A 113,313-nucleotide genomic window follows, 5' to 3' on the forward strand; every position below is an offset into this window, starting at 1 on the left:
CAGACCCGAGCGCGCGCAGGGTCTCGAGCGAGGCCAGGTAGTCGGCGAGGCTGTCGTCGATGATGGACGTACCGCGGCCGAGAATGGTGTCGCCGGTGAGTATAGAGCCGGCTTCGCCGTCGCCCGGCAGGTATAGGCAGACCGAGTCGTCGGTGTGGCCGGGGGTGGCGAGAACGCGGATGCTGGTGCTGGCGACCGCGAGCAGCTCCCCGTCGCTGAGTGGGTCACCATTCACGCAGAAGGCCGCATCGAACGCCCGCACCGGGGCTCCGGTGAGCTCGGCGAAACGAACGCTCGCCGCGGTGTGGTCGGCGTGCCGGTGCGTGATCAGCACGAGTTCCACCCGGCCGGCCGCGGCGAGGACCGCGAGGTGGCCCTCGTCGAGCGGCCCCGGGTCGACTACGACGATGCCGCTCGAGTCGGGTGCTCCGATGAGATAACTGTTGGTGCCGTCGAGCGTCATCGGCCCGGCGTTCGGCGCGAGCAGACTGCGGGTGAGCGGGCTCGTGCGCAGGATGGCGGGCATAGAAGGCAGCCTACTGCCGCGATCGGCGGCGTCCCCGACTGGAGGCGCCGCCGGTTAACCCGGATTACGGGTGCACGATGATCTTGACCGCGGTCTCGTTGTGGTTGATCAGCGTGTCGAAGCCCTGTGTGATCAGGTCATCGAGGGCGATGCGCCCGGTGATGAAGGGAGCCAGCTTGACCCGGCCGTCCTGCACGAGCTTGATCGTGGCCGGGTGATCGCGCACGTACGCGATCGTTCCGCGCAGGTCGATCTCCTTGAGCACGAGCTTCTGCATGTCGATGCTGGCCGGCTTGCCCCAGATCGACACGTTCACGATGACGCCGGCGGGCCGAACCGCGTCGAACAACTGGCCCAGCACAACGTTCACGCTGGTGCACTCGAAGCAGACGTCAGCTCCGTTGCCGCCGGTGAGTTCGCGCACCCGGGCGACGACGTCTTCCTTGCTGGGATCGAGCACGTGGTCGGCCACCCCGGTGACCCGCGCCTTCTCCTTGCGAGCCTCGCTGAGCTCGGACATGATCACGGTCAGGCCCTCGGCCTTGAGCACTGCGGCGACGAGCAGGCCGATCGGGCCGGCCCCGCCGATGAGGGCGACATCGCCGGCCTTGGCTCCACTGCGCACGAAAGCGTGGTGGGCAACGGACAGCGGTTCGATGAGCGCGGCTTCGTCGAGCGGGATATCGCCGATCGCGTGCACCCAGCGGCGGTCGACGACGACCTTCTCGCTGAGTCCGCCGCCTCCGCCGGCCAGGCCGATGAAGCCCATCTTCGTGCAGAGGTGGTAGTTGCCAGCCAGGCAGGGAGCACACTCGTTGCAGACGAAATAGGGTTCGACCACGACGTTGTCGCCGACGGCGAGGTCGGTCACACCCTCGCCGAGCGCGGTGACGGTGCCGGAGAACTCGTGCCCGAGCGTGACCGGTTCTTCTTCGTGCGAGAGCGGGTGGGGGTGTCCCTCGGCCGGAATGAAGATCGGCCCTTCGAGGTACTCGTGCAGGTCGGTTCCGCAGATTCCGCACCAGGCGACGTCGATGGCGACGGCTCCCGGTCGAAGTTCGGGTGCGGGAATGTCCTCGATGCGAATGTCTGCCGGGCCGTGAAAACGAGCTGCCTTCATGATGCTTCACTACTCCTTGCACCGAAACAGCGACGGTACCCTCGTGGCACCGGCGATACGCTTCGGCTCACTTTCAGCCTACTGGCCGGGTCGTTCCGATACCGGGCGTTAGGGTGGATCACACTGCACGACCTGACACCAAAGGACCGGCGATGACGCACGATACCGAACCAGTGCCCCTGGGGGTCGCGGCGACCGTCGTTCTGTTGCGTGACAGCTCCGCCGGGCCGGAAGTGCTGCTGCTCGAACGCCCCCGTCACCGCGGGTCTTTCGCTGGGGCGTGGGTGTTTCCGGGCGGCGGCGTCGACCCGGGCGATCGACGGCAAGCGGATGCCGCAGCGCCGGCCGGCAGCGCCAGCCGCGCCGTGCAGGCTCCCGACCGCCGCTCGGCGGCTTGGGCCGAGACCGTCGAGCAACTCGCCGCCCGTCGGGCGGCCGTGCGCGAGGTGCGAGAGGAGACCGGGCTCGAGGTCGAGCCAGACTCTCTCGTGGCGACGGCGCTGTGGGTTCCGCCGTCGAGCGCCCCGAAGCGGCTGCGCACCTGGTTCTACGTCACGACGGCACCGCCCGGTTCCATCGCGCTCGCCGAAGACGAAGTCATCGACTACGCCTGGCTGCGGCCGGAAGCGGCGCTTCAGCGGCACGCATCCGCTGTGATGACCCTGGTCGCGCCGACCTGGGTGACCCTGCACGGGCTGCAGGGGTACGGGACGGTGGCCGAAATCGTGGCCAGTGCCGGGCGGCGCGGACTGGCGCACTACGAAACCCGGCTTGGTGCGAGCGAGCGCGGGCCGGCGCTGTTCTGGGCGGGGGACGTCGCGTACGCCGATGACGCGCTCGCTGAGCGGGATGGCGGGCGGCACCGTCTCGAAATCGGCCAGGTACCGTGGGTGTACAGCGTTCGGGAGTGACCTTCTCAGTACCAGTTGTTGGTCTCGGAGTGCTCCCAGGCGCCGCAGGGCGTGCCGTAGCGTGAGGCGATGTAGCCGAGGCCCCAGCTGATCTGAGTGGCCGGGTTGGTCTGCCAGTCATCGCCGGCCGAAGCCATCTTGCTTCCGGGCAGGGACTGCGGAATTCCGTACGCGCCGCTGCTGGCGTTGTAGGCGTTCACTCGCCAGCCGGACTCGCGCTGCCACAGGGAGACCAGGCAGGTCAGCTCGGCGTCGCCCCAGCCCCTGGCTGCCACCTGGGCCGCAGCAATGCGCTGGGCGCCGGGGCGGTCGACGGTACCGCCGGTCGGGGGAACGACCGGAACGACCGGGCTGGTCGGGACACTGGGAACGGTCGGTTGCTCGCCCGCATCCCCGGCTCCGGCGTTTTCTGCGGCCTGCCGCTGTTGCTCTTCGTAGTCGTGCTGCGCGGTCACGCCGGTGCGGTACTGCCGTTCCACCTCCGCGGACGTGTTCTTGAGGGAGGCCAGCTGGGCATAGAGAACATCGCTGGACGCCTGCTTGCGGGCAACTTCGGCATCCGCTGACTGCTGCGCCGTCTCGGTAGCCGCCAGAGCTGACAGGGTCTCGTCGTGCAGGCGATCGCGCTCCCGTGTCTTCATGTCGGCCTGAGCGGTGAGGGCTGCCGCCGCGTTGCGCTCGGTATCGGCCTGCTCGGTGATCAGGCCCGCCTGCTCCGTGAGCCGGGACATGGCGCCGAGCTGAAAGAGCAGGTCGTTGGCCTTCCCGCCATCGAAGAGGGCGCCCACGGCGAGGCTGCTGCCGCCGGAACGGTAGAGCTGGGCGCCGAGCACGCCGAGGCGCTCACCGCTCGCATCAGCCCGAGCGGATGCCGCATCCGCTCGGGCCGTCAGCACCGTTTGCTGGGTGGTCGCCTTCTCGAGCTCAGCCTGAGCCACCGCAGCGAGCGCGGTCTCGGTCACGGCCGTATCGCCGAGAGCGGCCGCGCGCGCCTGCAGGCCATCGAGCGCGGACTCGATCCGTTTCACCTCGGCGGCCGTGGCGGTCTCGCTCGACCGGGCGGCGTCAACCTCGGCCCAGGTGGGGTAATCGTCGGCTGCCGACGCCGAGGGCGCTGCTGCAACGATCGACGCGAGGACAACGGCGAGGCAGGTCACTTGCGCCAATCGCCGCAGGCTTGGACCGCGCGCGAACTGACTCACGGTGTGGGGATCAGCGTCGGAACACGGCAGCCCTGGCCGCCGACATAGTTGAGGCAGTCGTCGAACAGCACTGAGAACGGTTCGAGGGTGGAGACTCCGAACCAGGCGTTGTAGAACAGCCAGAAATTGAGGTTGCCGTAGGTCGAGCATCCGTCGCCCTCGTCGCCGGCCTTCGCGAGGGCGACCGGGTTGGGCTGGTACGGCGTGTAGTTGTAGAGATTGGCGGTGGCCTGATTTTTGATGGCGACGGTGGAGGCGCCGCACTCGGCGTTGGGGTTGAAGCCCACGTCGACGCTGCCGATCTGGAACGCCCGGTCGGGCTCCTGGGTGTACTGCCGAAACTGCCAGGCCGCGTTGTAGACCTGGTTGAAGAAGCCGAAGTACTGGGCGTCGCAGTCCGCGGTGTCCGGGCAGCCGTAGCCGGTGGCGCGCAGATAACCGGATGCGCTGGGCCGGGTCAGCAGCGACTGCTCCTTCTGCAGCAGCACCAGCAAGACCTCTGGGCTGATCGTGCAGGCCGCCGCGATCTTCGCGATGATGCGGGCGGCCGATTCGTTCTCAGCGCCGGTGTACGGCAGGCAGTGCCCGTCGCCCTTGGCTGGCTGGCTGGTCGTCGTCTCGCGGTACTCCCAGAGGCACGGCACGCCGTCGCTCGGCCGGCAGGAGCGAGCCTCGAGAAAATCCTGGATGCCGCTCTCGGGGAGGGCGTCCGGGTTGAAGAAGTTGTAGTCGCTGATGATGAGGCCGGGGTCGAAGGTGGCGGGGTCGATCAGTGTGGGGTCGGAGGCGTCCCGGGCGGTGGCCGCGGCGGCTGGGGCGACTGTGGAAGTGGGAGCGGCGGCTGTGGCTGGCGGGGCCGGGCTGGCGATGAGCGTCGCCGCGAGCCCGACGAGGGCCACTCCGGTCGCCAGAATGCGCAGGGAACGGCGGGGCAGCGCAAAGGAGCTCATATCAAAACCCTAACCGGGCTCGGCAAGCTTGTGGCACTTGCGGGAGCCGGGCATCCGCTCGTCGTGGCACTCCTCAGAGGACCGGGCACTCACTCCTACGGGTGCCGCCATCTCCAACGAGTGCCGCGAGCTCGCCCGGCGGCTCCGACCGACGCGACCCGGGCCATGCGCGGCCGGTCGGGGTGCGGTGGCGACACCAAGCGTGAACCGAGGAGGCCCCATGACCATCAATCATCTTCTCGCCGTCGTTCCGGTGGCCGATTTTGAGGCCGCACACCGCTGGTACGAACGACTCCTCGGCCGTCGGGCCGACAATGCTCCCATGGCCGGTCTGCTCGTGGAATGGCGGATGACCGACAACGGATGGCTGCAGCTCACTCACGATGAGACCCGCGCCGGCACCGGCCTGCTCAATTTCGCCGTCGATGACCTGCCAGCGCACCCCGCCGAACTGCACGGTCGCGGGCTGGAACCGGGCGAGATCGTGCAGGCGAACAAGGGCGTGCAGCTCTCCACCATCGTCGACCCGGAGGGCAACACGATCACCTTCATCGGGCACTTTCGCGAGGTCTATTAGCCCTGTTTCTGCCTACGCGGGAGCTGCGCCGCTGCGCGCGAGGCGCAACTGGGGCGCACTGGCGCAAGTCCAGCGCGGCGCGACGCGCGGGAGTACCGGCCAGGCCACAACTCCCGCGCACCGGCGCAAGTCCAGCGCAGCGAGCCGGAGAACCCGGCGACCGCTCACGCGGACGGCGCGGGGATGACCACCATGGGCGACTGGATGTTGAGCACGATCGAGTGGCTCACCGACCCGAGCAGCAGTTTCGAGATGCCCTTCTGCCCGTGATCACCGACGACGAGCAGCGCAGCCCCACGGGCCGCATCGAGCAGCGCCGATTGCGGGGCTCCCCGCACCAGTGAGGCCCGAATAACGAGCGACGGAAAGCGGCGAGCCACGGCCAGCAGCGATTCGTCGAGGATGCGCCGATGGGAGGTCTCGAGCGTCTGGAGGAACCAGGCGTCGGGTTCGGTCGTGTCGCGCCAGACCAGCGGTTCCTGCCAGGCGTGGATCGCGTACAGTTCTTGACCGGTGCGGTCGGCCTCCTCGGCGGCGAAGTCCACGGCGGCATTCGACGCGGCCGAACCGTCGACGCCGACAACGATGCCCGAGTGAGGTTTGCTGTCACCCTCCGGGATGATCGCGATCGGTCCGTTGGCCGAACCGGCCAGCCTGGCCCCCATCGACCATTCGTAGCGCAGGGTCGACCCGCGGCGGCGGTGCGTTCCGACCACGACGAGGGTATCGGCTCCGCTCAGGGCACGCAGTTCGGTGATCGGGTCGCCGGAGCGCAGATCGGCATGCACGGTGAGATCCGGGAATTTTGCGCTCACCCGGTCGGCGTCGTCCTTGAGCACCTCCCGGGCGCGCACCGTGGCGGATTCCTCGGTGAAGTAATCAGCCGATGACACGGTGCGATCGAGGATGCGCACCAGGTTGAGTTCGCCGTCGTTGTTGCGGGCGAGCGACCAATCGAGGGCTGCCCTGGCGGGTTCCGACCCGTCCCAGGCGACGACCGTCTGGCTCCGTGTGAGCGTGTGTGTCATGAGAAAATCCCTTCTTCGGGGGCGGGCCACGAGCGGGAATGTCGTGTGAGCGTCACCAACGAGTGTTCTTCACGTTAGCCATCGGCGGCACCCCCGAGTAGGGCCTTAAGTCACATCCCGAGTGATTCAGGCGGTGGTGATTGCGCCCGTAAACGGATGCTGGGGGCCCGGCGCCGACCGCTCCCGCAACATGGTGCCCCACGCCTCGGCGCGCCGCACCTCGCCCGGCACCAGCGCAATGCTCTTGTTCACCAGAAAACTCGTCGCGTCGGCGATGACGTCGGCGCCGGCGGCGAGCAGGTTCTTGCTGATGCTCTTGGCGGCGTGCCCGGTCAGCAGGATCGGGCCCTCCTGCCGGGTGTCGAACGCCGCAGCGCGGCAGGCCAGCCCGTTCAGGGACGCGAGCCATTCGCGCACGCCGGAGCCGGCGGCATCCGCTTCGAGGTGCAGGGTGTGCTGGGGCGTGATGGCGGCGTCGATCGCGCCCTGACGGGTGCTCGGTCGGCTCATGCCGTGCACGTGGGTGGGGCCGCCGACCACGAGCAGGTCGACCTGCGACAGGTCAACGCCCGCGGCCTGATTCGTGGGCACGAGGATCACCTCGGCCGGGGCCAGGCCGCGCCCGATCGCCTCGGCGACGAGACGAGTGTTGCCGTACATCGATTCGTAGACGATCAGGGCGCGCATGAAACCTCCAGGCAGTGGGCGCGGAACTAGCGGGAAAGGACGACCTTGAGGGCCTTGGTTTCGGCCGCGCGGCCGAAGGTGTCGTAGGCCTCGAGGAACTGATCGAAACTGAAGTGGTGCGTGACGAGTTTCTCGGCCGCCAGCTTCTTGCTCGCAACGAGCTTCAGCAGCATCTTCGTGGTGTTGGCGTTGACCAGGCCCATGCTGATGTTGATGTTCTGGATCCACAGGTTCTCCAGGTGCAGGTCGACGGGCTTGCCGTGCACGCCCACGTTGGCGACGTTGCCGCCGGGGCGCACGATCTCGGTGGCCATGGTGAAGGTCTGCGGTATGCCGACGGCCTCGATGGCGACGTCGACGCCGGCGCCGTCGGTGAGCGCGAGGACTTGTTCCTTCCAATCCGCCGCACCGGAGACGACCGTGTCGGTGGCGCCGAAGTCTCGGGCCCGTTCGAGGCGGTTTTCGTCGAGGTCGATGGCGATGATGCTCGCGGCCCCGTAGAGTCCGGCGGTGGCGATGGCGGCCAGCCCCACCGGGCCGGCGCCGATCACGGCGACGACATCGCCGGGCTTGACCCGGCCGTACTGCACGCCGATTTCAAAACCGGTCGGCAGAATGTCGCTGAGCATGACGCCCTGGTCGTCACTGACGCCCTCGGGCAGCTTGTGCAGGGAGTTGTCGGCGTAGGGCACGCGCACGAACTCGGCTTGGGTGCCGTCGATGAGGTGGCCGAAGACCCAGCCGATGCCGGAGGCGCCCTCATCACCGAGGCAGTGCGAGTACAGCCCATTGCTGCAGTTGCTGCAGTGGCCGCAGCTCTTGATGCAGGAGATGATGACGCGGTCGCCGACCTTGAGGTTGCTCACCGCTGAGCCGATTTCGGTGATCGTGCCGACGCCCTCGTGGCCGAGGATGCGCCCGACCGTGACGGCGGGCACATCGCCCTTGAGAATGTGCAGGTCGGTGCCGCAGATCGTGGTGGTGTCCACGCGCACGATGGCATCCGTCGAACTGTGCAGCTTCGGGTCGGGAACGTCGGTCCAGCTCTTTCGACCGGGACCGCCATAAACCAATGCCTTCATGGGTATCTCCTTGATTCTTAGAATGTGGGCGGGCAGAAGGCCCGTCAGAACTACGTTAAGACCGGCGGGCCGAGGGCGGCTAGGGCCGAAAGTCCCGCCCTGTGCGGCCACAGATTGGGCACCTAATCGGGACTTCCGGCCCTACTTGTTGGAACCCGCTGCTGACAGGATGGGTGTGAGGCGATGGGGCATCAGCTCCGCGCTCGTGGCGGGGGACTCCACTGCTGCGACCTGTGATCAAGAACGAGGTAGAGCAATGAACCGGATGATTGTGGTTGGCATCGACGATTCGGACGCCGGCGAGACCGCCCTCGCGTGGGCCATGGCCCGCGCTGAGAACGTCAAGAGCCCGGTGACGCTCATGCACACCGTGTACGAAACCTGGCTGGCCGATGGCTACGGCTACTACGACTCCATCCTCGACGCCGAGAAGAAGCTGCTCACCGAAGCCGGCGCCCGCGCCGTGGCCCTCGCCCCCGGCGTCACCACCCACACCGAACTGCGCACCGGCAGCGCACCGCGCGTGCTGAGCGAACTTTCCAAGGACGCCGACCTGGTCGTCGTCGGAACCGACCAGAAGGGCCGGGTCGAGGGCGAACTGTTCGGCAGCGTGAGCCTGCAGATCGCCGCGCTGGCAACCTGCCCGGTCGCCGTGATTCCCTCGCTGCCCGAGACCGAGAGAACCGGCGTCTACGTCGGCGTCGACGGCTCGGCCGACTCGCTGACCGCCGTGGCGTTCGCCGCCGCCGAGGCCGACCGCACCGGCCAGGAACTGTACGCCCTCTATGCGGTGCACCTGCCGAATCGTCGCGTTCTGCGCAGCATTCCGGCCGACGCCGTGACCGAGCGCATGGAAGAGGAGCGCGTTGTGCTCGCCGAGTCCGTCGCCGGCCTCACCACGCAGTACCCCGACCTCGTGGTGCACCAGGTTCTGGAGACCGACGAATCGCCGGCCCGCGCACTCGTTGCGGCCGCGCAGCACGCCCAGTTGCTCGTCGTCGGCAGTCGCGGCCGGGGCTCACTGCAGCGCCTGCTCATGGGTTCGGTCAGCCACGAAGTGCTGCTGCACATCTCCTGCCCGACAATTGTCACCAGAACCACCCATAAGTAGCCTCATGCACCCGAAATCATGCCAAGGTTAGACCACCGGATGGCATGAGGGTGGGGGACGACGATGACGGATCAGACCGCCGCCGAACTTGCCCTCACCCAGGATCGCATGCGCGGTTTGCTCGACGCCGTCGTCTCGGTGGCTGAAGACCTCAGCCTCGAAGCGGTGCTTGAACGCGTCGTTACAGCGGCCTGCCAGCTCGTGCAGGCCCGCTACGGCGCGCTCGGCGTGATCGGCGAGGGCCAGGCGCTCAGTCACTTCGTCACCGTGGGCTTCGACGAAGAGACCGTGCGCCAGATTGGCGCGCTACCCACCGGGCACGGCGTGCTCGGCCTGCTCATTCGAGAACCGAACCCTATTCGCCTGCACGACCTGCACGATCACCCCGACTCCTTCGGCTTTCCCGCCCACCATCCGCCAATGAAGTCGTTCCTCGGGGTTCCGGTGCGGGTGCGCGACACGGTCTTCGGCAACCTCTACCTCACCGAGAAAGAGGGCGGAGGGGACTTCACCGACGAAGATCAGACCCTGGCCGTGGCACTCGCCGCGGCCGCCGGCGTCACGATCGAGAACGCCCGCCTCTACGACGAGGCCCGTGCTCGCTCTCGCTGGCTCGAAGCGGTCGCCGCGATGGGCCGCGACCTGCTGCGACCGGTCGACGGTGAAGACAACGGCCTCGACCTCGTCGTTCAGCGCGTACTCGTGGCTTCCGGTGCCGAACTGGCCGTGATCGGTTTTCCCACCGACGACAGCCTGTACTGTGCGGCTGCGGCCGGCACGGATGGCACGACTGCGGCGGGACTGCTCGGCACGACCGTGCTGTTGCAACCCGGTGTGCTGGCCGAGATGCAGGCCACCGGCCGCTCCGCCACGCTCGCCACTCCGCCCCTCCAGATAGCGGATGCCACGCCCGGCTCGGCCGCAAAGTGGTCGCACCTGGGGTCCACCCTCATTGCCGCCCTGGGGCCGGCCGGCGACGGGCAGGGCGTGATTCTGCTGTCGCGCGCACCGGCATCCGCTCGATACAGCGTCACCGATGTGGAGATGAGCGCGGTCTTCGGCACGCAGGTGTCACTCGCGCTCGAACTGGCCTCCGTGCACCGTATGCGCGAAGAGCAGGCCGTGCTCGGCGACCGCGACCGCATCGCCCGCGACCTGCACGACCTGGTCATTCAGCGGCTGTTCGCCGCCGGGCTGAGCATGCAGAGCCTGCGGCGGTTTACCAACGATTCCGTAGCGCTCGACCGCATCAACGCCGTCACGAACGAGCTCGATGACACCATTCGGGAACTGCGCGACACGATCTATTCGCTGCGCGGCATGGCGCAAGACACCGGCACGCTCAGCAGTCGCATTCTGGCCGTGATCAAGGAGGGGGCGGCGAGCCTGCCGTATGCGCCGCGCATCCGTTTGTCCGGGCCGATCGATGCGCCGCTCGCCGATGACCTCGCCAGCAGCCTGCTCGCCGTGATCTCGGAAGGCCTCAGTAATGCTGCGCGGCATTCGCAGGCGAGCATGATCGACATTTCGGTCGATGCCCAAGACGACCGCATCAAGCTCGTCATCGCCGACAACGGTTGTGGTTTCAGTAAACCCACCCGGCGCAGCGGCCTGGACAACCTCAAACAAAGAGCGGCGCTGCTCGGCGGCAAATTCTCGGTGCGCAGCGCCCCCGGCGAGGGCACCCGGCTGCGCTGGTCTGCGCCGGTGCCGGAGATTACCGTTGGTGTTCGTCTCCACGTTTCGCAACGTACACGGCAGCCTGGGTTCGGCGCTGAAAATCCAGCTTCGCCAGCATCGACGACACGTAATTCTTGACCGTTTTCTCGGCCAGGAACATGGTCTGACCGATTTCACGGTTGGTCAGTCCCTCGCCGATCAGGTCGAGCACCTTGCGCTCCTGCGCGGTGAGCGACGCGAGACGGGCGTCTAGCGGGTCGGCCAGGCCGGTGATGATGCCCGCCTTGACCGCTGGGTCGAACAGCGACTCACCGGCGGCCGCGCGACGGATCTTGTCGAGCAGGTCGGTGCTGCGAATTTCCTTCAGTACGTAGCCTGCCGCACCGGCCAGCACGGCGCCACGTAACGCCTGCTCGTCGTCGTAACTCGTGAGAATGAGGCACTGCAGGGCCGGATTGACCGAGCGTACGTCGCGACACACCTCGATGCCGGTGCCGTCGGGCAGGCGGGCGTCGAGAATGGCCACGTCGGGGCGCAGCTTCGGGATCAGCACGGTGGCTTCCACCGCCAAACCGGTGTCGGCGACGACGTCGAAGCCCTCGCCCTCAAGCAGCTCACGCAGGCCCCGGCGCACCAGTTCGTGGTCGTCGAGAATGAAAACGCGGATCGGAACGGCGAATGATGCCTCGACCGTCGTCTGGGGCGCGCTGTGCGGCAGGTTCATTGTGGTCCTTCCCGAATGGGCACGCTAGCTCTATATGTATTAACAGTGTCGCGCGCGGCGCAGCCCGGCGACTAGGGCCAAAGGTCCGGTCCTTTAGGAGCGAACCAGCCGAGCGATGGCCGCGGATGCCTCCTGCAGCTTGGCCTCGGCTTCGGTGCCGCCGGCCATGGCCGCGTGCAATACGCAGTGGTTGAGGTGGTCATCGAGCAGGCCCAGAGCGACCGATTCGAGGGCGCTCGTCATGGCCGAAATTTGCGTGAGAATGTCGATGCAGTACTTGTCGTCGGTGACCATGCTCTGCAGGCCGCGGGCCTGACCCTCGATGCGACGCAGGCGCTTGAGGTAGGCGTCCTTGTTGGAGATGTAGCCGTGCGGGCCGTCGTGGCTCTCTGACTCGGTCATGACATTGTCCTTTGCGTCGTTCGTGAACCCCATGCTTAACTGTACCCCCTCGGGGTATAGTAGGGGCAAAGGTACCCCCAAGGGGTATGCTCGAATGAATACCCATTCGGGGGTAGAAAACAGTTAGGAATTTTCGATGAGCACCACGACCGCCTACAGCGTTGATGGAATGACCTGCGGCCACTGCGTCGCCAGCGTGACCGAAGAGATTACAGCTCTCGCGGGCGCCGAGAACGTTACGGTCGACCTCGTCAAGGGCGGTACCTCGCAGGTCACCGTCACGAGCGCCGCCACGCTGGACCGCGCCCTGGTTGCCGCGGCCGTCGAGGAGGCGGGCTACCAGCTGGTAGCCGCCTGATGTCTGCCGATGTGGGCCAGCAAGTTGATCTGCTCGTTGGGGGCATGACCTGCACCTCGTGTGCGGCCCGCATCGAGAAGAAACTCAACCGAATGCCCGGGGTCGAAGCCAGCGTCAACTACGCCACCGAAAAGGCGAGCGTTTTCGTGCCGGCCGGCACGAGCGTCGATGACGCCATCAAGACCATCGAGGCCACCGGCTACACGGCCGTGCTGCCAGCTCCGGTCACCGTGGACCCCGCCGCGGCCGCCGTCGACCCTGAGCTTGCGTCGCTGCGGCAGCGGCTGTTGATCTCCGCCGCGCTGACCCTGCCGGTCGCCGCCCTGTCGATGATTCCCGTGGTGCAGTTCACGAACTGGCAGTGGCTGGCCCTGACTCTCGCGGCCCCGGTCGCCATCTGGGGTGCCTGGCCGTTCCATCGCGCCGCCTGGGTGAACGCCCGGCACGGCGCCGCCACCATGGACACCCTGGTCAGCGTCGGCGTGCTCGCCGCCTTGGGCTGGTCGCTCTACGCCCTGTTCTTCGGCATGGCCGGCATGCCGGGCATGACCATGAGTTTCACCTTCTCGGCTACCCCGGGGGCCGGCACCCACGAGATCTACCTGGAGGTGGCATCCGCTGTCACCGTGTTTATTCTGGCCGGTCGGTACGCGGAAGCGCGGGCCAAGCGCAACTCCGGCGCGGCACTCACGGCGCTGCTCGAGCTCGGTGCGAAGGAGACTACGCTGCTGCGCGATGGTGTGGAGAGTCGCATCAGCACCGCGTTGCTCGCGGTCGGCGACCAGTTCGTGGTGCGGCCGGGTGAGAAGGTCGCGACCGACGGGGTGATCGTTGATGGCGCGAGCGCTATCGATGCGAGCCTGCTCACCGGCGAATCCGTACCGATCGAGGTCGGTCCGGGCGACAGTGTTGTGGGCGCCACGCTGAACTCCGGCGGGCGACTCGTCGTGCAAGCCACGAAGGTTGGTGCCGACACTGAGCTGGCCCACATCGGCCGGCTGGTGGAGCAGGCGCAGACCGGCAAGGCCGAGGTACAGCGCCTGGCCGACCGGGTTTCCGGCGTGTTCGTGCCGATCGTGATCCTCCTCGCGCTGGCGACCCTGGCTGGCTGGCTGCTGGTCGGTGCCGGCGCCGCGATGGCGTTCACTGCGGCCGTCGCGACCCTGATCATTGCCTGCCCGTGTGCGCTCGGGCTGGCCACGCCGACCGCACTGCTGGTGGGAACCGGGCGCGGCGCGCAGCTCGGTATTCTGATCAAGGGGCCGCAGGTTCTCGAATCCACGCGCCGGGTCGACACGATCGTTCTCGACAAGACCGGCACGGTCACCACCGGGCGAATGACGCTGTCGACCGCAGATATGCACGAGTGCGGCTCTGAAGATGAGCTGCTGGGGCTGGCCGGGGCCGCGGAAAGCGGGTCGGAGCATCCGATCGCGCGGGCGATCACGGCCGGCGCTGTATCGCGCCTGGGCGCGGTGCCGGCTGCGTCGGAGTTTCTGTCGGAGCAGGGCCTGGGCGTGCAGGCGCTGGTTGACGGACGCCTGGTGCTGGTTGGACGGCCCGTCTGGCTGGTCGAACGATGGGGGCTGGTGGTGCCGATCGAGATGCAGGCCGTGATGGGAACGGCCGAGGCGCTCGGCAAGACGGCCGTCATGGTGGCGTGGGAGGGCAAGGTGCGCGGCGTGCTCACCGTCGCCGATACCCTCAAGCCCACGAGCGCTGCGGCGATCGCACGTTTTCGTGCCCTCGGGCTGACGCCGATGCTCGTGACCGGTGACAATGTCGCCGCGGCGCAGAGCGTGGCCGCTCTCGTCGGCATTACCGACGTGACCGCCGGGGTGCTGCCGGCCGACAAGGCGCGGGTGATCGCTTCTTTGCAGGCGCAGGGGCACGTGGTCGCGATGGTCGGGGACGGCGTGAACGATGCGGTCGCGCTCGCCACCGCCGACCTCGGCATTGCCATGGGGTCGGGCACCGACGTGGCCATCGAGGCGAGCGACTTGACGCTCATGCGCAGCGACCTGCTCGCCGCAGCGGATGCGATACGGCTGGCCCGCCGCACCCTCACGACGATCAAGGCCAACCTGTTCTGGGCCTTCGCCTACAACGTCGCGGCGATTCCGCTCGCAATGGCCGGGCTGCTGAACCCCCTGATCGCCGGGGCCGCGATGGCCCTGTCGTCGATCTTCGTGGTGACGAACAGCCTGCGCCTGCGCGGTTTCCGAGCCCAACCCGCTTGAGCATTTTGTGGACAGGGCCCAGGCCCCGTCCACGGGCCCAGTTTATAGACTGGGCCCGTGTTCATAACGTGGGCCCGGGGAGCGGATGCGGCCGCGCGGCCCTCACCGGCGCCTGCTCCGCCCGCAGGTTTGTGCGCGCATACCCCTGGGGTATCCTTGACCCGGAGGCACACGTGAAAATCATCATTGTAGGCGGAGTTGCGGGCGGAATGTCGGCGGCGACCAGGTTGCGCCGACTCGACGAGAGCGCCGAGATCATCGTGTTCGAGCGCGGCCATTACGTGTCGTTCGCGAACTGCGGGCTGCCGTATTTCGTGGGGGGAATCATTCGGGATCGCGGTGACCTGCTGCTGCAGACCCCCGAATCCCTCGGGGCACGCTTCGCACTCGACGTGCGTGTCGGCACCGAGGTCGTGCAGATCGACCGCAAAGCCCAGACCGTCACGGTGCGCGACCTGCTGACCGATGAAACGAGCGTCGAACACTACGACCGGCTCGTGCTCGCGGCCGGCGCTTCGGCCAGGTCCAACGCATCTAAAGACAGCACCGTCCCCACGCACACCCTGCGCACGGTCGATGACGTCGATCACATCACCGCGGTGCTGGCGAGCGTCGCAGCGGCATCCGCTGTGGTGATCGGCGGCGGATTCATCGGCCTCGAAGCCGTCGAAAACCTCGTGCACCGTGGCGTGCACGTGACCCTCGTGCAGCGCGGGCCGCAGATCTTCACCCCGCTCGATCCCGAGATGGCCGCTCCCGTACTCGATCGCCTGCGTGAGCGCGGTGTCGACGTGCGCCTGAACGCCACGGTCACCGGAACGTCGGCCCTCGGCATCATGCTCAGCGACGGCAGCACCGTGCCCGCCGACCTCGTGATCGACGCGAGCGGCGTGCGCCCCGACGTTACCCTGGCCGCGCAGGCCGGCCTCCGCATCGGCGAGAGCGGCGGCATCTGGGTCGACGGCACCCAGGCCACGAGCGACCCGCACATCTTCGCGGTCGGCGACGGCGTCGAGAAAACGGATGCCGTCAGCGGCTCCGGCACGCTCGTCACCATGGCGGGCCTCGCGAACCGACACGGCCGCTCCGTGGCCGACAGCATCGCAGGCACTCCCGGGCAGGCTGCCCCGGCGCTCGGTACGTCGATCGTGGCCATCTTCGGTCTCACCGTAGCCCTGGTCGGCTGGAGCGAGAAACGCCTGGTCGAAGCGGGCCTCGCCCACCGCATCGCACACACGCACCCCGCCAACCACGCCGGCTATTTTCCCGGCGCGGAGGGGATGTCCATCAAGCTGCTCATCGACGCCGAATCCGACGCCATCCTCGGCGCCCAGATCGTGGGCGGCTCCGGGGTGGACAAGCGCATCGACGTGCTCGCGGTCGCGATGGCGGCGGGGCTGAGCGCATCCGCTTTGACGCGCCTCGAACTGGCCTATGCGCCGCAATATGCCTCCGCAAAAGACCCGATTAACCAACTCGGCTATGTCGCGTCGAACCTCGCCGAGGGCACGAGCGTGAACCTGCAGTGGCACGAGTTGGCGGCCGCGCGCGCGCACGGCGCCGTGCTCGTCGACGTGCGGTCGGCCGGCGAATTCGCGGCCGGCAGCATTCCGGACGCACTCAACGTGTCGCTCGACGACCTGCGCGCCAGGCTCGACGAGCTGCCGCGCGTGCCTCTGATCGTGCACTGCCAAGTGGGCCAGCGCGGGCATACCGCCGCGCGCATTCTCACCCAGAACGGATTCGACGTGCGCAATCTTGACGGCGGCTATCGCACCTGGCTGGCCGGAACGTCTAGCCTTGTTGTTTCCCCCATTGCTGAAAGGGTCCTCGTATGAAAGAGATCACCGTCACCGAGCTGAACGCGCTCACCGAACCCGTCGTCATCGACGTGCGCGAACCGTGGGAGTACGAAGCCGCCCACGTGCCCGGCGTCGTGCACGTTCCGATGGGCGAGGTTGTCGAGCGGATCGGTGAGATCCCAGCGGATGTCCCGGTGCACGTCATCTGCGCCCTCGGCGGTCGCAGCGCCCAGGTCGCCGAGTATCTGGCGGCCCACGGCCATGACGCCGTGAACATCGCCGGCGGCACGACGGCCTGGCAGCAGGCCGGGCTTCCCACCGAGCAGGGGGCCTGAGGTGGCGATCTCGTCGGTGACCGATGACACGGCGGCCAGGGCTGCCGAGCAGAAGAAGATCCTCAACCGGTTGCGCCGGGCGCAGGGGCAGCTGACGGCGGTGATCGCCGCCGTCGAGGGTGGCGGCAACTGCCGCGACGTCGTCACTCAGCTCGCCGCCGTGTCGAGCGCGCTCGACAAGGCCGGCTTCGTCATCGTGTCGACCGCGATGCGCGACTGCATCGCGAATCCCGACAACGAGAACTCAATGACGGTGCCCGAACTCGAGAAGCTGTTCCTGACGCTCGCGTAGCGGGGCGGGCCTCCGTTTCGCCACGTTTGCGCATGTGTCGCGCCTGAAACGGGTGGCCGCTACGCCGGTTACCGTGGCGCGCACCCGTATCGGGCGCGAGCATCCGTAGTGCCGGCCAATCGCTGCCGTGAGTCAACGGATGCCGCGACCACCGGGCCCACGTTATAGCCCCGGGCCCAGTTTATAAACTGGGCCCGGGGACGGGGCCTGGGCCCCGTCCGGGTGGGGCGGCATCCATTCGCCGGGCCCACCTGGCCCCGACCGCAGGGTGGGTCAGGCGACGGGCGTCACACCGAGGCCGGCGAGCATTTCGATGACATGTGCCTTGATCTGGTCGCGGATGCGCCGCACCTCCTCGATCGGCTGGCCGGCCGGGTCGACGAGTTCCCAGTCGACGTAGCGTTTGCCCGGGTAGATCGGGCAGGCGTCGCCGCAGCCCATGGTGATGACGACGTCTGCTGCCTGCACGACGTCGTCGGTGAGCGGCTTGGGGAACGCCTCGTCCAGCGACAGATTAAGTTCGGCCATAACCGCCACCATGGTGGGGTTCAGCGCGGAGGAGGGCATCGATCCGGCCGAACGCACGTGCACCGAGCCGCCCGACAAAGCGTTGGTGAACACCGCGGCCATCTGTGACCGGCCAGCATTCTGCTCGCAGACGAACAATACCTCGGGAACCGAACGGCCGATCGCACCCTTGGCCTGGGCCAGCGCGGTGAGGCGCTCCCGGGCAAAGTGCGCGGTGCGGGTCGTCAGGTGTGCCTTCACGCTCGACGTGCGCAGCAGCCCGGTATAGCTCTCGAGCACGTAGCGCTCAACGGTCTCGGCGGCGAAGACTCCGTGAAACTGCTCAGCGAGATCGGCGGCGAGGCGTCGCAGCGACTCCTCGGGATAGGTCAGGCCGGGCAGCATCGTCAGGCGACCGGCAGAATCTCGGCCAGCAGCGCCTCGATGCGCGCCTTGATCTCATCGCGAATGGGGCGCACGCTCTCGATGCCCTGGCCGGCCGGGTCGGCCAGCTCCCAGTCTTCATACCGCTTGCCCGGAAAGATCGGACAGGCGTCGCCGCAGCCCATGGTGATGACGACGTCGGCCTGCTTGACCGCCTCGGTCGTGAGAATCTTCGGCACGTTGTGCGCGATATCGATGCCCTCTTCGGCCATCGCGGCGATCGCGACCGGGTTGATCTGGTCCTTCGGCTCGGAGCCGGCCGAGAACACGTCGACGCGTCCCTGCGCGAGCGCGGTCAGATAGCCGGCGGCCATCTGCGAGCGGCCGGCGTTGTGCACGCAGACGAACAGTACGGAGGGTTTCATTGGGGTCTTCCTTCTTTAGACGAGAGTGGATGCCGCGGCGGGCGTCGGCGGCGGGGCCGCCGGCATCCGCTCGGGAAAAAGTCGGGGCTTGAGCCAGAGCGCCACGTAGACGAGGGCGACCAATGCAGGAACCTCGATCAGTGGACCGACGATGCCGGCCAGGGCCTGGCCGCTGAGCGCGCCGAAGGTGCCGATCGCGACGGCGATGGCGAGCTCGAAGTTGTTGCCGGCGGCGGTGAAGGCGAGCGTCGTGGTGCGCTCGTAGCTCAGGCGCAGCAGGCGTCCGGTGACGAAGCCGACCAGGAACATGACCGCGAAGTAGACCAGCATCGGCAGTGCGATGCGGGCGACGTCGCCGGGGTGGTCGATGACCTGCTGCCCCTGCAGGGCGAACAGCATCACGATCGTGAACAGCAGCCCCCAGAGCGCGAACGGGCCGACCCGGGGTAGAAAACGCGCCTCGTACCAGTCGCGGCCGCGGCGGGCCTCGCCGATGCGGCGCGACAAATACCCGGCCAGCAGCGGAATTCCCAGGAATATCAGCACGCTCGCGGTGATCGCCCAGATCGAGAACTCGGCGCTCGTCGTGGGCAGGCCGAGCCAGGCCGGAAGCACTTGCAGGTAGAACCAGCCGAGCGCGCCGAACGCGACGACCTGGAACACCGAGTTCACGGCCACGAGAAAGGCGGCGGCTTCGCGGTCGCCGCAGGCCAGGTCGTTCCAGATCAGCACCATGGCGATGCAGCGGGCGAGCCCGACGATGATCAGGCCGGTGCGGTATTCCGGCAGGTCGGGCAGAAAGATCCAGGCCAGGGCGAACATGAGCGCCGGCCCGACCAGCCAGTTCAGCAGCAGGGAGGAGACCAGCAGGCGCTTGTCGGAGGCGACGGCACGGGCATCCGTGTAGCGAACCTTGGCCAGCACCGGGTACATCATGATGAGCAGCCCGATGGCGATCGGCACGCTGATCGACCCGATCGTGAAGGCGTGCAGCAGCTCGCCGACGGCGGGAACGTACAGGGCCAGCAGCAGGCCGAGGGCCATGGCGGCGAGGATCCAGACCGGCAGCAGCCGGTCGATCGCGCCGAGTCGGGTGGGGGCTGGGGCGGTGCTGCTCACGAATCTCCAATTCTTGGACAGCGATTCGCGGTAACATTGATCGTTGTCGATGTCTACGCTAGAACACTTCATCGACCGATGTCAATCTAAGGAGAGTGTGTTCACGTGTCGTTTACCCAGACCCTGCCACTGACCGACATTTCTCGCCGTTCAACCGACGAAGCGGATGCCTGCTCCTCACCCCAGGCGCGCGCGACCCTCGCCCCCGACCATGCCGACGCCCTGGCCCGCTCGCTCAAAGCCCTCGCCGACCCGGCCCGGCTGCGCATTATCTCGATCGTCTCGGCCCACACCGACCAGGAAGCCTGCGTCTGCGACCTGACCGACCAGCTGACCCTGAGCCAGCCCACCATCTCACACCACCTCAAGGTACTCGTTGAGGCTGGCTTCCTGGCCCGCGCCAAACGCGGCACCTGGTCGTACTACAGCCTGGTACCCGGCTCGCTGAACTCCGTCGCCGGAGTGCTCGCGGCCGTCTGACGCCCGGCGCCACTATCCCTATGGCGGCAAAGCCGCCAAGCTGGTACCGGAAGCCTTTGAAAGGAGCCGGTCGTGAGCACCTACGTGATTGTTGGAGTCACACCCGGCCAGCCCGACGCGGTCGTGCTCGAGGCCGCCGCCTTCGCGGACCGGTTTCACGCCGAGCTGGTCTGCGCCACGGTCGAGCCCGGCCGCTATGTGGTCGATGAGTTCGCCGACGGCAGCATCCTGTCGCTGCCGATCGACCCCGACCTGCTCGATCTGGACGACGAGGGCTTTCCGGTTGCCCTGCGAGCCCACCTGACGACGCTGCTCGACGGCCGTAGCCTGACCTGGTCGACCAGGGCTGTCGCGGGCGACCCGGCCCGCGCCCTGGCCCACCTCGCTGACACGCTGGACGCCGCAATGATCGTGGTCGGCACCCGCGAGCGGGGCGTGCGAGCCAGCGTGCAGGAATTCTTCGGCGGCTCCGTGGCCGTGCACCTCGCGCACCGGCAGCACCGACCCGTCGTGGTCATTCCCCTGGCACCGGTGGCCTTTCGCGACGAACTGCCGTGGGAGTCCACCGATTAGGGCGTGTATTCTGGCCACGGCGATGGATCCCGCCCGAGCATCCGCTCAAACTGCCTGCGCTGATGGTTCCTACTGAGTGCAACAGGTAGGTGAACCATCGCCACGATCACGCCACGAGCCGTGCACCTGAACTGGCGCTACCTCGGCCTCGTCTTTCTCGGCGGAACCGTGGGCACCGCCCTGCGCGAGGTGCTCGGTCTGGTGCTGCCGCCCATCGATCTGGCCGGCGTCCACCTGCCGCTGACCACCCTCGGCATCAACCTGTTCGGAGCCCTGCTGCTCGGGCTGCTGCTCGAAGCGCTCGTGCGCCTCGGCCACGATGCCGGCGGCCGCCGCACCGCGCGCCTGCTGCTCGGTACCGGCTTGCTCGGCGGATTCACGACCTACAGCGCCCTCGCCACCGACAGCGCTCTGCTCCTTCACGGCGGCGCCATCGGACTGGCGATCGCCTATGCGCTCGGCACGGTTCTGCTCGGCGGCCTCGCGACCTGGCTCGGAATCGTGCTGGGCGCGGCACTGCACCGGCGCGGCGAATCCTCTCGGGGGGAAAACGGATGACCCCGCTCCTGTTCTTAGGCATCGCTGCGGCCGGCGGCGTGGGCGCGTCCGCACGCCTGTTTCTGGACGGCTTCGTGCGCACCCGTCTGGGCGGCGCGTTTCCGTATGGAACCACGATCATCAACGTGAGCGGCTCGCTGCTGCTCGGCCTCGTCACCGGCCTCGCCATGAACCTCCTGCTCATGCCGGAGTGGAGCCTGGTGCTCGGCGTCGGCCTGCTCGGCGGCTACACGACATTCAGCACGGCCAGTTTCGAGACCGTGCGGCTGGCCCAGGCGCACCGGTATCTGGCCGCACTGGTGAATGGAGTCGGTATGCTCGCGGCATCTGTTCTGGCGGCCGCGCTCGGGCTCTGGGCCGGGCTCGCTCTCGGCTAAGGGCTAAAGCCCAGCCGCGGCATCGGGCCCATGTTCCGTCCACGGGCCAAGTTTATAAACTGGGCCCGTGGACGGGGCCCGGGCCCCGTGCAGAGTGGAAGCGGGCGGGCTACTCGCCTGCCGCGGCGGTCGTCTGCGCGGTCACGAAGGCCTCGAAGGCGGCGGCATCGGTGAAGGAACCGGTGTAGCTGACACCGTTCACGAGCACGGTGGGCGTTCCCTTGACCTTCTCGATGTCCGAGTTGGGGATGGGGCCGTTGAGCGCGCGCTGGGTTGAGGCGTCGACCCAGTCGGCGTAGGTCTGATCCTTGATGCAGCTGGCGACGTCGGTGGAGGTCACCCCGGCGCCTTCAACGAGGGTGGTCAGTTCGGCATCCGTGAGGCCGGTGGAGTTCTCGGCGGGCTGGTCGGCGAACATGGCCGAGTTGAAGGCCAGAAAGTTGTTGGGGTCGTAGTCGGCCACACAGGCGGCGGCATTGGCGGCACGCGTGGCGTACTTGGTGCCCGACGACAGACGGTCAAGAATCGAGATCGGGTGGATCTCGACCGTGGCGTTGCCCGCGGTGACCCAACTGGTGATCTGCTCACTGTTGGTGGTCTCGAAGTTGCCGCAGATGGGGCAGAGGTAGTCGACGTACATCACGATGTTCGCCGTGTCGGTCAGGGCGCTCTGGTCGGTCGCAACCGGTTCGGCGTCGGCGGCGAGGGGGGTCGAGGTGGCCGCGGAGACCGTGGTTCCGTCGCTGCCGAGCAGAATTCCGTCGCTGGCCATGTTGGCCGGGCCCTGCGCCGCCGGCGCGGTGACGTTGTTCACGATGACAAGGGTCACGATGGCGACCACGGCGAGCAAGCCGATGCCGATGCCGCCGCGCAGAAAGAGGCGACGGCGCTTGTCCCGCTTGACCTGCTCGGCGCGCATCAGCCTGGCGTGTTCGCGGGCCTCCTCGCGGCGGTCTTTCTTGGGCGGACGGGCCTGGCCGGAAGTGCTCATGCGGGTGTTCACCATTCGTTCGTCGCTGTGCTGCCGAAGCAGCCGTGCCTACGACGTTAGCGCTCCCGTCTAACGGCCAGGTTCATGCTGGCTGAAAGGCGGCTGGGAGCCGGCCCTGACGGCCCGAATGGGGGGCAGTAACAAACGGATGCCCGGCGCACGCGAGCGGTCATCGGCGCGTACTGAACGCCGCATCGAAGGCATCGGTCGGTGCGTCAAAGGCGAGCGATCGCACGAAGGCGAGCGCTTCGGGAGCGCCGACCAGGCGGTCCATTCCGGCATCCTCCCATTCCACCGAGAGTGGGCCGTCGTAGCCGATCGTGTTGAGCATGCGAAAGCTGTCTTCCCAAGGCAGTTATGCCCCGGTACACGGTGGCTAGTTCAGAAAAGACCCGGGCCCCGATTTTGCGATGGTGAGCGGGGCGGTCGCATTCGGTTCTTTGGAATTTGCCACGTAGGTGCGGAATGGTGGAGCTAGCGAGCGCCGAGCAGGTGCTCGAGGGCCAGCTGCTGCAGGTGCACGAAGCCGAAGCCCTTGCCGCCGAAGTAGGCGTCGGCGTCGAAGTCCTCGTAGGAGGCGCGGTCCGCCAGCAGATCGTCGTAGCTTTCGCCCGGGGCGAGGGTGTTGTTCGACAGGTCAGGTACCTTCGACGCGGCGAGGGCCGTTTGCACCTCGGGGTCGGCGCGGAATGCCGCAGCCCGCTGCTTGAGCAGCAGGTAGGTGCGCATGTTGGCCGCAGCGCTGGTCCACACTCCGGCGACGTCTTCGGTGCGGCTCGGCTTGTAGTCGAAATGGCGCGGCCCGGTGTAGGTCTGGCCTCCGTTCGGGCCGCCGTTTTCGAGGAGGTCTACCAGAGCGAAGGCGTTCTGCAGGTCGCCGTGGCCGAAGACCAGGTCCTGGTCATACTTGATGCCGCGCTGACCGTTGAGGTCGATGTGGAACAGCTTGCCCTGGTACAGCGCCTGCGCGATGCCGGCGGCGAAGTTGAGCCCGGCCATCTGCTCGTGCCCGACCTCGGGGTTCACGCCGACCATGTCGGGCCGCTCGAGCGTTTCGATGAACGCCATTGCGTGGCCGACGGTCGGCAGCAGAATATCGCCACGGGGTTCGTTGGGCTTGGGCTCAATGGCAAAGCGGATGTCGTAGCCCTTGTCGGTGACATAGTCCCCGAGTAGGTTCACGGCCTCGCGGTAACGCTCGAGCGCCGAACGGATGTCCTTGGCCGCGTCATACTCGGCGCCCTCGCGGCCGCCCCACATGACGAACGTCTTCGCGCCCAGCTCGGCAGCGAGGTCGATGTTGCGCAGCACCTTGCGGAGCGCGAACCGGCGTACGGCTCGGTCGTTCGAGGTGAATCCGCCGTCCTTGAAAACCGGGGCGCTGAATAGGTTTGTGGTGACCATCGGCACGATGAGCCCGGTGTCGGAGAGCGCCTGCTTGAGGCGGTCGATCTGCTGCTGGCGGGCGGCATCCGTTGAACCGAAGTCGAACAGATCGTCGTCGTGAAAGGTGAGGCCGTAGGCGCCGAGCTCGGCCAGATTGGTCACGGCATCGACGACGTCGAGCTTGGGGCGAGTAGGACCACCAAACGGGTCACTGCCGTTGTAGCCGACGGTCCAGAGCCCGAAGGAGAACTTGTCGTCACGGGTGGGGGTCAGGTCGCTCGGTGTCATGTCAGGACGTCCAATTCAGCTGCATCGATGATTTGTTGATTACTCAAACATATACCGAGAGTGGGTGCAGTCGTCAATAGCCGGACTAGCGAATCCGCCGCATCCGGGTAGCTCCAGAATTCGAGTGCCACCAAGCCCAGGTGAACCTACTGGTCCGGTAAGTTGTCCCGAACATCAAATCTCGTGAAGCGGCCGGCATGAAGCAGGAGAATGAACGCAATTGGGCTCGGAACTACCGCTACGGGGCTCCGATCGTGCATCCGACATCGATCGATGAAGTACAAGAGCTCGTGGCTGGGGCCTCGCACCGAGCAACTCGGCGTGGCCGGACCCTGGTCCGAGCGACTGGCGCACTTTCGGATGGCCTTCACTCCGAGCAACGGCGAAAAGTTGCAAAGCGAACACCACGTGCCGCGCGAGCATGCCGTCGCAGCGATCGAAACGATGCGCCCGGATCGCGCTGCTGCTGCCGGCCCTCGAAGCGGCGCTGGCCCCCTTCGCGGTGCGGCCGCATTGGGGCAAACTCTTTCAGACGGATGCCAAGACGCTTGCGACCAGCTTCCCCCGGCTCGGCGATTTTCGAGCCCTTGTTGATCGGCTTGATCCGGCGGACAAGTTTCGGAACGCGTTTGTCGAGCGCCCACGTTGACTACCGATAGTGGCGCATTACACGTGATCGCGCCAGCTGTGCTCGGGGGCGAAGCCGAGCATCCGCTTCGCCTTGTCGATCGATAACAGGGTCTCGTGTTCTCCGACCGCCTTGACGACTCTGACGCTCGGAAAGACCTCGGCGGCCAGGCTCGCGCTCGACCGGCTCATCACCGTGTCGGCGGCCGCGATGATGAACGTCTCGAAACCCGGCTGGGCTCGTTCGAGCGCCCGCAGCACGGCTTGGGCGCCGTCGCGACCGTCGATGTAGCCCCACAGATTCCACTTGCGCAGGGTGGCGTCGTCGTTGAATGTGGGGAAGGCCGCGTAGTCGTCCTCGTCCATCACGTTGGAGAAGCGCAGCGCCGTGATACTCAACAGCGGATCCCAGCGCACGAGCTGGATAGCCATCTGCTCCTCGAGGTGTTTCACGAGTGAATACGTGCTCTCCGGCCGGGCCGGGTACTCCTCGTCGACGGGAATGTAGGGCGGGTCGATATCGAATGGCAGACCGAGGGTCGTCTCACTCGAGGCATAGACGATCGTCTTGATTCCGGCCCGGCGGGCGGCCTGGAAGACGTTAAAGGTCGCGAGCATGTTGTTGTGGAAGGTGGCCACATCGGGCAGAAGGCCAGGAGCCGGGATTGCCCCCAGATGCACGACGGCGTCGAATCCGTCCGTGCGGTCGTCGATGCCGAACATCACGTCGATGACCTGGCCATAATCAGTAAGGTCGATCGTAGTAAATCCCGAACCGCGAGAACCCGTGCGGTCGAGGTTGGTGACGACGTGGCCCTCGTTCGTCAGGCGCGCAACAACGCTGCGCCCGAGCTTGCCACTGCCACCGGTGACGGCGATTCTCATGAATACTCCTTGATTCTAAAAGCGGATGCCGCTGGCTTACGCCTCGCGCTGCTCCGGCGAGGTGGTCTTGCGCGGGTCGAACTCGGCCAGGTCGCGCACGGCGGTGTCGATTCTCGTGAGCACGTCCGCGTCGAGGTGCACACCGGCGGCCTTCGCGTTGTCGGCGACCTGCTCGGGCCGGGACGCCCCCATGATTGCGGATGCGACGTTCTTATGGGCCAGCACCCAGGCGAGCGCGAGCTGCGCCATGGTGAGGCCGAGCTCGTCAGCGATCGGGCGCAATTTCTGCACACCGGTGAGCACCGGCTCGCTCATCCAACGCTTGATCATGTTGGCGCCGCCCTGAGCATCCGTTGCTCGGCTGCCGTTCAGTGGTGCCTGACCAGGCAGGTACTTGCCGGTGAGCACGCCCTGAGCCACGGGGGACCAGACGATCTGAGAGACGCCGAGCTCCTCGGCGGCCGGAACCACTTCGGATTCAATCACGCGCCACAGCATCGAGTACTGCGGCTGGTTGGAGATGAGCTGAATGCCGAGGTCGGTGGCGAGGGCGTGGCCGGCGCGTAGCTGCGTCGCGTTCCACTCGCTTACCCCGATATAGAGGGCCTTGCCCTGGCGCACGACGTCGGCGAAGGCCTGCATCGTCTCCTCGAGCGGGGTCTCCACGTCGTACCGGTGGGCCTGATAGAGGTCGACGTAATCCGTTTGCAGTCGGCTGAGCGAGCCGTCGATCGACTCGAGGATGTGCTTGCGGGAGAGGCCGGTGTCGTTGTGTCCCTTGGGGCCGGTCGGGCCGAAGACCTTGGTGAAGATTTCGAGGGACTGTCGGCGTTCGCCGCGTAGGGCGTCGCCCAATACCTGTTCGGCGACGGTGTTGGCGTAGACGTCTGCGGTGTCGAACGAGCTGATTCCGGCGTCGAGGGCCGCGCGCACGCAGGCCGTCGCGGTGTCGTTCTCAATCTGAGACCCGTGGGTGAGCCAGTTGCCGTAGGTTATTTCTGAAACTTTCAATCCGCTGTTGCCGAGGTATCGAAACTCCATGACGTCCCTGTCTGGCGCCGCAAGTCTGTCAGCACCCTTGATGATTTGTTGACATTGGCAACGTATCACCCGTCGAGCTCATCCGGCGCAGTAACCTGACTTCTGACCGAAAAAAGCGAGCCGGAAGCCGAGAGCAGTGGACGCCATGCAGGGCAATAACCATGACGATGTGCGCAGGCACAACCTGTCGATCATCCTGCGCCTCGTGCATCGCGGCGGCGCAGCGTCGCGCGCCCAGCTCACCCGACTGACCGGCTTGAACCGGTCGACGATCGGCGCGCTGGTCGCGGAGCTGGTCGAGCGCGGCCTGGTCGAGGAACGCACTCCCGACCCCACGAAGCTCGCCGGGCGACCGAGCCCGATCGTGGCGGCAAGCGACCGAATCGTGGCCATTGCGGTGAATCCTGAAATCGACGCGATCACCGTGGGAGCCGTCGCCCTCAGCGGCGTCGTCCACCGGCTCATCCGCTATGCCACGCCGTCGTCGCCGTCAATCGCTGAGGCCGTCACGATCACCGCGGGCATTGTGGCGAAGCTGAAGCGCGACCTCGGCGAATATTCCATAATCGGAATAGGAGTGGCGGTGCCCGGTCTCGTGCGTGCGAGTGACGGTCTGGTGCGTCACGCTCCGCATCTCGGTTGGGTCGACGAGCCGTTGTGCGACCTGCTTGCCGCTGCGACGGGCATTCCGGTCGTCGCGGCCAACGACGCGAGCCTTGGTGTCACGGCCGAACGCTATTTCGGTTCCGGTCAAGGCCTGACCGACCTCGTCTATCTCAACGGCGGGTCGAGCGGCATCGGAGGCGGCCTCGTGATCGGGGGCGTCGCCGCTGGTGGCCAGGCCGGGTATGCGGGGGAGTTCGGCCACACTCGGGTGAGCGACGGCATCGACACCGATTCGGCTGGCATCGCGGGCACCCTCGAAGCCGAGGTCACCCGTCACGCGTTGCTCGCCGCGCTCGGCCTGCAGGCCGGCGAAACGGATGCCGACACCCTCGAACGCGCGCTGCTCGCCTCCGACTCGCTCATCGTGCGCAACCTGGTGAATCGACAGCTCGATTTCCTGGCCATCGCCCTGGCCAGCGCCGTCAACATGCTCAACCCGCAGCTCATCGTGCTCGGCGGTTTTCTCGCCGCGCTCCACGCGGTTGACCCGGAGCGTTTGAACGTTGCCGTCGCCGCCTTGACTCTTCCCGCCGCATTCGCGGAGGTCAGCATCGCGCCAGCTGTGCTTGGCTCCAACCTGCTCATGATCGGGGCGGCCGAACTCGCTTTCGAGGCACTGCTGGTGGACCCGCAGCAGGATCGAGGGAATACTACGGGTCTACCCCTGCTTGGCTTTAGAGCGGCCGACACTGCCGCACCAACTTTCTCAACCAGCCAAGGACATCCGCTTTCGTGATTACTGCCAGCATTCCCGTGGTTAGCGCCGCGCAACTCGCTTCCAAAGCCGCGCACCCCGGGGACAAACTGACCAGGCGTCAGCGAATCGTCTACATTCTCATTCTCGGCGCCCTCACGGCCCTCGGCCCGTTCACGATCGACCTCTACCTGCCGGCCTTTCCGACTTTGGAGAGCGAATTCGGGGTGCTGCCGTCGGTCATTCAGCTGACGCTGACCGGCACCATGATCGGTTTCGGATTCGGGCAGCTGGTGGTGGGGCCGTGGAGCGACAAGGTCGGGCGCCGGCTGCCGCTGATGCTCGCGACCGGTGTGCATATTCTGGCCTGTGTCGGCGCTGCGCTGTCGAACGAGATCGTCATGCTCGCTGTATTTAGGGTGCTGCAGGGCTTCGGCGCCGCGGCCGGCGCGGTCGTCGCGATGGCCATGGTGCGCGACCTGTTCGGCGGCAAGCCGCTCGTGCGTATGCTCTCCCGCCTCGCCCTGGTCAGCGGGCTCGCGCCCGTGCTGGCGCCGGTGATCGGGTCGCAGCTGCTGCTCGTGATGAACTGGCGCGGCATCTTCTGGGTGCTCGCCGCCTACGGTGTCATCGTGATTCTGGCCGTCGCCTTCTGGATCGTGGAGACCCTGTCCGAAAACGAGCGCCACGCCAAGGGCCACAACACCCTGGCCCAGCGCTACAAGGCCGTGCTGAGCGACCGCACCTTCGTGGGTGTCGCCATCATCGGGGCGATGACGTTCACCGGGCTGTTCTCCTACCTGTCGGCGTCGCCGTTTCTGTTTCAGGATGTCTACCAGTTCAGCCCGCAGGAATACGGTCTACTGTTCGCCGTCAACTCCCTCGGTGTGGTCACCGGCGTGCAGCTGAGCTCGCGCCTGATGCACCGGTTCAATATTGGACCCCAGTGGATTCTCTCGGTCTCCACGGTCGTGCTGCTGCTCACCGCCGCTGCCATTGTGCTGCTCGACCTGGCCGGCATGGGACTGTGGGGAACCCTGGTTCCGCTCTGGTTCTTCATTGCGGCCTGCGGCTTCACGCTGCCGAGCGTGCAGGTCATCGCTTTGAACGCGCACGGACATGAGGCCGGCACCGCGGCATCACTGCTCGGTGCGGCCAACTTCGGGGTGGCTGGTCTGATCTCGCCGATTGTGGGAGTGCTCGGAGTGGGAACGGCGATACCGATGGCATCCGTTATGGGCGTCACCGCGGTGGTTTCGCTCCTCTCGCTCTGGCTGATCGTGCGCCCGCGCACCGTGCCAGCGCTCGGCCGCTAGGCCGCGGCCGCTCGGCGCCCGGGCCCACCTTGTAGCCCCGGGCCCAGTCTATAAACTGGGCCCCGTCCGCAATGTGCGCGGCCCGAGCACACGCAGAATACTGAGCGGATGGCCGCGGGCTCGGCCCGGTGCGTGGCCGAATACAGCGGGCAGCCCTACGATGGCGGGATGACTAACCCGGAGCGCGCCGCAGACCGAGCGGCCCGCCGCATCTCCCGCCGTTGGCCCGTCATTAGCGGGCTCTCCGCCGTGGCCCTGGCGGCCCTGCTCGGCCTCGTCGTGGTCGTGCGCGCGAACGGCGTCGCCCTCGAGGTCGACACCGAGTGGATGGACGAGATCATCGAGCACCGCTCGGCGATCTGGGAAATTCCGTCGCTGTTTATGAACGCGCTCGGCGGCGGACTGTTCGGCGTGCTCATCGTTCCGCTGGCCATCACCCTCGCGATTGTGCTCATCAATCGGCCCTGGGCCGCCGGGTACTACCTCGTGGCGACCGTGCTGAGTGCGGGCGGGGTGCAACTCCTGAAGCAATTGTTCGGACGAGCTCGACCCGAAAATATGCTGGTCACCTCGGATTTCGGCTCGTTTCCGTCCGGACACGTCTCGAATGCGGCGACCATGGCCGTCTGCCTCGCCATCATTTTTCCCCGCCTGTGGGTGGCGCTCGCCGGAGCCGCGTACACGATCGTGATGCTGCTCAGCCGCACCTACCTCGGCGCGCACTGGCTCACCGACACCATCGGTGGCCTGCTGCTCGGCGCCGGGGTCGCTGTCGTACTGTGGGCTCCGGTTGCGGCCAAGCTCGACGGTGAACGAGAACTTGCCGCCCGGCGAAGACTTGAGCGCGCACGCCAGAAGGGGACCCCAGCATGACGGATGTGCCGCTCCCCGCTCGGCGCCAGCGTCGGGCGGGATCATGACCGACGTGCGGCACGCCGCGCGCAACGGCGATGTCTCATTCTGGTGGAACCAGCTCGGTCGGCCAGTGCCGCGCGCGCCCCTGGCCGGGTCGACCCGGGCCGATGTCGTCATAGTCGGTGCCGGCTACACCGGGCTGTGGACGGCGTACTACCTCAAGAAAGCGGCACCGCAGCTGCGCATCGTCGTGCGTGCCACCGAGGGGTTCACCGCCGGCCTCAGAGGACTGCACCGAACCTGGCTCCCCATGAATTCGTCGCTGATCGCGACCGAGCCGCTCGCGGCATCCGTGTGGGCGAGTAGTGGCTGGTCGGGCCAGGAAACCCTGGGCGACATGGTCCACGCCTACATGTACGCACAGCGCACCAGCGACGACCGCATCGCCATCGGCGGGCGCGGCGTGCCGTACCGCTTCGGTTCGAAAACGGATGCCGACGGCCAGACCCCGCAGGCCACCGTCGACGCCCTCCGCGACATTCTGGTGAGCTTCTTTCCGGCGACGAAAAGCGCTCGCATCGACCACGCCTGGTCCGGCGTGCTTGGCGTACCACGAGACTGGGCGGCCACCGTCGGTCTCGACCCGCAGACCGGACTGGCCTGGGCCGGCGGCTATGTGGGTACCGGAGTCGCCACCACGAACCTGGCCGGGCGCACACTGACGGGGATCTGATTCTCGGCCGCGACAGCAACCTCGTGCACCTGCCATGGGTGAACCACCGGGTGCGCGCGTGGGAGCCGGAACCGTTGCGCTGGCTCGCCGTCACCGCACTCTACCGGGCCTATTCGCTGGCGGATCGAGCCGAGCTCGCCGGGCGACGCACGACGTCGCCGCTCGCGCGGGTAGCCGACGTCGTGTCTGGCCGGGGGCACTAAAACCGGGGGCCAGCCGCACTTACCGGCGGAGGCTCTAGAGGCCCAGGCGAGCAGCGTGCCGCGTACAGCGATGCACCAGCTGCGGGCGGAGTCGCCCAAGCTCGGCCGCGGTGAGCGGGTCGGGCGGGCGCACGACGGTCACCCCGAGCGTATCGATCATGTTCTCGAAGCCCGATCGGGGCCAGAACTGACCCCGGAGGCGGAGCAGCACGTCGCCGGCGGCGTCCAGCAGGTACAGGTGCGGGAGCGTGTCGACCGTCCCGTTCTGGTACAGATCGACGAGCACGACGGTGGCAATATCAGCCGTTCCAATCGTGGTCAGTCGGCCCAACAGGTCTCGGCTCTCCAAGCGCGCACCCGTCACGGTGACGCACATGTTGCGGGCTCCGAACACGGCGACCGCTCCGAGAACGGTCAGGCCGAGCTGAACGGCGGCGACAAACATCCAAGTGTCGCGGGGAATGGCGAGCCAATACAGCACGATCAGCAGGGGCACGATGAATGACAGCGCAGCGATGATCGACCGCGCCACCAGCTTTCGCCGGGGTCGCAAAATCTGCATTCCGTCCGGCTCGTTCCCCTCGCGCACCATGTGTTTCGTCTCACCCTTCAGGTTCAGTATCCCGCACTTCGAGCGGTATTCCTCTCCTACCCCGAGGGGGTAGACGAAGCGGTCTGAAACGAGTAAATTCTATGACGACGAATCGACAACGACCCGATGTGGCACGCTCGGCGTAGAGTTGGCTGCGTGCACTCACGGGCCGTCCGCGAACGCGGCAATACAACGAAGCGGCACCGGCTGCATCCGGCGCAAGTCGTCGTTTCGGGCTTCGCCCTGACCATTCTCGGTGGTACGGCGCTGCTGATGCTGCCCAACGCCAAGGTCGGACCGGGCGGGGCCTCGTTTCTCGAGGCGCTGTTCACCGCGACGAGCGCGGTCTGCGTCACCGGGCTGACCGTCGTTGATACCGCGGTGTACTGGACGCCGTTCGGTCAGATCGTCATTCTGCTGCTGATTCAGATCGGCGGGTTCGGGATCATGTCGTTCGCCTCGGTGGTGGGTCTGGCGATCGCCCGCAAGCTCTCCCTCCGATCGCGCATCACGGCGGCTGCCGAAACCAAAAGCGTCGGGCTCGAAGACGTGAAGGGGCTCGTCTTCGGCGTCGTACGCATCTCACTCGCGATTGAACTCACCGTGGCCGTAGTGCTCGCGCTGCGGTTCATGCTTGGCTATGACGAGCCCGTGGGTCGGGCCATCTGGCTGGGCGTGTTCCACTCGGTGTCGAGCTTCAATAACGCCGGCTTCGCCCTGTTCAGCGACAATCTCATGGGCTACGCAACGGATGCCTGGATCTGCCTGCCGATCTGCGCCGCCGTCATTCTCGGTGGCCTTGGCTTTCCGGTGATCGTGCAGTTGACGCGGCAGTTGCGCACGCGTCCGTTCAGCTGGTCCATTCGCACCTGGACCATGAACACCCGCATCGTCCTCGCCGGCACGATCGCACTGCTCGTTCTCGGAACGGTATATATAACCGCGGTTGAATGGTCGAATCCGAATACGCTCGGTCCGCTGGACTGGTCGGGCAAGTTGCTGGCCGGCTTCTTTCAGGCGGTGCAGACTCGTACTGCGGGATTCAACAGCGTCGACATTGGTCAGCTGGACTCCGCGAGCCTGCTCGGCATGGACATTCTGATGTTGGTCGGTGGGGGCCCGGCCGGAACCGCTGGCGGGATCAAGATCACGACCTTCGCCGTGCTGTTCTTCATTCTGTGGACCGAGGTGCGCGGCCAGGTGGCCGTGAACGTGTTCGGCAAGCGGCTCTCGCGGGCGGTGCACCGGGAGGCCATCACGATCGTCCTGCTCGCCGTCGGCGTCATCATCGCGGCCACCGCGGCACTCATGCTCATGACGGATATTTCCATGGATGCGCTGCTGTTCGAGACCATCAGCGCCTTCGCAACCGTGGGACTGTCCACCGGCATTACTGCGGGGTTGCCGTGGGAGGGGCAGATCATTTTGATTCTGCTCATGTTCATCGGTCGGCTCGGACCCATCACCTTCGCCTCGGCCATTGCTCTGCGCGAGCGGCGTTCTACCTATGAGTACCCCAAAGAAAGGCCGATCATTGGCTAAATATTCGATGTTCGGGCATCGCGACCCTTCCCGCCTGGCCGAGGCTGAGTCGGTCGTCGTCATCGGGCTGGGCCGGTTCGGCAGCGCCCTGGCCCTCGAGCTCATGAAGAGCGGCACCGAGGTGCTCGGCATCGACGGCGACGAAGAGGTCGTGCAGCTGCACAACCGCCTGCTCACCCACGTGGTGCGCGCCGATTCGACCAAGGAGGCGACCCTGCGGGAGCTCTCGGTGCCGGACTTCTCCAGCGTGGTCGTGGCGATCGGCGGCGACATCCAGGCGAATATTCTCACCGCCTCGTTGCTGCTCAAGCTGGGCATTCCCAACATCTGGGCCAAGGCGGTCAGCGACCCGCACGGGGAGATCCTCACCCAGCTCGGCGTCAACCACGTCATCTACCCGGAGAAGGACATGGGGCAGCGGGTCGCCCACCTGGTGCGCGGCGCTATGCAGGACTACATCGAGATCGGCGAGAACTTCGCGCTGGTCAAGACAGCGCCGCCGCGCGCGCTGATCGGCGTGCCCCTCGGCCAGGCCAAGGTGCGTGCGCGCTACGGCATCACCGTCACGGCGTTTCACCGGCCCGGCGCGGGCTGGAGCTACACCTCGCTCGACACCGTGATCGAAGACGGCGACATCATTCTCATCGCCGGCGAATCGGCGAGGGTCGAAGAGTACAGCCTCATGCGATGACCTCCCCCGTCGCCTTTCTAGCGGATTCCCCGCTCGGCACCAGGGTCGTCGTGCGCACCCGCATCCCTGGTGGTTACACCGACGCGCTGGGCTTTCTGCGCGGCCGCGGCGCGGCATCCGTTTCGGTGGAGACCAAGCGCGGGCTGGTCACGCTCGCCATGGCCGACGTCGTGGCGGCCAAAGAGGTGCCGCCGGCGCCCGAGCCGCGCGGGAGCCGGGGCGGCCCGCGTTAGAGAACGATGCGCAGCGGTTCCTCAAGCAGCTGGGTCAGGTCGCGCAGGAACGCGGCGGCGACGGCTCCGTCGAGTACCCGGTGGTCTACGGTCAGGGTGATCTTCACCGTGGGCACCGACACGAGCACGCCATCACGAACGGCGGGAACGTCGCTGGCAGCACCGATGGCCAGAATTCCCGCCTCCGGCGGGTTGAGCACGGCGGTGAACGAATCGATCCCGAACATGCCGAGGTTGCTGATCGTGAAGGTGCCGCCCGACATTTGAGCCAGCGACAGACCGCCGGTGCGGGCGAGGCCGGCCAGGGCGCGCGTCTCGGTGGCGATGGCGGCGAGGGACTTCTGGTCGGCGTCGGCGACGACCGGCACCAGCAGGCCGTCATCGGTCGCGACCGCCACGCCGACGTTGACGTGGTTGTGGCGCAGGATGACGCCGTCGCCCCAGGATGCGTTCACCTCGGGGTGTGCGCGGAGCGCGACCGCGCTGGCCCGCACGAACAGGTCGTTCAGGCTGACCTTGGTGCCGAGCGCGGCGAGTGATTCGTTCACCTCGGCGCGGAACGCGACCAGGCGTGCCACATCGACGACGCTGGTGAGGAAGAAGTGCGGCACGGCCTGGCTCTCGGTGAGCCGGCGGGCCGTGACGGCGCGAATGCGGCTGACCGGTACGGAGACCGAGTCGGCCGACACGGCTGCTGGGGCTGGTGCTGCGGCTGGTGCTGCGACGGGACCGACCGGTGCCGTCGAAGCGGATGCTGCGGCCTCCTGCGCGACGATGGCCGTGTCGACGTCGGTGCGGGTGATGCGGCCCTGCGGCCCGGTGCCCGCGATAGTGTGCAGGTCGATGCCGTGCTCGCGGCCGATCTTGCGGGCCAGCGGCGACGTGCGCAGCTCGCCGGTTGACACCGGGGCAGCGGGCGCTGCAGGGGCGGGCGTTGCCGACGCGGGTGCCACGACGGCGGGCGTTGCCGCAGCGGTAACGGCGGCGGCGGGCGCGGCCGGAGCCGCGGCATCCGCTACCGGCGCGGCGGGCGTCGTTGCGCCCTCGACGATGTTGCTGCCGTCACCGATACGGGCGACGGGTGCCCCGATGGGCACGAGGGCGCCGGCGACGACGAGCAGCTGCTCGAGAATGCCGTTATCGAAGGCTTCGAGGTCCATGGTGGCCTTGTCGGTTTCGATCTCGGCGAGTACGTCGCCCTTGTGGATCTCGTCGCCGACCTGCTTCATCCAGCGGCTGAGTTCGCCCTCCTCCATGGTGTCGGAGAGGCGGGGCATGATGACGTCGGGCATGGCCGGCTCCTACTTGTCGTTCGGGGTAGATGAAATGTTGAGAACCTCGCGCACGACCTTGGCAAGGTCGGCTGCGCTGGGCAGCGCGACCTTCTCGAGGGCTTTGGCGTAGGGCAACGGCACCTCGGCGGCGGCGACGCGACGCACGGGGGCGTCGAGAAAATCGAACACGCCCTCGCCGATGGTCGCCGAGATCTCGGCGCCGATGCCGTAGCTGAGCCAGTCGTCTTCGAAGACCACGGCGTGGCCGGTTTTGCGAACGGAGGCGCAGATGGTGTCGCGGTCGAGCGGGCGCAGACTGCGCAGGTCGACGACCTCGATCGAGAGGCCCTCGGCTTCGAGTTGATGCGCCACTTCGAGGGCGGTCGTGGTGCCACGCGAGTAGCTCACGATGGTGAGGTCGGTGCCGGTCGCAACGACGGCGGCCTTGCCGATCTCGGCGACCTGTTCGCCGTCAGGCACTTCGCCCTTCGCGCTGTACAGCGACAGGTTTTCCAGAAAGATCACCGGGTCGTCGTCGCGAATGGCCGCGGTGAGCAGCGCCTTCGCGTCGGCCGGGGTCGATGGGGCGACCACCTTGAGGCCGGGAATGTGCGCGTACCAGACCTCGAGGTTTTGCGAGTGGGTCGCGGCCAGTTGCTGGCCACCGCCGCCGGGCATGCGAATCACCAGCGGAATGGAGACCTGACCGGCGAACATCGACCGCATCTTGGCGGCATGGTTCACGATCTGATCGATCGCGATGAGGCTGAAGTTGATGGTCATAATCTCGACCACCGGCCGCATGCCGAGCATCGCGGCGCCGAGGGCTGCTCCCACGAATCCCTCTTCGGCGATCGGGGCGTCGAGCACCCGCTCGGGTCCGAAGTCTTCGAGCAGCCCGGCGGTGATCTTGTAGGACCCCTCGAACACCCCGATCTCTTCGCCGACCAGAAAGACCTTCTCATCGCGTTCGAGCTCGGCTCGCAGCGTCTCGTTGAGGGCCTGGCGGTAGGTGATCGTGCGGGTTGTTGACTCTACGTTGGTATTCACAGTGCGTCCATAACGGGTTCTCCGGGCAAAGCGGATGGCGCATTCGCCACCGGGGTTGCGTAAACATATTTGAACAGGTCGGCCACGTCGGGTTCAGGGCTCTCGTCGGCGAAAACGACCGCCTCGGAGACGCGCAGGTCGGCGGCCTCGTCGATAGCGGCGGCATCCGCTTCAGTGAGCACGCCGGAAGCGATCAGCTCGGCGCGAAAGCTCGGCACCGGGTCGGACTGCTGGGCGATCGTCGTGTCTTCGGGCGAGCGGTAGCGGGCCGGATCGACCACGGAATGGCCGCGCAGCCGGTAGCACATGACCTCGAGCAGCACCGGCTGACGCTGCTCGCGGGCCTGCTTGAGGGCGTCTCGGGCGGCGTCGCGCACCGCGAGCACGTCGTCGCCGTCGACCCGAATGCCGGGCATACGGTACGACGCGCCGCGCTTGTACAGCTCGGGTTCAGCGGATGCCTTCTCCACCGTCGTTCCCATGCCGAGGCCGTTGTTGACGATCACGTAGACGATCGGCAGCTTCCACAGGCCGGCCAGGTTGAGCGATTCGTGGAACGCGCCGATGTTGGTGGTGCCATCGCCGAGCAGGCACATGACTGCCGCAGCGTCGGGCCCTGCCGTTTCCTGGGTTTTCAAGGCGAGAGCCGCGCCGGTGGCCGGAGGAAGCTGCCCGCCGACGATGCCGTAGCCGCCGAACAGGCGCGTTTCTTCGTCGAACAGGTGCATCGAGCCGCCGCGTCCGCCGGAGACGCCGGTGACTTTGCCGAACAGCTCGGCCATGACGCGTTCGGGGGCAAGGCCGCGGAGCAGCGCGTAGCCGTGGTCGCGGTAGCCGGTGAACAGGTAGTCACGGGCCTCGATGGCAGCCATCAGGCCGACCACGGTGGCTTCTTCGCCGAGGTTCAGGTGGCAGTAACCGCCGATCTTTGCCCGGGCGTACATCTCGCTGGAGCGCAGCTCGAAGGCCCGCACCAGCGACATCCGTTCGTAATAGTCACGCAGGGTGTCAGCGGGTTCACCACCCGTTGACTCGACTACTGCCTTCGGTCGCGTGCGGGCTTTTGCCGCCATGTGGTCCCACTTCCTGCGTGTTTCGTTTGTTAAGACTATTACTTTGTGCTGAATAGTTTCCTTTCTAAGCGGTCAGCGGAAGGATCTACGGGAGAGTTGGGGTGAATTCGAGAATTCTACGGCTGCCCAAAATGGGGGCACATAATGGAGTCATGGCCGCCCAACCCCCGAGTTACAAAACGCTCGCCAGTCTGAGCCGCATGAACCTGCTCTACCAGCTGCAAAGCCGCGGAACGATGACGGTGAATGACCTCGCCGAAGCCGCCGGCCTGCACCCCAACACCGCCCGCGAACACCTCGACCGGCTGATCAACGACGGGTTCGTCACCTGTGCGCCCGAAGCCCGTGACAGCAAGGGTCGCCCGAAGATGCTCTACAGCGCTGCCGGCGGGGTCAGTACCGAGCTCGGGTCTATTCGCGCTCGCAAGATCGAGGCCGCGCAGGAGCGCGCCGACCAGCTGCGACGGATGCTGCCCGTTCTGCCCGTAGGCCAGAGCGCGTTGGCCGGTTGCTCCGGTCCGGCCGCCCAGCGGCAGCTCGATGCCCTCGACGACCATCTCGACCAGGCCGGCTTCGACGCGAGCGTCGCCGCAAGCGGCGAACAGCTCAACCTGCGCGACTGCCCGTACTCCGAGTTGGTCAAGGACCACCCGGAGGTCTGCGGAGTGCACTATCGCCTGATCCAGGGCGTGCTCGAACAGGCCGACGGCCCGCTGCGCGCGATCGGCCTGAACCTCATCGACGCCCCACACCTCTGCGTGATCGACGTTGCTCCCCTTCCCGCTGAACGCGAGAGCGCAAAAAGTGCCCGATTGGACACCTCGAACGGGCACTTTTTGCGCTCTCGCGAACCGGGGTAAAACATTATTACCGGTGGTTTGCGGTTGTCGGCCTCGAAGGCAGCGGCTTAGCTCGTTCTGAGGGTGAGTGCCACTGCGGTATTCCCCGGCAGGCAAGGGGCAGCCGTGAAAACGCGCACAGGAACAACCAGCACCACCAGTAAGCCCGGCACCGACGGCCCGGTCGCCGACTCGCTGATCAAGCTCGGTCGCTTTCTGCGCAGCTCAGAAACTAGCGAAGACCTGCGCAGTGTGTTCAAGACCGGCGGTCGCGGCGCCGATACGTTCTACCGTGACCGCTGGACCCACGACAAAGAGGTGCGCTCGACCCACGGCGTGAACTGCACCGGCAGCTGTTCCTGGAAGGTGTACGTCAAGGACGGCATCATCACCTGGGAAACCCAGCAGACTGACTACCCTAGCGTCGGCCCGGATTCACCCGAATATGAGCCTCGCGGCTGCCCCCGCGGCGCCGCCTTCAGCTGGTACACCTACTCGCCCACCCGGGTGCGCTACCCCTACGTGCGCGGTGTGCTGCTGAACCTGTTCCGCGAGGCCAAGGCCCGTCTCGGCGACCCGGTGCTGGCCTGGGCCGAGATCACCGGCAATCCAGACACCGCCCGCCAGTACAAGAGCGCCCGCGGCCAGGGCGGTCTGGTGCGCGCCAGTTGGGACGAAGCGGCCGAGATCGTCGCCGCCGCCCACGTGCACACCATCAAGCAGTACGGGCCAGACCGGGTCGTCGGCTTCAGCCCGATTCCGGCCATGTCGATCGTGTCGCAGGGCGTTGGCAACCGATTCATCTCGCTGCTCGGCGGCACCATGCTCTCGTTCTACGACTGGTACGCCGACCTGCCGGTGGCGAGCCCGCAGGTGTTCGGCGACCAGACCGACGTGCCGGAATCGGCCGACTGGTGGAACTCCAGCTACCTCATCATGTGGGGCTCCAACGTTCCCGTCACCCGCACCCCCGACGCACACTTCATGGTCGAGGCCCGCTACCGCGGCCAGAAGGTCATCACGGTCTCGCCCGACTACGCCGACAACTCCAAGTTCGCCGACGAGTGGCTGGCCGTGCACCCCGGCACCGACGGCGCCCTCGCCCTGGCCATGGGCCACGTCATTCTGAAAGAGTTCCTGGTCGATCGCCGCACCCCGCGTTTCGCCCGGTACCTGAAAAAGTTCAGCGACTCGTCCTACCTGATCGCCCTCACCCCGCGCCAGGATGCCTGGGTTCCCGGCAAATTTCTGACGGCCGACGCGCTGCCCGGAACCGACGCATCCGTTTCGAGTGCAGCCTTCAAGACAGTGATGCTCGACGAGAACGGCGAGGCGTTCGTGCCGAACGGTTCGATCGGCCACCGGTTCAGCGAGGCCGACAAAGGCAAGTGGAACCTCGACCTCGAGGGCCGCGATCCGCTGCTCTCCATAGCGGATGCCCCGGACTACGACGGTGCATCCGTCGCGATCGACCTGCCCCGCTTTGACATCACGCCGGGTGCTGACAGCGTCGGTGAGCGCCACGCCGGAGCCGCCGGCATCGTGCGCCGCGGCGTGCCGGTGCGCGTCGTCGCCGGTGTGTTAGTGACGACGGTGTTCGACCTGCTGCTCGCGCAGTACGGCGTCGGCCGCCCGGGCCTGCCGGGCGAGTGGCCCACCGGCTACGACGACGCCTCCACCCCCGGCACCCCCGCCTGGCAGGAGGAGATCACCTCCGTGCCGTGGCAGGCCGCCGCCCGCATCGGCCGCGAATTCGCGCAGAACGCTGAGGACTCCGAGGGGCGTTCGATGATTCTGATGGGCGCCGGTACCAATCACTGGTTCCACTCCGACACCATCTACCGCGCCTTTCTCGCGCTCACCACCATGACCGGCTGCCAGGGCGTGAACGGCGGCGGCTGGGCCCACTACGTCGGCCAGGAAAAGGTGCGCCCGCTCACCGGGTACGGCCAGTACGCCTTCGGTCTGGACTGGGTGCGCCCGCCACGCCAGATGATCGGCACCGGCTTCTTCTACCTCGCCACCGACCAGTGGCGCTACGACGGCCTGAGCGCCGACACCCTCGCGAGCCCGCTCGGCACCGGGATCTTCAAGGGACGCACCACCGCGGACACCATGGTCGAATCGGCCAAGCGCGGCTGGATGCCGAGCTACCCCACCTTCAACCGCAACTCGCTCGACCTCGTCGACGACGCCGCGGCCGCGGGCGTAGAGCCCGCCGAATACGTCGTCGACTCGCTGAAGGACGGCTCGCTCGAGTTCTCCTGTGAAGACCCCGACGCCCCCGAGAACTTTCCCCGCGTGCTCGTCGTGTGGCGGGCCAACGTGCTCGGCTCCTCCGGCAAGGGCAACGAGTACTTTCTCAAGCATCTGCTCGGGGCGCCGTCCGCTGTGCGCGCCGTGGAATCGATGCCGGCTCGCCGCCCGAAGACCATGAAATGGCACGAAAGCGCGCCGGAAGGAAAGCTCGACCTGCTCGTCACAAGCGACTTCCGCATGACGTCGACGACGATCTACAGCGATGTCGTGTTGCCGCCGGCCACCTGGTACGAGAAGAATGACCTGTCGACGACGGACATGCATCCGTTCATTCACTCGTTCAACCCCGCGATCGCTCCGCCGTGGCAGGCCAAGACCGACTTCGACATCTTTCACGTGCTCGCCGCGAAGATTTCGGAGATGTCGGTCAAGCACCTCGGCGTGCGCAAAGACCTGGTCGCGGCTCCCCTGCAGCACGACACCCCCGACGGCATGGCCACCCCGCACGGCACCGTGCGCAGCGACCAGCCGCTCATTCCCGGGGTCACCATGCCGAAGCTCGTCGTGGTCGAACGCGACTACCCGGCGTTCGCCGCACAGCTCGGCGCGCTCGGGCCGCTCACCAAAAAGCTCGGAATGGTCACCAAGGGCGTCAAGTTCAACCCCGACGTCGAGGTCGCCTACCTCGGCAAGAAGAACGGTCTCGTGCCGAGCGGACCCGCCGCCGGCCGCCCGCGCCTGTCGACCGCGATCCACGCTTGCGAAATGGTGCTCGCCCTCTCTGGGACCACCAACGGCCGCCTTGGCACGCAGGGTTTTCGGCAGCTCGAGGAACGCACCGGCGTGAAGCTCGCCCAGCTGGCCAGCGACAACGAGGGTCGACGCTTCAGCTACCCGGATGTTCAGGGCGCGCCGGTTCCGGTGCTCACCTCCCCGGAATGGTCGGGCTCAGAGCACGGTGGTCGCCGTTACAGCGCCTTCACCATCAACGTCGAACATTTGAAGCCCTGGCACACCCTCACCGGCCGCCAGCACTTCTACCTCGACCACGACTGGATGATCGAGCTTGGCGAGCAGCTGCCCATCTTTCGGCCGCCGCTCGACATGCACCGCCTGTTCGACGACTCGATCGTCGGCGCCACCAGCAAGACCCCGACCGGTCACGCCGAGGTCGCGGTGCGCTACCTGACGCCGCACTCGAAGTGGTCGATCCACTCCGAATACCAGGACAACCTGCTCATGCTCTCGCTCTCCCGCGGCGGCCCGACCATCTGGATGAGCCCGCAGGACGCCGACAAGATCGGCGTGCGCGACAACGAATGGATCGAGTCGTACAACCGCAACGGTGTCGTCGTGGCGCGGGCTATCGTGTCGCACCGCATGCCGGAGGGGACGGTGTACATGTACCACGCGAAGGATCGCACCATCAACGTGCCGGTCGCCGAAACCAGCGGTATGCGCGGCGGAACCAACAACTCGCTAACGCGCATCCTCTTGAAACCGTCTCATCTGATCGGCGGCTACGCCCAGCTGTCGTTCGCCTTCAACTACCTCGGACCCACCGGGAACCAACGCGACGAGGTCACCGTGATTCGTCGTCGCAGCCAGAAAGTGGACTACTAATGCGTGTCATGGCCCAGATGTCGATGATCATGAACCTCGACAAGTGCATCGGGTGTCACACCTGTTCGGTCACCTGCAAGCAGGTCTGGACCAACCGCACCGGCGTCGAATACGCCTGGTTCAACAACGTAGAGACGCGGCCCGGCATCGGCTACCCGCGCGAATACGAAAACCAGGAGAAGTGGAAGGGCGGCTGGGTGCTGGGTAAGCGCGGCCGCCTGCAGCTCAAGGCCGGCGGGCGGCTGAAGAAGCTCTCGCAGATCTTCAACAACCCCAACCTGCCGCAGATCGACGATTACTACGAGCCGTGGACCTACGACTACGACATGCTCACCACAGCGCCGGCCGGTACGCAGAGCCCGGTCGCGCGCCCGAAGTCGCTGCTTACCGGCCAGAACATGGACATCAAGTGGTCGGGCAACTGGGACGACAACCTCGGCGGCTCGCAGGAAACGGCCGCCCAAGACCCCATTCTCGCCACGATGAGCGAGCACGTGAAGATGGAGTTCGAAGAGACCTTCATGTTCTACCTGCCGCGCATCTGCGAGCACTGCCTCAACCCCGCGTGCGTCGCCGCCTGCCCCTCCGGTGCCATGTACAAGCGTGAAGAAGACGGCATCGTGCTCGTGGACGAAGACGGATGCCGCGGCTGGCGCATGTGCGTCAGCGCCTGCCCCTATAAGAAGGTGTACTTCAATCACAAAACGGGCAAGGCCGAGAAGTGCACGCTCTGCTACCCGTTGATCGAGCAGGGCAAGCCCACCATCTGCTCCGAAACCTGTGTCGGACGTCTGCGTTATCTGGGCCTCATGCTCTACGACGCCGATGCCGTACTCGCAGCAGCCTCGATCGAAAACGATCAGGACCTGCTCGATGCGCAGCGTGCCTGCTTTCTCGACCCGTTCGACCCCGAGGTCATCGCCGCAGCCAAGGCGGAGGGCATGGCCGACGACTGGATCGAAGCGGCTCAGAACAGCCCCATCTACAAGCTCATCTCCGAGTACGAGATCGCCCTGCCGCTGCACCCGGAATACCGCACCATGCCGATGGTCTGGTACATCCCGCCGCTCTCGCCGGTCGTCGACGTGGTCAGCAACTCCGGCAGCGACGGCGAAGACGCCCGCACCCTGTTCGCCGCGATCGACAAGCTGCGCATTCCGGTGGAATACCTCGCCGGACTGTTCTCGGCCGGCGACGTCGTTCCGGTCGAACTGTCACTGCGCAAGCTCGCCGCGATGCGGGCGTATATGCGCGACCTCAACCTCGGTAACGAGCCCGACGAGCGCATCCCGAACGCGGTCGGAATGACCGGGGAGAGCATCCAGGCCATGTATCGCCTGCTCGCGATCGCCAAGTACGAAGACCGCTACGTCATTCCGAAGGCGCACGTGGAGACCGCGCGGGAGCTCGAAGAACTCGGCTGCTCGCTCGACACCGACGGCGGCCCCGGTATGGGCGGGCCGGGCGCTGCCGGGCACAGCGGCCCCTACGGCAACACCGTCGGCATGCCGCTTGGCGCCACGGTCGACAACTACAACGAGATGACCGGGCGCGCCAGCCCGACCGCGCCGACCACTCCGGGCCGGGTCAACCTGCTCAACTGGAACGGTGGTGGGGTGCCCAAGGGCATGTTCCCGCCGGTAGCGGATGCCGGGAGTGCGGCATGAGCACCGCCACCCGTCTCCCCGCGGCACTCGCTGCGCGGGTGAACTTCGGCTTTCGGGCGCCGAAGGTGGCCCCGCGGTTCATCGCCGCCGTGCCGTTGACGGCGGATCAGGGGGTCATCGCGCATATGGCGGCCTCGATTCTGCTGGACTATCCCACTCCGGAGCGGCAGCGGCAGTTTTCACTGGTGCGTTCAGGCGTTGTTGGCCTGCCCGACCCACTGCGGGCCGCGTTCGATGCGTTCTTCACGGGGATCGCCGGCTGGAATGAGCAGCAGCTCGAAACGCACTTCACCGCGACCTTCGACCTGAAACGCAAGTGCTGCCCGTACCTCACCTACTACGCGGCGGGCGATACGCGCCGCCGCGGAATGGCACTCGTGCGATTCGTCGAGGCCTATCGGGCGGCCGGCTGGCAGGTTGACGCCGACGAACTGCCCGACTACCTGCCGATGGTGCTTGAGTTCTCGGCGCTGTCCGACTCGCCAATCGCGCAGGAGCTGCTCGCGGCGCATCGTGACGGCATCGAGGTGCTGCGCTCCGCCCTGGAGAAGGTCGACAGCCCCTACGCCCACCTGGTGGAGGCGGTGTGCCTGTCGCTGCCGCTGATCGACGACGAGACCCGGGAACGCTACCTCAACCTCGTCAACGAGGGGCCGCCGACCGAGACGGTCGGCATGACCTACCTCGGCAATCTGAAACCGTTTTCCGCGCACCCCAACGAGGAAGTCAGCCGATGACCGCCTGGGATTACTTGCTCTGGGTGGCCTTTCCCTACGCCGCCTCTGGCGTGTTCGTGGTGGGGCACCTGCTGCGCTACCGTTACGACCAGTTCGGCTGGACCTCGCGGTCGAGCCAGACCTACGAGAACCGCCTCCTGCGTTGGGGATCGCCCATGTTCCACTACGGCATTCTCATGGTGATCGGCGGGCACGTCGTTGGCCTGTTCATTCCCAAGCCGTGGCTGGAATTCTTCGGCGTGACCGAGCATCTGTACCACCTCGGCGCCACCTGGCTCGGCACTTTCGCGGCCGTGCTCACCGTGGCCGGGCTGACCATCTTGATCTATCGGCGCCGCCTCACCAAACGGGTGCTGCTCGTCACCACCGTGATGGACAAGGTCATGTACGTGTTCCTGGCCAGCACCATCTTGTTCGGCACGACCGCCACCGTGCTCTATCAAATCTTTGGCGGCGGCTACGACTATCGCGGGTCGATCTCCCCGTGGATCCGCTCGCTGTACAGCTTTCAGCCCGACCCCGCGCTCATGAGCGACGTGCCGTTCTTCTTTCAGCTGCACGTACTCACCGCCACGACGCTGTTTCTGCTCTGGCCGTTCACCCGGCTGGTGCACGTGTTCTCGGCGCCGCTCGGCTACCTCGTGCGCCCCTACGTGGTCTACCGCTCGCGCGATGACCCCCGCGGCGCCGGGTCGCGGGCCCCGCGTCGCGGCTGGGAGAAGAGCGAGAGTCCGCTGGAGCGGTTACGAAAGTAACCTGTTCTGATGGTGCGTATAAAGAGAGCTTACGAAGAGGCATCCACTGACGACGGATGCCGGGTGTTGGTTGATCGACTCTGGCCGCGCGGTGTCTCCAAGGAGAGCGCCGACCTTGATGAGTGGTTGAAAGAGGTCGCACCGTCACCGGCGCTCCGCACCTGGTGGAAGCACGACCCGAAGCGCATGGACGAGTTCGCCGTGCGTTACCGCGCTGAACTAGACGGCAATACCGAGACCCAGGCGGCCGTCGTGCAGCTTCGTGCGCTCGCCGCGGCCGGCGTGACGACCTTGATCTACGGAGCCAAGGACCCGCGGGTGAACCATGCGCGGGTGCTCGCCGAATACCTGCAGGAGAAGTAGACACACGAGGTCACATTCCGCTGGAAGGAATACTGGGCCCCGTTCCAGCCTTGGGGATAAAGGCGTCTGCACGCGGCGGTGGAATCTCAAGGGGCTCCCGTCTCGCGGGACCGGGGGCGTCAGCGTGACTCACGAATGACAATAGAAAGTGTCGAACCAGTGACTTCAGTAGTTCCCGTCAGTACCCGCGGCAGCAGATTTCCCAAATGGGTGCGCTCGTTCGGCGTTCAGATCATCGCTGCTCTCATCATCGGTCTGGGCCTCGGACTCGTGGCGAAATACACCGGCAGTACCGAAGCGAATCCCAACGGTCTCGGTGCGACCCTGAAAATTATCGGGTCGAGCTACGTCTCGCTGCTGCAGGCTGCCGTCGTACCGCTCATCTTCACGGCCGTGGTCAGTTCCATTGCGAACCTGCGCGAAGTGTCGAACGCGGCGAAGCTGGCCTGGAACACGCTTCTCTGGTTTGCTATCACCGCGCTGATTGCGGTTCTGATCGGCATCGGGCTGGGCGTTCTGGTGCGACCGGGAGCAGGAACGGGCATCACCGAGAATGCCGAATACTCCGGCAAGACCGGGGACTGGTGGGCATTTTTGACCGGGCTCTTCCCGAAGAACTTCCTCGGACTCGGCGCCAATACCTCCGTCGTTGATGGCGTCGCGAGCACCACCGTCAACTTCAACGTGTTGCAGATTCTCGTCATCGCCATCGTGGTGGGCATTGCCGCGTTGAAGGTGGGTAAAGCTGCCGAACCATTCCTGAATCTCAATGCGTCAGCCCTCGCGGTCATTCAAAAGGTGCTGTGGTGGATTATTCGCATCGCGCCGCTCGGCACGATCGGCCTGATTGGTAATGCCGTCGCGGTCTACGGCTGGGACACCATGGGATCGCTCGGCAAGTTCGCAGTCACCATCTACATTGGCCTGATCCTGGTGCTGTTCGTGGTCTACCCGGTGCTGATCAAGTCTCACGGTCTGTCCGTCAAGCAGTACTACTCCGGTGTCTGGCCGGCCGTTCAGCTGGGCTTCGTGTCGCGCTCATCCATCGGTACCCTTCCGCTGACGCAGCGCGTCACGGAGCGCAGCATGGGCGTACCGCGCGGATATGCATCCTTTGCTGTTCCGCTGGGAGCGACGACCAAGATGGATGGTTGCGCGGCTATCTACCCCGCCGTCGCCGCCATCTTTGTGGCACAGTTCTTCGGAATTCAGCTGGACTTCACCCAGTACCTTCTTATCGTTTTGGTCTCCGTATTGGGTTCTGCCGCCACGGCCGGCACCACTGGCGCCGTCGTCATGCTGACGCTGACCCTGTCAACGCTGGGTCTGCCGTTGGCCGGGGTTGGCCTTCTGCTGGCCATCGATCCGCTCATCGACATGGGTCGCACCGCCGTGAACGTGGCGGGACAGGCCCTCGTGCCCACGATCGTGGCCAAGCGCCAGGGCATCCTCGACGAGACGCTGTACAACGCCCCGCGAACCTCGCAGCCCTTTACGGACGATTCGGACGTCTCCATCGAATCGACGCCGACTGAGCGGGCCGAAGCTCGGGTCTAGCTCACCCGCGCTGGGTGGGGACCGAGGGGGCGCAAATCGATCTAAAACCGGCCGTAAAAGGTCGATTTGCGCCCCCTCACGGCTGGTGCGTGGGCATCCGCTTGCCGCCGTCGTGAGCCAGGGCCGCTAGACCTGGTCGAGGGGGATCGACTCGTCGGCGAGGCGAGCAGGATCGACCGGCTCGTCCCGACGAATCAGAGCCTGAACGGTGTCATTGACGTCCCAGACGTTAACGTTCATGCCTGCGACGACGCGGCCGGCCTGCTGCCAGAACACGATGAACTCGCGGGAATCCCGGTTGCCGCGGTAGACCAGCTCGGCGCCGTCGGCCAATATGCCGAATCCGGAATATTCCATGCCGAGGTCGAACTGGTCGGTGTAGAAGTAGGGAATGGCATCGAACGAAACGCTCTGGCCGAGCATGGCTCGGGCCGCAGCCGGACCGCCGTTCAGGGCGTTCGCCCAGTGCTCACTGCGCAGTCGCGCTTTGATGAGCGGATGCTCCGCGTTGGCCACATCGCCCGCCGCGAACACGTGGGGATCGCTGGTTTTCAGGCTCGCGCTGACCAGGATTCCATTGTCGACCGCGAGCCCGGCCTTCTGGGCGAGTTCGACGTTTGGAACCGCACCGATGCCCACCAGAACGAGGTCGGCCGGCACGGTTTCGCCGCCGGCCAGGAGCACTCCGGTCACCCGGCCATCCATTCCGACCAGGCCGTCGACGGTCACGGAGCGGCGGATGACCACTCCGTTGCGCTCGTGCAGGCTCGCGAACATATCGCCGAGCTCGTCGCCGAGAGCCGCAGCAAGCGGTACCGGGCCGCGTTCCAGGATGGTGACCTCGTTGCCGAGTGTGCGGGCGGTCGCGGCGACCTCCATGCCGATCCAGCCGGATCCCACGACGACGAGCCGCTTGCCGCCGTCAGCCAGAACGGAGTGCAGCAGGTCGGAGTGGTCGAGGGTGCGCAGGTAGTGCACCCCGCCGAGGTTTGCACCCGGCACCGTCAGGCGTCGCGGCCGGGAGCCGGTGGTCAGGAGCAGTCGGTCGTAGCTCAGTTGCGCGCCGTCGTCGGTGTCGAGCAGGTGCGCGCCGAGGTCGAGGGTCACCGCGCGGGTGCCGGAGTGCAGCTGCACCTCATGGTCGGGATACCAACTCGCACTCTGCACGAAGACTGAGTCGCGTTCGGCCGTGCCGGCCAGATAATCCTTCGACAGCGGCGGACGAATATATGGCGGGTGCTCTTCGGCTCCGATCAAGTGAATCTCCCCGTCGAAGCCTTCCTCGCGCAAGGCTCGGGCAGCGCTGGCCCCCGCAAGCGCTGCTCCCACGATGACAAAAATCTGCTGGCCCGCCATGACTGGTCCTTCCTCGGAGGTGTGCTCTTGACTGTACGAGAGTTTGCCCGCTGGGGGGCGGTGCAATCGTACCCGGGGAACTCAGTCGTGACGCGAGTTGCCGGGTGGAGGACGGTTTGCGCAGGCGGCGGGGAAGCATCCGTCTAAAAGTGGATGCCCCCGGTCACGACGGCGAGACCACGGTGTCGCAGCGCCAGCAGGCCGCGGGGAGCTCGCCGGAAACGTAGGCGCCGCACTCGGGGCAGACTTGCTCAAGCCAGCAGACCGGGTCGCCGCCGATCGGTTCGTCAGATCTGCTCATCGTTGACCTCCTCCTTTCAGTATGAACCCCGGCGGGCATGAAAAGACCCGAGGCCCCCCGCTGGAGGAGGAGGGGGCCTCGGGTGGGCGTCGAGCGTCAGCTCGGGTTGGGCGCGCCGGGGCGCGCGTAGTAGAACCAGGCCAGGCCGGTGCAGAGCACGCAGAACGCCGAGCAGCCGATGAAGAAGGCGGTCGGGCTCATGGCGGTGAGGGCCATGCCCACGATGAACGGTCCGAAGGCGGCGATCGCAGCGGTCCAGCCGATCGCGCCGCCGGCCTGGCGCTTGGGGAAGATCATCGGCATCTGCTTGAACGTTCCGGCGTTGGCCAGTCCGGAGAAGAAGAAGATGATGATCATGCCGGTGAGAAAGCCGTAGAACTCGTCAACACTCGTCGGAGTGAGAAAGAACACCGTGACGATCGTGCCGACCGTCATGCCCGCGCCGCCGATGAACGTGAAGATGGCGCCGCCGAACCGGTCACAGAGCGGGCCGCAGGCCGCGCGCACGAGGGCGCCGACCACCGGGCCGATGAAGGCGAAGGCGAGCGGGTTGGGTGCATCCGGAAAGTCGCCGTAGACGTTGAGAATGATCAGGCCCATCTGCGCGGCCAGGCCGCTGAAGGCGCCGAAACTCATGAGGTAGATGGCGGTCATGATCCAGGTGTGCTTGACCTTGAAGATGTCGAGCTGCTGACGAAAGTTGGCCTTGATCGGCACGCGCTTCAGAAAGAGCAGGGCGAGAATGACCGCGAGGATCACCCAGGGAATGAGCACGAGTCCGCCGTTGTGCAGCCAGACCAGTTCGCCGTTCGAGTCGCTCTCCGGGGTGAGGGCGGCGGTGCCGAGCAGACCGAAACCGACCACCCACGGGGTGAGCAGCTGAATCAGGCCGATGCCGAAGTTGCCGAGGCCCGCCTGCAGACCGAGGGCGGTTCCGGCCAGGCGCTTCGGGAAGAAATAGCTGGTCGAAGCCATAAAACCGGAGAAGCTGCCTCCTCCGATACCGGCCGCGAACGACAGCGCGAGCAGCACCCAGTAGGGGGTGGAGACGTCGCGGGCGACGAGGGTCCAGCCGATCATCGGCAGCAACAGCAGTGCGCTGGACAGGGCGACGAGCACCCGGGTGCCGAGAATCGGCGGCAAGAACATGAAGACGAGCCGCAGCAGGCCGGCAGCGAGGCCGGGCAACGCGACGAGCCAGTACAGCTGGCTGGTGCTCAGGTCGAAGCCGATGTCATTTAGCCGCGGGGCGATCGCGCTGACCAGGTACCAGGCCGCGAAGCCGAGGGTCATGCTGAAGGTAGTGATCCACAGGGTGCGCCAGGCGAGATGGGAATCCCACGTTTCCTCCTTCTCCGGATCCCAGTTGGAGAGGTCCGGCTTCAGCGTGGACGTGACGCGTGGGGGTGAGACGGTTGACATGTTTTCCTCGGCTGGTTGTCGGGCAGGCCGCCCGGTTCGCAACCAGCTTGTTCGTTCGGGCTTCAGGGTGCATTGGGCAAACACCGTGACAAATGATTCCAACGGATGCCGATGGCTGGCGTGCGCCCCGCTGCGACCGCTCGTGGCACTCGTTCGCTCCGTTGGCACGTGTTCAAACCAGTGCCACGTTCCCCAATACGTGCCGTGACGCATCTGCTGGTGCCGCCACCCGTTGATCAAGCGTGCCGAGATCGCCGTCGTCCAATGCGACCCTGTCTGCGGTCGCCGGGGGGCGGCATCCGCTCGCCGCGGTACTGTGGAACGGTGAAAACTCAGCTCAAGCTCGGGGCCGAACTCGGGGCCGTCGTGATCACCGTGTCTGATCGCTGTTCGCGCGGCGAACGCGAAGATAAATCAGGCCCGGCCGCCGTCGATGCGCTGGGGGAGGTTGGCATTCCCTGCGGGCCACCACGCGTAGTGCCCGACGGCATTGAGAGCGTGGCCGGGGCGATCTCGGGCGCGCTCGGCCACGGCGCTCGCCTCGTCGTGACGACCGGCGGCACCGGGGTCTCGTCGCGCGACCTCACCCCCGAGGGCACTGCCACGCTGCTGCACACGATTCTGCCGGGCATCTCCGAGCGGATGCGCGCCGTCAGCGTCGCGACGATCCCTACCGCCGTGCTCTCCCGCGGCATCGCCGGCATCGCCGATTCGGTCGGCAACAACGGCGCGCTGGTCGTGAACCTGCCCGGTTCGGTGGGCGCGGTGCGCGACGGTGTGGCCATTCTCGCGCCGCTGGTGCGGCACGTCATCGATCAGCTCGACGGAGGAGACCACTGATGGGCGCTGGCACCTCGGACCTCTCGGGTAACTCAGATGCGGCAGGGCTCGGCTTCGCCCGGGTGACCGAATCACGCCTAGACGTCAGCGAGCACATTTCGGCCGTATCGGGCCGGTCGCACGGCGCAGTCGTGACCTTCATCGGCCAGGTGCGCGACCACGACCCGGATGCCACCGGCCGCGTGACGGGCCTCGATTACAGCGCTCACCCCGACGCTGAGCGCATTATCGGCGAAATCGCGGAAAGGATGCGGGCGCAGCATCCGCTCGTGGTTTTGGCGGTCAGCCACCGCATCGGACACCTCGACGTCGGCGACCTGGCCCTGGTGGCGGCGGTCGCGAGTGCGCACCGCGGCGTCGCTTTCGCGGCCTGCGAGAGCCTGGTCGAGGCCGTGAAGGCTGAGGTTCCGATCTGGAAGAAGCAGTATGAGGTCGACGGAACGCATTCCTGGGTCGGTTTGTAGCGTTTGTAGCCGGGTGGGTGTGCAGAACTGCGGAGACCTGCGCGAAATCGGCCGATTCAGCGCGCGATCAGGGGCATTCAGCGGAAATCTCCGCGGTTGTGAACGGTGCTCAGCCGCCGGCGAAGGGCGGCAGCACGTCGACCGCGTCGGTGGGCGCGAGCGGGACCGCGTCATCCGTGGCGCGCGTACCGTTCACGAGCAGGGAACACAGCCGGAGCACGCGCACGAACTCGTTGCCGTAGCGCTCGCCGAGCTCGGCGCGGAGTTCGCCGATCGTGCCAGCCTCGAGCGTGGCCGTCTCCGTCTGGGCGGCTTCGGCAGCTCCGGCGAAGAAGCGCAGGGTCGCCATCACAGTTTCTCGGGTGCCCAGTCGCGGGCGAGTTCGCTCGCGGCGGCGCAGGCGGCTTCAATGTCGGCTCCGGTTCCACCGTTCTTCGCGGCGGCGAGCCCGATCAGAAAAGTGCTGAGCGGTGCGGCCGGCCGCGCCACATTGTGGGCGACGTCGCGGGCGACGTCGAGCAGATCGCCGACGGGAACGTCGGCCGGGTCAAGCTGGAGCCGATCGGCGAGTGCCGTGAGCCAGCCGTCGAGCGCTTCGGGAGGCAGCGGTGTTGAGCTCATTGGGGGTCACTCCTCGGGTTGGGCTGAATCTCGGTGAGACGTGCGGAACTTCTCTCAACATCCTGCCACGTGTCCACGTCGATTCCGGCTCCGGATTCGTCGAGCAGTCCCTTGAGGTTGAGTCCGGCGAGCAGCTGCCGCATGCTGGCGCCGTCGACGCGGTCGCCCAGGCTTGCCACAGCAGCGCGCAGGGCGGTGCCGCGATAGATCCCGGCGAGCCACTGGGCGTGGCCGCTGCTGTCGATGAGATGCACACCGTCGCACTGCTCCCCGATGCTCTCGAAAGCGGATGCTGCCGCAACCAGCAGGCGCGCGGCATCCGCTCCCCGGGGCAGGTCGCAGGCGAGCACGAGCAGCCAATCGGCCGGTTCGTCGAAATGTTGCTCGCCCTGTGCCCCCTGTGCGGCGAGTCCGGCCGCGATGCCAGCGACCGGTCCGCCATATGGCGGGTCTTCCAGCGCCCAGATGATTGCGGAGTCCGGTGTCGGCGCGGTGGGGGCTTGCGTCGCGGCGGCCCGAGCACTGGGCGGGCCGACCACGACCGTGTGGCGGGCGAGGGGACGGGCGTCGAGCACGCGGGAGAGGAGCGTGCGTCCGGCCACCTCGACCGCCGGCTTGAATGCGCCGCCGAGGCGGGTGCCGCGGCCGCCCGCGAGTACGATCAGGTCGGGTTGTACAGTCATGAGGCTTGGCGAGCGGATGGCCGCGCCCGATACTGGTGCGCGCTACGGTAACCGGCGTCGCGGCCAACCGTTTCGGGCGCGCTCACGGTGGTGGCGGGTGCGGGGCATCCGTTTTGGGCGAAGAAATGCGTCATCAACGGAGCAGACGCCGGCAGGGTCACGCGCGCAGCCAGTCGCCGCTCTTGCCGCCGCTCTTGGCGAGCAGGCGCACGTTCTCGATCGTGACCGATTTGTCGAGGCCCTTGACCATGTCAACCACGGCGAGGGCGGCGACCGAGACGGCGGTGAATGCCTCCATCTCGACACCGGTGCGGTCAGCGGTGCGCACTGTGGCTGTGATGCTCACCCGGTCATCCTCGACGACGAGGTCGACGACGGCGCCGTGCACGCCGATCACGTGGGCGAGGGGGAGCAGGTCGGCGGTCTTCTTGGCACCTTGGATTCCGGCGATGCGGGCCACGGCGAGCACGTCGCCCTTGGGCGCGGTGCCGTCACGGAGGGCCGCGATCACGGTCGGGCCGCAGCGCACGAAGCCGGCGGCGGTGGCGCTGCGCACGGTGGGAACTTTGTTGGTCACGTCGACCATGCGGGCCTGTCCGGCCGAGTCGAGGTGGGTGAACAGCTGAGCGGGAACGGTCGCGCCGGCCGTGTCGGTGGTGTGCGTCATGATGTCAGCATGACAGTGATGCGGTCGCCACCGCGAATGTGAGTCGTGTCTTCGGGCACGATGGCGAGTCCGTTGGCCTGCGCCAGGCCGGCGACGAGGTGCGAACCCGACCCTCCGCGGGAGGCCGGGCGTACTTCGGAGCGGATGCTGCCGGTGCTGGCACTCGTGCTCCCCTCGGCGGTGATGACGGCGGGTGCATGCTCGATCACGGTTCGGTGCGTCACGATCACGGGCATGTACTGGGCGCGTCCGGGCGGCGAGTTCCAGCCGTCGGCGACGGTGGCCGTGATCGTGCGGCGATGCAGGGCCGGGTGGTCTGGTGACGGTTGGTCCAGCGACGTGGCAGTGGTCCCGACGGTATGAGCCTCGGTGTCGGTGCGCATGGCCCCGTCGTTCGGTGCGGTCGCCGTTTCGTCTGCTGGGTCGATCGGGTCAGCCAGGCCGTGGCCGAGCAGACGCCGCAGCGCCGGCCGCACGAACACCTCGAAGGACACGTACGCGCTCACCGGGTTGCCGGGTAGGGCGAAGATGAGCGGTCCGGGTACGTCGCCCGTGGCGGGCCAGCGTCCGAAGCCCTGTGGCTTGCCGGGTTGCATCTTGACCGGGCCGAAATCCACAGTGCCGAGCGGTTTCAGTACGGCTTTGACCACGTCGTACGCTCCGACGCTCACACCGCCGGAGAGCACGATCACGTCGACCGTGCCGGCCAACTCGGTCAGCAGGGCGCGCAGCACGTCGTCGTCGTCGGGCACGGCGCCGATCCGCACGGGAATACCGCCGGCCTCAGCGACGGCCGCCGAGAGCAGAAAGGAGTTGGAATCGGGAATCTGGCCGCGACGGGTCGGGCTGCCGGGGGTGACGAGTTCGCTCCCGGTCGAGATGACGGCTACGCGCGGCGCTGGATGCACGAGCACAGAGCGGGTTCCGGCGCTCGCCGCTGCGGCGACCCGGGTGGGCCAGAGCACGCTGCCCGCGCGCAGCACCCGATCGCCCGCGTGGGCGTCTTCGCCGGCACGACGCACGTGAGCTGCGACATCGGGCGCCCGCACGATCGTGACCAGTTCGGTGCCCTGGTCGGTGTCTTCGATCGGTACGACGGCATCCGCTCCGTCGGGAATTGGCGCGCCCGTCATGATGCGCGCCACCTGCCCGGGAACGAGGCGTGGGTTCTCTGCGGTGCCGGCAGCGAGATCGGCGACGACCGGCAGGGTGATCGGATTCTGAGCGGATGCCCTGAGCAGGTCAGCGCGGATGACGGCGTAGCCGTCCATCGCGGAGTTGTCGAACGGAGGCGTGTCGGTCACCGTGAGCACGTCTTCGGCCAGCACCAGCCCGCGGGCGGCGTCGAGCTCGACCCGCACGGGCAGCAGCGGAGCCACGCTGCCGAGCACGACCGCGAGTTGCTCGGAAACGGTGCGCGCGGTCGCGGCGGGGGCACAGGCATCCGCTCGGTCGGGGTGTGCGTGATCGTTCTCTCGATGGCCGGACGTGACCTCGCGTGAATCGGATGCCTCGTCGGGTCCAGCGTGACGGTGTGCGGCCCCCGCGTGATCGCCAGACCTGACCTCGTGTGAATCGGAGGAGCCAGTCGCGTCGGTCGAAGCTGGAGCTTCCGAGGAGGCGGCGTGTCGTTCGTTGTCGGTCACCGCTCAGACCAGGCTGTCGGACTGGCTGGCACTGCCAGCGTCGTCGCGCGCCGAGGCGTGCCGCCCGGCCGGGGCGGGCTCTGGCGCGGCCCAGCGACTACCGAATCCGGGAGCTCGCCCGGCGGTGACGAGGTCATCCCAGGCGAGGATCCCTCCGGTGAACACCGACACATCGGCGAATCCGGCCTCACGCAGGGCGTTCGCGGCCCGCGCTGCCCGACCGCCAGCGTGGCAGTGCACAATCAGCGGCATGTCCGTCGGCAGCGCGGCGCGGCCGCTGGCCGACAGTACGCCGTCCGTCAACAGTTCGCCGAGCGGCAACAGTCGGGCCGTGGGAATCGAGCTTTCAGCGAATTCGCTCGGCTCGCGCACGTCCACGACGAGAAAGTTGTCGGTACCGGCGCCCTGGGCGACGAGGCGGTCGACGAGCTCGACGCTGGTGACCTCGGGGGTGCTGGTCATCGCCACTCGAGCGGCTTCCTCGGCTTGTTCGGCGGCTCGTTCGGCCGCGGTCGGCTCGGCGGCAATGCCGGTCCCGAGCAACGGAATCTCGCTGAACCGGCCCGACAACGCGTCGATCACGAGTACGCGGCCAATCAGCGGCGAGCCGATCCCGGTGATGAGCTTGATGGTTTCGGTCGCCATGAGCGACCCGACCTGGCCACACAGCGCGCCGAGCACACCCGCGTCGGCGCAGTTCGGCACTTCGCCCGCGGCTGGCGGCGTGGGAAACAGATCGCGCAGGTGCACACCGGTCACGCCGGAACCCTCCGGCGGAGTGGCCCAGAACACCGAGAGCTGGGCGTCGAATCGCAAAACGGATGCCCACACCAGCGGCAGCCTGAGCCGCGCGCAGGTGTCGTTCACGAGGAACCGGGTCGGAAAGTTGTCGGTGCCATCGATGACCACGTCGTAGCCGCCGATGATCTCGGCTGCGTTGGCCGCGACGAGGCGTTCGGCGTGCCGAACGACCCTGGTCTCGGGGGCGATCTCAATGATGCGCTCGGCGGCGCTGTCTACCTTCGGGCGGCCGACATCCGCTTGCCCGTGGGCAATTTGGCGCTGCAGGTTGCTGGGTTCCACGTCGTCGCCGTCGACGACGCCGATGGTGCCGACGCCGGCCGCGGCCAGGTAGAGCAGGGCGGGCGAGCCGAGCCCGCCGGCGCCGAGCACGAGCACCCGGGCGTTGGCGAGGCGGCGCTGGCCGAGTTCATTGAGCTGGGGGAGGCGACGCTGCCGGGCAGTACGCGCGGATTCGGACGCGCTGAGCTGATCAACGGGCTCAACAAGGGGAGGAATAGCCATGGCTTAACGCTAGGCGCTGCGGGGCCTCGCGGCCACCCGCATCCGTTCATCGGTGTTCCACCGGCATAACTCCTGCAATTTCTCGAGGCCCGAGCCGACATGCCCCTGTTTCAGCGGTAGTCGAGAGCCCCGGCGAGCAATTTGCAGGAGTTATGACGGATGCCTCGGTGGCTAAATCAGGAAATCGTCGGCCGGATGAGCCCATGCAGCGTCAACGTGGCAGGTTCGACCGGGATTTCCTGAAGTAGCCACGGGCGCCGGGGGACACCGTTCAACAGACAGGCTGCCCAAACCGCAGATGCGGTGCTATTGTGCCATTTATGACGCAATATCGGATCAGTGAGGCCGCCGGGTTGCTTGGTGTCAGCGATGACACCGTGCGACGCTGGGTAGACGGTGGCCGTCTCGCCGCGGATGCCGACGCATCCGGTCGTCTCGCCGTCGATGGAGCCGCGCTCGCCGCCTTCGCCGTCGACCAGGCAAGCACCCCGACCGACCCGTCCACAGTGGGCCGCAGCGCCCGCAACCGGTTTGTCGGCATCGTCACCGCCATCACCACGGACACGGTCATGGCCCAGGTCGAGTTGCAGTGTGGCCCGCATCGCGTCGTCTCGCTCATGTCGAGCGAGGCCGTGCGCGAACTCGGCCTCGAGATCGGCTCGCTCAGCGTGGCCGTGATCAAGGCCACCAACGTGATCGTCGAAACTCCGGGACGGATGCTGTGACCCGCCTGTCCCTCGCCGCCCTGGCCGTGCTCGCCCTGGCCCTCACCGGCTGCGCGCCGTCAACCGCCCCGAATATCGCCGCTGCCAGCGCGACCGCAGACCAAACCCTCAGTGTCTACGCGGCCGCTTCCCTCAACCCGGCCTTCGACGAGCTCGCCACCCTGCTGGAGAAGCAGAACCCGGGCGTCGACGTGCAGGTCACCTACGACGGATCCTCCACCCTCGCTACCCAGATCGAGGCCGGCGCGCCCGCCGACGTGTTCGCGAGCGCCGACCAGAAGAACATGCAGCCGCTGGCCGACGGCGGGCTCACCGGCCCGGCCACCCTATTCGCCGGCAACACGCTTCGCATCGCGGTTGCCCCCGGCAACCCGCTGGGCATCGAGAACCTCGAAGATCTCGCCCGCTCCGGTGTGATCACCGTGCTGTGCGCGGCGCAGGTGCCGTGTGGGGCGGCATCCGCTACCCTGCTCGCCAATGCTGGGGTCATTCTCACGCCCGCGAGTGAGGAGCAGAATGTGACGGCTGTCGTCACTAAGGTCGCCAGCGGCGAAGCGGATGCCGGCCTCGTCTACGCGACGGACGTCGCCGCGAACCCCGGCCGCATCGAGGGCGTGACCCCGGCCGGAGCGGACGCGGTCGTCGGGCACTATCCGATCGCCGTCGTCAAGGAGAGTGCGCACGCTGAGACCGCCCAGGCCTTCGTCGACCTCGTGCTCTCGCCCGCCGGGCAGGCCGTGCTGGCCGCCCACGGTTTTCTCGCTCCGTGAGGGTTCTTCTGCCCTGCCGCCCAAGCATCCGCGGGACACCGGGCCCACCTTGTGGCCACGGGCCCAGTTTAGAAACTGGGCCCGTGGACGGGGCCCGGGCCCCGTCCGTTACGTACCGGACCCGGAGCGCGCACTCGCGCAGGCCGCACCGGAGGGCGAGCGCATGATCCCGCGCCTGCTTTATGTGCCCGCGAGCATCGGCCTCGCTCTGCTCGTGCTTCCGCTCGCCGGACTCCTGCTCAAGGTCGACTGGCCCAGCCTGCCCGCCCTGCTCCTCTCGCCGGAAGCCCTGCAGCCGCTGGGACTCTCGCTCGCGACGGCATCCGTTTCGACCGTGCTCTGCCTGCTGCTCGGAGTGCCGCTCGCCGTCGTCATCGCCCGTTCCAGACCGCGCCTGGCCGGCGTGCTGCGGGCACTCGTCACCGTGCCGCTCGTGCTGCCGCCCCTCGTCGGCGGCATCGCACTGCTCTCCCTGCTCGGCCGCAATGGTGTGCTCGGCAACACCCTTGAGCTCGCCGGGCTGCGCATTCCGTTCACGACGACCGCGGTCGTGATCGCGCAAACTTTTGTGGCGCTCCCTTTTCTCGTGATCGCGGTCGAGGGTGCGCTGCGCACCGCCGGCGTGCGTTACGAACGCGTCGCCGCCACCCTCGGCGCCCATCGCGGCACCGTCTTCGCCCGCATCACGCTGCCGCTCGTCGGTCCCGGCCTGCTCGCCGGCACGGTATTGAGCTTTGCCCGCGCCCTCGGCGAATTCGGCGCGACCGCTCTGTTCGCTGGCAACCAGGCCGGAGTCACGCGCACCATGCCCCTTGCCATTTACACCGCGTTCAACGGTTCTGGCGTCACGACCGACCAGGCCGTGGCACTGTCGTTGCTGCTCATCGCGGTCGCCGTGATCATCCTCGTGCTGGTCGGAACCCGCCGGGCGAGCGTGCTCTCATGACCCCGGCCCTCTGGAAATCCGCCGCCAACGCCCTGCTCGAGGCGAACCTGCAGCTCACTCGCGGCTCGTTCACCCTCGACGTGCAGCTCTCCCTTGCGCCCGGCGAAGTGCTGGCGCTGCTCGGACCGAACGGCTCGGGCAAATCGACCGTGCTCGATCTGCTCGCCGGCCTCGCCGCGCCCGACCACGGCACGGTCACCATCGACGGCGCCGTGCTCACCGCCCCCGGCCGCTTCGTAGCCCCAGAGCGCCGGGCCATCGGGCTGCTCGGGCAAGACCCGCTGCTGTTTCCGCACCTCAGCGCCCGATCCAACGTGGCGTTCGCGCTGTGCGTCGGCGAGGCCCAATTGAGCGCCGCCCAGGCCCGAAAAGAGGCCGACCGCTGGCTCGACCGCGTCGGCCTGAACGGCTTCGGCGGCAGCAAACCGGCGGCACTCTCTGGCGGACAGCAGCAGCGCGTCGCCCTCGCGCGGGCCCTCGCGGCCGGGCCGCGCGTGCTCCTGCTCGACGAACCCATGGCCGCCCTCGACGCGGAGACCGCGCCGTTCATGCGCCAGCTCATTCGCGAGCAGCTGGCCGAAACCGGCACGAGCGCAATCATCGTCACCCATGACATCGTCGACGCGGTCGTGCTCGCCGATCGCGTCGCTGTGCTGCACGACGGGGCCCTCATCGACGAGGGCACGACCGCAGCAGTGCTCGCTGCCCCGCGCAACCCGTTCGTCGCGGCCCTCGCCGGCGTCAACCTCGTAGTCGGCAGCGTGCAGAACGGCGCGGTCGCCGCCCCCGACGGCCGTATCTTCCACGTTCGCCCAGCGGATGCCGCCGCCCTCACGCCCGCGTCTTCCGGCACTCCGGCGTCGGCGAGCGCCATCACCCTCGGCGGGGCCGACCAGAACGTTCCAGCCGCGGCCGTCTTTCGCCCGGCATCCGTCGTCGTGCAAACCGAACAGCCGCGTCACGCGAGCCCGCGCAACGTCTGGTCGGCCCGGGTGACCGGCATCGAGCCCGGCAGCGGCGGCGTGCGCCTGCGCACGAGCGGCGACCCCGAGGTCATCGCCGAACTCACCCCCGCCGCCGTTGCCGACCTCGGCCTGCAACTCGGCTCCACCGTCTGGCTCTCGGTCAAAGCCACCGAGGTCAGCGCTTTCCGCCGCTAAGCTCGAGCAGGGGGCACGTCGATTTGTAGCCGGGGGATGCTGATGCCGACTTTGCGGGTGACTGATTCGGTGCTGGACGGCCTGTCGACGACCCTGTCCGGGGCCGCGGCACAGCTGAGCTTTTCCGACTGGATATTTCGCTGGCCAGAGGGTGCCCTGCAGAGCGACTCGGTCGCGGCTGCCTTGCGCGACGCGACGTCCCAGCAGAGCGCACGAGCCGACCTGGCCGCGCTGGCGCTGACCGCGCTCGGCGACTTCCCGAGCACCGTGGCTGAAAATTTTCACGCGACCGACTCCGCCCTCGGCCGGCAGGCGAACTGACCATTTGGACCGTCGCCAATCCGGGGTTGGGTGAGCCAGACAGCATCCTGTCCAAGGCCCGTACGCGTTCCGGCAAAGCGGGTGCCCTCCGCACCCTGCAAACAGCGCTCGCCGCCGCGCAAGCCCAGGCTGCAACGACCGACTGGACCGCGGTCTCCCGCGACGCCTTCGTGGAACGCCTCGTGGGCCTGGTTCCCGAGATAGACCTGCTGATTCGCGGGCTGGACGCGCAGGCCGCCGCCCTCGAAACATATTCCGTCACGGTCGACGAACTTCAGGGCGAGCAGCGCCTGCTCGCAGCGCGGCGCACCACCGCCGACAGCGACCTCTCCGACCTGCAATTCGGTAAAACCGACTTCACCACCCCGGGCGACACCTTCATCTTCATGCCCACTGATGTTCGCCAGACTCGGCAGGAGGAGGCCTTCGAGACCACCTACGCGCAGATCGCCGCCATCGATGTGCTCTGGGACGAACTCGCGACGCGGCGCCGCACCGCCGATGCCACCTGTGTGCGCGACCTCGGGTCGGACCAAGTGCTCGGTGCGACCGCGTGGTTCGGCACGAACGCAGCAGTGCGCGGCTCGGTCGACGACCTGATCGCCCGCATGAATACGCTGTCGGAAGCCGATCTGGCCGTGCTGATCGCTACCAATTCCGACCTGGTGAAGCGGATGCTGACGGCCACCCCCGAGACCGTCCCCGAGCGGTGGCAGCAGCTGGGCGAACCCGCTCAGCTCGCCCTCATCGCCGGGGCCCCGGCCCTGCTCGGATCGTTGAACGGACTACCAGCCCTCGCCCGCGTCGCCGCCAACCGCCTCAACGCCAGCACCAGAATCACCGAAATCGACGCCGAATCCGCCAAGCTCGACGCTGAAAACGCCGGTATGGACCGCACGCGGGGCCGGTGGAAGCAGAGTTACGGCAGAAGTGACCAGATCGCCAAGGAACTCGAACAGCTGGAGGACGAGCGCAGCTACCTGCAGCGAACGGTCGACGGCAAGAATCAGCTCTACCTCTACGATCATGAGGGCGCGCGCATCATCGAAATGCGCGGAACGCCGTCAAGTGAAACGCGTCAGCGCATCTCCTACGTGCCCGGCACGATGAGCAATATGGACATGTTCTACGACGGCTCGGTCCAAACGGTGTCCCAGTGGTTCGTCGACAATCATCCGGACACTGTTGCGTTCATCTACAAGGATGATCTCTTTCCCGGAGACTCAGACGGCACTCGTGGTGGCCTGGCCAAAGGAATCCCCAATGCGAATAGCGCAGACTTCGCCGAACAAACCGGCCCGGTCCTGGCCGCCTTCGAAACGGGCCTGGCCACGGACCCCCTGTTCGCCGCCGCCACCTCGACCGCCATCGGCCACAGCTGGGGGCTCGCCAACATCACCTCGGCGGAAGTATCCGGAGCCCACTACGACTCGGTGGTCTCCCTGTCGGGAGCGTGGATGCCAAAAGACTGGACAGCCGATTCAACCACTACCTACGCCGACTTCTCCTACGAAGACATTCTGCAGGTCGCACAGGGCACTGGTGGCGTCGGCGACGGCAACAATCCGCGGTCCAGGGACGCATTTGACTCCGGGCCGTATTATGAGGGGCCAAAATGGTATCCGACCGTGATGGTGGACAATCACAGCCTCGTGGCTACTGACGACCCGCGCAACAATAAGGTCTTCAGAGACCTCGAGAAGTGGATGTACAAGTGAAATCGACGATCATTGCTGGCATAGGAGCTGGCGTACTCGTCCTGGGGCTGGGACTCACCGCTTGCGCACCACCTTCCGGTGCAGAGAAGGAGACCGCCATGGACTTGCAGACAGCCAAGGGCATCGCGATGGCGATGGAGGACGAGGCAGCACTCTTGGTGCCGCCGGAAAATGTAGCGGACCAGACTCAACGGAAGACTGCGCACCTGCTTGGTTGTGGGAATGGAGGTCATCAGTGGTCCGGGAGGACTGTTGTGACCTTTGCGGGTGGCGTTGACCCCCAGAGCGTTGTTGACAGCATTTCAGCGGCGTGGCAGCTCAAAAATGGTGTCACAGTGGATCAGGATGCCTTCAACACTGGTAACGATGCCGAAGTCGACATGACGGTCGCGACAGGCGGGTTCTATACAGCAGCCATTTGGAATTCGGGCACGCAGCTCTACATCACGTCGTTCTCGCCCTGTTTCGAGCTTGAGGAAGGGCAACATCCGTCGGATGAGTATTAGGCGCGTCGGATGGTGAACGCAAACAGCCGGCCGGCACGGCGGATTTCTCGAGTGAGTCGTCGACGCATCGGGGCCGCAATGCTTGCCGTGGCGTGCTCCGTCGCGCTGTCGTCGTGCGCGTCAACGAACGAGTCAGCCACCATGGATCTCCAGACGGCGAAGGGCATCGCGATGGCGATGGAGGACGAGACCGCACTCTTGGTGCCGCCGGAGGATGTAGCGGACCAGACTCATATGAAATCTTCATTCCTGCTCGGCTGTACTGATGAAACCTATCAGTGGTCGGGTAGAACGATTCTGACATTTTCTGGCGAGGTGGACACTCAAGGTATTGTCGACCGCATCGCGGCGGCTTGGAAAGTCAAGGAAGGCGTCACCGTCGAGGAGGATGACACCACGGGCGATGATGCCCAGGTTGATATGCGTGTTGCCACGGGTGGGTTCTACAATGCGGCCATCTGGAATTCGGGCACGCAAGTGTACATTACTTCGTTCTCGCCGTGTTTCGAGCTGGAGGGCGGCACGAAGCCGGGCATGAAGTACTGAGGAGTCCATGTGCCCAGCGAGACAGGTCTCTCCGATGGATGCCACAACCTCGTCGCCACTGACGATGTGAATAATCGAGAAGTTGTCAGAGACCTTCAGGAGCTGATTTACGGATGAATCCCAAGCGAAAATACGTGGCTGTCCTCGGGATGCTTACCCTTACGGCGTTGTTGGCGTCGTGCACAATGATGAATGAGGGAAGTGATGCCTCCATGGATCTGCAGACAGCTAAGGGCATCGCAATGGCGATGGAGGATGAGACTGCGGCTTTCGTTCCCGTTGAAAATGTCGGCGATCAGACCCAGACGCAGAAGGCGCATCTCTTGGGGTGCGCGAATGATCAGTTGGCTTGGCCCGGTCGAACGACCGTCACTTTGATCGGTGATGTCGATTCTGAGGCCATGATCGAAATTATTGCCGCGGCATGGGAGAAGGAGGACGGCGTGGTGGTCGAAAGGCGCAAAACCAGGCAGGGGGCACCGCGGGTGGATATGACGGGCGCTCAAGGCGACTTCTACAGCGCGTCGATCGGGGCTCCCGGCACCGAACTGAAAATTACGTCGTTCTCACCGTGTTTCGATCTGGAGGAGGGCCAGCATCCGTCGGATGAGTACTAGGACGGCAGAATGACCAGCCGGGGTACGTTAAAAGAACGACCAAGGAGACCCATGACCCCCACCGAACTTCTCATCGAAGAGTTCTCCCGCATCCAGGGCACGGTGCATCGCACCCTGAAAAATGCCACCGTCGCCACGCTCACCTTTCGAGCGGATGCCGACGCCAACACCATTGCGTGGCTCACCTGGCACCTGTCCCGCGTGCAGGACGACCACCTCGCCGACCTCGCCGGTATCGAGCAGGTGTACATCGGCCAGGGCTGGGCTGAACGATTCGACCTGCCGTTCGGGCCGACGGCGACCGGCTACGGGCATACCTCCGCCGATGTCGCCGCCGTGCGCGCCGACGCCGACCTGCTCGGCGGCTACTACGACGCCGTGCACAGCGCGAGCATCGCCTACCTGGCCACCCTGAGCGCGGCAGACCTCGACCGGGTCATCGACGAGTCCTGGACCCCCGTCGTCACGCTCGGTGTGCGCCTGGCCAGTGTGCTCTCCGACGACCTGCAGCACGCCGGACAGGCCGCCTTCGTGCGCGGCCTCGCCGACCGCGCCGGCGTCTAGCGTCCCCGCTCCGCCGAGGGGGAGCGGGCTGCGGGCATCCGTGTGGCGGAGAATGGGGGATTCGGACCCTGCGAATGGGGTTTGTGCTTTCACCCAACACGCTGCGGTAACACTGTGGCGGAGAATGGGGGATTCGAGCCCTGCGAATGGGGTTTGTGCTTTCACCCAACACGCTGCGGTAACACTGTGGCGGAGAATGGGGGATTCGGACCCTGCGAATTGGCGTTGTGCGTCACCCAACACGCTGCGGTAACACTGTGGCGGAGAATGGGGGATTCGAACCCCCGAGGGCTTTCACCCAACACGCTTTCCAAGCGTGCGCCATAGGCCACTAGGCGAATTCTCCTGGCCGCCGTTGCAATAAAGCAACGGCACCAGAGAATCTTACCTGTTTCCAGCGGATGCCGCCGCCACCTCCGCAGACCGCCCCCCCGGTTGGTGCCGCCCAGCGTCGTACCCTAAACTGAACTTCGGCTCCTCGTGTGGCGCCACCTTGGCCAATTCCCCCAGGACGGAAACGTAGCAAGGGTAACCGGGCTCTGGCGGGTGCGCGAGGGGTCTTTTTCGTATCCATGACCCGCAAGGGTAACCGGGGCTGCGCCACTGTGCCGAGGTGCGCGAGGAGTCTTTTCTATGCCCATTCTGCCCGCGAGAGCGCAAAAAGTGCCCGATTGAGGGTCTCAAACGGGCACTTTTTGCGCTTTCGCGCGACGATCGCGTGGAGATCGTGGCCCCCATTTAGCCGAGTACGCGGTTGTTGGGACCTTTGGCACTTGGCCGGTCGGCGAGGCTCAATAGGATGGAAGGAGCGCGGCTGTGTCGCCGCGCGACAACGCGGAGGACCGATGATCGACGATTCCGGCACCATGACCTGGCCCTCGCGCGCGCCAAAACCCCTCAGTGCAGCGGCCTTGGCGAGCATCGACGCCTGGTGGCGGGCCGCTAATTACCTCGCTGTTGGCCAGATCTACTTGCTCGGCAACGCCCTGCTGAAAGAGGCGCTGACCCGCGACCACGTCAAACCGCGCCTGCTCGGCCACTGGGGAACCACGCCCGGCCTCAACTTTCTCTACGCGCACCTGAACCGTGCGATCGCCGAACGCAGCCAGAGCACCATCTACATCACCGGCCCCGGCCACGGCGGCCCCGGCATGGTCGCCAACGCCTACCTCGACGGCACTTACACCGAGGTCTACGCCGACATCGAGCAGAACGAGCACGGCGTGCAGAAGCTGTTTCGCCAGTTCTCCTTTCCCGGCGGCATCCCCAGCCACGCCTCGCCCGAGCTGCCCGGATCCATCCACGAGGGCGGCGAACTCGGCTACGCCCTCAGCCACGCCTACGGCGCCGCGTTTGACAACCCGAACCTGCTCGTGGCCGCGGTGGTCGGCGACGGTGAGGCCGAAACTGGCCCGCTTGCCACCAGCTGGCACTCCAACAAGTTCATCAACCCGCTGCTGGACGGCGTCGTGCTGCCCATTTTGCACCTCAACGGGTACAAGATCGCCAACCCCACGGTGCTGGCGCGCATCCCCGAAGACGAGCTGCTCGATCTGATGCGCGGCTACGGTCACACTCCGTATATAGTGAGCGGCGGTTTTGACGGCGAAGACCCGATGCTCGTGCACGCCCGCATGGCCGAGACCCTCGACCTGGTGCTCAACCAGATCGCCGAGATCAAGGCCGCCGCCGCCCAGGCTGCCGCAAACAATGAGGACTTCGCCCGCCCGCGCTGGCCCATGATCATCCTCCGCACCCCCAAGGGCTGGACCTGCCCCGCCCGTATCGACGATGTGCAGGTCGAGAACACGTGGCGCGCGCACCAGGTTCCGCTGGCAAATGCCCGCGACACCCCGGCGCACACCGCTCTGCTCGAACAGTGGATGCTGTCCTACCGTCCCGCAGACCTGTTCGACCAAGACGGTGCTCCCGTGAAACAGATCACCGACCTCGCCCCTCACGGCGACCTGCGCATGAGCGCCAACCCGATCGCCAACGGCGGACTCCTGCGCCGCGACCTGCACCTGCCCGACTTTCGCGATTTCGCCGTCGACGTGCCCGAGCCGGGTGCAACGCTGAACGAGGCTACGCGCGTGCTGGGCGGCTACCTGGCCGAGGTCATCCGTTTGAATCCGCAGAATTTTCGCATATTCGGGCCTGATGAGACCGCGTCGAACCGGCTGGCCCCGCCGGTCTACGAGGTAACCGACAAGCAGTGGAACGCCGAGCTGAAACCCGGCGACACCAACCTGGCCCGCGCTGGCCGCGTCATGGAGATGCTGAGCGAGCACCAGTGTCAGGGCTGGCTCGAGGGCTACCTGCTCACCGGGCGGCACGGGCTGTTCAACTGCTACGAAGCGTTCATCCACATCGTGGATTCCATGTTCAACCAGCACGCCAAGTGGCTCAAGGTGACCGCCGAGATCCCGTGGCGGGCGCCGATCGCGAGCCTCAACTACCTGCTGAGCTCGCACGTCTGGCGGCAGGACCACAACGGGTTCAGCCACCAGGATCCGGGTTTCATCGACCACGTCGTCAACAAGAGCGCCGACGTCGTGCGGGTCTACCTGCCCTTCGATGCGAACACGCTGCTCTCCACCTACGACCACTGCCTGCGCAGCGTCAACTATGTCAACATCGTCGTGGCGGGCAAGCAGCCGGCGCCGAACCTGCTCACGATGGAGCAGGCCGTCGCGCACTGCACCCGTGGCCTCGGCATCTTCGACTGGGCTGGCACCGAGGTTGCCGGTCTCGCCCCCGATGTCGTGCTTGCCGCCGCCGGCGATGTGCCCACGCTCGAGGTGCTCGCCGCCGCCGAGATTCTGCGCGAGAACCTGCCCGGGCTCATGGTGCGGGTCGTGAACGTCGTCGACCTGATGCGCCTGCAGTCCGAGGATGACCACCCGCACGGCCTGAGCGACAGCGCCTTCGACGCCGTCTTCACGCCGGACAAGCCCATCATCTTCGCCTATCACGGCTATCCGTGGCTCATTCATCGGCTCACCTACAAGCGCCACGGCCACGAGAACCTGCACGCCCGCGGCTACAAGGAGATCGGCACCACGACGACCCCGTTCGACATGGTCATGCTCAACGACCTCGACCGGTACCACCTCGTTATGGACGTCATCGACCGCACCCCCGGGCTCGCCGCCCGCGCTGGCCTGCTGCGGCAGCAGATGCAGGATGCCCGCCTCGCCGCCCGCCAATACACCCGCGACCACGGCGAAGACGTTCCGTCCATCACGAACTGGTCCTGGTCTTCCCAAGCGGATGCCGCCGCCGCCGAGACCGGCGCCGACAATGTCTAGCCGCGGCACCGCGTCGCGTGGCTGGTTTGACGCGTTCGCTCGCGAACCGCGAAGGCCGGATGTCTCGCCCAGCGTCTGACCCACGCCCCACACTCTCCCAACCCGAATACGCTTGAATGGACATCGTGGCTCGAAGCATCTATATCACCAGCGCCGAAGGTAATACCGGCAAATCCTCGATTGCGCTCGGCGTGGTCGACACGCTCACCCACCTGGTGGAACGGGTCGGCGTGTTCCGCCCGGTCGCTCGCACCGCAACCGAACCCGACTACGTCGTCGAGCTCCTGCTGCGTCACCTGCAGGCCAATGCCGGCCCCGGTTCCGCGGCCGGGCAGACCTACGAGCAGAGCATCGGTGTCAGCTACGACGACGTCAACACCGACCCCGACGCCGCCCTGGCCGTGATCGTCGCCCGATACAAGGCGATCGAAGCCAACTGCGACACGGTCGTCGTCATCGGCAGCGACTACACCGACGTCGGCAGTCCTACCGAGCTGGCTTTCAATGCCCGCATCGCCGCGAACCTCGGAGCCCCTGTGCTACTCGTGCTCGGCGGTCGCGTCGGCCCCGGCGAGGGCGAACGCCTCGGCCAGAGCGACGCCCGTTCGGCCGTGGACATCGGCCAGCAGACCGACGTGGCGCTGGCGGAACTGCGCGACGAACACGCATCCATTCTGGCGATCATCGTCAACCGGGCCGACGAAACCGCCTTGGCCGAGATTATCGACTCGGTGCGGGCTACGACCAACGCCCAGCCGGCGCGCTCGGGCGGAGCCTTCGGCGTGCCGATCTGGGCCATTCCCGAAGATCCCTACCTTGTCGCCCCGAGCATGCAGAGCATCATGGAGGCCACCGAGGGCCACCTGATCAAGGGTGACCCCGCCCTGCTCGCCCGCGAGGCGCTCGGCGTTGTCGTCGCCGCCATGTCCATGGTCAACGTACTGCCGCGCCTCATCGAGGGCGCCGTCGTCGTCGTTCCGGGCGACCGCGAAGACGTGCTGCTGGCCGTGCTGCTGGCCAACGCCTCCGCCACCTTCCCCTCGATTGCCGGAATCGTGCTGAACGGCGGTTTCGACCTCCCCGACGCTATCCAGCAGCTGATGGAGGGCCTCGCGCCCTCGCTGCCGATCATTCGCACCTCGCTCGGTTCCTACGACACGACCATGCGCATCACCCGCACCCGCGGACGCCTCGCCGCCGACTCGCAGCGCAAGCACGACACTGCGCTGGCGTTGTTCGAGACGCACGTCGACGCGGCGGCCCTGCTCGACCGGCTCGATGTGAGTCGGGCCGAAGTCGTCACGCCGCTCATGTTCGAGTACGCGCTGCTCGAGCGGGCGCGCCAGAACCGCCAGCACATCGTGCTGCCGGAGGGGGAGGACGACCGCGTGTTGCGCGCTGCCGCCACCTTGCTGGCCCGCGATGTGGTCGAGCTGACCATTCTCGGCGAAGAGTTCGAGGTGCGCTCGCGCGCCATCGGCCTTGGTCTCGATATCTCCAAGGCCCACGTGGTGAGCCCCTATGACGACCTGCTGCGCCTCAAATTCGCGCAGGAATATATGCAGTTGCGGGCACATAAGGGAATCACGCTGGATCAAGCCAACGAAACCGTCACCGACGTGAGCTACTTCGGCACGATGATGGTGCAGCTCGGGCTCGCCGATGGCATGGTCTCCGGCGCCACCCACACCACCGCGCACACCATTCGGCCAAGCTTCGAGATCATCAAGACGCAGGTCGGCGTCGGCGTGGTGTCGAGTGTGTTCCTCATGGCGCTCGCCGACCGCGTGCTGGTCTACGGTGACTGCGCCGTCATTCCGGTACCTACCGCCGAGCAGCTCGCCGACATCGCCATCTCCGCTGCCGCCACGGCGGTGCAGTTCGGCATCGAGCCGCGCATCGCCATGCTGTCGTACTCCACCGGGTCTTCCGGAGAGGGCGCCGACGTCGAGAAGGTGCGCACCGCCACCGCCCTCGTGCGGGAGCGCCGCCCCGATCTGCTGGTCGAGGGCCCGATTCAGTACGATGCCGCAGCGGATGCCGCTGTCGCCGCCACAAAGATGCCCGGTTCCAGCGTGGCCGGGCGCGCCACCGTGTTCATCTTCCCCGACCTCAACACCGGCAATAACACGTACAAGGCCGTGCAGCGGAGCGCCGGCGCGGTCGCGATCGGCCCCGTGTTGCAGGGTTTGCGCAAGGCGATCAACGACCTCTCTCGCGGCGCCCTGGTACAGGACATCGTGAATACCGTCGCGATCACCGCCATCCAGGCTGCCGGCCTGACGGATGCCGCGGTGCCGGCCCTTGACGCCACCCCGGCCGGAGCCACCCGATGACCGCCGTTCTGGTCGTCAACTCCGGTTCGAGCTCCTTCAAATACCAGCTCATTGAGATGGACACCGAGACCACCCTGGCGAGCGGAATGGTGGAGCGCATCGGCGAGGTCGTCGGCGATTCCGTGCACTCCATCGCCGGGGTGAAGGCCGAGGTATCGGCGGCGGAGGCTTCTGCGGAGACGCACGTTCCGGCATCCGCTGATCGAAAGTGGAAGCGCGAGCTGCCCATTCCCGACCACACGGCCGGATTCGCCGTGATGCTCGAAGCGTTCCGGGCCCACGGGCCGTCGCTTGCGCGGCACGTTCCGGTGGCCGTCGGGCACCGCGTCGTGCACGGCGGAGCCCGCTTTCACCAGCCGACCCTCGTCACGCCGCAGGTTGAGAAGGACATCGACGAGCTGTCGGGGCTGGCGCCGCTGCACAATCCGGGCGCGCTGCAGGGCATCGTCGCGGCCGTCGAGGCATTCGCTGACGTGCCGCACGTGGCCATTTTCGACACGGCATTTCACCAGACGCTGCCGCCCGAAGCCTTCACCTACGCGATCAATGCCGATCTGGCCGAGCGGTATCGCATCCGTCGCTATGGTTTTCACGGCACCAGCCATGGCTTTGTGGCGCGCGAGGCGGCGAACTTTCTGCAGCGACCGGTCGAAGACCTCAACCAGATCGTGCTGCACCTCGGCAATGGCGGGTCGGCCTGCGCGGTCGAGGGCGGCCGCTCGGTCGAGACCAGTATGGGCATGACACCGCTCGAGGGACTCGTCATGGGCACCCGCTCCGGCGACATCGACCCGGGCGTGCTGTTCCACCTGCATCGCCGGGCCGGACTCGACTTTCCCGAGATCGACAAACTACTCAACCGGGGCAGCGGACTACTCGGTCTGACCGGGCGGGGCGATATGCGCGACGTGATCGTGGCCGCGACCGCTGGCGACGGGCCGTCGCAGCTCGCGATCGACGTTTACGTGCACCGGGTTAAGGACTACGTCGGGGCGTATTATGCCCAGCTCGGACGGGTCGACGTGATCTCCTTCACCGCCGGTGTCGGCGAGAACGCGCCGCTCGTGCGCGAGCGCGCCCTTGCCGGGCTGGAGGCCCTGGGTATTCGCATCGACCCCGAGCGCAATGCCGCCGCCGCGCGCGGCGCCCGCGTGATCAGCGCCGACGACTCCGCGGTCACGGTGCTCGTGATTCCGACCAACGAGGAGCTCGAGATCGCCCGCCAGACCCTGGCGACGGTGCGCTGACCCCGCCCCAGGCTTGGCCTCCCGCGCTCGCCGTGCAGAACTGCGGAGATTCGCGCGTTCAGCCCAGAATCTGGCGTGATTGGGGCGATTTCTGCCATATCTCCGCCGTTACGAACGGCGCTTCCAGGCTGCTGCGTCCTCAGCGTCGTTCACCATGCGACGTACCGTCTCGAGGGTAGTGTGCCACGTGTCGAAGATGTGTGGCCTGGACAAGCGGAGGACCCGAATCCCCTGCCGTTCAACTTCGCGATCTTTGCTGCGGTCGGGCAGAAATCGTTCCGGACCGTGCCATTCTTCACCGTCGGTCTCTATTCCGACGCACCCATTCACGAGCATGTCGACGCGGCCAGCACCCGGCACATAAAATTGTGTCGCGACCCGAAAGCCCGCGCGGATGAACCCCACCCGGCTGAACGTTTCAAATCCGGACTGCGCCCCGCGATCGAGGAGGCGCAGCAACGCGCGCAGGTGGTCAGGGGCCAGACGGAGGAGCTCTTCGAGGTCGTCCTCCGTGATGAACCTCATGAAAAGCGCGGACTCCAGGCATGCCAGCGCGTCGACATCGTCGAGGCACGACAACGCTTGCAGCACGGCGTCAAACGGTGATACTTCGAACACCGGTGCCCAGCAGTGGAAGGCGCGACTCCAATGGATCGATGCGCCGGGGGCCAATCGTCGCTGGTGGTGGTGCGGGCGCAAGCGGAGATGCAGTCCTGGCCGCGCGATTCCGCTCCAGATGCCGAGCTGCGACAGGCGAGTCAGACAATCGACCCGCCCGCCAACTTGCAGTGCGGTGAGAGTCGGCGCGTCGAGGTGCGCGCAGGAAAATACGCCGTGGGCAACGTGCCTGATCAGCCCGGAGTCCACTGCAGATTTCACTGATCGTCGGCTGGCCCCGATACCCGCCAGTTGCTGTGACGTGGCGACGTGCCCCAAGTGGCACAAAACAGTGACAAGGTCGTGGCTCATGACTGCATAGTGCGACGAATGACGCTGTGCTCGGCGAGGTGCGCGCAAGTTGTGGATTGCCACCAGAATTCGGTGACTGGGGAGGAGAGGCCGGCCCCGTATGCTTCAGCAGCGGTTCAGAAGTGCGGAGAAGACGCCCTCCTTGGGTCGCTTGTGGCCTAACTGGGCTGGGATCGCCGAGAATCTCCGCAGACCTGCACTGGGGCCGGTCGGCACGCGATAGATGCGGGAGATGGCGGCGACCGGCAGGCTCCAACGTGTTCTACTCTCGGGCCCGTTCAGTACTGCGGAGATTTTCCATGGCGGCGGCCAGTTTCGTTACGTTTTGGGCCAGCGCGGCCGAATCTCCGCAGTTGTAAGCGGGAACCTCAGCGGTAATGGGTCAGGCGTTCACGATCGTGCAGGTTCCGGCGCCGACCAGCAGCGGGAACGTGGCGTGCGCGCTCGAGATGAGCGAGCCCGCTCGAGTGGGCCGCAGCGACCCCGACGTCGCCCGCCCCGCCGAGCAGTCCGCCGAGCAGCGCACCCTCGAAGGTCGACGTGAACGTTCCCGATACCGGCTCAGACGTGCTCACCCCGCTGCCGAGCGAGACCTCTATGAGCCCGCCGAACCCGGTGTTCGATTTGTAGTAGCGGGCATTGGCCGCCGCGTATCCGGTGGTCGGATAGTGCCAGGTCAGCACGATCCGCGGCACGAGGCTGAGCTACACGAGCACGCTCGCCGCCGTGCAGGTGTCGATCACCGGTGCTGGCACCACGATTGCTGTCACAGCGGATGCGACGAATTCAGAATCCGTAAACGTCGCGTCGGTCCACCTCGAGTCGGCGGGAACGAGCGCGGCGGCGAGAAGCGCCGCAACCGCGAGGACGAGCTGCCGGGCGATCATTGCACTGGCCGGCCGCTCGGATGGTTTGACGAGCCCCCGGGAGCGGACGCGGCCGAGGCCTCCGTCGCGGCAGTGGAGGGATCCGGAGCTAACCCCGGGGGAGTGGGGGAGGCTCCAGCGGCGTCGGAGTCGGCGGCCCGGACGCCAACCGGAACGGCATCAGACGATCGATCACGATCGTCATCCCGGTCGGTGTCTTCCCGTTCTCTGCGGGGCCAGAACGTCCAGGTCACGAGCACCGCAGCCCCGATCGCGAGCACGGCGAGCACCCCGGGTTGCGCCACCATAAGCGCGGTCAGCCCGGCCGGTGTTAGCGTCGTGGATGTCGCCGTCGTCGGTTCAACGCGCCGCGGCATCCGCTTCACGATTGTCGCAGCGGATGCCGCGGCGGGGGCGAGTGTCGGTTGCGGCAAGTACCATTGAGATCGTGGTTACCGCCCTGTATCGCCGCTACCGGCCAGAGACCTTTGCCGAGATGATCGGCCAGTCCCAAGTGACTGATCCGCTGATGACGGCGCTTCGCACCAACCGGGTGAACCACGCCTATCTGTTCAGCGGCCCCCGCGGCTGTGGCAAGACCACATCGGCGCGCATCCTGGCCCGCTGTCTCAACTGTGCTGAGGGCCCGACGGACACCCCGTGCGGTGTCTGTCCTAGCTGTGTCGAGCTCGCCCGAGACGGCGGCGGTTCGCTCGACGTCGTCGAAATCGACGCGGCGAGTCACAACGGTGTCGACGATGCCCGCGACATTCGCGAGCGCGCCATCTTCGCGCCCGCCCGCGACCGCTACAAGATCTTCATCCTCGACGAGGCCCACATGGTCACCCCGCAGGGTTTCAACGCGCTGCTCAAGATTGTCGAAGAGCCGCCGGAACACGTGAAGTTCATCTTCGCGACCACCGAACCCGAAAAGGTGATCGGAACCATCCGCTCGCGTACCCATCACTATCCGTTCCGGCTGGTGCCTCCGGGGCCGATGCTCGAGTACGTGCAGCAGATGTGCGACACCGAGAAGATGGTCGTCGCGCCCGGCGTGCTGCCGCTCGTGGTGCGCGCCGGCGGCGGCTCGCCGCGCGACACCCTGTCGCTGCTCGACCAACTCATGGCCGGGTCTGATGGCCAGTCCATTGAATACGATCGCGCCGTGGCGCTGCTCGGCTACACGAGTGCATCGCTGCTCGACGAGGCCGTCGAGGCCATCGGTGCCCGTGATTCCGCTGCAGCCTTCGACGCGGTCGACCGGGTCATCCAGACCGGGCAAGATCCGCGCCGCTTCGTCGAAGATCTGCTCGAGCGCATGCGCGACCTCATCATCGTCGCGGCCACAAGCGTCGCGGGGTCCGCGGCCGTGCTGCGCGGCGTGCCGCAAGACGAGCTGGAACGCATGACCGTGCAGGCCGCGGCCTTCGGGTCGGCCGAACTCTCGCGCACCGCCGACATTCTCAACGCGGCGCTCACCGAGATGAGCGGGGCCACCTCGCCGCGCCTGCATCTTGAGCTCATGATCGCGCGGTCCCTGATTCCCGCGACCGACGACTCAACTCGCGGCGCCCTCGCGAGGGTCGAGCGCCTGGAGCGTCGTATCGGCGTCGACGGCGTGGCGGCTGTGCCCGCTGTGGCTGCCGTTGCTGGTGCTCCTGCTGCCCGCGAGTCCGCCCCCCATCCGGTGGTCGAGCCTGTCGAGACCGCCATCCCGGGAACGCAGGCTGCCAGCTCCGCCGCTGCCGGTGTCGCTGCCGCTGCCGGTGTCGCTGCTGCTGCCGGTGTCGCTGCCGCTGCCGGTGGCGCCGCTGCTACCCGCGAGTCCGCCGCCAATGCGTCGGTCGAGCCGGTCGAGACCGCCATTCCGGGAACGCAGGCTGCGGCGGGAACGCGAGCACCGTTGGCAGCGGACGCGCCCTCCGCGCCCAAACCGCCCATCGTCCCCAGTGCCCCGGTCTCCCTGCAACAGCTCAAGGGCGCCTGGCCCGAGATTCTCGAAGCGGTCAAGAACGAGAAGACCACCGCGTGGCTTGTCGTCTACACCGCCCACGTACTCAGCCTGAACGGCGACGTACTCGCCCTGTCGTTCCCGAGTCACGCCGATGTCGAGAGCTTCAAGCAGCAAAAGGTCCCCGGAATGGGAACGAGCGACTTCTTGCGCACCGCGATCGTCGCTGTGCTCGGCCTGCGGGTCAAGTTCATCGCGCGCGTCGACGCTGGGCGCGAGACTTCCTCGCCGAGCGCGGCGTCCGGTGCCGCACCCGCAGCCGCAGCGGAGCCTGCGCCAGCAGGCCCGGCACCCGAATCGCCCTCGGCAGCAGCGCATGCTGTCGGCTCGGCCGTCCCGAATCTCGAGGCAGCGGATTCGCCGGCGTCCCCGACAAGCGCGCCGTCTGCGACTGCTGCGACTGCTGCGACTGAGAACACTGCGACCGCGCCGTCTGCCCAGAAACCCGACGTAACTCCCCGCACTATGTCTGCCCCTCCCGCTGCGCCGCGCGAGCCAGCCTCGCCGGCCGCTGAAGGCGCGTCGCCCGTCGCTGCATCCACCAGCGGATGGGCGACCGTAGCCATCCCCGGCTCACCGAACGGCCCGGCACTGCCCGCTCTCGACGACGACGCAACGGATGCCCCGGCTCCCGAAACCGCTGCACCGCCAGCAGCTCAGGCCCCCGAATCGTCATCGCCAGTGTCGGCACAGTCGGTTGGGACTGCGGGTTCATCCGCGGGCGTGGCGTCAGACGAACCCTGGGCCGCGACTGCTTTCGTATCGACGTCCTACGACGAGCCGCCGTACGATGACGTACCGCCGCCGTTCGACGACGACGTTCCGCCCGAGATGGACGCCCCCGCCGACGAGCGCGTGCCGAATTACGAGGCGCACGCCGAGGCATCCGCTGTGCCCGTAAGCGCTGTTCCCACGAACGCCCAGCAGAGTCGACAGCCCCAGGGCGCGCCCCAGCGGAAGTCAGGCCCGCAGACCGCAGGTCACGAGACCGCTGTCCAGCAGAATGCCGGTCGCTCCAGCCTCGGTCAACCCAACCTCGGTGAGAGCGCACAAGCCCCCCGCCAGCACCCGAACGCGTCCGGCCAGCGCGGCTCCACGAAGGACCCGTCGCGGGCGCCGTCCTTCGCTGAGAAGCAGCGCTACGGCGAGGCCGTCGTGCGCGAGATTCTCGGTGCCACCTTCATCGAAGAACAGCCGCACTCCGCGGCGCCCCGAACCAGAAACGACCACTAAACCATGTATGAAGGCATCGTCCAAGAACTGATCGACGAGCTCGGCCAGCTTCCTGGTATCGGCCCGAAGTCGGCGCAGCGCATCGCGTTTCACATCCTGCAGACCGAGAAATTCGACGTAACCCGGCTCGCCAACGTGCTGCTCGAGGTGCGCGACAAAGTGCGGTTCTGCGACATCTGCGGCAACGTCTCCGAGCAGCCTACCTGCCTGATCTGCCGGGATCCTCGCCGGGATCCCACGTCGATCTGCGTCGTCGAAGAGGCCAAGGACGTCGTTGCGATCGAGCGCACCCGCGAGTTCAAGGGCCTCTATCACGTGCTGGGCGGGGCCATCAGCCCGATCGACGGCGTCGGACCCGACGACCTGCGCATCCGCCAGCTGATGCAGCGCCTCGCCGACAACACCGTTCAGGAGGTCATCATCGCGACCGACCCGAACCTCGAGGGAGAGGCCACCGCCACCTATCTCTCCCGCCTGCTCACCACCCTGGAGATCAAGGTCACCCGTCTGGCCTCCGGCCTGCCCGTGGGCGGCGACCTCGAGTACGCCGACGAGGTCACGCTCGGCCGCGCCTTTGAGGGCCGCCGCGAGGTCACTCACTAGCCCGGTCGCCTCCGCTGCGCCTAGCGCACCCCTCGTTCTTGTGGACGGGGCCCGGGCCCCGTCCCTGGGCCCAGTTTATAGACTGGGCCCCGGGCCATAAGGTGGGCCCAGCGAGCGGATGCCGCCTCCGCACACCGACCCCCGCACACCGACCCCCGCACACCCCCACCCGGCCCCGCACACCCCACCCACCGCCGCACCCCCTCTGCCGCGCAACGTCACATGGCACCGGCCCGCCAGCACCAGCATTTAGGATGGGAACTTGGACGCGGCCCGCACAACAAGCCGCACACCCCCATCTCAGGAGTCCCATGGCGTTGATCGTGCAGAAGTTCGGCGGATCATCCGTCGCCGACGCCGAAAGCATCAAGCGGGTCGCCAAGCGCATCGTCGACACCCGCAAGGCCGGCAACGAGGTCGTCGTCGCCGTCTCGGCGATGGGCGACAGCACCGACGAACTGCTTGACCTCGCCCACCAGGTCACGCCGCTTCCCGCCCCGCGCGAGCTCGACATGCTGCTCACCGCTGGCGAACGCATCTCGATGGCGCTGCTCGCGATGGCCATCAAGAGCCTCGGCTACGACGCCCGCTCCTTCACCGGCAGCCAGGCCGGCATGATCACGGATGCCCGCCACGGCTCCGCGCGCATCGTCGACGTCACGCCCGGCCGCATCCGCTCGGCCCTCGACGAGGGCGCCGTCGCCATCGTCGCTGGCTTCCAAGGCTTCAATCGCGATACCAAGGACATCACGACTCTCGGCCGCGGCGGTTCGGACACCACCGCCGTCGCCCTCGCCGCGGCCCTCGGCGCCGACATCTGCGAAATCTACACGGATGTCGATGGCGTCTTCACCGCGGATCCGCGGGTCGTTCCCCATGCCCGCAAACTCGAGCGCGTCACCAGCGAGGAGATGCTCGAACTCGCCGCTGCCGGAGCCAAAGTTCTATACATTCGCGCTGTGGAATATGCCCGCCGGCACGGCGTCACCCTGCACGTGCGCTCCTCGTTCAACAACAACACCGGCACCATCGTGTACAACGCCGCGACCGCGCGAGAAAATGGAGTAATTGTGGAAGAGCCAATCATCGCCGGAATCGCCGCTGACCTGAGCGAAGCCAAGGTCACCGTGGTCGGTGTGCCCGACATTCCCGGTAAGGCCGCGCTCATCTTCAAGATTGTCGCGCGCACCAACGCCAACGTCGACATGATCGTGCAGAACGTGTCGGCCGCCGCCACCGGGCTCACCGACATCTCGTTCACCCTGCCCAAGTCGGAGGGCCAGCAGGTGCTCACCGCGCTGACCAACGAGAAAGAGCTCATCGGCTTCAAGAGCCTGCAGTACGACGACCAGATCGCCAAGCTCGCCCTGGTCGGCGGAGGTATGCGCACCAATACCGGCGTCTCGGCGAAGCTGTTCGAGGCGCTCTACGAGGCCGGGATCAACATCGAGATGATTTCGACCAGTGAGATTCGCATCTCGGTCGTCACCCGCGCCGACACCATCAACGAGGCCCTCCGCGTGGTACACACCGCGTTCGGGCTCGACGGTGAGATCGAAGCCGTCGTGCACGGTGGCTCCGGCCGCTAGTCCCGCCGAGGTGTGAGTTTTGACCCGGTCTAGGCCCCAAATGGCCTAAAAACTCACACGTCGCCAAACGGATACCCCGCCTCACCGTCATAACTCCTGCAAATTGTCCCGTTGGTTGTCAACTTCCGCGTAATTACGCGGGTCCACTTTCTCGGGTTTAGAAATTGCGAGAGTTAGGCCGGGTGGCAGGGGGAGGAACTCCCGTTTTGACAGAATGAAGCCCATCACCCCGACTCTCGGGGGCTAAATCAGAAAATCGACCACCGGCATCCGCTCCGGGGGCCGAAATGCCAGCAAGCAGTCCGAATTTCCTGAATTAGCCACGGGAGACAGCCCCACAGACGTTAGGAACCACACGTGACCAGCTCAGCCAACACCCCCGGCATCAATATCGGCGTCGTCGGCGCCACCGGACAGGTCGGCGCCGTGGTGCGTCGTCTGCTGGAGGAGCGCGACTTTCCGGTGAAGAGCATCCGCTTTTTCGCGTCAGCACGCTCGGCCGGCACCAGCCTCACCTTCAAGGGTGAGCAGATCACGGTCGAAGACGCCTCGGTTGCCGACCCGACCGGGCTCGACGTGGCCATCTTCTCGGCCGGCGCCACGCTCTCCAAAGCGCAGGCGCCCCGGTTTGCCGCGGCCGGTGTGCTCGTCGTCGACAACTCGAGCGGCTGGCGCATGGACCCCGACGTTCCCCTCGTCGTCAGCGAGGTCAACCCCGAAGCCATCAAGCAGGCCGTCAAGGGCATCATCGCCAACCCGAACTGCACCACCATGGCCGCCATGCCCGTGCTCAAGGTTTTGCACGACGAAGCCGGCCTCAAGCGCCTCATTGTGAGCACCTACCAGGCCGTGTCCGGCAGTGGCCTGGCCGGAGCGTTCGAACTGGCCAGCCAGGTGCGGGTTGCCGCGCAGGATGAGAACCTGTTCCAGCTCGTGCACGACGGAAGTGCCGTCACCCTGCCCGAGCCCACCATCTACGCCCGGCCGATCGCGTTCGACGTGATTCCGCTGGCCGGCAGCATCGTCGACGACGGTCAGTTCGAAACCGACGAAGAGAAGAAGCTGCGGAACGAGAGCCGCAAGATCCTCGGACTGCCCGAACTGCTGGTTTCCGGAACCTGCGTGCGCGTGCCCGTCTTTACCGGCCACTCGCTCTCGATCAATGTGGAGTTCGCCAAGCCGATCAGCGTCGCCCGCGCCGAGGAACTGTTGAAGGTGGCCCCCGGCGTCGAACTCACCGACATCCCCACGCCGCTGCAGGCCGCCGGCCAGGACGCCAGCTTCGTCGGTCGCATCCGTCAAGACGAAGGCGTACCGGATGGCCGTGGCCTCGCCCTCTTCATCAGCAACGACAACCTGCGCAAGGGTGCAGCCCTGAACGCCGTGCAGATCGCCGAACTCATCGCCGCCGCACGAGCCGCCTAGCCCGTTCCGAACTGCCCTGCCGCGCGCCTGTGCTTGCCTCGCCCGGGCCCGGAAAGTGGGCCCGTGATAGAAGCTGGGCCAGCTTTCGCAAGTTGGGCCCGGCAGCTCCGGCCGGCCCTGGTGGCGCACGGGGCCCGGGCCCCGTCCCTGGGCCCAGTTTATAAACTGGGCCCGGGGTCGCAAGGTGGGCCCGGAGGCCTTCAGCGAGTGAGAACTTCAGCGCGCGGCACGGCACCGGACGCCGAGTTCCCGTCTAATTCCGGGGCCGCTACTCCTGGGCTGCCAGGCGGTAGCCAACGCCGCGCACGGTTTCCAACCAGCTTGGGGTCATGCTGCTGTCACCGAGTTTGCGGCGCAGGTTGCCCATGCTCACGTCGAGGGTGGTGACGATCGGGTCGTAGGCGCGCACCGCGGCGATGCCGTCGAGGCCGTTGCTCGTGGCGATGGTCTCGACCCCGGCCTGGGTGAGCACGGCCTCGAGCCGGTTGCGAATGTCGGCGTCATCCTCGATGATGACGGCCACGCGCCGCTCGTCGTTGTCAGAAACCATACCTTTCATAGCCCCCACCACGAGCGCGCCTTTAGCGCAGTCCGAATTACGGCACAATGCCCACTTCGGGAATCGGTGCGGAGTCGCATGCGGGTTTATTCTGGTGTCAGAATCCGCCTGTCTCAGCGGCCTGGGATCAGGGAGCAATGTGGGGAAACCGGTTCGCCCCGCCCGATCCGCGGCGCATCTACTGCTCGTGCGCGTGGCCGTGCTGGTCACCGTCGCCCTCGGCGCGAACTATATTCTGTGGCGCTGGTTCTTCTCGCTCAACTGGGACGCCTGGTGGATCGCCGTGGCCCTCGTGCTCGCCGAAACCTACAGCCTGATCGACGTCGCCCTGTTCGGCCTCACCATGTGGCGGGCGCGCGAGCGCGAGCTTCCCACCGCGCCGGCCGCCGACCTCACCGTCGACGTGTTCATCACGACCTATAACGAGCCCGTCGAGATGGTGCGGCGCACCGCGCTGGCGGCGCGCGGCATCCGCTACCCGCATTCCACGTTCATCCTCGACGACGGCAACCGCCCCGAGATGCGCGAGGCAGCCGACCAGCTCGGCGTGGGCTACATCACCCGCGGAGCCGACTGGCAGAATCGCCCGCTGCACGCCAAAGCCGGCAACCTCAATAACGCGCTCATGAGCACCGCGGGCGAGTTCCTACTCATTCTCGATGCCGACCAGGTTCCGCTGCCGCAGATACTCGACCACACTCTCGGCTACTTCGCCGACCCGAAGATCGCTCTGGTACAGACGCCGCAGGTGTTCGAGAACGTCGGCGCCGGCGATCCGCTCGGCAGCCAGGCTCCGTTGTTCTACGGACCGATCCAGCAGGGCAAAGACGGCTGGAACGCCGCGTTCTTCTGCGGCTCCAATGCCCTCCTGCGCCGCGAAGCGCTCATGCAGCTCGGCATCACCCGCTACGTGCTCGAAATGGAGCGCGCCGTCACCCGCGCCCTCACCGGCGCCGCCCGGGTGCTCGCCCGGGCCGGCCGGGTCAACGACGCGCAGGACCCGTTCGTCCAGGCCGCCCTGCACGAGGTGGGCGCGGCCATCAGCGACACGCGCGCCGCGATCGCCGCCGGCGAGACCATCGGGCCTGCCACCTACACGCTGCAGAATCGCATCACGGCGGTGTCGCGCGACCTGGTGGCCGTTGACCTGCACCTACTCACCCTCGACCTGGCCGTCATCGCCGAACTGCAGCTCGAAACGGATGCCGCCAGCGCCATTCCCGCACACAGCCTCGAGCTACTCGCCGCCCGCGACCTGTCCCCGCTCGGAGCCCTCGAATCGGTGCAGGTGCTGCTGCGGTCGATCGACGTGGACCGCGCCGACGAGGCCCAGCCGCTCATGCCGCTCGCCACGATCAGCGTCACCGAGGACATGGCTACGAGCATGCGCCTGCACGGCCTCGGCTTCAGCACCGTCTATCATCACGAAACCCTCGCCATTGGACTCGCTCCCGAAGACCTCGGCACCATGCTCACCCAGCGGTTGCGCTGGGCCCAGGGCACGATGCAGGTCATGATGCGCGAGAACCCGCTGGTGCAGCGCGGCCTCACCCTGCCGCAGCGACTGATGTACTTCTCGACCATGTGGAGCTATCTCAGCGGCTACGCCGCGCTGGTTTACTTCGCCGCCCCCGCCGTCTTTCTCTGCTTCGGCATTCTGCCGGTCAATACGACGGCCCTCGAATTCTTTCTGCGCTTTCTGCCGTTCATGATCGCCAACCAGCTGTTGTTCATCCTGTCCAGCCACGGAATCTCGACCTGGCGGGGCCAGCAGTACAGCCTCGCCCTGTTCCCGGTCTGGATCAAAGCCACCACGACCGCCGTCGCCAACGTGGTCTTCCACCGGCCGCTCGGCTTCGCGGTCACCCCGAAAACCCGGCAGGAGGGCGCTGCGCCCTGGCACCTGATCCGGCCGCAGATCATCGTCGCCATCGTGCTCGTCGTCGCCACCATCATCGGCGTGACCCGGCTGGCGCTCGGCGTCGGCGAACCCATCGGCACGTTCGTGAACCTCGCCTGGGTCGTGTTCGACCTCGTCATTCTCAGCGTGCTGGTACCCGCCGCCCGCTATCAAGGCTTTACCCCGAAGGAGACAAGCCGCTAATGCAATTCACGGTCACCGACCAGGGCGACGGCATCGCCGTCGTGCACATCATGGGACGTTTGAATATGGTCACCGCACCGCGCCTGCGGGAGGTGGTGGCAGCATCCGTCGCCGCCGGCCAGAATCGGGTGGCTGTCGACCTGAGCGACGTCGATTTCATCGACTCCTCGGGCCTCGGCGCTCTCATCGGCGGCCTCAAGGTCACCCGGCAGGCCGGCGGCGACCTGCGCATCGCCGCGCCGAACGAGCAGGTGCGCCTGGTGTTGCAGCTGACCAACATGGAACGCGTCCTCACCGCGTATCCCGCCGCGAGCAGCGCGTTCCATGGTTAGCGTGAGCGCGCACACCCTCACGCTGGTCTCACCGCCCGACGACGTGGACACCGTGCACGCCCTGCTCGAAACGGTCTGGGCGGATGCCGCGCACGTCTCCCCGAGAGACCGTTTCAGTTTCGAGACGGCCCTGATCGAACTCGCCTCGAACGTCCTGTGCCACGGCAACACCGGCAGCGGTGTGACCTGCGCACTGCGGCTCGAGGTGAGCGCTGTCTCGATCGACGCGCGGCTGAGCGATACCGGGGGGACGGTAGTGGAGCTGCTCGCGGCGTCCGCCGACCCCGCATCAGACGGTGCGGTGGACAGCCGTGAGATGCCCGATGCGCTGAGCGAATCGGGCCGGGGAATCGCGCTCATCCAGGCCCTCGTCGACGAGCTCGAATACACCCGCGACGGCGACGTGAACCGCTGGCACATCGTGCGAACGCTGCGGTCATGACTGCGTCGGCTATTTTCCAGCACACCGAACTCACCCGCCAGCGCGCGCTCGACGACCTGCATATCCTCGACACCGCGCCGGAGGAACGCTTCGACCGCATCACCCGGCTGGTCAAAGAGCTCTTCCATGTGCAGATCGCCATCATCTCGCTCATCGACCACGACCGGCAGTGGAACAAGTCCAGCGCTGGCATCGAGCCCGATCAGCCCCTCGAGTATCCGCGGTCCAGTGCCTTCTGCGATTCCACCATCGACGCCTGCGGCACGTTGATCGTGCCCGATGCCCGGCTGGACCCGCGGTTTCGCGACAATATCTATGTGACCGGGGAACCGGGCATCCGCTTTTATGCCGGTCATGTTCTCGAAGCGCAAGGCGGCGAACGCATCGGCGCCCTATGCGTGTTCGATACCGTGCCGCGCGAGTTCTCGGCGCTCGAGCAGAATCTGCTCCGCGACCTGGCGTTCTGGGTGCAGAACGAGCTGAACGCCTCGCAGGAACTCGACCAGGCAGCCGCGGTACAGCACGGCCTGCTGCCCAAGAAACTCGTGAGCCTGCCGGGGTTCGAGGTGGCCGGGGCCTGTTCGCCGTCGCGCGCCGTCGGCGGCGACTTCTACGACTGGTATCCGGTGGGGGAGGGCGCGGCCTTCACCCTCGCTGACGTCATGGGCAAGGGGGTGGGTGCGGCGATCATCGCGGCGACCGTGCGGGCAGTGCTGCGAGCCGGATCTCGTCTCGATGGTGTGGCCGAGGTCGCGCGTATCGCGGCGGCGACGCTCGACCCAGACCTCGACGAGGCGGGCAGTTTCGTGACGCTGTTCCACGCCCGACTCGACATGGACACCGGTGTCGTGAGCTACGTCGATGCCGGCCACGGCCTCACCCTGGTCGTGCACGCCGACGGCACGACCGAGCGGCTCACGTCGCTGCGGCTGCCGCTCGGCGCCGGCGACGACTCGCCCTGGCAGGAGCAGACTGTCGTGCTCGCGCCGGGCAGCACGCTGGTGTCGGTGAGCGACGGTGTGCTCGACCTGTTTGACGGCACGCTCGCCTCCCTCGACGCGGTCGACCGGCTGGTGCGTGGGGCGCCGACTGCCCAGAACGCTGTGGATTCGCTGATGCTGCGGGCCGGGCTCAGCGCCCCCGACGATGTCACGGTCATCGTCATTCGGCGCGCGGGCGAGCGGTGAGTGCGCGGTCAGGCGGATCCGCTCGCAGCGATACACTCGACAGTGTGAATTCTCAGGGAACCGTTGACGTAGTCCTCATTGGTGGCGGCATCATGAGTGCCACCCTCGGCACGCTCCTGAAGGAGCTGCAGCCCGACTGGCGCATCGAGGTGTACGAGCGCCTCGGCGAGCTGGCCCAAGAGAGCTCGAACCCGTGGAACAACGCCGGCACCGGCCACGCCGGGCTATGCGAACTCAACTACATGCCGCAGGCTGCGGACGGTTCGGTCACCGCCGACAAGGCCGTCGTTATCAACGAGCAGTTCCAGATCAGCCGCCAGCTGTGGGCGCACCTGGTTTCGATCGGCGCCCTGCCCGAGCCAGAGAAGTTCATCAACTCCACCCCGCACATGACCTTCGTGCACGGCAAAGCCAACGTGGAATACCTGCGTAAGCGCCACGCCGTGCTCGCTCCCGAGCCGTTGTTCGCCGGCATGGAATTCAGCGATGACACCGCCACCATCGGCACCTGGACTCCGCTGCTCACCCGCAAGCGCCCCGCCGGCCAGAAGATCGCCGCCACCCGCATCACGAGCGGCACCGACGTCGACTTCGGCGCCCTCACCCGGCTCATGTTCGAGAACCTCGAACAGCAGGGCGTCACGATGCACATGAACGAGCAGGTCGTGGGCCTGGGGCACAAAGCGGATGGCACGTGGAACCTTAAATTGCTGCGCCAGGTCGGGCAGACCCGCAGTACCATCAACGCCCGCTTCGTGTTCGTCGGAGCCGGTGGCGGCGCACTCGCTCTGCTACAGCAGAGCGGGATTCCCGAGATCAAGGGCTTCGGTGGTTTTCCGATCAGTGGCCAGTTCCTGCGCACCACCAACCCGAAGCTCGTCGCTCAGCACCAGGCCAAGGTCTACGGCAAGGCGGCCAAGGGCGCCCCGCCCATGTCGGTTCCGCACCTCGACACCCGCGTCGTCGACGGCGAAATGTCGCTTTTGTTCGGCCCGTACGCCGGGTTCAGCCCCAAGTTCTTGAAGACGAGCACCTGGTTCGACCTGCCGTTCTCCATTCGCACGCACAACCTCGGCCCGATGCTAGCCGTCGCGAAGAACAACTTCGACCTGATGAAATACCTGATCGGCGAGGTTTTCGCGTCGCGGAACGCCAAGATCAAGGCCCTGCGCGAGTTCATTCCCGCCGCGGATTCGAAGGACTGGGAGCTCATCACGGCCGGCCAGCGCGTTCAGGTCATGAAGAAGGACCCCAAGCTCGGGGGAGTGCTGCAGTTCGGCACCGAGGTCATCACCTCGAGCGACGGCTCGATCGCCGGCCTGCTCGGCGCCTCGCCGGGAGCCTCGACGGCCGCGCCGATCATGGTGGACCTGCTGGCGCGCTGCTTCCCCGACCGCATCGAGGGCTGGAAGCCGCGGATCCGCCAGATGATCCCCAGCTACGGCACCCGCCTCTCCGACGACCCCGCTGCTGCTGCCGCGTCCCTCGCCGCGACCGCCGAGGTCTTGAACCTCACGAACTAGTCCCAGCTCGCCTCGCTCTCGCGGAAGGAAGATTGGAGCCGGGCGGGGATCGCGTAGGAGGGCGCTGTCAACCCCTTGAATGCGGGAGTTAGCGGATGTCTACTTAAAGCCCAATGGCGGCCAGGAGGCGGCACGTGAACCCGAACAATGGCGTTTCGGATGCCCAGAATCTGCTCGTATCGCAGCTCGGCATTCTCCAGCTCACCCCGACCGAATGGTTGGTGCGAGATTCGCACATGCTCGATGGCGACCCGGCCGCCCTGCTCGGAGTGATCCAGCAGAGCGGGGACGCCTATGAGGTGACCAAGCTCGGCGTGCTCACCACGAGGTGGTTCTACTCATCCTTCGACCGGGCCCAAGCCAGTTTTTTGGTGCGCGGTGCACCCGGCCCGGGCGCACCAATGCGGCCCGGCAGCCGCCAGGTCTCACGCGTCACGGACTAGCCGAGACGGTCGGCCCGCGGTCTACATTTCGTGGCCGTCGGCACCCGTGGTGGGATTGGTGTGGTGCTGCTCCTTCTTGACGGATGCTTCGGTGCGGTCGAGCAGGTCACTCACCTTGTTCTGTGCCACGGACGCGGCGTCGCGGGCAATCGTCTCGGCCTGCGAGATGACTTTCTGCGTGGCGGGGTCGCCCCACATTTCGTGGGCTTTCGCGCTGAGCCGGTCATAGGCCTGGCGGCCGGCCTTGGATCCGAGAACGAAGCCGGTCGCGGTACCGGCGAGGAACAAGAACTTGCCTTTCATGGGGACTCCTTAGGGGTTGCGGGGTGCGGGGACGTCACGCGGTGGGTTCGGCGAGGCGGGGGTCTTCTGCGTCGACGTCGTGCCCGACGAGATCGGGGTTTGACGGGTTGTCGGCGGGGTCGATGTCGTCGAGGTTGGGCTCGTTGTCGACGTTGTCCTGATCGTCTTCGGCATCGCTGTCGGGCGCGGCGGCCTCCCCGGCTGTCGAGCCGTCGTCGCTCGGGGCCGGCCCATCGGGACCGGTGCCCGCGCTTGCGACCGGAACGGCTGAGCCCGCGTATTCGTCGTCCGGCCCGTCGGGCCCATCCGGCCCGACCAGCTGATCGGGGTTGGTCGGCGAAGCCGGGGCCTCGGGCGCCGATTCGGTTTCTGGGGTGTCGGGGGCATCGAGCGGCGGCTGGTTGTCGGGGTCGGAGTCGTAAGTCACAGGTCTACCTTTCTCATGGGGACGGCCGGGTCGCAGCGGCGACCGGCGGGCGGCACTCAAGTTATACCCCGAACGGGTGAGATTCATCAGGTCGCTTCGCCGAGTAAAAGTGTGCGCAGCGCCGTCTCGACCGAGACTCGGCCCGCGGGGTCGATGGTCTCACCGGCGAGATAGAGGTCAACCACGCGCGGATCCACGTAGCTCGTGCGCGCGATCGCCGGCGTGTTGCCCAGCGCATCCGCCGCCTGACGCATGGCTGCGGCGATGACACGGTTGTCCTGGCGCCGGCTGCGCGGCGCAGCACGTGGCGGCCGGGCAGCGGATGCCGCGGGCGCGGCCGATCCCGCCGGCCCAGCAGCTGAGGCTTGCGCACCCGGCGCACCTGCAGCACCCGCGCCATCCGTGCCGCCAGACGATCGTGGCCGCCCGGCAGAGCCCGCCACACCGGATACCGCCGGCCGGCCGCCCGCCTCCGAGGTCACCTTCAAACTCTCGGCGAGACTGGCCGCCAGGCTCTGCGCGGCGGCGGCCGTGCCCCGCAGGGTGCGAAAGTCCTTCGCCGTGAACTCCCCGCCGGTTCGTTCCTTGATGAAATCGTTGATGTCGGCGGCCGACACGATGTCCTCGATGTCATCCAGTACCCAGGACAGCAGCGGTGCGGCCGGCCGCTCGCGCAGGCGGGCGCGCAGATACAACGCGAGGTCGGCATCCGTTATGACGCCCTGAAACTGTTGCCCACTCTTGGCCGGAAAATTCAGCCGCACCACGTCGCCGCGCACCGTTACGTGGGAGCAGAGCAGGGTCGAAAGGCCGTGGCTGCCGTACGTATCGGCGTAGCGCTCGCTGCCGATGCGCAGCGAGGCGAGGTCGAGCATGCGAAACGCCGCGGCGAGCGCCCGGGTGCGCGGCGGGCCGTCGCCGCGAAGCTCACGGGTGACTTGGCCGCGCACCCGCGGCAGCGATTCGGCCAGCTGCAGCGCGCGCTCGAACTTGAGGCGGTCCTTCTGTTCGCGCCACACCGGGTGGTAAATGTACTGGCGGCGCCCGGCGGCGTCGATGCCGATCGCTTGGATATGCCCGTTCGCGTGCGGCGAGATCCACACGTCGTTCCACGCGGGCGGAATCGCGAGCGCCGCGAGTTGCTCGCGCAGCGCCGTCTCGGTCACCTTCTGCCCGGCGGGGTCGCGGTAGCTGAAGCCCGTGCCGGCGCGCTTTCGCGTGTACCCCGGCCGGGTCGGGTCACTGCGTCGCAGCCGGGTCATGCCGGTGTGGCTTCTGATCGCATGTCGGCACAATACAGCGATTCCCCGCCGAGCGGATGCCGCGGCGCCGGTGTCCGCGCGCTCGCGGCCATCGAGCCCCTCAGGCGCGCTCGCCCATCGAGCCCCTCCGGTGTGCTCGTGGCACGTGTTGAGGAAGCCTGCACGTGTTCAAACCAGTGCCAACTTCCCTAACGCGTGCTGCGAGCGGATGCCACTGCTCGCGCCCGGCTCGCCCGCTCGCGACCTTCGAACGCGTTCGCGGCACCCCTCTGTAGGAGTGCCGCGAACCCTGCTGAGTTCCGCGAGCCCGGCGCGGGCCGCGGGCGTCCGCTCACTCCGGGTTTTTCGGCAGACACTTGCAATCCAATCGAACTTGTGTTCGACTTGGGGCATGCGGTGGAGCTCACAAGAACTACAGACCGAGCGGCCCGGCGCCCTGCCGGGGCTGGCCCGCCTGAACAACCTCGTGCGCAGCGTGCAGACGCCCGACTTCGCCGGGATCACGTTCCACGAGATCCTCGCCAAGTCGGCGCTCAACCATGTGCCCGGGCAGAGCGCTCTGCCGTTCGGCTACACGATCAACCCCTACCGCGGATGCTCCCACGCCTGCACCTACTGCTTCGCCCGTCCCACGCATCAGTACCTCGACCTCGACGCCGGCAAGGATTTCGACAGCGAGATCATTGTGAAGGTCAACGTGGCCGAGGTCTTGCGAAAAGAGCTGGCGAAACCGACGTGGGGGAGGCATCCGGTGGAGCTCGGCACCAACACCGACCCGTACCAGCGCGCCGAGGGACGCTACCGGCTGATGCCGGGCATCATAGCGGCCCTCGCCGACAGCAAGACGCCCTTCTCCATTCTCACCAAGGGCACCCTGCTGCGCCGCGATCTCGACCTGCTGGTCGAGGCGAGCGAGCATGTTCCGGTCGATCTGGCCATGTCGATCGCCATCTACGACGACGAGCTGCAGCAGTCCGTCGAGCCGGGCACCCCCACCACCACGGCACGCCTCGCCACGGTCACCACGGTGCGGGAACGCGGCCTGGACTGCGGCATCTTTCTCATGCCCATTTTGCCGTTTCTCACCGACACCCGAGCCCACCTCGACGAGGCGCTGCGCCAGGCCAAGGCTGCCGGGGCGACGAGCGTGCTCTACTCGGGGCTCAACCTGAAGCCCGCAGTCAAAGACTGGTACCTGCAGTGGCTCGGCCGCGAGCATCCCGAACTGGTCGGCCGCTACCAGGAGCTCTACGCCCGCGGACAATACGCCCCCAAGGAGTACCGCACCTGGCTCGCCGCCCGCATCAAACCCCTCATTCGAGCGCACGGCCTCGAGCGCGGGGTCGTCGACCCCTCCACCGGCGGGCTGCGCTCCAGCGCCTTCCCGTCCTCCCCGGAACGGATGCCCGTGCCCGCCTCCCACGCGCCCGCCCTTCTCCGTGCGCCGGGCCCGGGTTCTGCGCTGGCCTCTGCACCGGGCGCTTCCCGGGGCCGGGGCCCGGGCCCCGTCCCCGGGCCCAGTTTAGAAACTGGGCCTGGGGTCACAAGGTGGGCCCCGGGCTCCGAGTCCCCGCGGTCGCTGATCGCCGCCGAGCTCCCGCCCGAACTCTCACCCACCCTGTTCTGACCGGTCAGACTTTCCGGGCCGGGGCCGGGAAACTGGGCCCATGATCGACCCACGGCTATGCCACCCGCCCAACCACCACCCGCCCCCATTCAACCCCGGTGGCATACTTGACCAGGGGGAAAATATGTCTCTGGGTCTACCCGGCCACTTAGTGCAGCTGACGCTCGCGCGCGCCCTCGCACGGGCCGCACACTGGTTCGCGCTGACCTGCCTGATGGCCGGGGTCGTGTCCGTCGGCATTCTCAGCCTCACCCGCAGCCCCGAACTCTGGATCACCATCGTGGTCGTGGCCGCCATGGGGGCCCTGCTCATTCTTTTCACCCGGCACCGCCGCATCACTTTGGCGGTCGCCTATCTCATCGTCGGAACCCTCGGCGTCTACGTCTTCACCACGACCGTGCTCGGCGTTCCCGACGTATTCCCCACGTCGAATATGTTCCTCGTTGCCCTGCCGAAGATGGCACTCGTCATGGTCGGCGGCGCCGGAACCACCGCCCTCGCCGGCGTGCTCTGGAGCACCGCGGCGTTCATCCTCGCCGAGACCGCCGCGTTCCTCGCCATCCTGGGTACCGCAGTGCCCTACCGGCCCGACCTGTTCACCCTCTCCACCTACCTCGTGCTTGTCGGCGTCATGGTGCTCGCCGGAATCGACCGCCGCGCGAGCAACGCCGCCCAGCCCGCAATCCACCGTGCCGTGCAAGACGGATCCAACCGCCAGCTCCGCGACGCCCTCGACACCCGCGCCATCGCCCTACTCAATGACACGACCGTGGCCCAGCTCGTCGCCCTGTCCCTGGCCGAACCCGGCGCCCTCTCGCCGGGCCTCCGGGCGAGCCTCAACTACACGCTCGCCACCCTGCACGACACCAACTGGCTCACCGACATCGACGCCCGCACCAACACCGCCCCGCGACCAACCGTCACCGGCACAGCCACTGAGAACACCCCGAAATCACCCGTCAGCGACGCCTGGCTGTCGAGCGCCGTCTACACCGCCATCGAACGCACACGCGACCGCGGACTCGTTGTCGAAGTCACCGGCGACCGCGATGCCCTCGCGTGCCTCGACGCCGGCAGCGACCGCGACGTGGGCCTCGCCGTTGAGCAGTGCCTCGTCAACGTCATCCTGCACGCCGGAGTCGCCTCCGCCGAGGTCGCCATCGAATCCGACCTGAGCACAATCTCACTGCTCATAACGGATGCCGGCCGCGGCTTCACCGAATCGGAATCCGCCTCCGACCGCCTCGGTCTGCGGCAGTCGGTGCGGCGCCGCATCGAACAACTCGGCGGATCCGTGCTGATCTGGAGCCGCCCCGGCGCCGGCACGAGCGTGCGCCTGACGGTTCCGGCCGCCACACACACGCCCACGAACCCTGCCACCAGCCAGACCGCGCGAAACCGCCCGACCCCGCGAAACCCCCCGATGACCCGCGCGACCCCGCCCAGTCACAACCCGGCGACCCCACGGAACCCCCGATGACCCGCGCGACCCCCACTCCGCGCCGGCCGCGCGCGCCGGCATCCGCTTCGCAGCAGCGCCTCGACCCCATCGGCGGCCTCGCCGCGTGGCCCCTCGCCCCGGTCGTCGCCCTCATCGTCGTGACCTACGCCATCGTCGCGACGATATCGCGCATGCACGAGATCCAGATCACTGAGCTCGCCGCGGCCTCCGTTGCCGTGCTCATGATCGCGGCCGCCGTGCTGGTGTGGGCCGCCCGCCCCGATCTGGCGCCGTTCACCCGCACCCGCGCCGTCGTGATCGTGGCCCTCGGCCTCGCGGCGCACCTGCTCGCCGCGGCGAGCACCTGGCAGTTCAACGGCATGATCCAGGACGACTTCGCCCCGATCGGACTCGGCCTGCTGCTCCTCGCCCTTGCCCCATTCCGTCCGTGGAAAGAAATCCTCACGCTCGGCGTCTCCGCCGCCGTCGTCGTCGGCGTCACGGCCCTGGCCCAGTCTCCGTTTCTCGGCATCCAGACCCCGCCTTTCCTTTTCGCCATCATCGCCATGACCCAGGTGCTCGCCCCCGCGCTCGCCTCGGCGGCGTATTCGCGCCAGGTCGTCAACTCCATTCACCGCTGGCAAACGGATGCCCGCCGCGCCATCCGCGCGCGCACCGAAGAGAGCCGGGGTCTTCTCGCCACCGAGGTCGTCGATCAGCGTCTGAAAAACCTCGGCGCCGATGTGCTCCCCTTTCTGGCCGACGTACTCGAGCGAGAAACCCTGACAGCAGCCGACATCAAACGGGCGCGCTCCCTCGCCTTCCAGGTGCGGCGGGTGCTCGTGGCCGAGGTCGACCACACCTGGCTCGACGACCTCATCGACCGCGAACGCCTCAAACTCACCGAGCGCGGCCTCAACCCGCTGTGCGTGATCGCCGACCCCGAGCGCCGCGCGACCGGCTTCGACTCCGATCAGCGCGCCGCCGTCGGTGCCCTGATCGTGGCCCTCTGTCGGCTCAAGGGCTTCGACCCCACCAGCCTGGTCGTGCAGATCGACGGATCCGGCGAAGCCCCCGCCGACACCGACCAGATCACCCAGGCCTTCGGCCACCGCGGAGCCCGCCCAACACCGGCCGCCGACACCACGACCATTGCCATCGTCACCGCCGCCGAAGAGCAGGCCGCCACCCAGGCCAAGGCCCAGGCCCGAGCGCAGGCCCAGGTGCACGCCGCCACCGCCCCCAGGCCGCGCACAACGGGGTTGAGCGCCATCGACACCATCACGATCCAGGCCGGCATCTCCCTGCCGCCGTTTCACCGCCGCCGAGCCCTGCGCCCGTACCTCAGTGTGCTGCGCGCCGTGTTCACCCGGGTGCGGGTGACCAGCCGGCATCCGCTGCTCACGCTAGAATTTGACGCTGAGCGCACCACGACCAAAGGCATCAAATAATGGCGAAATTGTACTTTCGATACGGCGCCATGAACAGCGGTAAAAGCACGTCCATGCTGCAGGCGGCCTATAACTATGAGGAGCGCGGCCACCACGTGCTGCTCGCCAAGCCGAGCGTCGATACCAAGGGTGACCGCGGCATCCTCTCCCGGCTGGGCGTCACCCGCGCCGTCGACTTTCTGCTCACTCCCGAAACGGATGCCTACGCCGCGTTCCAGCAGCACCGCGGCGAGGTCTTAAAACAGTCCGGCCGTGACGTAAGCGCCCTACTGCTCGACGAAGCCCAGTTTCTCACCGAAACCCAGGTCGACGACCTGCTGCGCATCGCCATTATCGAGAACGTACCCGTGTTGGCCTACGGTATCCGCACGGACTTTCAAACCGTCGCCTTTCCCGGAAGCCGCCGCCTGCTCGAGGTCGCCCACAGCCTCGAAGAGCTCAAAACCATCTGCCGCTGCGGGCGCAAAGCCGTGTTCAACGGGCGCAAGATCGACGGCGCGTTCGTGTTCGACGGCGACCAGGTGGCCATCGACGGCGAAGAGGTCACCTACGAGTCGCTCTGCGGCAGCTGCTATCTCGACGAGAGCCACGGAGTGCTCAACAATCGCAGCCGGCCAGCGCCCGAATAATCCGCCCGAATAAAGCGCCGAGCGCACAGCCCGCCTGACGCGGTCGGGACGCTCGTCGTCGTCGCGAGCACCCCCTGTCCCCAGTTCCCCGCTTCCAGCTTAGAAATTCGAAGCAGACCGGTCCAGCCGCCAGTTCTGTGGGCCCCCAAACAGGGCACAGCGCCCAAAGCCCCCAATGGGGTGCGGTCGGATGTGAAAGGAGACATTAGGGTAAAATCCATGTACCGCTATCGAGTGGCCCTCATCGACGATCACGAGATCGTCGCGCGCGGATTCGCCGAGTTGTTTTCCACTATCCCCGAGATCCACGTTGCTGGCACCGTCGCCACGGTGACCGAACTGCTTGAAACCACGCCGCACGGCACCCGCATCGACCTGGTCATCCTCGACCTGCGTCTCTCCGACGGCTCAACGGTCATGAGCAATGTCGACCGGCTTCGCGCCCGGGGTGCAGCCGTACTCGCCTTCACCGGGGGAGACGACGCACAGCTCATGCGGGCCGCAGCCCGCGCCGGGGTGCTCGGCGTCGTGCGCAAATCCGAGCCGGCCGCCGTGCTGCTCGACGCCATCACCCGGGCCGCGCGCGGTGAAACCATCGCCTCCACCGACTGGGCCGCCGCCCTCGACGGCGACCCCGACCTCGCTGACGCGGGCCTCAGCCCGCGCGAGCGCGAGGTACTCGCGCTCTACGCGGCCGGCGCGAAAGCGCCCCTCGTCGCGTCCCGCACCGCACTCTCCGAGGCCACCGTCATCGACTACATCCGCCGCGTTCGCTCCAAGTACGAGCGCGTCGGACGCCCGGCCAACACCAAGATCGACCTATACAAGCGCGCTCTGGAAGACGGCATCCTGCCCGTTCCCGGCCGCTCCTAATGCCCCAGCGAAATTCGCACGAAGCGGATGCTCCGCCTCGCCCGCCGAGAGCGCGTCCCGACGCCGACACGGCCGCCAGCGCCTGCGCCACCGAGCTCGACGACGTATCCGCCACCGAACGTCTCACCCGGATGCTCTACCTCGGCGTCGGCGCCACCGCGCTGATCTTCGGCGTGCTGTCCCTCGACGTGTTCCTGCGCCAGGTCTACAACCCGTTCCCGGTCGCGTCGACCGTCGGCTGGTTGTTCATCGTGGGGTTGCCGGCCGCCCTCGGTTTTCTCTCCCATCTGGTGCCGCTGCGGGTATTACGGCGCATCGCTCTCACTGAAGGCTTCACCTTTTCGTTCATCCTCTGCTGGTGGCTGGTCATGCGGCTCGAACCCCTCCCGGCCGGCACCGATGTGCCGTGGGTGCTCATGCTGTCGGGCATTCCCACGGTTACCATCGCCATCAGCGTGCGGCCCTGGACAGCGCGCATCTATGCCGTGCTGGCGTCTATCGCGAGCGGACTCATTCGCGGCGCGACCTCGCCGGAAGCCGACCCACTGCTCGTGGGGTTGCAGGACGCCCTCTATATGCTCCTTCTGTCGAGCGTTCTGGTGGGGCTGACGCTGGCCATCCGACGCAGCGCCGCTCGAGTCGACGGGGAGGAATACGTGCGACGGGCCGCCGAATCCGAGCAGGCCGCCCGGCTTGCCCGGCGCGCGGAGCGGCAGACCATCAATGCCCTCGTGCACGACAGCGTGCTCTCCACCCTGCTGATGGCGGGCCTGAACCGGGCCTCGCCCACCGTGGTCGCCCGCCAAGCGCGTTTCACGCTGGACCAGCTCGACGCTCTCGGCACGGATGCCCGGACGGCCCCCGTCAGCGGGGCTGACTTCGCCAATCAATTGCGGCACCAGTGCCAGCAGCTCGCGGCCGCGGTGCACGTCACGATTCTGCAGAACGATCTCAAGCCGATCCCCGCTCCGGTCGTACTCGCGCTGCTCGGTGCCGCCGGCGAGGCACTGCGCAACTCGGTCGCCGCCGCCGGAGTTGGGCATCCGCATCAGGTGCGCCGTCGTGTGACGCTGAGCGCCGACCGGAATGCGATTCACCTGGCGGTCACCGACGACGGGGTAGGTTTCGACAGCGCCCAAGTGCCCGACAACCGGCTGGGAATCGTGGAGAGCATCGTCGGTCGCATGGAACGCGTGCCGGGCGGAAGCGCCGTCATCACGAGCCGGCCGGGTCACGGAGTCACTGTCGATCTGTTCTGGGTTCGAACGATAGCGCCGATCGGGGCCTCGCCAGCGGCCACTCCGGCGGCCGTGACCGCGGCGACGGCTCTTTTCGCCCGCATACCAGGGGCGGCACCGCGTCCCCTGTCGTTCTCGGCGTCGCTCGGTCTTTCCGTGCGCCTGTCCCGGCTCGTCGTCGTGCTCTTCATCGTCGTGCACTCGGTGCTCGCCGCCGCCAACTCCGATCGCATCACCATCATGCCGCTGGGCATCTTTGCTTTTCTCGCGCTCTCCAGCGCGGCGATTCTGGTCACCGGTGATGCCGCTGATCCGATGCCGATGATCCGCACGGTAGGTGTTCTCCTGCTCTGCACGGTCGCTGCCGTCCTGATGTTCTTCCACATTCCGAGCGGGCCGGTTGGACCGTTCGCCCACTGGCACCTGGGCGCCATCACGCTGTTGCTCGTCGTGTTGGTCGCCCGCGGACGCACCGGTTGGGCCTGGGCGGGGTACGCCATGATGGCTTTCAGCTCCATCGCTGTGGCGGTGCACACGGGGCTCACCGTCGGCGACGGCCTGCTGCAGGCAAGCCGCCACGCGGGTACCCTCCTGGTGGGCACCTTGTTCGCCGTGGCCCTGCGGCACTACTCACGCAATCTCGACGAGTTGTACCGCGATCGGTTGCAGAGGGAAACCTTTGTGGCCCGCACCGGCGCGACCACCTCCGAACGTCAGGTGCAGGTCGCCCGACTGAACGCGTTGGCGCGACCCTCGCTCGAACGTCTCACCCGCATCGACCCGGTGACGGATTTTCAGCGCGACGAGTTCCTACTGGTCGAGGCCAGCCTGCGTGATGCCATTCGAGCGCGCTGTCTGTTCGTCGAACCCATCATCGGGGCAGCCTGGGCGGCACGCTCCCGCGGGGTCGAGGTCGTGCTGCTCGACGACAGCGGCGATCGGCCACCGGCATCCGTTGCGCTGACGGCCGCGATCGTGGGCGGCGAGCTCGACCGACTGATGCAGGGGCGACTGACGGTGCGGGTACTGCCGCCCGGCCGGCCGGAATTCGCGACGATCATCGTGGAGACCACCGTGAACGCCATCACGATGAGCCGGCTGCTGGTCATCTCCCGGAACGGCCTGGTGCGGGAGGTATGAACGCGCGTTCTGCATTAATCACCCCCACTTCGGGTGCGATGACGGCGTTTTGCTGAGATTGATCCCCAATCTACCTATGTATTGCACCAGATGGCCGCTAGCGTAGAAGCAGCCTAGGTATTTCATGACGATGTGCCGGGAAGCGTTGAAACCGACGTCGCAACCATCTAGCACCCAGGGGGAACCTCACTATGTTCAAGAAAAGCCTAGCCACGGCCGCACTCGCCGTTATTGCCGTCTTCGCGTTCGCGCCAGCCGCTGTCGCCGCCGACTACGTGTCGGACCCTGCGGTTGTGACCATTACGGCTCCGCCCATCGCCGGCGAAACTGCCGTCATCGCCTTTGCCGCAAACGCGTTCGAGCAAAGCGAAAGCGTCAGGTACACAGTCACCGGGTCTCACGCCGCCACGCTGAGCGTCGTGAAGGCTGCCGTCACCCGGTCGCTCACCAAGCCTGCTGAGCTAAACGGCTCTTCCTCGGTCAAAGTTCTGATTCCCGATGAGGCCGTCGGCAACTACACGGTCACCGCCTCCGCGGCCTCCGCTACTTACACCGCAACCCTCGACATCGTTGCAGCCGACGCCGGATCCGGCACGGGTCTCCCGTCGACCGGCTACAATGCTCCGGTTCTCGTCATCTGGGGTGCCGCTGGCATCCTCGTGCTCGGTGTCGCCCTCGTCGTCGTGCGCATCTCGGTTCGCCGTCAGCAGGCCACCGCGTAACCAGCTTTTCCGGGCAGCCCTGGCTGCTCGCACGGAACGCCTCGACTGCCGTCTGGTGTCGGGGCGTTTTGTGCGCCCACGAGGGTACGTGGGCGGGCCGCTGCCGGCGCGCGCGACGTACCCGGGCGCGCCCAGGGCAACGGCAGCAGGGCCGTGGTTACCGGCTACGCAGTGCTCGACGGCGGTTCGGCAACGACCTGCAGCCCGGTGGCTGAGTTCGCCGAGAGCGACAGTGCTTCGACCCACTCCCGGTTAAGTGTGGGAATCTTGCTGCCGAAATACTTGTAGGCCAGGGCAATTCCCGGGTGGATCCACACTGTGCTGCGACCGCCGCCGGTGAGGGGGTCGTCGCGCCACGAGAAGTAGAACGATTCACCGCGGCGCAGTTTGGCTCCGATGACGAGCTGGATGTGCGCCAGAACGCGGTCATCAAAGTCGGCCGTCAGGTACGAATCGTAGGTTAGCTTGCCCATGTTCTGGCCTTATCGTTCGCAGGTCACTCCGACCGGCGGGCAGGCCGTATCGCAGAAAAACCTCGGGTGTTGATCACTCTTTCAGAGCGCGGGTAAGTGCTGTTCGTGCTGATACTAGTAAAGGCATTTGCAAGGTCCCTCGCCAAGTTAGCTTAAACATATCCCCAAAGCAGGGGGCAGCGCATCCGAACCCCACGAACTACAGCAGAGCCGGCACAATTACGAGAGCATTGAACGTCACGTGCGCGATCATCGCGCCGCCGATTCGCCCGGTGGACAGCGACAGCGAGGCTGCAGCCAGGCCAAAGATCAGCGTCGAGCTCCCCACCACCGCGACGGTGGCCAGGTCGCTGAGGTCGAGGGCAACGAGGTGCATAAGGGCGAACGTGAGGCCGCTCACGGCAATCGCGATCGGCGCCGCCCATCGTGCCGCCACGCGGCCGTAGACGGCCCGAAGCACGAGACCACGAAAGAAGAGCTCTTCGATGATGGGGGCGAGCAGTACGGGCGCGAGTAGTGCACCGAACAGCCACCAGGCGTCGTAGACAGTGTCGCCCAGGCGAACTCCGGCCGAGCCGATGCTGCCATAGCCCAGAATTTCGATGAGGCTCGCGACGGTGCGCGCCAGCAGTCCAACGCCGAGCCCCCAGATCAGGTCGATCCCCCGAACCGAGAATCGCAGCCACCGCCAGAAGCTCGCACCGTGGGCCCAGCCGGCCACCACGATGGCTCCGAGCAGGGGTATCCACACGCACAGGTAGCTAAGCGGCAGTGCCCACCGGGCATCGGCGAATTGCGTGCTGTCGACAACCACGATGAGCACCATCGCCAGCACGATGCCGATGCCGATGGCGGCCGGCGTGAGTGCTGACCCGACGTGGCGCGGTCGAACCCTCGACGGCCCAGCTGTTTCTGTAGTTATACCCATACGGTAAAGCTACCCAAATACCCGTTAGGGGTGCACGGTCAGAGTTGGCGACTAAAGTTCGGTATCCTCAGATGAGGGGAGCCGTGCGATCGTGCGGTGCACAAAGCGCTGGTGCCAGCTGAAATTCCCACAGAACACCTGAGGGGAACGCCGTCGAATGGAACTTCGCGACTACATTCGCATGCTGCGCAAGAGTTGGGTGCTCATTGTGTTGTGCACTCTCGTGGCCGTCGGCGCGGCATCCGCTTTCTCGATTTTGCAGACGCCCCAGTACAGCGCCACGTCCAAAGTGTTCGTCTCGATTCAGTCGAGTGGTTCGACCGCCGACCTGGCCCAGGGCAATAACTTCTCGGTGGCGCGCGTGAAGACCTATTCGGCCCTCGTGACCACACCCATCGTCCTGCTGCCCGTTGTGGCCGCGCTCGACCTCGGTGTCACGGCCGAGGAACTCGCCACGAAGGTCACCGCGTCGTCGCAGTTGGAGACCTCGATCATCGAGGTGACCGTTACCGACACCGATCCGGTGCGGGCCGCCGACACGGCCAACGCTGTTCTGGCCAGCCTCACCCTCGTGGTCGAAGAAATCGAAACACCAGACACGACCGACGCGACCTCGCCGGTCAAGCTGGCGCGCGCACAGGAAGCGACCGTCGCGACCGCCCCGGTCAGCCCGAACGTGCCGCTCAACATCGCCCTCGGCGCCCTCGTGGGCCTCGCCCTCGGCGTGGGCTTCGCGGTACTGAGAGAAACCCTCGAAACCCGCATTCGCAACACCCGCGATGTCGAACAGCTTACCGACCTGCCCATTCTCGGCGGTATCGTGTTCGACCCGAAGGCCAAGGATCGGCCGCTGATCGTGCACGTCGACCCGCGCAGCCCCCGCGCCGAGTCGTTCCGCACGCTGCGCACCAACCTGCAGTATCTCGATGTGGGCCGCACCGACCGCTCCTTTGTCATCACCTCCTCGATCGAGAGCGAGGGCAAGAGCACGACCGGCGCCAACCTCGCAATCGCCCTAGCAGATGCCGGCTCGCGCGTTCTGCTCGTCGACGCCGACCTGCGTCGCCCCAAGGTTGCCGATTATATGGACGTGGAAGGCGCGGTCGGGCTCACCGACGTGCTGATCGGACGGGCCGACCTGGCCGACGTCATCCAGCCCTGGGGAAAAGCGCAGCTCTTCGTACTGCCGGCCGGCCACGTGCCGCCGAACCCGAGCGAGCTGCTCGGCTCCACCCGCATGACCCAACTCATCACCGAGTTCAACCGGGCCTTCGACGTGGTCATCTTCGACTCACCCCCGCTGCTTCCGGTGACGGATGCCGCGATTCTCGCCAAGAACGTGGGCGGGGCGCTGATCGTCGTGGCGGCCGGTCGCACCCACAAGAACCAGCTCAAGGGGGCTATCGCCGCGCTCGACAACGTGGGCGCTCCCGTCTCGGGACTCGTGCTCACGATGCTGCCGACCAAGGGCCCCGATGCCTACGGGTACGGCCACTACGGGTATGGCTATGGTTACGGCGACACCACGGTACCGGCCGTCGTGCCGACACCCACCGCGGAGCGAACCCGCGGCTCGCGCGTCAAGCCGTGACCGGCCCGCGTTCTGCTTGAATAGGGCAATGTCTTCTCCCCGATCGGCACACGCAGCGCGGCCGAAGCGCTCCCGAACGCGCACCACCGTGGGCCCGGTTGTGCTCGGGCTGCTCGTTGTCTTTATCGCCGCCACCGCCTGGATGGGTATTCGCGGCTTGCAGGCGAAGGACGCCCTCGAGGCGGCCGTGCCGCTCGCCATGAGCCTCAAAGACCAGGTCGTCGCCGGTAACGTTGCTGCCGCTGCCCTGAGCGCGGCCGAGTTGGCCGAATTCGCCGACACCGCCCGGTCCCGCACGAGCGACCCCGTCTGGCGCGCCTATGAGCTGCTCCCGTTTCTCGGACCCAACCTGGTGGCCGTGCGCGAGGTCGCCGCGGTGGTCGACGACGTCGCCCGGAATGCCGTGATGCCCCTCGCCGCACTCGCCGGCACCCTCGACCTGAACGCCTTCAAACCGGTTGACGGAAAAATCGCCCTGCAGCCCCTGATCGATTCGCAACCGCAGGTCGCCGCGGCCAACACTGCTCTCACCCGCGCGGCCGCCAACGTCGACCGCATCGACACCGGCAACGTGCTCGAGGTCGTGCGCAGCTCGGTCACCCAGCTGCAAACCGTCACGGTCGACACCGCGGTCACCCTCGACGGCATGCAACGTGCCGTCACCCTGGTGCCGGCCATGCTCGGCGCCGACGCACCCCGCGACTACATTCTGCTGTTTCAGAATCCCGCCGAGCTGCGCTCCACCGGCGGCATCCCCGGCGCCCTCGCCCTGCTGCACACCGACCAGGGCAGCATCGAGCTCACGCAGCAGGCGAGTTCCGGATCGTTCGCGCAGCCGGACGAGCCGGTACTCCCTCTCGGCGACGAGATTCGCAGCATTTACGGGGACATCACCGGTCAGTTCATCCAGAACGTCACCATGACGCCCGATTTCGCCCAGAGCGGCGCCCTGACGCGTGAAATGTGGCGCCTCGCATTCGGCGTCGAGGCCAACGGCGTACTCTCGGTCGATCCGGTCGCGCTCAGCTACCTGCTCGATGCCACCGGGCCGATCACGCTGGCCACTGGCGATGAGCTCACCGCCGACAACGCCGTGCAGTTGCTGCTCAGCGACGTCTACGCACGCTACGAGGTGCCGGCCCAGCAGGATGCCTTCTTCGCCGCCGCCGCCGGCGCGGTCTTCGACGCTGTCAAGAGTGGCCGCGCCGATCCGACCAAACTGCTCACCGCGCTCGTCCGCGCCGGCGCAGAAAACCGGGTACTGGTCTGGAACGCCGACGAGGGCGAGCAGGCCGTTCTCGCCGGCACTACCCTCGCCGGAGCGCGCCCGGTCAGCGACAGCGCCACGAACCGTTTCGGCCTCTACCTGAACGACGCCACCGGTGCCAAAATGGACCTCTACCTCGACGTGCACACCGCCATCGGCCAGCAGACCTGCCGCGCAGACCAGCGCCCGCAGTACGCGGTCGAGGTCACCCTCACCAACACTGCCCCAGCGGATGCCGCCACCAGCCTTCCCGCTTATGTCACCGGCGGCGGTTCCTTCGGCGTGCCGCTCGGCAATATCAAGACCATGGTGAGCGGGTACGGCACTCCCGAGGTGCAAAATCTCGGCGTTACCCGCGACGGGGCCACCGTTCCCTACCATCCGGCCACCGATGCGACCTTTCCGGTCAGCACGGTGGGCGTCGAACTGGCCCCGGGGGAGAGTACTGTGCTGCGCTTCAACTGGCTCGGCGCTCGGCCATTCAGCGGTGCCCTCGAGCTGCGCAGCACCCCCCTCATCGCGCTGCACGAGGCGACACAACTAGACTTCAGTTGTCAGGGTTCGTCACAATGATCTAATTCAGCACCACCCCGGGGGGTAAGCACGTGCTCAAGAAACTTCTCGCCACACTCGCGATCGCTGCCGTCGCCCTGCTCGCTGTGCCGGTCGCCGCGCAGGCGGCGGGCTACGTCGCTGCCGACCTCGTCTCGGTCAGTGGCGACCAGCAGCCCGGTGGCGAGGTCAGCGTCGGGTTCCAAAGCGGTGCATTCGAGAAGGCGGAGCGGGTGGCCGTGGCCGTCACCGGCGACGGCGCCGTGACGATCGGCATCGTGCGTGCCGTGACCACCGACACGGAGCGCACGGCGACCAACCTCGGCGCACTCGAACTCACCATCGTGCTGCCGGCTGATGCCGTCGGTTCCTACACTCTCACCGCCACCGGCCTGAAATCGCAAAGTGTGGGCACGGCGACGATCACGGTTGTCGCCGCCGATGGCTCGGCGACCCTGCCGTCAGCCGGATTCGGGGTGCCAGCGCTGGTGCTCTATTCCGTCGCCGGTGTACTCGCGCTGGGCCTGGCGTTCGTGCTGATCGGCCGCCGTTGGGTGCGCGGCCAGCACGCCTGAATTAGGGTTTTGCACCCCTGATTACGGGGCAGGCGTGGGAGTAAAGGGGCGTCCTATCTGTGGGAGACTACGGAGAGCAGTTATGTATCGCAACGAAAGGTCGCCACGTGGAACTCCGCGACTACATTCGCATCCTGCGCAAGAGCTGGCTTCTCATTGTCGCGCTGACGCTCGTTGCCGTCGCCGCGGCATCCGTTTTCTCGATCACGACGACGCCCAAGTTCAGCGCCATCTCGAAGGTTTTCGTGTCGACGCAATCGAGCGGCACCACCTCTGACCTGGTGCAGGGCAACAGCTTCACCGTGGCGAGGGTCAAGACGTACTCCGGCCTCGCCACCACGCCGCTCGTGTTGCTGCCGGTCATTGAGGGCCTGAACCTCGACCTCATACCGGCCGCTCTCGCTGATGCGATTTCCGTTTCTGCACCGCTCGACACGTCCATTATCGACATCACGGTCACCGACGCCGACCCCGTGCGGGCTGCGGATATCGCCAACGCGGTGTCGCAGAGCCTCACCGAGAACGTGCAGCAGATCGAGAAGCCCGACGCCCCGGGTGCGGCCGCGCCGGTCAAACTCACCCGGGTGCAGGTGGCCAGTGTGCCGAACGCGCCGGTGAGCCCGAACGTGCCGCTCAACCTCGCGCTCGGCGCGCTCGTGGGCCTCGCCCTCGGCGTGGGGCTGGCCGTGCTGCGCGAAACTCTCGACATCCGCATCCGCAGCCAGCGCGACGTGGAACAGGTCACCGACATGCCCGTCATCGGCGGCATCGTGTTCGACCCGAAAGCCACCGAGCGCCCGCTCATCGTGCACGCGGACCCGCGCAGCCCCCGAGCCGAATCGTTTCGCACCCTGCGCACCAACCTGCAATACCTCGATCTGGGCCGCGCTGACCGTTCGTTCGTCGTCACGTCGTCGATCGGCAGCGAGGGCAAGAGCACCTCGAGTGCCAACCTGGCCATTGCCCTGGCCGATGCCGGCGCCCGGGTGCTGCTCGTCGACGCCGACCTGCGTCGCCCGAAAATCGCCGAATACATGGATATCGAGGGCGGGGTCGGCCTCACCGACGTGCTGATCGGGCGGGCTGAGCTCAGCGATGTCATCCAGCCGTGGGGCCTCGGGCAGTTGTTCGTGCTTCCCGCCGGTCGCATTCCGCCGAACCCGAGCGAGTTGCTCGGCTCAGCCGGCATGGCCACGCTGATCGATGAATTCAACAGCACCTTCGACGTCGTCATCTTCGACTCCCCGCCCCTGCTGCCCGTGACGGATGCCGCTATCCTCGCCAAGAGCGTCGGCGCTGCCATTCTCATCGTTGCCGCTGGCCGTACCCAGAAGAACCAGCTCAAGGGGGCGATCGCCGCCCTGCACAGCGTCGGAGCGCCGATCAGCGGGCTCGTCCTCACCATGCTGCAAATCACCGGGCCGGATGCCTATGGTTACGGACACTATGGTCCGTACGGCTATGGTCACAGCTATGGTGAAGTCGGGGCCGAACCTGACATGGTCCCGCCGTCCTACGCCCGCCGATCGAGAGCCAAAGCATGAGCGCCCCCCGCATTCTTCTGGTCTGCACGGGCAACATTTGCCGCTCTCCGCTCGCTGAGCAGTTGTTGCGAGCTCGTTGTGACGCGCTCGGCCTTCTGGTCGAGGTGCACAGCGCCGGCACCCGGGCCATGGTGGCGAGCCCCATGACGGCCGAGGCGGCCGCGCTCTCGCTCAAGCACGGTGCCCATGACACCGAGCATGCGGCCCGGCAGGTCACCGAGCAGCTCGTTGGCGAGGCCGACCTCATTCTCACGGCTACCCGGGACCACCGCCGTGAGGTCGTCACGCTGCTCCCCAAGGCCACCCGGTACACCTTCACTCTGAACCAGTTCGCCCGTCTGGTTTCCGCCGTGGAATCCCCCTCCGACCCTCCTTCTTCTTCCATTCCGGGCCCGGGCCCGGAAACCGGGCCCAGTTTAGAACCTGGGCCCGGTTCCCCAACCTGGGTCCGGCGAGCGGATGTACCGACCTCGGCCGCCACCGCCGAGTCCCCTCTGCCGGTCGTGTCTCAACAGGATCGGCAACCGTTTGAGGCTGCGCCGCAGCCCGCTTCGGCGACCCAGCCGGCGGCATCCGCTTTCTCGGCATTCGTGGCCTCGATCGCCGCGACGCGCGGCCTGCACCCGTCGCCGACTCCCGCCACCCTCGACGATATCGATGACCCATTCCGGCAGTCGGTGGTGGTGTACACCCGAGTCGCCGCCATCATCGACGACTCGGTCACGACGATCGCGGCGGCTCTGGCCCCCGCCCTGCGGCAGAGCTGATATGCGCCGTTTTCACCGCACGAGCCCGCGCGATTCCTCGCGTCGTCGCCTCTGGGTTTATCTCGCCGTCGGGTTGTTCCTCCTGGCTGACATCTATCTTGTCGCCACCGCTCTCACCTCGACCCGGGCCGAGACCAGCCTCCCCGACTCCCCGCCGCCCGCTGCGCTTGTTCCCACCGCCACTCCCGTTCCCAGCCCGACCGGCTCGGTGGCCGCCAGCGTCAGCCCCGTGCCGCTCACGCGCATTCTCTCTGCTGTGTCGTCGACCATCGCCTGGCGGGCCGTCACTGGCACCTGCCCTGACCCGCTCGCCGAGCCCGCCGTCAGCACCGACGGTGGTGCCTCCTGGACTGCGACCGACGCGAACGGTCCCACCGAGGTGACCGCATTGCAGAGCATCGACGCAACCAACGAGTCGGTCGCCCAGTTCGTTGGATTCGCCGAAGAAGACTGCTCGCCCCAGGTCGTGCGCACCTTCGTTGCGGGCGATAACTACTCATCTTCCGAAGACGAGCTCGACACCATGTGGTTTGTCGACCCGGCCGACCGCTCCGAACTGCACGGGCCAGCGGGATTCCAGCCAGCCCCGTGCGATGCGGTTGTGTCCCTCGCGCCCAGCAGCGACGCGGACTCGGCAGCCGTGCTCTGCGCCGACGGCCGCTTGTTCGCCACAACGGATGCCGCCACCACCTGGTCGCCGCCGGTAACCGTCGCCGGAATAGTCACCGTCACTGCCACGTCCACCGGCTACCTGGCCGTCGCGACCACCACCGGCACAACCACAGCCACCGACTGCATCGGTGTGAACCTCGTCGCCCTCACCGCCGACCTCACGCCCACGGTCACCGGCTGTTACCCGACCGAGCAAACTCCCGCCGCCCTGGCCGGCAACGTCGCCGTCGCCGCCGCCGATGACACGCTCTGGCTCTGGATCGGCGACGCCACCCTTCGTTCCACCGACGCCGGCCGCACCTGGCTCTAGCCCGGCCGTTGGGCGTCCCGTTCGTAACTGCGGAGATAGCGGCCCCGACCCCGGAAAACCGGGTCACCTCCAATGGTCTTCGGTGCCGGATGGTAAATTCTCCGCAGTTATACACGAGGCTCCGAGTACGAGTCGCCCAATTTTCCACAAATAGTCAAATGCTCACCACACCCCGGCCAGCGGGACTATTCTCAGCGCATGGACGATAACGTCGCATGGGTCTTCGAGAAGAAAGACGTCGATCAGCCGCGCCTCTGCCCGCAGTGCGGCGATCCCCTGGAAGTCACTTGGCACGGCACGGGTTACGACTACGGCTGCGCCAACTTCGCGTGCCCGCAGCTGTACTTCGGTCCGCCGTACTCCGAGGCCGAGCTGGCCAGCGCTGTACCGACCGAGGTGCGTGCCCCCAACTGCCCGCGCTGCCTCATGCCCATGCAAATCCTGCCCGACGGCGAGACCTGGCAATTCGCCTGTGTGCAAAGCGGATGCGACGGCATCTGGCCCCCCACCGGCTCCTGAACCCCCACCGCCACAGTCAGCGCTCGCAGCGCCCCGTCCCGCCGCCGCAGCCGCCGCAGCCCCCCGTCAGCTAACGCGTGTTGAACAGCTCGCGCTCCCGCCGCCCCTCCTATAGTCAACTCATGTCGAACCGCGGCCTCGAGCCCACAGCATCCGCTCAACTGACCGACCTCGCCCGCCGGGTCATCAATCTTCTGCCCGAGCACGGGCGCATTCTGGTCGGGATTGCCGGCAGCCCCGGCGCCGGCAAGACCACCGTCGCGATGCAGGTCGCCGCGACGGTGAACGATCTGCTCGGCAGCACGAAGATCGCCGTGCACCTCCCCATGGACGGTTTCCACCTCGCCAACTCCACCCTCGACCGCCTCGGCGGGCACGATCGCAAGGGCGCGATCGACACCTTCGACGGCTGGGGATTCGTCGCTCTGCTCCGTCGCCTCCTCACCGAGTACGACCACACGGTCTATGCGCCGAGCTTCGACCGCAACGTCGACGAGGGAATCGCGGCCGAGATTGCCGTGCTGCCGAGCGCTCGTGTGGTCATGGTGGAGGGCAACTACCTGCTCGCCGACACCGAGCCGTGGGTGCAGATCGACTCGCTGCTCGCCGAATCCTGGTTCTGTGAGACCAGCGAGAACGAGCGTCTCCGCCGCCTGGTCGACCGGCACGAGCGCCACGGACGCACCCCCGAGGCCGCGCTCGCCTGGGCCGAGTCCGTCGACGGAAAGAACGCCGAGCTCATCGAAGCCACGCGCCCGCGCGCCACCCTCACGATCTCGGGCCAGTAGCCCCACGCCACCCGCGCGCGGCCTGTTCGGAGCCGTCGATTCGGCGACCCCGGCAGGGTGTTGCTCGCGTTCCCGACGCCGCAACAGTTCAGCGAGCCAAACGTATACTCGCCTGAGTAGTACCGAAACCTGTCAACGCAAGCCGTTCGCTCAACGTGAAAGCACCCCGCTCATGCCCTCAACCCACCTGCCATCCGTTGAACTACACCTACACATTGAGGGAACCCTCGAGCCGGAACTCATCTTCGAGTTGGCTGCCCGCAACAATGTGACGCTGCCTTACAGGGACATCGCCGATCTGAAGAGTCGATACGAGTTCACTGACCTGCAGTCCTTTCTCACGCTCTACTACGCCAATATGGCCGTGCTGCAAACCGCGCAGGACTTTGCCGACCTCACCCGCGCCTACCTGCGTCGTGCGAGCGCAGCCGGCGTGCGCCATGCGGAAATCTTTCTGGACCCGCAGGCGCACACCGTGCGCGGTGTTTCCCTCGCTGCCTGCGTAAACGGCGTGGCGGGGGCCCTGCGCGACAGCCAGGCGCAGTTCGGCCTGTCGTCGGCGCTCATCATCACATTTCTGCGCGATCAGCCTGCCGCCGAGGCGCTTGACACTCTTACCCAGCTGATCGCCATGAACGCACCCATCATCGGAATCGGGCTCGACTCGGCGGAGGTCGGGCACCCGCCGATCGATTTCGTCGAGGTCTTCGACCTGGCCCGCGCGCACGGGCTCAAGTGTGTTGCCCACGCCGGTGAGGAGGGCCCGCCCGAGTACGTGTGGCAGGCCCTGCAACTGCTGCAGGTATCGCGCGTTGACCATGGAATTCGCAGCCTGGAGGATCCGCTGCTCGTGGACTACCTGGTGCAGAATGCCATTCCGCTCACGGTCTGCCCGCTCTCCAACGTGCGTCTGCGTGTCGTGGACACGCTGGCCGATCACCCGCTGCCGGCCATGCTGGAGCGTGGTTTGCTCGTCACGATCAATTCGGACGACCCGGCCTACTTCGGCGGCTACCTCGACGACACGTTTGCGGCGATCACGCGCACCTTCAACCTCACCGTCGACCAGCTCGCCCTGCTCGCGCGCAACGGCGTGCGTGCTGCCTTCATCGACGACGATCGCCGGGCCGAGCTGCTGGCCGAAATCACGCACTGGCGCGCAGCCCGGCCCGCCCAACCCCGCCGAGCCCGCAATAAGGCGGCCGCCACCCGTTGATACAACGTGGTGACGGCCGCCTTGTCAGTTGCTACAAGCGGATGCCCTACGCAACGTTCCGGCGACGGCTCACGACCACCGCGGCCCCGGCCAGAATCAGCAGTAGTACGGCAAACCCGAGCGGTGCCCCCACAAAGCCGGTCTCAGCCAGAGGGCTGACCTCGGAGCGGCCCCTCCCGCCGCCGTTCGTCACTTCCGAGCCCGAAAGTTAGAGCGACTCGCCCCAGGCCCCGACCAACGGTTCCACCGGCGGATGCACGATGCCGGTGGCGGTTTCGACGGCGAGGCCTGAACGGTACCAGTACTCGAAGCCACCGATCATTTCCCGCACCGAATGGCCCTGCGCGATGAGCGCAACGGCCGCTCTGGTGGCGCCGTTACAGCCCGGACCCCAGCCGTACACGACCACGGTGCGCCCCGCCGGAATGTCATCCCGCAGGCGAATCGCGCCCAGGGCATGCCCGTGGTCCCACGATGCCCGCATGCGCGTGTCCACGAGAATGAATTCCCCCGAGTCCAGCCCCGCGGCGGCATCGAGCACGTCCACCTCGTAGGCGAGCTTGGCCTGCAGGTAGTCAAGCATGGGCGATGGCGGCGAGCAGCTCCAGCTGGGCTGGGTCGCCGAGGGCCGAGCCCACGGCCACGGTGCGCACGCCGTTGGCGAGAAAGAGTGACGCGTTTGCGGCGTCCATGCCGCCGGTCGCTACGAATTTGGCTTGCGGAAACGGACCGGCCATGGCGGTGAACCAGGTCGGCCCGAGCAGGCTGGCCGGAAAAGCCTTGAGCCAGGTCAGGCCAGAGGCGAGGGCGGCCTGCACCTCCGAAGCGGTGGCCACGCCCGGCAGGGGCGGCATGCCGGCATCGAACGAGGCACGCACGATAACCGGGTCGTAGCCGGGGCTCACCGTGAAGGCAGCCCCAGCTTCGTGAGCCTGGCGCACGTGTTCGAGCGTCACGACCGTTCCGGCCCCGACCGATTTGCCGCGGTCTGCCCCGGCCGCCACCACGGCACGAAGCGCGTCGATGTCGCGGCTGGACTGAATCGGCAGCTCGACGCAGTCGATGCCGAGATCCCAGGCCTGGCGGGCCAGCTCCAGGCTGCGCTCAACGCCGAAGCCGCGCAGGATGGCCATCAGCGGTTGGCCGTCGAGCAGGGGGCTGAGCGATTCATTCGATAGTGCGGTCATGTGTGCCTCTCAAAAGCGGTCAGTGGATGTGCAGAAAGTCACTCGTCGATTGCAAAACCAGCACGGCACGGTCATGCCCGGCCTGCAGGCGCTCGGCGCTGCCCTGGCCCTGTAAGAAGGCGTGCAGGTACCCGGCGGCGAAGGCGTCACCGGCCCCGACCGCCTCGACGACGGCCGTCGGAGTAGCCGGAACGAACACGGTTCCCGTGGGGGAGTACTCGGTCGCGCCGACGTCACCGTCTTTCACGATCAGGTACGGCACGTAGGCCAACTTTGTCCGAACGTCGTCGGGAGTGCGCGTGTCCCAGAGGGTGTGAGCTTCGTCGAGGCCCACGAAAACAATGTCGGCGCCGCCGGCTGAGTGTGCGAGCGCGGGAGCAGCATCAGTCACGCTCCACAGGGCGCCGCGATAGTTCACGTCGAAGCTCAGCAGCGTTGGCGCGGCGGCAACCCGAGCGATGACGGCCGCAACCAGCTCGGCACAGCTCGCCGACAGTGCCTCGGTAATGCCGGACAGGTGCACGAGCCGAGCGCTTTCGAGGGGAACCTCAGCGACAGTCACAGCATTCATGAGTGACGCCGCAGAGCCGGCGCGAAAGTATTGCACGCCGTTACCGGGGTCCTTGAAATACGCGCCCGTGGGCGCTGACGCGACCCGGCGCACCCAGCCGGTGTCGACCTGGCGTTCACGCAGCAGCCGTTCGACCCGCCGCCCGAGGGCGTCGTCGCCGAGCTGGCTCACCCACGCGGTGGGGGTGCCCAGATTGCACAGGTGTGACGCCACGTTCGACTCGGCACCGCCGACATCGAGGCGAAACGCGCTCGCGGTCTCCAATGGCTCGGCCTCAACGGGCGTGACGAGCACCATGGTCTCGCCAATGGTGATCACAGTCTGGCTCATGGCTCCATAGTTGACTATCTGAGCATATATTGCAACACTGTTGCAAATACTGCAACATGCTCGCAAGTCGGCGACGCTTCTGATTAGATAATCGATAACAGAAATTGCAACTGCATGTGCACGACATGCAACAATTCGATCGGTACGGTGCAGAAATCAGAGTAGACAACAACCAGCTGTCGCCCCGCGACAAGGGCCTCCCGGCTCGCGCGGCCGGCCTCACCGTAGAACAGTTCCTGGCCACACGCCCGACGCTGTCCGAGTTCTGGACCCCGCTCCTCGTGCTCAGCGACGACGCCCTTGCCCACAACCTCGGCGTCATGGCCGACTGGACTGCGCGCCACGGCTTCTCGCTCATGCCCCACGGCAAGACCACCATGGCACCCGACCTTTGGCAGCGCCAGATCGACACCGGCTCCTTCGGCATCACCCTCGCCACGGCCGGCCAGGTGCGCGTGGCCCGCGACTTCGGCTTCGAATCGATCATGCTCGCCAACGCGCTGACGGATGCCCGCGCCTTGCGTTTCGTGGCCGCCCAGCTCGCCGACCCGAGCTTCTCGTTCAGCTGCTGGGCAGACTCCGTCGACACCGTCGAGGTCATGGAGCGCGCGCTCGACGGCGTCGAACTCGCACGACCGATCAATGTCTGCGTTGAGCTTGGCGCCGACGGCGGACGCACGGGGGCGCGCACGCTGGCCGACGCGCGGGGCGTAGCTGAACGCATCCGTCGGTCGTCGGTGCTGCGTCTGGCCGGCGTTGCGGGTTACGAGGGCTGTCTTGCCCATGACCGCAACGAGCAGGGACTCGCCGCGGTGCGCGACTATCTCGAAGCAATGCTCGAACTGCACACGAGCCTGGCCGATGACTATGACGACCAGGAGGTCATTCTCACGGCCGGCGGCAGCGCCTACTTTGACCTCGTCGATGAAGTCTTCGGCCCCATCGACAACCCCGTGCCGAACACTCGCTATGTGCTGCGCTCCGGTGCCTATCTCACCCACGATGACGGCTTCTATCGGGGAATCTCCCCGCTCGACGCGTCGCGGCTGGGCGACGCCGACCCGGCGCACGTGCTGCGACCGGCCATGCGCGGCCTCGCCCGGGTGCTGTCGCGCCCGGAACCGCAGCTCGCCCTGCTCGACGCTGGCAAGCGCGACTTTCCCTACGACGAGGGGCTTCCCATTCCCCAGACCTGCGCGATCGACCTCGGCGCGGCCGCAACGCCGCTGACCGGGGCCTCGGTCAGCGCGATGAATGACCAGCACAGTTTTCTGAGGCTGGCCCCGGCGCAGGAGCTCGCGATCGGCTCGGTCGTGACGCTCGGGTTGTCGCACCCGTGCACCGCGTTCGACAAGTGGCGCTGTATCCCCGTCGTGCAGAACTGGGAGTCCGACCTCGTGGTGGGTCTGGTTCGCACCTACTTCTAAATAGTGTGCAATATACGCACAATGGCGTGCAAATGTTACAAACCCGCAACATGCCGCTCTTCCGCCCGACTTCGGGCTGCACAATACTGAATTCACATCATCTGCAACATGCGTTGCAACATATGCACAAGCGTCATTTGCACTAGGAGGAAACGTGAAAGTTCTTAAGACAGTCCCGGTCGCCGTCATAGCGGTCGCCGCACTCGCACTCTCGGGCTGTGCAGGCGGTGGCGATGAAGCCGCCAACACTGCCGCGGCCGCTGGCACGTTATCCGTGGCCACCTGGCAGTTTCTGGAGCCCACCCGCGGTGACGCACTGTTCGACACGATCAACGGCTACACGGCCGACAACCCCGATGTGACGCTCGAAAAGGTCGAGATCGCTCGCGCCGACTACGAGAAGACTCTGAGCACGCAGTTCGGCGCCGGCGCCGGCCCCGACGTGTTCGTCATCCCCGACGCCTACTTTCCCCAGCTGGCCGATGCCGGCCTGCTCGAACCGCTCGACGATGTCGTCAGCGAAGCAACCGAGTTGCGCAACATCAACGACAACTACGTCGTCGATGGCAGCCAGCTCGGCCTGGTCTGGGAGGTCGTTCCCTACTCCCTGTTCTGGAACACCGACATCCTCGCCGCTGCCGGTGTCGAAGCGCCCACCACCGTCGACGAACTGATCAACGCTGCGGCCACAATCACCGAAACCACCGGCAAGACCGGCTTCTCGGTTCGCCACCA

The 113,313-nt window shown here is 66.7% G+C and carries 110 protein-coding genes, 1 tRNA gene, 1 other RNA gene, 4 pseudogenes and 1 riboswitch (2 of these 117 cut by a window edge); of the genes and pseudogenes, 73 read left to right on the forward strand and 43 right to left on the reverse strand.

The annotated features are described in order from the left end of the window. Together CXY78_RS08425 and CXY78_RS08430 are read right to left on the reverse strand one after the other, a co-directional pair. Positions 1–526, reverse strand: the 5' portion of a protein-coding gene (locus CXY78_RS08425; protein ID WP_092340382.1) for an MBL fold metallo-hydrolase. It extends 239 nt beyond the left edge of the window; only the first 526 of its 765 coding nucleotides appear in the window; it begins with the start codon at positions 524–526; the stop codon falls past the left edge of the window. A 64-nt stretch (positions 527–590) separates the two neighbouring features. Then, a complete protein-coding gene (locus CXY78_RS08430) occupies positions 591–1,646 on the reverse strand; it encodes a 2,3-butanediol dehydrogenase (protein WP_092340381.1) in 1,056 nt (351 codons plus the stop codon). Positions 1,647–1,798: 152 nt separating this feature from the next. Here CXY78_RS08430 and CXY78_RS08435 point away from each other — a divergent pair, with 152 nt between their 5' ends. Beyond that, entirely contained in the window at positions 1,799–2,557 is a 759-nt protein-coding gene (locus tag CXY78_RS08435) for an NUDIX hydrolase (RefSeq protein WP_092340380.1), read from the forward strand. A gap of 5 nt (positions 2,558–2,562) precedes the next feature. Here the strand turns inward: CXY78_RS08435 and CXY78_RS21635 are convergent, their stop codons facing one another. After that, positions 2,563–3,714 carry a hypothetical protein gene (locus CXY78_RS21635; protein WP_233206142.1) on the reverse strand — a complete coding sequence of 384 codons (1,152 nt, stop codon included), beginning with the start codon at positions 3,712–3,714 and terminating at the stop codon, positions 2,563–2,565. Positions 3,715–3,755: 41 nt separating this feature from the next. Then, on the reverse strand, positions 3,756–4,709 hold the full coding sequence (locus tag CXY78_RS08445) for a hypothetical protein (RefSeq protein WP_233206132.1): 954 nt from the start codon (positions 4,707–4,709) through the stop codon (positions 3,756–3,758). Positions 4,710–4,929: 220 nt separating this feature from the next. On the opposite strand from CXY78_RS08445, the gene CXY78_RS08450 reads away from it, so the two are divergent. Then, on the forward strand, positions 4,930–5,286 hold the full coding sequence (locus CXY78_RS08450; protein ID WP_104088984.1) for a VOC family protein: 357 nt from the start codon (positions 4,930–4,932) through the stop codon (positions 5,284–5,286). Between the two features lie 164 nt (positions 5,287–5,450). On the opposite strand, the gene CXY78_RS08455 is transcribed toward CXY78_RS08450, so the two are convergent. From CXY78_RS08455 to CXY78_RS08465, 3 genes are all read right to left on the reverse strand, one after another. Next, positions 5,451–6,314, reverse strand: a complete 864-nt coding sequence (locus CXY78_RS08455) for a universal stress protein (protein ID WP_104088985.1) — start codon at positions 6,312–6,314, stop codon at positions 5,451–5,453. Positions 6,315–6,440: 126 nt separating this feature from the next. After that, a complete protein-coding gene (locus tag CXY78_RS08460; protein ID WP_092340377.1) occupies positions 6,441–7,001 on the reverse strand; it encodes a flavodoxin domain-containing protein in 561 nt (186 codons plus the stop codon). Between the two features lie 26 nt (positions 7,002–7,027). Beyond that, positions 7,028–8,083: a zinc-dependent alcohol dehydrogenase family protein gene (locus tag CXY78_RS08465; RefSeq protein ID WP_092340376.1), complete on the reverse strand. Its 1,056-nt coding sequence runs from the start codon at positions 8,081–8,083 to the stop codon at positions 7,028–7,030. A gap of 256 nt (positions 8,084–8,339) precedes the next feature. Here CXY78_RS08465 and CXY78_RS08470 point away from each other — a divergent pair, with 256 nt between their 5' ends. After that, positions 8,340–9,194: a universal stress protein gene (locus tag CXY78_RS08470; RefSeq protein ID WP_092340375.1), complete on the forward strand. Its 855-nt coding sequence runs from the start codon at positions 8,340–8,342 to the stop codon at positions 9,192–9,194. A 63-nt stretch (positions 9,195–9,257) separates the two neighbouring features. Next, positions 9,258–11,012 (forward strand): GAF domain-containing sensor histidine kinase, encoded by a 1,755-nt coding sequence (locus CXY78_RS08475; protein ID WP_092340374.1) that lies wholly within the window; start codon positions 9,258–9,260, stop codon positions 11,010–11,012. Here the strand turns inward: CXY78_RS08475 and CXY78_RS08480 are convergent. Both CXY78_RS08480 and CXY78_RS08485 read right to left on the reverse strand, forming a co-directional pair. Beyond that, on the reverse strand, positions 10,912–11,598 hold the full coding sequence (locus CXY78_RS08480) for a response regulator transcription factor (RefSeq protein WP_092340373.1): 687 nt from the start codon (positions 11,596–11,598) through the stop codon (positions 10,912–10,914). The genes CXY78_RS08475 and CXY78_RS08480 overlap by 101 nt on opposite strands. A gap of 93 nt (positions 11,599–11,691) precedes the next feature. Further along, positions 11,692–12,000, reverse strand: a complete 309-nt coding sequence (locus tag CXY78_RS08485) for a metal-sensitive transcriptional regulator (RefSeq protein ID WP_104089193.1) — start codon at positions 11,998–12,000, stop codon at positions 11,692–11,694. Positions 12,001–12,136: 136 nt separating this feature from the next. On the opposite strand from CXY78_RS08485, the gene CXY78_RS08490 reads away from it, so the two are divergent. From CXY78_RS08490 to CXY78_RS08510, 5 genes are all read left to right on the forward strand, one after another. Continuing rightward, the gene (locus tag CXY78_RS08490; protein ID WP_092340371.1) at positions 12,137–12,358 is read left to right on the forward strand and encodes a heavy-metal-associated domain-containing protein; all 222 of its coding nucleotides are present in this window, start codon (positions 12,137–12,139) and stop codon (positions 12,356–12,358) included. Next, positions 12,358–14,598: a cation-translocating P-type ATPase gene (locus tag CXY78_RS08495; RefSeq protein WP_092340370.1), complete on the forward strand. Its 2,241-nt coding sequence runs from the start codon at positions 12,358–12,360 to the stop codon at positions 14,596–14,598. Before CXY78_RS08490 ends, CXY78_RS08495 begins: the two co-directional genes overlap by 1 nt. Positions 14,599–14,771: 173 nt before the next feature. Continuing rightward, positions 14,772–16,436 carry an FAD-dependent oxidoreductase gene (locus CXY78_RS08500; protein WP_092340369.1) on the forward strand — a complete coding sequence of 555 codons (1,665 nt, stop codon included), beginning with the start codon at positions 14,772–14,774 and terminating at the stop codon, positions 16,434–16,436. Further along, a complete protein-coding gene (locus CXY78_RS08505; protein ID WP_092340368.1) occupies positions 16,433–16,735 on the forward strand; it encodes a rhodanese-like domain-containing protein in 303 nt (100 codons plus the stop codon). The genes CXY78_RS08500 and CXY78_RS08505 overlap by 4 nt, the downstream gene beginning before the upstream one ends. Before the next feature lies 1 nt (position 16,736). Beyond that, positions 16,737–17,027 (forward strand): metal-sensitive transcriptional regulator, encoded by a 291-nt coding sequence (locus tag CXY78_RS08510; protein ID WP_092340367.1) that lies wholly within the window; start codon positions 16,737–16,739, stop codon positions 17,025–17,027. A 273-nt stretch (positions 17,028–17,300) separates the two neighbouring features. On the opposite strand, the gene CXY78_RS08515 is transcribed toward CXY78_RS08510, so the two are convergent. Genes CXY78_RS08515 through arsB form a run of 3 tightly spaced genes read right to left on the reverse strand, consistent with a single transcriptional unit; the run spans position 17,301 to position 19,387 of the window. Continuing rightward, entirely contained in the window at positions 17,301–17,939 is a 639-nt protein-coding gene (locus tag CXY78_RS08515; protein ID WP_092340366.1) for an arsenate reductase ArsC, read from the reverse strand. A 2-nt stretch (positions 17,940–17,941) separates the two neighbouring features. Beyond that, the gene (locus tag CXY78_RS08520) at positions 17,942–18,343 is read right to left on the reverse strand and encodes an arsenate reductase ArsC (RefSeq protein ID WP_092340365.1); all 402 of its coding nucleotides are present in this window, start codon (positions 18,341–18,343) and stop codon (positions 17,942–17,944) included. Positions 18,344–18,358: 15 nt separating this feature from the next. Further along, positions 18,359–19,387: an ACR3 family arsenite efflux transporter gene (gene arsB, locus CXY78_RS08525; RefSeq protein WP_233206143.1), complete on the reverse strand. Its 1,029-nt coding sequence runs from the start codon at positions 19,385–19,387 to the stop codon at positions 18,359–18,361. Positions 19,388–19,567: 180 nt separating this feature from the next. Between arsB and CXY78_RS08530 the strand changes: the two genes are divergently transcribed. From CXY78_RS08530 to crcB, 4 genes are all read left to right on the forward strand, one after another. Next, positions 19,568–19,942 carry a helix-turn-helix transcriptional regulator gene (locus CXY78_RS08530; RefSeq protein WP_233197461.1) on the forward strand — a complete coding sequence of 125 codons (375 nt, stop codon included), beginning with the start codon at positions 19,568–19,570 and terminating at the stop codon, positions 19,940–19,942. A 72-nt stretch (positions 19,943–20,014) separates the two neighbouring features. Next, complete coding sequence (locus tag CXY78_RS08535) at positions 20,015–20,515, forward strand: universal stress protein (protein WP_092340363.1); 501 nt, start codon at positions 20,015–20,017, stop codon at positions 20,513–20,515. 9 nt (positions 20,516–20,524) lie between these two features. Beyond that, positions 20,525–20,594: riboswitch (Fluoride riboswitch) on the forward strand. 41 nt (positions 20,595–20,635) lie between these two features. Further along, positions 20,636–21,073, forward strand: a complete 438-nt coding sequence (locus CXY78_RS08540; protein WP_092340362.1) for a CrcB family protein — start codon at positions 20,636–20,638, stop codon at positions 21,071–21,073. Beyond that, positions 21,070–21,450: a fluoride efflux transporter CrcB gene (crcB, locus tag CXY78_RS08545; RefSeq protein WP_092340361.1), complete on the forward strand. Its 381-nt coding sequence runs from the start codon at positions 21,070–21,072 to the stop codon at positions 21,448–21,450. The genes CXY78_RS08540 and crcB overlap by 4 nt, the downstream gene beginning before the upstream one ends. A gap of 109 nt (positions 21,451–21,559) precedes the next feature. Here the strand turns inward: crcB and CXY78_RS08550 are convergent, their stop codons facing one another. The 3 genes and pseudogenes from CXY78_RS08550 to xylA all read right to left on the reverse strand — a co-directional run bounded on the left by CXY78_RS08550 (position 21,560) and on the right by xylA (position 24,115). Continuing rightward, positions 21,560–22,441, reverse strand: coding sequence for a thioredoxin domain-containing protein (locus tag CXY78_RS08550; RefSeq protein WP_233197460.1), 882 nt, complete (start codon positions 22,439–22,441; stop codon positions 21,560–21,562). A gap of 169 nt (positions 22,442–22,610) precedes the next feature. Further along, positions 22,611–22,796, reverse strand: a pseudogene (locus CXY78_RS08555) (sugar phosphate isomerase/epimerase); the annotation flags it as partial. A gap of 119 nt (positions 22,797–22,915) precedes the next feature. Continuing rightward, positions 22,916–24,115 (reverse strand): xylose isomerase, encoded by a 1,200-nt coding sequence (gene xylA, locus CXY78_RS08560; protein ID WP_092340359.1) that lies wholly within the window; start codon positions 24,113–24,115, stop codon positions 22,916–22,918. A gap of 306 nt (positions 24,116–24,421) precedes the next feature. Between xylA and CXY78_RS08565 the strand changes: the two are divergent. Then, positions 24,422–24,764: pseudogene (locus tag CXY78_RS08565) on the forward strand (D-arabinono-1,4-lactone oxidase); the annotation flags it as partial. 17 nt (positions 24,765–24,781) lie between these two features. On the opposite strand, the gene CXY78_RS08570 reads toward CXY78_RS08565, so the two are convergent. Together CXY78_RS08570 and CXY78_RS08575 are read right to left on the reverse strand one after the other, a co-directional pair. After that, a complete protein-coding gene (locus CXY78_RS08570; RefSeq protein ID WP_092340358.1) occupies positions 24,782–25,627 on the reverse strand; it encodes an NAD(P)-dependent oxidoreductase in 846 nt (281 codons plus the stop codon). A gap of 36 nt (positions 25,628–25,663) precedes the next feature. Next, a complete protein-coding gene (locus tag CXY78_RS08575) occupies positions 25,664–26,668 on the reverse strand; it encodes an aldo/keto reductase family protein (protein ID WP_092340357.1) in 1,005 nt (334 codons plus the stop codon). Between the two features lie 145 nt (positions 26,669–26,813). On the opposite strand from CXY78_RS08575, the gene CXY78_RS08580 reads away from it, so the two are divergent. From CXY78_RS08580 to CXY78_RS08595, 4 genes and pseudogenes are all read left to right on the forward strand, one after another. After that, complete coding sequence (locus tag CXY78_RS08580; protein WP_092340356.1) at positions 26,814–28,070, forward strand: ROK family transcriptional regulator; 1,257 nt, start codon at positions 26,814–26,816, stop codon at positions 28,068–28,070. Continuing rightward, positions 28,067–29,344 carry a multidrug effflux MFS transporter gene (locus CXY78_RS08585; RefSeq protein WP_233206133.1) on the forward strand — a complete coding sequence of 426 codons (1,278 nt, stop codon included), beginning with the start codon at positions 28,067–28,069 and terminating at the stop codon, positions 29,342–29,344. The genes CXY78_RS08580 and CXY78_RS08585 overlap by 4 nt, the downstream gene beginning before the upstream one ends. A 168-nt stretch (positions 29,345–29,512) precedes the next feature. Continuing rightward, positions 29,513–30,217 (forward strand): phosphatase PAP2 family protein, encoded by a 705-nt coding sequence (locus tag CXY78_RS08590; protein WP_092340516.1) that lies wholly within the window; start codon positions 29,513–29,515, stop codon positions 30,215–30,217. Positions 30,218–30,260: 43 nt separating this feature from the next. Beyond that, positions 30,261–31,135: pseudogene (locus tag CXY78_RS08595) on the forward strand (FAD-dependent oxidoreductase). A 34-nt stretch (positions 31,136–31,169) separates the two neighbouring features. Here the strand turns inward: CXY78_RS08595 and CXY78_RS08600 are convergent. Then, positions 31,170–31,697 (reverse strand): hypothetical protein, encoded by a 528-nt coding sequence (locus CXY78_RS08600; RefSeq protein ID WP_134505331.1) that lies wholly within the window; start codon positions 31,695–31,697, stop codon positions 31,170–31,172. 186 nt (positions 31,698–31,883) lie between these two features. Here CXY78_RS08600 and CXY78_RS08605 point away from each other — a divergent pair, with 186 nt between their 5' ends. From CXY78_RS08605 to CXY78_RS08615, 3 genes are read left to right on the forward strand one after another with little or no spacing between them, the layout of a single operon-like run. Further along, positions 31,884–33,269, forward strand: a complete 1,386-nt coding sequence (locus tag CXY78_RS08605; RefSeq protein ID WP_233197458.1) for a TrkH family potassium uptake protein — start codon at positions 31,884–31,886, stop codon at positions 33,267–33,269. Beyond that, on the forward strand, positions 33,262–33,960 hold the full coding sequence (locus CXY78_RS08610) for a TrkA family potassium uptake protein (protein WP_233197457.1): 699 nt from the start codon (positions 33,262–33,264) through the stop codon (positions 33,958–33,960). The genes CXY78_RS08605 and CXY78_RS08610 overlap by 8 nt, the downstream gene beginning before the upstream one ends. Then, the gene (locus CXY78_RS08615) at positions 33,957–34,193 is read left to right on the forward strand and encodes a ferrous iron transport protein A (protein WP_104088987.1); all 237 of its coding nucleotides are present in this window, start codon (positions 33,957–33,959) and stop codon (positions 34,191–34,193) included. Before CXY78_RS08610 ends, CXY78_RS08615 begins: the two co-directional genes overlap by 4 nt. Here the strand turns inward: CXY78_RS08615 and CXY78_RS08620 are convergent. The 3 genes from CXY78_RS08620 to pdhA are packed head-to-tail and all read right to left on the reverse strand — an operon-like array spanning position 34,190 to position 37,590. Further along, positions 34,190–35,485, reverse strand: coding sequence for a dihydrolipoamide acetyltransferase family protein (locus CXY78_RS08620; RefSeq protein ID WP_104088988.1), 1,296 nt, complete (start codon positions 35,483–35,485; stop codon positions 34,190–34,192). The genes CXY78_RS08615 and CXY78_RS08620 overlap by 4 nt on opposite strands. Positions 35,486–35,494: 9 nt before the next feature. Further along, a complete protein-coding gene (locus CXY78_RS08625; RefSeq protein ID WP_233206134.1) occupies positions 35,495–36,517 on the reverse strand; it encodes an alpha-ketoacid dehydrogenase subunit beta in 1,023 nt (340 codons plus the stop codon). Further along, complete coding sequence (gene pdhA / locus CXY78_RS08630; RefSeq protein WP_092340351.1) at positions 36,514–37,590, reverse strand: pyruvate dehydrogenase (acetyl-transferring) E1 component subunit alpha; 1,077 nt, start codon at positions 37,588–37,590, stop codon at positions 36,514–36,516. The genes CXY78_RS08625 and pdhA overlap by 4 nt, the downstream gene beginning before the upstream one ends. A 152-nt stretch (positions 37,591–37,742) precedes the next feature. Between pdhA and CXY78_RS08635 the strand changes: the two genes are divergently transcribed. From CXY78_RS08635 to CXY78_RS08665, 7 genes are all read left to right on the forward strand, one after another. Further along, entirely contained in the window at positions 37,743–38,450 is a 708-nt protein-coding gene (locus CXY78_RS08635; protein ID WP_158253292.1) for a metalloregulator ArsR/SmtB family transcription factor, read from the forward strand. A gap of 105 nt (positions 38,451–38,555) precedes the next feature. Beyond that, complete coding sequence (locus tag CXY78_RS08640; RefSeq protein WP_104088991.1) at positions 38,556–42,311, forward strand: nitrate reductase subunit alpha; 3,756 nt, start codon at positions 38,556–38,558, stop codon at positions 42,309–42,311. Continuing rightward, entirely contained in the window at positions 42,311–43,978 is a 1,668-nt protein-coding gene (gene narH / locus CXY78_RS08645) for a nitrate reductase subunit beta (protein ID WP_092340348.1), read from the forward strand. Before CXY78_RS08640 ends, narH begins: the two co-directional genes overlap by 1 nt. After that, complete coding sequence (gene narJ / locus CXY78_RS08650) at positions 43,975–44,715, forward strand: nitrate reductase molybdenum cofactor assembly chaperone (protein WP_233206135.1); 741 nt, start codon at positions 43,975–43,977, stop codon at positions 44,713–44,715. Before narH ends, narJ begins: the two co-directional genes overlap by 4 nt. After that, positions 44,712–45,470, forward strand: a complete 759-nt coding sequence (narI, locus tag CXY78_RS08655; protein WP_092340347.1) for a respiratory nitrate reductase subunit gamma — start codon at positions 44,712–44,714, stop codon at positions 45,468–45,470. The genes narJ and narI overlap by 4 nt, the downstream gene beginning before the upstream one ends. Before the next feature lie 9 nt (positions 45,471–45,479). Further along, on the forward strand, positions 45,480–45,833 hold the full coding sequence (locus CXY78_RS08660) for a DUF488 domain-containing protein (protein ID WP_092340346.1): 354 nt from the start codon (positions 45,480–45,482) through the stop codon (positions 45,831–45,833). Positions 45,834–45,968: 135 nt separating this feature from the next. After that, complete coding sequence (locus tag CXY78_RS08665) at positions 45,969–47,390, forward strand: dicarboxylate/amino acid:cation symporter (protein ID WP_104088993.1); 1,422 nt, start codon at positions 45,969–45,971, stop codon at positions 47,388–47,390. Between the two features lie 126 nt (positions 47,391–47,516). Here CXY78_RS08665 and CXY78_RS08670 read toward each other — a convergent pair whose 3' ends face one another. From CXY78_RS08670 to CXY78_RS08675, 3 genes are all read right to left on the reverse strand, one after another. After that, a complete protein-coding gene (locus tag CXY78_RS08670; protein ID WP_104088994.1) occupies positions 47,517–48,746 on the reverse strand; it encodes an NAD(P)/FAD-dependent oxidoreductase in 1,230 nt (409 codons plus the stop codon). Between the two features lie 163 nt (positions 48,747–48,909). Next, positions 48,910–49,047, reverse strand: coding sequence for a hypothetical protein (locus CXY78_RS21240; RefSeq protein ID WP_167552427.1), 138 nt, complete (start codon positions 49,045–49,047; stop codon positions 48,910–48,912). A 96-nt stretch (positions 49,048–49,143) separates the two neighbouring features. After that, positions 49,144–50,469 (reverse strand): MFS transporter, encoded by a 1,326-nt coding sequence (locus CXY78_RS08675; RefSeq protein WP_104088996.1) that lies wholly within the window; start codon positions 50,467–50,469, stop codon positions 49,144–49,146. Between the two features lie 324 nt (positions 50,470–50,793). On the opposite strand from CXY78_RS08675, the gene CXY78_RS08680 reads away from it, so the two are divergent. Next, positions 50,794–51,309 carry a molybdenum cofactor biosynthesis protein B gene (locus CXY78_RS08680; RefSeq protein WP_233197454.1) on the forward strand — a complete coding sequence of 172 codons (516 nt, stop codon included), beginning with the start codon at positions 50,794–50,796 and terminating at the stop codon, positions 51,307–51,309. Further along, positions 51,309–51,773 (forward strand): molybdenum cofactor biosynthesis protein MoaE, encoded by a 465-nt coding sequence (locus CXY78_RS08685; protein WP_092340341.1) that lies wholly within the window; start codon positions 51,309–51,311, stop codon positions 51,771–51,773. The genes CXY78_RS08680 and CXY78_RS08685 overlap by 1 nt, the downstream gene beginning before the upstream one ends. Positions 51,774–51,882: 109 nt before the next feature. Here the strand turns inward: CXY78_RS08685 and CXY78_RS08690 are convergent, their stop codons facing one another. From CXY78_RS08690 to CXY78_RS08715, 6 genes are all read right to left on the reverse strand, one after another. Beyond that, positions 51,883–52,122 (reverse strand): MoaD/ThiS family protein, encoded by a 240-nt coding sequence (locus tag CXY78_RS08690; protein WP_092340340.1) that lies wholly within the window; start codon positions 52,120–52,122, stop codon positions 51,883–51,885. After that, positions 52,122–52,394, reverse strand: a complete 273-nt coding sequence (locus CXY78_RS08695) for a DUF6457 domain-containing protein (RefSeq protein ID WP_092340339.1) — start codon at positions 52,392–52,394, stop codon at positions 52,122–52,124. The genes CXY78_RS08690 and CXY78_RS08695 overlap by 1 nt, the downstream gene beginning before the upstream one ends. Beyond that, positions 52,391–53,077: a molybdenum cofactor guanylyltransferase gene (locus tag CXY78_RS08700; RefSeq protein ID WP_092340338.1), complete on the reverse strand. Its 687-nt coding sequence runs from the start codon at positions 53,075–53,077 to the stop codon at positions 52,391–52,393. Before CXY78_RS08700 ends, CXY78_RS08695 begins: the two co-directional genes overlap by 4 nt. 157 nt (positions 53,078–53,234) lie before the next feature. Beyond that, a complete protein-coding gene (gene moaC / locus CXY78_RS08705) occupies positions 53,235–53,744 on the reverse strand; it encodes a cyclic pyranopterin monophosphate synthase MoaC (protein WP_092340337.1) in 510 nt (169 codons plus the stop codon). After that, positions 53,741–55,390: a gephyrin-like molybdotransferase Glp gene (gene glp, locus CXY78_RS08710; RefSeq protein WP_092340336.1), complete on the reverse strand. Its 1,650-nt coding sequence runs from the start codon at positions 55,388–55,390 to the stop codon at positions 53,741–53,743. The genes moaC and glp overlap by 4 nt, the downstream gene beginning before the upstream one ends. Positions 55,391–55,393: 3 nt before the next feature. Next, positions 55,394–56,695: a ThiF family adenylyltransferase gene (locus CXY78_RS08715; RefSeq protein ID WP_104088997.1), complete on the reverse strand. Its 1,302-nt coding sequence runs from the start codon at positions 56,693–56,695 to the stop codon at positions 55,394–55,396. Positions 56,696–57,015: 320 nt separating this feature from the next. Here CXY78_RS08715 and CXY78_RS08720 point away from each other — a divergent pair, with 320 nt between their 5' ends. From CXY78_RS08720 to CXY78_RS08765, 10 genes are all read left to right on the forward strand, one after another. After that, positions 57,016–57,420: a molybdopterin-binding protein gene (locus tag CXY78_RS08720; protein ID WP_104088999.1), complete on the forward strand. Its 405-nt coding sequence runs from the start codon at positions 57,016–57,018 to the stop codon at positions 57,418–57,420. Then, entirely contained in the window at positions 57,417–58,190 is a 774-nt protein-coding gene (gene modA, locus CXY78_RS08725; protein ID WP_092340333.1) for a molybdate ABC transporter substrate-binding protein, read from the forward strand. The genes CXY78_RS08720 and modA overlap by 4 nt, the downstream gene beginning before the upstream one ends. A gap of 163 nt (positions 58,191–58,353) precedes the next feature. Beyond that, the gene (locus CXY78_RS08730; protein WP_092340332.1) at positions 58,354–59,136 is read left to right on the forward strand and encodes an ABC transporter permease; all 783 of its coding nucleotides are present in this window, start codon (positions 58,354–58,356) and stop codon (positions 59,134–59,136) included. After that, positions 59,133–60,296: a sulfate/molybdate ABC transporter ATP-binding protein gene (locus CXY78_RS08735; RefSeq protein WP_092340331.1), complete on the forward strand. Its 1,164-nt coding sequence runs from the start codon at positions 59,133–59,135 to the stop codon at positions 60,294–60,296. Before CXY78_RS08730 ends, CXY78_RS08735 begins: the two co-directional genes overlap by 4 nt. A 57-nt stretch (positions 60,297–60,353) precedes the next feature. Beyond that, positions 60,354–60,617: a hypothetical protein gene (locus tag CXY78_RS08740; protein WP_134505135.1), complete on the forward strand. Its 264-nt coding sequence runs from the start codon at positions 60,354–60,356 to the stop codon at positions 60,615–60,617. A 26-nt stretch (positions 60,618–60,643) separates the two neighbouring features. Beyond that, the gene (locus CXY78_RS08745; RefSeq protein WP_104089000.1) at positions 60,644–62,335 is read left to right on the forward strand and encodes a hypothetical protein; all 1,692 of its coding nucleotides are present in this window, start codon (positions 60,644–60,646) and stop codon (positions 62,333–62,335) included. Positions 62,336–62,433: 98 nt separating this feature from the next. After that, the gene (locus CXY78_RS08750; RefSeq protein ID WP_140425677.1) at positions 62,434–62,841 is read left to right on the forward strand and encodes a hypothetical protein; all 408 of its coding nucleotides are present in this window, start codon (positions 62,434–62,436) and stop codon (positions 62,839–62,841) included. A gap of 141 nt (positions 62,842–62,982) precedes the next feature. Next, a complete protein-coding gene (locus tag CXY78_RS08755; protein ID WP_104089003.1) occupies positions 62,983–63,387 on the forward strand; it encodes a hypothetical protein in 405 nt (134 codons plus the stop codon). A 113-nt stretch (positions 63,388–63,500) separates the two neighbouring features. Further along, positions 63,501–64,004: a hypothetical protein gene (locus CXY78_RS08760; protein WP_104089005.1), complete on the forward strand. Its 504-nt coding sequence runs from the start codon at positions 63,501–63,503 to the stop codon at positions 64,002–64,004. A gap of 51 nt (positions 64,005–64,055) precedes the next feature. Further along, positions 64,056–64,568 carry a DUF664 domain-containing protein gene (locus tag CXY78_RS08765; RefSeq protein ID WP_092340325.1) on the forward strand — a complete coding sequence of 171 codons (513 nt, stop codon included), beginning with the start codon at positions 64,056–64,058 and terminating at the stop codon, positions 64,566–64,568. Positions 64,569–64,826: 258 nt separating this feature from the next. Here CXY78_RS08765 and CXY78_RS08770 read toward each other — a convergent pair. Next, positions 64,827–64,914: transfer RNA gene (locus tag CXY78_RS08770), tRNA-Ser, on the reverse strand. A 123-nt stretch (positions 64,915–65,037) separates the two neighbouring features. Between CXY78_RS08770 and ffs the strand changes: the two genes are divergently transcribed. From ffs to CXY78_RS21015, 5 genes are all read left to right on the forward strand, one after another. Beyond that, positions 65,038–65,134: signal recognition particle sRNA small type (gene ffs / locus CXY78_RS08775), an RNA gene on the forward strand. Positions 65,135–65,413: 279 nt separating this feature from the next. Then, positions 65,414–67,879: a phosphoketolase gene (locus tag CXY78_RS08780; protein WP_092340324.1), complete on the forward strand. Its 2,466-nt coding sequence runs from the start codon at positions 65,414–65,416 to the stop codon at positions 67,877–67,879. Between the two features lie 125 nt (positions 67,880–68,004). Then, on the forward strand, positions 68,005–70,215 hold the full coding sequence (pta, locus tag CXY78_RS08785; protein ID WP_104089199.1) for a phosphate acetyltransferase: 2,211 nt from the start codon (positions 68,005–68,007) through the stop codon (positions 70,213–70,215). Continuing rightward, positions 70,212–71,462 carry an acetate/propionate family kinase gene (locus CXY78_RS08790; RefSeq protein ID WP_104089006.1) on the forward strand — a complete coding sequence of 417 codons (1,251 nt, stop codon included), beginning with the start codon at positions 70,212–70,214 and terminating at the stop codon, positions 71,460–71,462. Before pta ends, CXY78_RS08790 begins: the two co-directional genes overlap by 4 nt. A gap of 180 nt (positions 71,463–71,642) precedes the next feature. Then, entirely contained in the window at positions 71,643–72,068 is a 426-nt protein-coding gene (locus CXY78_RS21015) for a hypothetical protein (RefSeq protein WP_140426005.1), read from the forward strand. A 731-nt stretch (positions 72,069–72,799) separates the two neighbouring features. Here the strand turns inward: CXY78_RS21015 and CXY78_RS08800 are convergent. Genes CXY78_RS08800 through CXY78_RS20735 form a run of 3 tightly spaced genes read right to left on the reverse strand, consistent with a single transcriptional unit; the run spans position 72,800 to position 73,731 of the window. Next, positions 72,800–73,126 carry a hypothetical protein gene (locus CXY78_RS08800; protein ID WP_092340321.1) on the reverse strand — a complete coding sequence of 109 codons (327 nt, stop codon included), beginning with the start codon at positions 73,124–73,126 and terminating at the stop codon, positions 72,800–72,802. Positions 73,127–73,135: 9 nt separating this feature from the next. Further along, positions 73,136–73,318, reverse strand: coding sequence for a hypothetical protein (locus CXY78_RS08805; protein ID WP_104089009.1), 183 nt, complete (start codon positions 73,316–73,318; stop codon positions 73,136–73,138). Then, positions 73,315–73,731, reverse strand: coding sequence for a hypothetical protein (locus tag CXY78_RS20735; protein WP_140425680.1), 417 nt, complete (start codon positions 73,729–73,731; stop codon positions 73,315–73,317). The genes CXY78_RS08805 and CXY78_RS20735 overlap by 4 nt, the downstream gene beginning before the upstream one ends. A gap of 14 nt (positions 73,732–73,745) precedes the next feature. Here CXY78_RS20735 and CXY78_RS08810 point away from each other — a divergent pair, with 14 nt between their 5' ends. The 4 genes from CXY78_RS08810 to CXY78_RS08825 all read left to right on the forward strand — a co-directional run bounded on the left by CXY78_RS08810 (position 73,746) and on the right by CXY78_RS08825 (position 80,158). After that, positions 73,746–76,541, forward strand: coding sequence for a DNA polymerase III subunit gamma and tau (locus tag CXY78_RS08810; protein ID WP_104089200.1), 2,796 nt, complete (start codon positions 73,746–73,748; stop codon positions 76,539–76,541). Between the two features lie 3 nt (positions 76,542–76,544). Next, on the forward strand, positions 76,545–77,144 hold the full coding sequence (gene recR / locus CXY78_RS08815; protein WP_092340318.1) for a recombination mediator RecR: 600 nt from the start codon (positions 76,545–76,547) through the stop codon (positions 77,142–77,144). Positions 77,145–77,455: 311 nt separating this feature from the next. Next, positions 77,456–78,733, forward strand: coding sequence for an aspartate kinase (locus tag CXY78_RS08820; RefSeq protein ID WP_092340317.1), 1,278 nt, complete (start codon positions 77,456–77,458; stop codon positions 78,731–78,733). 357 nt (positions 78,734–79,090) lie between these two features. Further along, a complete protein-coding gene (locus CXY78_RS08825) occupies positions 79,091–80,158 on the forward strand; it encodes an aspartate-semialdehyde dehydrogenase (protein WP_104089011.1) in 1,068 nt (355 codons plus the stop codon). A 268-nt stretch (positions 80,159–80,426) separates the two neighbouring features. Here the strand turns inward: CXY78_RS08825 and CXY78_RS22105 are convergent. Beyond that, positions 80,427–80,540 (reverse strand): annotated as a pseudogene (locus CXY78_RS22105) (helix-turn-helix domain-containing protein); the annotation flags it as partial. Between the two features lie 316 nt (positions 80,541–80,856). Between CXY78_RS22105 and CXY78_RS08835 the strand changes: the two are divergent. The 6 genes from CXY78_RS08835 (at position 80,857) to CXY78_RS08860 (ending at position 86,748) form a co-directional block, all read left to right on the forward strand. Continuing rightward, the gene (locus CXY78_RS08835) at positions 80,857–82,821 is read left to right on the forward strand and encodes a glycosyltransferase family 2 protein (RefSeq protein ID WP_233206136.1); all 1,965 of its coding nucleotides are present in this window, start codon (positions 80,857–80,859) and stop codon (positions 82,819–82,821) included. Further along, on the forward strand, positions 82,821–83,153 hold the full coding sequence (locus CXY78_RS08840) for an STAS domain-containing protein (protein WP_092340310.1): 333 nt from the start codon (positions 82,821–82,823) through the stop codon (positions 83,151–83,153). The genes CXY78_RS08835 and CXY78_RS08840 overlap by 1 nt, the downstream gene beginning before the upstream one ends. 1 nt (position 83,154) lies before the next feature. Continuing rightward, entirely contained in the window at positions 83,155–83,595 is a 441-nt protein-coding gene (locus CXY78_RS08845) for an ATP-binding protein (RefSeq protein ID WP_158252862.1), read from the forward strand. Beyond that, complete coding sequence (locus tag CXY78_RS08850; RefSeq protein WP_092340308.1) at positions 83,592–84,782, forward strand: PP2C family protein-serine/threonine phosphatase; 1,191 nt, start codon at positions 83,592–83,594, stop codon at positions 84,780–84,782. Before CXY78_RS08845 ends, CXY78_RS08850 begins: the two co-directional genes overlap by 4 nt. Before the next feature lie 44 nt (positions 84,783–84,826). Beyond that, positions 84,827–86,305: a malate:quinone oxidoreductase gene (locus CXY78_RS08855; RefSeq protein WP_104089016.1), complete on the forward strand. Its 1,479-nt coding sequence runs from the start codon at positions 84,827–84,829 to the stop codon at positions 86,303–86,305. 134 nt (positions 86,306–86,439) lie between these two features. Next, complete coding sequence (locus CXY78_RS08860; RefSeq protein WP_104089017.1) at positions 86,440–86,748, forward strand: hypothetical protein; 309 nt, start codon at positions 86,440–86,442, stop codon at positions 86,746–86,748. 21 nt (positions 86,749–86,769) lie between these two features. On the opposite strand, the gene CXY78_RS08865 is transcribed toward CXY78_RS08860, so the two are convergent. From CXY78_RS08865 to CXY78_RS08875, 3 genes are all read right to left on the reverse strand, one after another. Beyond that, a complete protein-coding gene (locus CXY78_RS08865) occupies positions 86,770–87,051 on the reverse strand; it encodes a hypothetical protein (RefSeq protein WP_092340305.1) in 282 nt (93 codons plus the stop codon). Positions 87,052–87,085: 34 nt separating this feature from the next. Next, entirely contained in the window at positions 87,086–87,478 is a 393-nt protein-coding gene (locus CXY78_RS08870) for a hypothetical protein (protein WP_092340304.1), read from the reverse strand. Positions 87,479–87,564: 86 nt separating this feature from the next. Continuing rightward, entirely contained in the window at positions 87,565–88,740 is a 1,176-nt protein-coding gene (locus CXY78_RS08875; RefSeq protein WP_104089019.1) for a DNA topoisomerase IB, read from the reverse strand. Between the two features lie 391 nt (positions 88,741–89,131). Here CXY78_RS08875 and CXY78_RS08880 point away from each other — a divergent pair, with 391 nt between their 5' ends. The 7 genes from CXY78_RS08880 (at position 89,132) to CXY78_RS08910 (ending at position 97,861) form a co-directional block, all read left to right on the forward strand. Further along, on the forward strand, positions 89,132–90,367 hold the full coding sequence (locus CXY78_RS08880) for an Rv2578c family radical SAM protein (protein WP_104089020.1): 1,236 nt from the start codon (positions 89,132–89,134) through the stop codon (positions 90,365–90,367). 124 nt (positions 90,368–90,491) lie between these two features. Next, the gene (locus tag CXY78_RS08885; RefSeq protein WP_140425681.1) at positions 90,492–91,847 is read left to right on the forward strand and encodes an ATP-binding protein; all 1,356 of its coding nucleotides are present in this window, start codon (positions 90,492–90,494) and stop codon (positions 91,845–91,847) included. Next, positions 91,844–93,259 (forward strand): hypothetical protein, encoded by a 1,416-nt coding sequence (locus CXY78_RS08890; RefSeq protein WP_104089023.1) that lies wholly within the window; start codon positions 91,844–91,846, stop codon positions 93,257–93,259. The genes CXY78_RS08885 and CXY78_RS08890 overlap by 4 nt, the downstream gene beginning before the upstream one ends. Further along, entirely contained in the window at positions 93,259–93,888 is a 630-nt protein-coding gene (locus tag CXY78_RS08895) for a thymidine kinase (protein WP_104089025.1), read from the forward strand. The genes CXY78_RS08890 and CXY78_RS08895 overlap by 1 nt, the downstream gene beginning before the upstream one ends. Before the next feature lie 219 nt (positions 93,889–94,107). Continuing rightward, complete coding sequence (locus tag CXY78_RS08900) at positions 94,108–94,761, forward strand: response regulator transcription factor (protein ID WP_092340297.1); 654 nt, start codon at positions 94,108–94,110, stop codon at positions 94,759–94,761. Continuing rightward, a complete protein-coding gene (locus tag CXY78_RS08905) occupies positions 94,761–97,139 on the forward strand; it encodes a sensor histidine kinase (protein ID WP_104089026.1) in 2,379 nt (792 codons plus the stop codon). Before CXY78_RS08900 ends, CXY78_RS08905 begins: the two co-directional genes overlap by 1 nt. A gap of 191 nt (positions 97,140–97,330) precedes the next feature. Further along, entirely contained in the window at positions 97,331–97,861 is a 531-nt protein-coding gene (locus CXY78_RS08910; protein WP_104089028.1) for a sortase, read from the forward strand. 164 nt (positions 97,862–98,025) lie between these two features. Here CXY78_RS08910 and CXY78_RS08915 read toward each other — a convergent pair whose 3' ends face one another. Then, positions 98,026–98,334, reverse strand: a complete 309-nt coding sequence (locus tag CXY78_RS08915; RefSeq protein WP_092340294.1) for an ATP-dependent DNA ligase — start codon at positions 98,332–98,334, stop codon at positions 98,026–98,028. A 199-nt stretch (positions 98,335–98,533) separates the two neighbouring features. Then, positions 98,534–99,262 (reverse strand): CPBP family intramembrane glutamic endopeptidase, encoded by a 729-nt coding sequence (locus CXY78_RS08920; protein ID WP_104089029.1) that lies wholly within the window; start codon positions 99,260–99,262, stop codon positions 98,534–98,536. Between the two features lie 157 nt (positions 99,263–99,419). Here CXY78_RS08920 and CXY78_RS08925 point away from each other — a divergent pair, with 157 nt between their 5' ends. The 9 genes from CXY78_RS08925 to CXY78_RS08965 all read left to right on the forward strand — a co-directional run bounded on the left by CXY78_RS08925 (position 99,420) and on the right by CXY78_RS08965 (position 109,063). Continuing rightward, positions 99,420–100,853 carry a polysaccharide biosynthesis tyrosine autokinase gene (locus tag CXY78_RS08925; protein ID WP_104089031.1) on the forward strand — a complete coding sequence of 478 codons (1,434 nt, stop codon included), beginning with the start codon at positions 99,420–99,422 and terminating at the stop codon, positions 100,851–100,853. A gap of 28 nt (positions 100,854–100,881) precedes the next feature. Next, the gene (locus CXY78_RS08930) at positions 100,882–102,693 is read left to right on the forward strand and encodes a DUF4012 domain-containing protein (protein ID WP_158253295.1); all 1,812 of its coding nucleotides are present in this window, start codon (positions 100,882–100,884) and stop codon (positions 102,691–102,693) included. Between the two features lie 32 nt (positions 102,694–102,725). After that, a complete protein-coding gene (locus tag CXY78_RS08935) occupies positions 102,726–103,247 on the forward strand; it encodes a hypothetical protein (protein WP_092340290.1) in 522 nt (173 codons plus the stop codon). Positions 103,248–103,354: 107 nt separating this feature from the next. Then, a complete protein-coding gene (locus CXY78_RS08940; protein WP_104089034.1) occupies positions 103,355–104,791 on the forward strand; it encodes a polysaccharide biosynthesis tyrosine autokinase in 1,437 nt (478 codons plus the stop codon). Next, positions 104,788–105,558 carry a hypothetical protein gene (locus tag CXY78_RS08945; protein ID WP_104089035.1) on the forward strand — a complete coding sequence of 257 codons (771 nt, stop codon included), beginning with the start codon at positions 104,788–104,790 and terminating at the stop codon, positions 105,556–105,558. Before CXY78_RS08940 ends, CXY78_RS08945 begins: the two co-directional genes overlap by 4 nt. Position 105,559: 1 nt before the next feature. Further along, positions 105,560–106,540, forward strand: coding sequence for a hypothetical protein (locus CXY78_RS08950; protein WP_092340287.1), 981 nt, complete (start codon positions 105,560–105,562; stop codon positions 106,538–106,540). 198 nt (positions 106,541–106,738) lie between these two features. After that, on the forward strand, positions 106,739–107,059 hold the full coding sequence (locus tag CXY78_RS08955; RefSeq protein WP_104089037.1) for a hypothetical protein: 321 nt from the start codon (positions 106,739–106,741) through the stop codon (positions 107,057–107,059). 122 nt (positions 107,060–107,181) lie between these two features. Further along, complete coding sequence (locus CXY78_RS08960; protein ID WP_104089038.1) at positions 107,182–107,847, forward strand: nucleoside/nucleotide kinase family protein; 666 nt, start codon at positions 107,182–107,184, stop codon at positions 107,845–107,847. 172 nt (positions 107,848–108,019) lie between these two features. Then, complete coding sequence (locus CXY78_RS08965) at positions 108,020–109,063, forward strand: adenosine deaminase (RefSeq protein ID WP_104089040.1); 1,044 nt, start codon at positions 108,020–108,022, stop codon at positions 109,061–109,063. A 208-nt stretch (positions 109,064–109,271) separates the two neighbouring features. On the opposite strand, the gene CXY78_RS08970 is transcribed toward CXY78_RS08965, so the two are convergent. The 3 genes from CXY78_RS08970 to CXY78_RS08980 are packed head-to-tail and all read right to left on the reverse strand — an operon-like array spanning position 109,272 to position 111,151. Continuing rightward, a complete protein-coding gene (locus CXY78_RS08970; RefSeq protein ID WP_104089041.1) occupies positions 109,272–109,646 on the reverse strand; it encodes a rhodanese-like domain-containing protein in 375 nt (124 codons plus the stop codon). Then, positions 109,639–110,250, reverse strand: coding sequence for a bifunctional 4-hydroxy-2-oxoglutarate aldolase/2-dehydro-3-deoxy-phosphogluconate aldolase (locus CXY78_RS08975; protein ID WP_104089043.1), 612 nt, complete (start codon positions 110,248–110,250; stop codon positions 109,639–109,641). Before CXY78_RS08975 ends, CXY78_RS08970 begins: the two co-directional genes overlap by 8 nt. Before the next feature lie 19 nt (positions 110,251–110,269). Beyond that, positions 110,270–111,151 carry a sugar kinase gene (locus CXY78_RS08980; RefSeq protein WP_104089044.1) on the reverse strand — a complete coding sequence of 294 codons (882 nt, stop codon included), beginning with the start codon at positions 111,149–111,151 and terminating at the stop codon, positions 110,270–110,272. A 125-nt stretch (positions 111,152–111,276) separates the two neighbouring features. Between CXY78_RS08980 and CXY78_RS08985 the strand changes: the two genes are divergently transcribed. Next, entirely contained in the window at positions 111,277–112,578 is a 1,302-nt protein-coding gene (locus CXY78_RS08985; protein ID WP_104089202.1) for an alanine racemase, read from the forward strand. Between the two features lie 154 nt (positions 112,579–112,732). Next, positions 112,733–113,313, forward strand: partial view of an ABC transporter substrate-binding protein gene (locus tag CXY78_RS08990; protein WP_158253296.1) — the beginning only. Its footprint extends 676 nt past the window's final position; only the first 581 of its 1,257 coding nucleotides appear in the window; the start codon lies at positions 112,733–112,735; its stop codon lies off the right edge, out of view.

The sequence above is a fragment of the Cryobacterium sp. N19 genome (genome assembly GCF_002929595.1).
Taxonomy (GTDB): Bacteria; Actinomycetota; Actinomycetes; order Actinomycetales; family Microbacteriaceae; genus Cryobacterium; species Cryobacterium flavum.

Coding starts and splice junctions, on each gene's coding strand:
- CXY78_RS08890 (WP_104089023.1), top strand. CDS start 91,844: ATGACCCGCGCGACCCCCACTCCGCGCCGGCCGCGCGCGCCGGCATCC.
- CXY78_RS08910 (WP_104089028.1), top strand. CDS start 97,331: ATGTTCAAGAAAAGCCTAGCCACGGCCGCACTCGCCGTTATTGCCGTC.
- CXY78_RS08950 (WP_092340287.1), top strand. CDS start 105,560: ATGCGCCGTTTTCACCGCACGAGCCCGCGCGATTCCTCGCGTCGTCGC.
- CXY78_RS08750 (WP_140425677.1), top strand. CDS start 62,434: ATGGACTTGCAGACAGCCAAGGGCATCGCGATGGCGATGGAGGACGAG.
- CXY78_RS08975 (WP_104089043.1), bottom strand. CDS start 110,250: ATGACCGCACTATCGAATGAATCGCTCAGCCCCCTGCTCGACGGCCAA.
- CXY78_RS08905 (WP_104089026.1), top strand. CDS start 94,761: ATGCCCCAGCGAAATTCGCACGAAGCGGATGCTCCGCCTCGCCCGCCG.
- CXY78_RS08485 (WP_104089193.1), bottom strand. CDS start 12,000: ATGACCGAGTCAGAGAGCCACGACGGCCCGCACGGCTACATCTCCAAC.
- CXY78_RS08780 (WP_092340324.1), top strand. CDS start 65,414: ATGATCGACGATTCCGGCACCATGACCTGGCCCTCGCGCGCGCCAAAA.
- CXY78_RS08495 (WP_092340370.1), top strand. CDS start 12,358: ATGTCTGCCGATGTGGGCCAGCAAGTTGATCTGCTCGTTGGGGGCATG.
- CXY78_RS08455 (WP_104088985.1), bottom strand. CDS start 6,314: ATGACACACACGCTCACACGGAGCCAGACGGTCGTCGCCTGGGACGGG.
- CXY78_RS08665 (WP_104088993.1), top strand. CDS start 45,969: ATGACAATAGAAAGTGTCGAACCAGTGACTTCAGTAGTTCCCGTCAGT.
- CXY78_RS08955 (WP_104089037.1), top strand. CDS start 106,739: ATGGACGATAACGTCGCATGGGTCTTCGAGAAGAAAGACGTCGATCAG.
- CXY78_RS08480 (WP_092340373.1), bottom strand. CDS start 11,598: ATGAACCTGCCGCACAGCGCGCCCCAGACGACGGTCGAGGCATCATTC.
- CXY78_RS08465 (WP_092340376.1), bottom strand. CDS start 8,083: ATGAAGGCATTGGTTTATGGCGGTCCCGGTCGAAAGAGCTGGACCGAC.
- CXY78_RS08570 (WP_092340358.1), bottom strand. CDS start 25,627: ATGAGAATCGCCGTCACCGGTGGCAGTGGCAAGCTCGGGCGCAGCGTT.
- CXY78_RS08445 (WP_233206132.1), bottom strand. CDS start 4,709: ATGAGCTCCTTTGCGCTGCCCCGCCGTTCCCTGCGCATTCTGGCGACC.
- CXY78_RS08460 (WP_092340377.1), bottom strand. CDS start 7,001: ATGCGCGCCCTGATCGTCTACGAATCGATGTACGGCAACACTCGTCTC.
- CXY78_RS21240 (WP_167552427.1), bottom strand. CDS start 49,047: ATGAGCAGATCTGACGAACCGATCGGCGGCGACCCGGTCTGCTGGCTT.
- CXY78_RS08685 (WP_092340341.1), top strand. CDS start 51,309: ATGGGCGCTGGCACCTCGGACCTCTCGGGTAACTCAGATGCGGCAGGG.
- CXY78_RS08620 (WP_104088988.1), bottom strand. CDS start 35,485: ATGCCCGACGTCATCATGCCCCGCCTCTCCGACACCATGGAGGAGGGC.
- CXY78_RS08505 (WP_092340368.1), top strand. CDS start 16,433: ATGAAAGAGATCACCGTCACCGAGCTGAACGCGCTCACCGAACCCGTC.
- CXY78_RS08900 (WP_092340297.1), top strand. CDS start 94,108: ATGTACCGCTATCGAGTGGCCCTCATCGACGATCACGAGATCGTCGCG.
- CXY78_RS08515 (WP_092340366.1), bottom strand. CDS start 17,939: ATGCTGCCCGGCCTGACCTATCCCGAGGAGTCGCTGCGACGCCTCGCC.
- CXY78_RS08925 (WP_104089031.1), top strand. CDS start 99,420: ATGGAACTTCGCGACTACATTCGCATGCTGCGCAAGAGTTGGGTGCTC.
- CXY78_RS08875 (WP_104089019.1), bottom strand. CDS start 88,740: ATGACCCGGCTGCGACGCAGTGACCCGACCCGGCCGGGGTACACGCGA.
- arsB (WP_233206143.1), bottom strand. CDS start 19,387: ATGGCCCTCGGCCTGCTGCTGGCCCTGTACGTTCCCGCCGTCGGCGAG.
- CXY78_RS08575 (WP_092340357.1), bottom strand. CDS start 26,668: ATGGAGTTTCGATACCTCGGCAACAGCGGATTGAAAGTTTCAGAAATA.
- CXY78_RS08700 (WP_092340338.1), bottom strand. CDS start 53,077: ATGACTGTACAACCCGACCTGATCGTACTCGCGGGCGGCCGCGGCACC.
- CXY78_RS08695 (WP_092340339.1), bottom strand. CDS start 52,394: ATGAGCTCAACACCGCTGCCTCCCGAAGCGCTCGACGGCTGGCTCACG.
- CXY78_RS08920 (WP_104089029.1), bottom strand. CDS start 99,262: ATGGGTATAACTACAGAAACAGCTGGGCCGTCGAGGGTTCGACCGCGC.
- narH (WP_092340348.1), top strand. CDS start 42,311: ATGCGTGTCATGGCCCAGATGTCGATGATCATGAACCTCGACAAGTGC.
- CXY78_RS08840 (WP_092340310.1), top strand. CDS start 82,821: ATGCAATTCACGGTCACCGACCAGGGCGACGGCATCGCCGTCGTGCAC.
- CXY78_RS08715 (WP_104088997.1), bottom strand. CDS start 56,695: ATGGCTATTCCTCCCCTTGTTGAGCCCGTTGATCAGCTCAGCGCGTCC.
- crcB (WP_092340361.1), top strand. CDS start 21,070: ATGACCCCGCTCCTGTTCTTAGGCATCGCTGCGGCCGGCGGCGTGGGC.
- recR (WP_092340318.1), top strand. CDS start 76,545: ATGTATGAAGGCATCGTCCAAGAACTGATCGACGAGCTCGGCCAGCTT.
- narI (WP_092340347.1), top strand. CDS start 44,712: ATGACCGCCTGGGATTACTTGCTCTGGGTGGCCTTTCCCTACGCCGCC.
- CXY78_RS08820 (WP_092340317.1), top strand. CDS start 77,456: ATGGCGTTGATCGTGCAGAAGTTCGGCGGATCATCCGTCGCCGACGCC.
- narJ (WP_233206135.1), top strand. CDS start 43,975: ATGAGCACCGCCACCCGTCTCCCCGCGGCACTCGCTGCGCGGGTGAAC.
- CXY78_RS08760 (WP_104089005.1), top strand. CDS start 63,501: ATGAATCCCAAGCGAAAATACGTGGCTGTCCTCGGGATGCTTACCCTT.
- CXY78_RS08600 (WP_134505331.1), bottom strand. CDS start 31,697: ATGCAGATTTTGCGACCCCGGCGAAAGCTGGTGGCGCGGTCGATCATC.
- CXY78_RS08720 (WP_104088999.1), top strand. CDS start 57,016: ATGACGCAATATCGGATCAGTGAGGCCGCCGGGTTGCTTGGTGTCAGC.
- CXY78_RS08865 (WP_092340305.1), bottom strand. CDS start 87,051: ATGAAAGGCAAGTTCTTGTTCCTCGCCGGTACCGCGACCGGCTTCGTT.
- CXY78_RS08880 (WP_104089020.1), top strand. CDS start 89,132: ATGCGGTGGAGCTCACAAGAACTACAGACCGAGCGGCCCGGCGCCCTG.
- CXY78_RS08660 (WP_092340346.1), top strand. CDS start 45,480: ATGGTGCGTATAAAGAGAGCTTACGAAGAGGCATCCACTGACGACGGA.
- CXY78_RS08850 (WP_092340308.1), top strand. CDS start 83,592: ATGACTGCGTCGGCTATTTTCCAGCACACCGAACTCACCCGCCAGCGC.
- CXY78_RS08970 (WP_104089041.1), bottom strand. CDS start 109,646: ATGCTTGACTACCTGCAGGCCAAGCTCGCCTACGAGGTGGACGTGCTC.
- CXY78_RS08675 (WP_104088996.1), bottom strand. CDS start 50,469: ATGTCAACCGTCTCACCCCCACGCGTCACGTCCACGCTGAAGCCGGAC.
- CXY78_RS08450 (WP_104088984.1), top strand. CDS start 4,930: ATGACCATCAATCATCTTCTCGCCGTCGTTCCGGTGGCCGATTTTGAG.
- CXY78_RS08765 (WP_092340325.1), top strand. CDS start 64,056: ATGACCCCCACCGAACTTCTCATCGAAGAGTTCTCCCGCATCCAGGGC.
- CXY78_RS08960 (WP_104089038.1), top strand. CDS start 107,182: ATGTCGAACCGCGGCCTCGAGCCCACAGCATCCGCTCAACTGACCGAC.
- CXY78_RS08915 (WP_092340294.1), bottom strand. CDS start 98,334: ATGGGCAAGCTAACCTACGATTCGTACCTGACGGCCGACTTTGATGAC.
- CXY78_RS08755 (WP_104089003.1), top strand. CDS start 62,983: ATGGATCTCCAGACGGCGAAGGGCATCGCGATGGCGATGGAGGACGAG.
- CXY78_RS08790 (WP_104089006.1), top strand. CDS start 70,212: ATGACCGCCGTTCTGGTCGTCAACTCCGGTTCGAGCTCCTTCAAATAC.
- CXY78_RS08430 (WP_092340381.1), bottom strand. CDS start 1,646: ATGAAGGCAGCTCGTTTTCACGGCCCGGCAGACATTCGCATCGAGGAC.
- CXY78_RS08670 (WP_104088994.1), bottom strand. CDS start 48,746: ATGGCGGGCCAGCAGATTTTTGTCATCGTGGGAGCAGCGCTTGCGGGG.
- pdhA (WP_092340351.1), bottom strand. CDS start 37,590: ATGGCGGCAAAAGCCCGCACGCGACCGAAGGCAGTAGTCGAGTCAACG.
- CXY78_RS08965 (WP_104089040.1), top strand. CDS start 108,020: ATGCCCTCAACCCACCTGCCATCCGTTGAACTACACCTACACATTGAG.
- CXY78_RS08615 (WP_104088987.1), top strand. CDS start 33,957: ATGACCTCCCCCGTCGCCTTTCTAGCGGATTCCCCGCTCGGCACCAGG.
- CXY78_RS08520 (WP_092340365.1), bottom strand. CDS start 18,343: ATGAAACCCTCCGTACTGTTCGTCTGCGTGCACAACGCCGGCCGCTCG.
- moaC (WP_092340337.1), bottom strand. CDS start 53,744: ATGACGCACACCACCGACACGGCCGGCGCGACCGTTCCCGCTCAGCTG.
- CXY78_RS08885 (WP_140425681.1), top strand. CDS start 90,492: ATGTCTCTGGGTCTACCCGGCCACTTAGTGCAGCTGACGCTCGCGCGC.
- CXY78_RS08490 (WP_092340371.1), top strand. CDS start 12,137: ATGAGCACCACGACCGCCTACAGCGTTGATGGAATGACCTGCGGCCAC.
- CXY78_RS08470 (WP_092340375.1), top strand. CDS start 8,340: ATGAACCGGATGATTGTGGTTGGCATCGACGATTCGGACGCCGGCGAG.
- CXY78_RS08475 (WP_092340374.1), top strand. CDS start 9,258: ATGACGGATCAGACCGCCGCCGAACTTGCCCTCACCCAGGATCGCATG.
- CXY78_RS08550 (WP_233197460.1), bottom strand. CDS start 22,441: ATGAGCACTTCCGGCCAGGCCCGTCCGCCCAAGAAAGACCGCCGCGAG.
- CXY78_RS08735 (WP_092340331.1), top strand. CDS start 59,133: ATGACCCCGGCCCTCTGGAAATCCGCCGCCAACGCCCTGCTCGAGGCG.
- CXY78_RS08945 (WP_104089035.1), top strand. CDS start 104,788: ATGAGCGCCCCCCGCATTCTTCTGGTCTGCACGGGCAACATTTGCCGC.
- CXY78_RS08690 (WP_092340340.1), bottom strand. CDS start 52,122: ATGGCGACCCTGCGCTTCTTCGCCGGAGCTGCCGAAGCCGCCCAGACG.
- xylA (WP_092340359.1), bottom strand. CDS start 24,115: ATGACACCGAGCGACCTGACCCCCACCCGTGACGACAAGTTCTCCTTC.
- CXY78_RS08985 (WP_104089202.1), top strand. CDS start 111,277: ATGCAACAATTCGATCGGTACGGTGCAGAAATCAGAGTAGACAACAAC.
- CXY78_RS08580 (WP_092340356.1), top strand. CDS start 26,814: ATGCAGGGCAATAACCATGACGATGTGCGCAGGCACAACCTGTCGATC.
- CXY78_RS08895 (WP_104089025.1), top strand. CDS start 93,259: ATGGCGAAATTGTACTTTCGATACGGCGCCATGAACAGCGGTAAAAGC.
- CXY78_RS08635 (WP_158253292.1), top strand. CDS start 37,743: ATGGCCGCCCAACCCCCGAGTTACAAAACGCTCGCCAGTCTGAGCCGC.
- CXY78_RS08980 (WP_104089044.1), bottom strand. CDS start 111,151: ATGAGCCAGACTGTGATCACCATTGGCGAGACCATGGTGCTCGTCACG.
- CXY78_RS08730 (WP_092340332.1), top strand. CDS start 58,354: ATGATCCCGCGCCTGCTTTATGTGCCCGCGAGCATCGGCCTCGCTCTG.
- CXY78_RS08930 (WP_158253295.1), top strand. CDS start 100,882: ATGTCTTCTCCCCGATCGGCACACGCAGCGCGGCCGAAGCGCTCCCGA.
- CXY78_RS08590 (WP_092340516.1), top strand. CDS start 29,513: ATGACTAACCCGGAGCGCGCCGCAGACCGAGCGGCCCGCCGCATCTCC.
- CXY78_RS08435 (WP_092340380.1), top strand. CDS start 1,799: ATGACGCACGATACCGAACCAGTGCCCCTGGGGGTCGCGGCGACCGTC.
- CXY78_RS08805 (WP_104089009.1), bottom strand. CDS start 73,318: ATGATCGCCCGGCAGCTCGTCCTCGCGGTTGCGGCGCTTCTCGCCGCC.